This window comes from Delftia sp. 60, assembly GCF_002754395.1.
Lineage (GTDB): Bacteria > Pseudomonadota > Gammaproteobacteria > Burkholderiales > Burkholderiaceae_C > Comamonas > Comamonas acidovorans.
Genome location: NZ_PEFD01000001.1, coordinates 5,883,702 through 5,997,674, shown reverse-complemented (window position 1 = coordinate 5,997,674; position 113,973 = coordinate 5,883,702). Strand labels below are relative to the sequence as shown.

Here is a 113,973-nt window from a genome sequence, read left to right as displayed (position 1 = left end):
ACCGGCTGCGCTACGGCCTGGTCAAGATGATGCTGGACGGCTCCATCCAGGGCTTTTCGGCGCGCCTGCGCTGGCCCGGTCACTACAACGGCGCGCCCAACGGCATCTGGGTCACCGCGCCCGCGCAGTACGAGGCCGATTTCGAGACCTACCACCGCGCAGGCCTGCTCATCCATACGCACACCAATGGCGACGAGGCCAGTGAAGCCGCCATCGACGCCATAGGCCGCGTGCTGGCCCGCGCGCCCCGGCCCGATCACCGCCACACGCTGCAGCATGGCCAGATGATCGATGCGCCGCTGTTTCGCCGCATGGCGGCGCTGGGCCTGTGCGCCAACCTGTTCGCCAACCACCTCTGGTACTGGGGCGACCAGCACTACGAGATGACCATGGGGCCGGACCGGGCCATGCGGCTCGATGCCTGCGCCAGCGCGCTAGCCGCCGGCGTGCCGCTGGCCATCCATTCGGATGCGCCCGTCACGCCGCTGGGGCCGCTGTTCACCGCCTGGTGCGCGGTCCACCGGATCACGCCCAAGGGCCGCGTGCTGGGCGCGGCCGAGCGCCTGACCGTGGCCCAGGCCCTGCATGCCGTCACGCTGGGCGCGGCCTGGACACTGAAGATGGACCACGAGATCGGCAGCATCGAATGCGGCAAGCGCGCCGACTTCTGCGTGCTGGAAGACGATCCGCTGTCCCTGGACCCCATGGTGCTCAAGGACCTCAAGGTCTGGGGCACGGTGCTGTCGGGGCGCGTCTTCAAGGCGGCATGACATGGGACAGCGGCTGCCGTTCACGGTCATCGGCGGTTTCCTGGGCGCCGGCAAGACCACGCTGCTCAACCACTGGCTGCGCCATGCGGATGGCCAGCGGCTGGCCGTGCTGGTCAACGACTTCGGTGCGCTCAACATCGATGCAGGCCTGATCAAGGCCCACAGCGGCGACACCATCGCGCTGACCAATGGCTGCGTGTGCTGCCAGATCGGCGATGACCTGTCCATGGCCCTGATCGGCGTGCTGCAGCAGCGCGATCGCTTCGACGCCGTGGTGGTCGAGGCCAGCGGCGTCTCCGACCCCTGGCGCATTGCCCAATTGGGCTTGGCCGATCCCGCACTGGCGCTGGACGGCGTCATCGTGGTCGTCGATGCCGCTGCCCTGCCCGGGCAGGCGGCCGACCCGCTGCTGGCCGACACGCTGCAGCGCCAGGTGGCCCGGGCCGATCTGGTCATCGTCAACAAGACCGATCTGGCCGATGCCCGGACCCTGGAGCGCGTGCACGGCTGGATAGCCAGCCACGCGCCAGCCGCGCAACGCTGCGATGTACGCGAAGCCCGGGTGCCCGTGGAGCTGCTCAGCGGCGCAGCCCTGCTGCGTGGCGTGCGGGAGGTCTCATGGGGTGCCAGCACTGCGCGCCCCATGCATGGCCGGCAGTTCGAGACCTGGTCCTGCCAGCCGCCCGGGACGCTGTGCGAGACGGCACTGCAGGCGTGGCTGCAGGCCATGCCGGCTGGCGTGCTGCGGCTCAAGGGCGTGGTGCAGACCGGGGCGGGCCAGTGGAGCGAGCTTCAGTTTGCCGGGCGCAGCGGCCGGCTGCGCGCCGCATCAGCGCCCGTGCAGCAGCAGGTGCCCGCCATCGTGGCCATCGGCCTGGCCGGGCAGTTGCCGGTGGCCGCGCTGCAGGCGCTGGTGGCAGGCGCTGCGGGCGTCAGGGCTGCGGGCCGTCCTGCATGAAATCCTGGGCTGCCTGCTGCAGCCACTCGCGCAGGCTTTGCAGCGGCGGGTAGTTGCCGCGGCTCGTGGGCCAGGCCAGGTAGTAGCGCTCGGCGCTTTCCATCTCGGGCAGATGGGGCAGGGCACGCACCAGATCGCCCTGGGCCAGTTCCCGCTCGATCAGAAAGCGTGGCAGCAAGGCCACGCCCACGCCGGCGATGGCGGCCTGGGCGGCGGTGGCGAACTGGTCGAACAGCATGCCCTGGCCCTCGGCCATGGGTGCATGGTGCACGGACAGCCAGCGCTGCCAGGCATCGGGGCGCGATGCCAGGTGCAGCAGCGGCGCCTGCAGCAGGTCCTGGGGCTGGGCAAAGCCATGCTGGGCCAGCAGGGCGGGGCTGCAGGCAGGCACCACGGTCTCGCTCATCAGAAAGGCCAGCTCGGCGCCCGGCCAGTGCGGCAGGCCGAAATGGATGGCGGCGTCCACGGCTTCGAGCTGGAAGTCGAATTGGGACAGCCGCGTCGTCAGGTTGATGGTGATGCCCGGGTGGGCGCTGAAGAACTGCGGCAGGCGCGGCGCCAGCCAGCGCGTGCCGAAGGTGGGCAGGATGGCCAGGTTCAGGCTGCCGCCGCGCGGGTTGGCCCGAAAGCCCAGCGTGGCGGTGGAGATGCGCATCAGCGCGCCGCGTATCTCCTGGGCATAGGCCTGGCCGGCCGGACTGAGCCGCACGGTCTGGCGCTCGCGCACAAAGAGCTCCGCCTCCAGCCGCTCCTCCAGCGCGCGGATCTGGCGGCTGACGGCGCTTTGCGTCAGGTGCAGCTCGGCCGCAGCTGCCGTGAAGCTCTGGTGCCGGGCCGCCGCCTCGAAGGCGCACAGCAGGGACATGGGGGGCAGGAAACGGCGGGACAGCAGCATGGCAGAGGGCGGTGGGGCAATCGTGGGAGGGGCATTCTGTTTGGGAATGACCTATGGGCCTGATTATCGTTTGACCAGGCTCAAGGCGCAGACCTAGCATGCGTGCCAGGAATCCACTCTGCCGCAGGGCTGCCCTGTGGCTCCAACTTCAGTCCCCACGAGCACCATGTCCTCTACGCCTGCCCACACCTTCGTGCCCTCCGACGAGATCCGCGCACGGTTTTCCAGCGCCATGTCCGAGATGTACCGCGATGAAGTGCCCCAGTACGGCACGCTGATCGAACTCGTGGCCGACATCAACCAGCGCACGCTGCAGGCCGAGCCCGCGCTGCTGGCCCGGATGCAGCGCAGTGGCGAGCTGGCCCGCCTGGGCGTGGAGCGCCACGGCGCCATCCGCGTGGGCACGGCCGCCGAGCTGTCCATGCTGCGCCGCCTGTTCGCCATCATGGGCATGGAGCCCGTGGGCTACTACGACCTGTCGGTGGCCGGCGTGCCCGTGCACTCCACGGCCTTCCGCCCCGTTGGCGATGCGGCGCTGCTGGCCAACCCTTTCCGCGTCTTCACCTCGCTGCTGCGCCTGGACCTGATTGCCGACGAGGCGCTGCGGGCCCAGGCGGGCGCCATCCTGGCGCAACGCAGCATCTTCACCGAACGCGCGCTGGCGCTGATCGCCCAGGCCGAAGCCCATGGCGGCCTGGCCGACGCCGATGCCGACGCATTCGTGCGCGAAGCACTGGAGACCTTCCGCTGGCACAGCGAATCCACCGTGGACGGCACCACCTACGACGCGCTGCACAAGGCCCACCGCCTGATCGCCGACGTGGTCTGCTTCAAGGGCCCGCACATCAACCACCTGACGCCGCGCACCCTGGACATCGATGCCGCCCAGGCCGCCATGCCCGAGCGCGGCATGGACGCCAAGGACGTAGTCGAAGGCCCGCCGCGCCGCGCCTGCCCCATCCTGCTGCGCCAGACCAGCTTCAAGGCGCTCAAGGAGACCGTGCGTTTTGCGGGCGATGCCACGGGCGCGGGCTCGCACACGGCGCGCTTCGGCGAGATCGAGCAGCGCGGCGTGGCGCTCACGCGCAAGGGCCGCGCGCTCTATGACCAACTGCTGGCCCAGGTGCGCGACATGGGCAGCGCAGGCAGTGCCGCGCCCGACTACGGCAGCCGCCTGGCCCAGGTCTTCGAGGCTTTCCCCGACACCCATGAGCAGCTGCGCCGGCAAGACCTGGCCTTCTACCGCTTCACGCTGAGCGACGAGGGAGCCGCCCTGGCCGCAGGCGAGGCCGCAGCGGCCGCCGCCTCGGACCTGGACGCCCTGATCGCCCGCGGCCTGGCCCAGGCCGAGCCCATCGTCTACGAAGACTTCCTGCCCGTGAGCGCGGCCGGCATCTTCCAGTCCAACCTGGGCGGCGAAGAGCAAAAGCAGTACGCGGCCCATGCGGCCCAGCAGGCCTTCGAGGCCGACCTGGGTGCCCGCGTGCATGACGAGATCGCGCTGTACGAGCAGGCCCAGCAGCGATCCATCGACCAGCTGCGCAGCGCGCTGCGCGGCCAGGCCACCAAGGTCGCCGCATAAGCGCCGACCCGGGCTGAGCCCGCCACCGTTGATCCCCTTCCCCGGGGCGCATGCACAGGCGCCAGGCCTGCGCGTGCGCCCCTTTTTTTTTTGCCATTTGCCGGAGGCCTTCATGAGCACCGCAGACCAGGGCGCGTCGTCGCCCACCGCCCATCTGTTCAACCCGCTGTTCGCACAGCCCGAAGGCTCGCCGATCCGCGAGCTGTTTCCGTACCTGAGCCGTCCCGGCATGCTCTCGCTGGCCGGAGGCTATCCATCGCCCAGCCTGTTCGATGCCGAAGGTTTGCAGCAGGCCGCCATGGCCGCACTGCAGCAGGATGCCGCCGCCAGCCTGCAGTACGGCGCCAGCGAAGGCCAGCTGCCGCTGCGCGAAGCCCTGGCCGCGCTGTGCGCCACGCGCGGCATTGCCTGCACGCCGGCCGACATGATCGTGACCACGGGCTCGCAGCAGGCCTTCGACCTGCTGGTCAAGGTGCTGGTGGAGCCTGGCGATCCGGTGCTGGTCGAAGTGCCCGCCTACCCGGCCACGCTGCAGACCCTGAAGCTGGCCCAGGCACAGGTCGTTGCCGTGCCCACGGACGAGCAGGGCCTGGACACCGAGGCCCTGGCCCGCCTGCTGGCGCAGTGGCCCCATGCGCGTGCCCCCAAGCTGCTCTACACCGTGCCCAACTTCTCCAACCCGGGCGGCACCCTGCTGCCCGCGGCGCGGCGCACGGCCCTGGTGGAGCTGGCGCGCCAGCATGGCTTTGTCATCGTCGAGGACGATCCCTATGGCGAGCTGCGCTTTACCGGCCAGCGCGAGCCGTCGATCTACGAAACGGGCCTGGCGCTGTGCGGCGCCCAGGCCAATCCCGTGGTCTACCTGTCCAGCCTGTCCAAGACCGTGGCGCCTGCGCTGCGCATCGGCTGGATGCTGGCCGACGCCCAATTGCTGCGCCGCTGCACCATCGCCAAGCAGACGGCCGATCTGTGCACCTCGCCGCTGGCGCAGATGATCGCCGCGCACTATCTGCGCTCGGGCCGCTATGCGCCTCAGCTGGCCCAGGCCTGCGCCGAGTACGCGGCGCGCATGGATGCGCTGTGCTCCGGCATGCAGTCGGCGCTGGGCGATCAGATCCGCTTCGTGCGGCCTGCGGGGGGCATGTTCGTCTGGGCCCAGCTGCTGCCGCCGCAGCGGCTTGCGGGTGATTCCCAGGCCCTGGCCCGTGCGCTGTTCACGGCAGCGGTGGAGCAGGGCGTGCTCTATGTGCCGGGCAAGGCCTTCTTCCCGGCCGATGCGGCAGACAAGGCCGGCCTTTGCATGCGCCTGTCGTATGCGGCGCCCACCGTGCCCCAGATCACCGAGGCCGTGGCGCGCCTGGGCCGGGCCTGGGGCCAGGCCGTGTCCTGAAAGACATCGGCAAAAGCGTTCATGCAATGACAAAGGCCGCCCGAGGGCGGCCTTTGTCTTGCTGGGCAAACCGGGTATGGCGCAAGGCCTGCCCGGTTGCGGCGGGCAATTACATGCCCATGCCGCCCATGCCACCCATGCCGCCCATGTCGGGCATGGCAGGGCCGCCTTCAGCCTTGGGAGACTCGGCGATCATGGCTTCGGTCGTCAGCAGCAGCGATGCCACGGAAGCGGCGTTCTGCAGGGCCGTACGCGTCACCTTGGTCGGGTCCAGGATACCCATTTCCAGCATGTCGCCGTAGGTGTCGTTGGCAGCGTTGAAGCCGTAGTTGCCCGAGCCGTTCAGCACGGCGTTGACCACCACCGAGGGCTCGCCACCGGCGTTGGCCACGATTTCGCGCAGGGGCGCTTCGATGGCCTTCATGATCAGCTTGATGCCGGCGTCTTGCTCGGCATCGCCGGTCTTCAGGTCGCCCACGGCTTGCTTGGCACGCAGCAGAGCCACGCCGCCGCCGGCCACGATGCCTTCTTCCACAGCAGCGCGGGTAGCGTGCAGGGCGTCTTCAACGCGGGCCTTCTTTTCCTTCATCTCGACTTCGGTGGCAGCGCCAACCTTGATCACGGCAACGCCGCCAGCCAGCTTGGCCACGCGCTCTTGCAGCTTTTCGCGGTCGTAGTCGCTGGTGGCTTCTTCGATCTGGATGCGGATCTGCTTGACGCGGGCTTCGATTTCAGCAGCTTGGCCAGCACCGTCGATGATGGTGGTGTTTTCCTTGCCGATTTCGATGCGCACTGCCTGGCCCAGGTCTTCCAGGGTCACCTTGTCCAGCGCCAGGCCCACTTCTTCAGCGATGACCTTGCCGCCCGTCAGGATGGCGATGTCTTCCAGCATGGCCTTGCGGCGGTCGCCGAAGCCAGGAGCCTTGACAGCCACAACCTTCAGGATGCCGCGGATGGTGTTGACCACCAGCGTTGCCAGGGCTTCGCCTTCGACGTCTTCTGCAATGATCAGCAGGGGACGGCCGGCCTTGGCCACGGCTTCCAGCGTGGGCAGCAGGTCACGGATGTTGCTGATCTTCTTGTCGAACAGCAGCACGAAGGGGTTGTCCAGCAGGGCAACCTGCTTTTCAGGGTTGTTGATGAAGTAGGGCGACAGGTAGCCGCGGTCGAACTGCATGCCCTCGACGACGTCGAGTTCGTTGGCCAGCGACTTGCCTTCTTCAACGGTGATCACGCCTTCCTTGCCGACCTTGTCCATGGCTTCGGCAATGATGCTGCCCACGGATTCGTCGGAGTTGGCGGAGATCGAGCCGACCTGGGCGATTTCCTTGGAGGTGGTGGTGGCCTTGGATTGCTTCTTCAGCTCTTCCACCAGGGCGGCGACAGCCTTGTCGATGCCGCGCTTGAGGTCCATGGGGTTCAGGCCGGCGGCCACGTACTTGGTGCCTTCGCGGACGATGGCCTGTGCCAGCACGGTGGCGGTGGTCGTGCCGTCACCGGCGATGTCGTTGGTCTTGGAGGCCACTTCCTTCACGAGCTGGGCGCCCATGTTCTGCAGCTTGTCCTTGAGTTCGATTTCCTTGGCGACCGAGACACCGTCCTTGGTCACGGTGGGGGCGCCGAAGGAGCGCTCCAGCACCACGTTGCGGCCCTTGGGGCCCAGGGTGACCTTGACCGCGTTGGCCAGGATGTTCACGCCTTCAACCATGCGGGCGCGTGCTTCGCCGCCGAAAACTACGTCTTTTGCTGCCATTTCAATTCTCCGGATTCAGTTGGAAAGTGCGGTTTCGAAGCGCGGATTACTTTTCGACGACTGCGAACAGGTCGTCTTCCTTCATCACCAGCAGTTCGTCGCCATGGACCTTGACGGTCTGGCCGCTGTACTTGCCGAACAGAACGCGGTCGCCGACCTTCACGTTCAGAGCGATCACTTCGCCCTTGTCGTTCTTCTTGCCGGGGCCCACTGCCAGCACTTCGCCCTGGTCGGGCTTCTCGGCGGCATTCTCGGGGATCACGATGCCCGAAGCCGTCTTGGTTTCGTTCTCGAGGCGCTTCACGATCACGCGATCGTGCAGGGGACGCAGGTTCATACCAACTCCTAAATCATCAACAAAGTTGAAACAAAGACTTGCCGGCCCGGCGGGCCGGCATTCGAAGCAATGTGGGACAGAGGACTGTTAGCACTCATACCCAACGAGTGCTAATAATAAGGCAATTCGGCCAGGATTCAAGGGGTAGGGTCGATGTGCCGCAGTGTGTAACGACGCCTCACATGCTTTTGCGCCACGGATTCCCGGTGGGTGTTGGCTCATCGCTCGGCCAGCACTATGGCAAGACGTGGCATCTGCGGAGCCCGCGCCGATGGAGTTCCTGCGGCGCGCTGCTGGGGGCCAGAGTCCTGATTGCAGGACGTCCAGGCGCTAGAATGTGAATGAATCTCATTCATCCATGCGATCTGCGCACATGGCCAGGGCGCCCCTCCCCGTCGTTGTCCATCCGATGCGTGGGGGTCCCCGGCGCCACGGATCGGTTGCCCATCTGCGCGTTGTGCCTCACCTCCAGACTTTCATCACTGACGAATGCAGTGCCCTTGCGGGTTCACGGTCGGCTGCTGCATTCCTCCCGTGCGCAAAGGCTAGGGGATGAAACGCGATCCGGTCTCCGCAGCGCGGGGTGAGCCGATACCTGGGCGCCAGACTCCAGAGGCTCCCCTGGTTGCGCTCTATACGCGTTGGCGCACGCCTGTGATGCGCATGTTGCGCCGACACTTTCGAACCACTGCAGCGGTCGAGGACGCGGCGCAGGAAGTGTTCGCGCGGGTGGCCGCCACGGGCAGGAATCTCGAGCCCGGGCAGGAGCAGCCCTATCTGCGGCAGACCGTGCGCAGCGTGGCGGCGCGAGACTGGGAAAAGGGCCCGGAGGCGCACGGGCTCCAGAGTGTTCCGTATGACGACTGCCAGCAAGAGCTGCTTGCCATCTCTGCCGAGGGCTTCGGAGACACCGAGCGTCAAGCCGAGAGCCGCCAGCGGCTGACGCGGCTGCACGAGGCGATCCAGGAACTGCCGCCACGGCAGCGCGAAGCCTTCATTCTTCAACGGATCGAGGGGCGCACCGTTGAGGAAACCGCCGATTGCATGGGGATCAGTACACGGATGGTGGTGAAGCACCTGGGCCGGGCCGTCGGCTATTGCGAGACGCGCATCTTGTTCGCAAGTGCCACTCAGATGAGGCGCCTGCAGGCCCTGCAGGGCACACTGGATGCCGAAGAAGACAACGACGACGAATGCGCCGCCCCACCGGCGCAGGGCAAAAGAGCATGAGCGCAGAGCCAGGCCATTCCCGGTTGCAGGACCTCCCGCCCGAGCAGGTGCTTGGGCTCAACCATCGCGCGGGCGAGTGGTATGTGCGTCGCCAGCAGCCCGGCTGGTCGGGCGCGGACGAGCGCGCTCTCGACGAGTGGCTGGCGCAGGACCCGGCCCATCGCGAGGCCATGGACGGTGTCGGCCGCGCCTGGCGTGAAGCGGAGCAGCTCAAGGCCATGTTCCCGGCCGTCTACGGGCGCAATCCGCCAGCGGCTGCCGCCCGCGAAGCGCCGCGCGCCGGCAGGCCGGCGCCGCAGCCACGCAGTGCTGCAGGGGCCGCGGACCGGCCGCGCAGACCCGCCATGGCATCGGCCTTCGCCGCAGCACTGTTCGCCGTGGTTGTTGCCGGGTACGGCTGGCACCGCTGGGACAACACCGCCAGCTATGCGGTCGATATCGCCACCGCTCCGGGTGAACTTCGCCGCATCGACCTGCCCGATGGATCGCAGGTGGCGCTCAATGCCAACAGCCGCCTTCAGGTGCGCTACTACCCCCGCCGGCGCGAAACCGTACTCGACCAGGGCGAGGCCTTCTTCCAGGTCGCGGCGGATGCCGACAAGCCCTTCACCGTGGACAGCGGCGGCAGCCAGGTGCGCGTCGTCGGCACCGCATTCAATGTGCGGGCAGCCCCGCCGGAATTCGTGGTGCAGGTGCAGGAAGGGCGCGTCGAGGTGCGCTCAAAGACCCATCCCGAAGCCCCTGTGCTCGCCATGGGCCCGGGCGCGGGTGTGGCCATCGATCCCGCAAGCGGGCGCCGCCGCAGCCTTTCAGTGGCAACGCAAGACGTTGCGCAATGGCGGACCGGGCAGATCTACTTCAAGCGCGCCCCGCTTCGGCATGTGGCGGATGAACTGTCGCGCTACCTCGGCCAGCCGGTGGAGATAGAGAGCCCTGCGCTCCAGGCCGTGACTGTTTCGGGCCTGCTTGCGCTGGAGGAGCCGGAACGCTTCCTCCTGGCCCTGCCCAGCGTAGCCAGCGTGCGCGTGCAGCGGCGCGCCGAGGGTGGCTGGCTGATCGGTTCTCGTTGAGATACAAATTGTTTCATTTTGCCGGGTTCTCTGGTTTTGCCTTTTCCTGCTTCTTCATGGGTAGGGGCGAGGAATTTCTGCGCCCCGGGGCTGCCAGCCACGGAAATGAGCAATCACCGCTTTCTGATTGATTCCCAGCCAACGGCCGCAAGCAAGCGGCATCCCCGCGCAGTTGGCTGTCTTTTACGCCCCCGCCTGATCTGGCAAGCGGGCGAACCCGCCTTCCTGCCCTGGGCCTGCCGTCGTCGTACGCACAAGGAATCCAGGAGCTACAGGTCATGTACCAAGGTCAGTCGAGGGAACGTTTCGAGAACAACAATGGGAAGCTGGCCGCGCACCGTGCGCGGTCTGTCCGCACACAGGAGTGCGGCCCTGTGCTGCGGCCCAGCCTGGTGGCGGTGCTCATGTCGGCAGCGGTAGCCGTGATGGCCGTCAGCCCCGGCGAGGCGCTGGCCCAGCCCGCCGCCTCCATGGAAACCCGCCAGCCCTTTCACATTGCGGCCCAGCCCCTGCTCGAAGCCCTCAAGGCATTTGGCCGCCAGACGCAAGCGCAGGTGCTCTTTGATGACGGGCTGGTCGAAGGGCGCCAAGGCGCAGCAGTCAGCGGCAATCTCAGTGCACGCGAAGCCTTGGCAAGACTGCTGGCTGGAACGGGCTTGGCCGCCGTCAGCACGCAGCCCGGCACCTTCACCATCCAGACAGCAGCGGCTGCGGCTTCCAAGGTGACTTTGGCGGAAGTGACGGTGACGGCGCAAGCCGATGCCAATGGAGCGACCGAAGGCACCGGCTCCTACACCGCGGACCGGGTGCGCACTGCCACCAAACTGGACCTGTCCATCCGCGAGACGCCGCAATCGGTCAGCGTGGTGACGCAGCAGCAGATGCGCGATGCCAACATGCAGTCACTCGACGACGTGACCGATGCCCTTGTGGGTGTCACCTACAGCCAGCTGGGCACCGAGCGCTCGTACTTCTATTCCAGGGGCTTCCAGGTCACGGACCTGCAGATCGATGGCCTGTCCACCAGCATGGCCGAGAGCTTTTCGGCCGACGCCATGTCGCTCAACAACATGGCGATCTACGACCGGGTGGAGGTGGTGCGCGGCGCCAACGGCCTGCTCCAGGGCTCGGGCAACCCGTCGGCCGTCATCAACCTGGTGCGCAAGCGGCCGACGCGCGAGTTCCAGATGAGTGCCGAGGTCGGCGCCGGCTCCTGGGCGGACTACCGGGCGCAGTTCGACGTATCCGGCCCGCTCAATGCCCAAGGCACCGTGCGCGGCCGCGCCGTGCTGCTCAACAACCAGTCCAACAGCTTCAGGCAGGGCGCCGAGGCCGACAACCGGATGCTCTACGCCATCGTGGAGACCGACCTGGGCGCCGCCACGACGGCCAGCCTCGGCTTCAGCGCGCAGCGCGACAACCACCAGGGCTATGACTGGGGCGGCTTCAACACGCGGGAAGATGGCTCGTTCTACCCCCTGGACCGCTCGGCCTCGCAAGCAGGTCCCGACGCGCACCTGAACCGGGACAACTACACCGTCTTCGGCGACGTGAAGCACCGCCTGGGCAACGGCTGGAACCTGGCCGCCGCCTTCAACGCGGTGCGTTCCAAGGCCAGCTTCGTTGCCAATTACCCCGCACGGATCTCGGGCGGCAGCCATGCCCTGACCTGGGTGGACGCGGAGTACACCGACAAGCAGTTCGCCTTCGACCTGCATGCCACAGGCCCCTACACCCTGTTCGGCCGCCAGCACCAGCTCATGCTGGGCCTGAGCACGCGCAGGGACAACTTCGACTACGACATCTACGCGCCCCGGGGCTCGCAGACGATAGACGTCACCGGCTTCGACTTCTCCTCGATCCGGGCGCCGGGCTTCAGCAGCACGCCCTCCGTCTATGCGCTGGAGCGCAACGAGAAGGGCGCTTCCATCGCCACCCGTCTGCGCGCCACAGAGGCGCTGAGCTTCATCGTCGGCAGCCGGTTGAGCTGGTCGGACTATTCCTCCCGCAGCCCGTACACCACCGCATCGTTCGACTCCGGCCGGCAGTTCATTCCGTATGCGGGCGTGGTCCATGACCTGAGCTCTGCGCATGCGCTCTACGCCAGCTACACCGACATCTATTCGATCCAGCAGTACTACAGCCCGAGCGGCCTGCTCGACCCGGTGAAGGGCAAGAACTACGAAGCCGGAGTGAAGAGCCAGTTCTTCGACGGCCGCCTGCAGACTGCGCTGGCCGTGTTCCAGACCGACCAGTTGAACCTGCCGGTGGCCCTGAGCATGGCCTCGACCTGCGGGCTCAGTGGCGGCGCCCGCTGCTACACAGAGGGCGCCAAGGTACGCAACCGTGGCATCGACCTGGAGGTCACGGGCTCGCCCGCACCAGGCTGGAACGTTGCCGCCGGCTTCACCTTCAGCGACCCGAAGTACGTGGCCGGCCCCAATGCGGGCAAGCACTACAACACCACCTTGCCGCGCAAGGTCTTCAAGCTGTCCACCGACTACCGCCTGCCCGGTGGACGTTGGCGTGTGGGCGGCAGCGTGCAGGCACAGAGCGCCATGTCGCACGACGGTGCCGGGTTTCGCATCCAGCAGGGCGGCTACACGCTGCTGAACCTGCATGCGGGTTACCAGTTCACCAGCCGCCTGCGGCTGCAGGTCAACGTTCGCAACGCACTGGACAAGCACTACTACCAGACCATCCCGACCAACAACAACTACGGTGGCGTCTTCGCCGGCACGCCGCGCAGCTTCGCGGTGACCCTGCGCTATGACTACTGACCGGCGGGACGGAAAGCACGACGACATGCGCCGTAACGCCACATCGAGTTGCGAGGCTGCCCGGTGATGCCGCCGCACTCCACGCAGCGCCGGTGGCGGCCCGGCGCGGGCAGGCTCGCCCTGGCGATCCTGATTCCGGTGGCCGCTGCCGCGGGTTGGCTCCTGCTGCGACCGGATTCATCGCCGCGATGGCAGACGGCCACGGTCGGCCGCGGCGACATCGAATCGAGCGTTGCGGCCATCGGCACCTTGCAACCCGTGCGTTCGGTGGACGTGGGCGCCCAGGTATCAGGCCAGATCACCCATATCCACGTGCAGCCGGGCGATACGGTCCGCAAGGGCCAGTTGCTGGCCGAGATCGACGCCAGCGTGCTGGCGGCCACCGTGGAGGCCGGACAGGCCCGTATTGCCAGCCTGCGTGCCCAGCTGGACGATGCACAGGCCCAGGCGGAGCTGGCCGGCCAGCAGTACAGCCGCCAGCAGCAGATGGCGCGTGATGGGGCCACCCGTCTGGAGGACGTGCAGACGGCCGCCGCCATGCGGCGCTCGGCGCGGGCCAAGGTGGGGCAGTACGAGGCCACGATTCGGCAGACGGCGGCCAGTCTGCGCGCCGACGAGGCGCGGCTGGGCTACACGCGCATCTACGCACCCATTGAAGGCGTGGTGACAGGCATCGACGTCAAGGAAGGCCAGACGCTGAACGCCACCTACCAGACGCCCGCGGTGCTGCGCATTGCCGACCTCTCGCGGATGACGGTGTGGACCGAGGTGTCCGAGGCCGATATCCGCCATGTCAAGGTGGGCCAGGCTGCCTACTTCACCACGCTCGGAGGGGACAGGCGCCGATGGAGCGGCAAGGTGCGGCAGGTGCTGCCGGCCCCGCCCGTGCAATCCGGTGCCGGTGCCGCCGGTGGCAGCGGCGCTGCTGCGGCGCCCGCCATGAAGGCCGTGCAGTACACCGTGCTGTTCGACGTGGACAATCCCGACGGCGCCCTGATGCCGCAGATGACGGCCCAAGCTACCGTGGTGGCTGCGGCTGCCCAGGGGGTGCTTGTCGCTCCGCTGGCCGCCTTCAAGACCGCCAGCGACCTGCACACCGACAAGACGCACGAGGTCCGCCTGCTTGCCGAGCGGTCACCCGACCAGGTCGTGGAAGTCCGCCGCGTGCGTCTGGGCGTGAAGGACCGCCTTCAGGCGGAGGTGCTGGAGGGGCTGGCCGAAGGGGACCGGATCATCACCGGTGAGACGGCCCCGGCCGCAGGCCCCAGGAGATTGCGGTGGTGACCCCGCTGATCGAACTGCGGGGCATCCGCAAGCGCTATGGCGGCGCCACCACGGGGCGCCCCGTGGTGGAGGTGCTGCACGGCATCGACCTGGCCATCCATGCCGGGGAATTCGTCGCCATCGTCGGCCAGTCCGGCTCGGGCAAGTCCACGCTGATGAACCTGCTGGGCTGCCTGGACCGGCCGAGTCAAGGCACGTACCGCTTCAACGGCCGTGACGTGGCCGACCTGGTTGCCGACGAGCTGGCCTGGCTTAGACGCGAGGCCTTCGGCTTCGTGTTCCAGGGCTACCACCTGATCGCCACCGACTCCGCGCAGGAGAACGTGGAGATGCCTGCGATCTACGCCGGCAAGACCGGGGCCGAGCGCGCAGAACGTGCAGGCGCGCTGCTGGGACGCCTGGGGCTTGCCGGCAAGCTGCGCCTGCGACCCAACCAGCTGTCCGGAGGACAGCAGCAGCGCGTCTCCATCGCCCGGGCGCTGATGAATGGCGGGCGCATCATCCTGGCCGACGAGCCCACGGGCGCGCTGGACAGCCAAAGCGGCGCCGAGGTCATGGCGCTGCTGCACGAGCTGGCGGATGCCGGCCACACCATCATCCTGATCACCCACGACCGCGAGGTGGCGGCACAGGCCCGGCGCGTCGTGGAGATCCGCGACGGGCGCATCGTCGGCGATGTCCGGGAAGGCCGCGCCGCGTCAGGCCGCGCCGCGATAGGCCAGGCCCCGTCAGACCTCGCGCTCGCCGCCATCCCCGCGCCCGGCGCGGCAAGGGCGCGGCTGGAGCCGGGCACGCCGCTGCTGTCTGACCTGCGCGAGGCGCTGCGATCGGCCTGGCGCTCCATGCGCATTCACCGCTCGCGCACCGCACTGACCTTGCTGGGCATCGTCATCGGCGTGGCCTCGGTCATCGTGATGCTGGCCGTGGGCATGGGAGCGCGCGAGGATGTGGTCGCGCGATTGGGCGCGATGGGCTCGACCGTCATGTACATCAACAACCGCCCGCCACCGCAGGGTGGTCCGCAGGGCGTGACGACCCTGGCCGACCTCGAAGAGATGGAGAAGCTGCCGGAAGTGGCGCACGCCATGCCCGTGGCGCGCGACCCGGCCATGCTGCGACATGGCAACTTGGCCTGGCAGGCGGACACCATCGCGGCCACCCATGCATGGCCGTCCATCCATCACTGGCCGGTGGCAGAAGGCCGGTTCTTTACCGAGGCGGAGGACGAACAGCTGGCGCCGGTGGTCGTGATCGGGCAGAAGGTGCGCGAGCGGTTCTTCGAAGATGAATCGCCGCTGGGCAGGCAACTTCTCATCGGCAATACACCGTTCCAGGTGGTCGGCGTCATGGCGGCCAAGGGCGCCGGCGATGGCGGCAGTTCGCAAGACGACCTGGTGGTGGTGCCCTACCGCTCGGGCATCCTGCGCGTTTTTCCGAACGGTCGCAGCTTCGATCCGCACTACACGGTGGTCCAGGCGCGGGATTCGTCGAGCGTGCTGCCGGCGCAGGCGGCCATCGAGGCGTTGCTGCGCTTGCGCCACGGGCGCGAGGATTTCTTCGTCGCCAATGCGGCCGCGCGTTTGCAGGCGCAGGCACAGGCCCAGGATTCGATGACGACCATGCTCAGCCTGATCGCCGCCGTGTCCCTGCTGGTGGGCGGCATCGGCGTGATGAACGTCATGCTCATGGCGGTGAAGGAGCGCACGCGCGAGATTGGCATCCGCATGGCCACCGGGGCGCGCCAAAGGGACATCCAGCGACAGTTCCTCACCGAGGCCGTGCTGGTGACCATGGTCGGCGCAACCGCCGGCGTTGTGGCGGGGGTGGCCATCGGGGCGGGTCTCATCGTCTGGGGCAGCGAACTGGTCTTCTCGGCGAGAGCCATGCTGCTGGCCTTCGGCTGTGCGGTGGCGACGGGCCTGGTGTTCGGCTTCATGCCGGCCCGACAGGCGGCAAGGCTCGATCCTGTCGTTGCGCTGGCAGGGGAGTAACGGGGCCCGGTGCGGAACTTGCGCAACGGATGCCTGAGCCTCCTCAAGACCCGGGGCGGCTCACAACCCCCTCGGCCGCTGCCTTGAAGTTGTCCATGACTTCATCGATCGGCTGACCCATCTGCGCATGGACGATGGCGCCGTCCGCCACCAGGGTGAGCGCAGCGCCCACGGACACGGGATGGCCATCGAACAGGCGATCCAGCACGGACGACATTTCCTGCTTGTGCCGCCGGACCGTCGCCAGGATCTCAGGGTCGGACGAGCCCAGTTCGGCAGCGGCATTGAGAAAGGCGCAGCCCCGAAAGTCGGGCTGGCCGAACCAGCTCCTGAGGGTGGCGGACAGGGCATCCAACGCTGACGAGCCCCCGGCGGTCGCCTGCGCCAGGCTGGCCTGGAACCAGGAAATCCACCGTTCATGGCGGTAGTCGAGGTACGCCCGGATCAGGTCGTCCTTGCTGGCGTACTGGCGGTAGAAGGTGACTTTGCTGACCGACGACCGCTCAATGATCCGGTCCACGCCCGTGGCCCGGATGCCCTCTGCGTAGAAGAGGCCATGGGCTGCCACCAGGATGCGCTCGCGGGGTGGCAATGACTCGAAGGATGGCTCGGAAGTTTTCATGAAGACATTGTAGACAGATCGTTCCACCTCCGTTAGAGTGATGCATGTAGACAGATCGTTCTACATCTCTTCAAAAGGTCACATCATGGAAACTCGCCCACCCCTGCCCCCGTTCTCGCTCGCAAGCGCCGTTCAAAAGGTCCGTCTGGCCGAGGATGGGTGGAACACACGCGATGCGGCCAAGGTCGCGATGGCCTATACCCTCGACACAAAATGGCGCAACCGGGCGGAGTTCGCCAACAGCCGCGCCGAGGCCCAGGCCCTTCTTGAGAGGAAGTGGAAGAAGGAGCTGGACTACCGGCTGATCAAGGAGCTTTGGCTGTACGGAGAAAACCGGATCGCAGTCCGCTATGCCTATGAGTGGCACGACGACGCCGGGAACTGGTTCCGGTCGTACGGCAACGAGAACTGGGAGTTCGAGGCCGACGGTCTCATGCGCCGGCGCTTCGCATGCATCAACGACATGCCCATCCAGGAGTCGGAGCGCAAGTTCCACTGGCCGCTGGGGCGTCGCCCCGATGACCACCCCGGGCTGTCCGACCTGGGCCTGTAGGCAGCAAGGCCTCGGGCCACGCCCCAGGTGTCGAATCCCTGCACTGATCCACGGCAAATGCGCCAGGGGCCCGGGCCGATTGGCCACAATGGGGCATCCCGTTCCAGGCTCAGGAGGCCATGCATGTCCGATATCCGCTGCGGCGATTCCATCCACCCACGCGCATCCCTGGGCCACCGCTGCGCGCGCGTAGCCGCTCCCCTGCTGGCGGCGCTGCTGCTGTCGCCGCTGGCCCAGGCCGCGCTCAAGGTGGGCGACAGCGCGCCGCGCTTCACCACGCCGGCAGCGGTGGCGGGCAAGGCCTTCGATTTCGACATGGCCGCCACGCTCAAGAAGGGGCCGGTGGTGCTGTATTTCTTCCCCAAGGCCTTCACGCAGGGCTGCACCATGGAAGCCCACGCCTTTGCCGAGGCCACGCCGCGTTTCGCGGCCATGGGCGCCACGGTGGTGGGCATGTCGCATGACGACATCGATACGCTCAAGCGCTTTTCCACCGAGGCCTGCCGCGACCAGTTCGCCGTGGCATCGGACCCGCAGGCGCAGACCATCCGCGCCTACGACGCCTCGGCCGCCGCCGACCCCCAGCGCGCCGACCGCATCTCCTACGTGATCGGGCAGGACGGCAAGGTCCGCTTCGTGCACATCGGCTCGGACCCGGACGAGCATGTGCGCCAGACCGAGGCCGCGGTCAAGCGGCTGACCGGAAAGTAGCCCGCCGCGCGGCCCCTGTCAGGGGCCGTTGCCCTCGCTGGCCAGGATCTCGGCGTATTCCTCGTCCGTGAACAGCCTGGAGCGTGTGTGGAAGGCCTTGCCCGTGCTGCCCTCCAGCGAGAAGGTGCCGCCCTGGCCCTCGATCACGTCGAGGATGAGCTGGGTGTGCTTCCAGTATTCATACTGCGACTTGCCGATGTAGAAGGGCGCGCCGCCCACCTGGCCCAGCAGCACGTCCTGGGCGCCTATCGTCAGCTCGCCGGGCAGGTAGCAGTTGGCGGCGCTGTTGTCGCAGCAGCCCCCGGACTGGTGGAAGAACACCGGCCCGTGCTGCGCCTGCAGGTCGGCGATCAGCGCCAGGGCGGCGTCGGTGGCAGTCACTTTGTCAACCATGGGTTGGTCCTTTCCTGGGCGGCCGGCCGCGCTGTGCGCCGCCGGCCGCATTCACCTGGGAAGAACTTCAGAAGAAGCCCAGCTTGTTCTCGCTGTAGCTGACCAGCAGGTTCTTGGTCTGCTGGTAGTGGTCCAGCATCATCTTGTGGGTTTCGCGGCCGATGCCCGATTCCTTGTAGCCGCCGAAGGCCGCGTGCGCCGGGTAGGCGTGGTAACAGTTGGTCCACACGCGCCCGGCCTTGATGGCGCGGCCCATGCGGTAGGCCACGTTGCCGTTGCGGCTCCACACGCCCGCGCCCAGGCCGTAGAGCGTGTCGTTGGCGATGGCCAGGGCCTCGGCCTCGTCCTTGAAGGTGGTCACGGCCAGCACGGGGCCGAAGATTTCCTCCTGGAAGATGCGCATCTTGTTGTGGCCCTTGAACAGCGTGGGCTGCACGTAGTAGCCGCCTTCCAGGTCGCCGCCCAGATGGGCCTGGCCGCCGCCGGCCAGCACCTCGGCGCCCTCCTGCTTGCCCAGGTCCAGGTACGACAGGATCTTGGTGAGCTGCTCCTTGGACGCCTGCGCGCCCATCATGCTGTCGGTGTCCAGCGGGTTGGCATGCCGGATGGCGGCCACGCGCTGGAGCACGCGCTCCATGAAGCGGTCGTAGATGCTTTCGTGGATCAGCGCGCGGCTGGGGCAGGTGCAGACCTCGCCCTGGTTGAAGGCGAACAGCACCAGCCCTTCGACGGCCTTGTCGAGGAAGGCATCGTCCTTGTCCATCACATCGGCGAAGAAGATGTTGGGCGACTTGCCGCCCAGCTCCAGCGTGGCCGGGATCAGGTTGTTGGCCGCGGCCTGGGCAATCACGCGGCCCGTGGAGGTGGAGCCCGTGAAGGCGATCTTGGCGATGCGCTTGCTGGTGGCCAGCGGCATGCCGGCCTCGCGGCCGAAGCCGTTGACGATGTTGAGCACGCCGGGCGGCAGCAGGTCGGCAATGAGCTCGGCCAGGATCAGGATGCTGATGGGCGTGGACTCGGCCGGCTTGAGCACCACGCAGTTGCCCGCGCCCAGCGCGGGCGCCAGCTTCCAGGCCGCCATGAGGATGGGGAAGTTCCAGGGAATGATCTGGCCCACCACGCCCAGCGGCTCCTGGATGTGATAGGCCACCGTGGTCTCGTCGATATGGCTGAGCGCGCCTTCCTGGGCGCGCACGCAGCCCGCGAAATAGCGGAAATGGTCCACGGTCAGCGGGATGTCGGCATTCAGCGTCTCGCGGATGGCCTTGCCGTTGTCCACGGTCTCGGCATAGGCGAGCAGCTCCAGGTTGGCCTCGATGCGGTCGGCGATCTTCAGCAGGACATTCGCACGCTCGGCCGCGCTGGTGCGGCCCCAGGCGTCGCTGGCGGCATGGGCGGCGTCCAGCGCCAGTTCGATGTCCTCGGCCGTGGAGCGCGCGGCGCGGGTGTAGACCTTGCCGCTGATGGGGGTGACCACGTCGAAGTACTGCTCCTTGATCGGAGGTACGAACCTGCCGCCGATGAAGTTGTCGTAGCGGGCCTTGTAGGCGATCTTGGCGCCAGCGGCGCCGGGTGCTGCGTAGATGGTCATGCTGCTTGTCTCCTGAGGATGCTTATGGGTCTGTTGTGATCGGGTGTGGATCGGCATATCCGGCCATGGCCGGACGGCAGACATGATTCAAAAGCCGTGCCAGCCCGCAGGCCGCAGGGCAGGTGCCCGCAAAGGCATGCGGGACGTGGCTGCTGCGGGTATTCCCGTGCGTGTTCGCCCTGTGCTGTGACGTTGCGCAACAGGACAACTGTCCAGAAATGGAACAGTCGGGCGCCTGGCCTGCCACTTGGCTTGCCCGGTGCCCGCCGGCCCCGCATACTGGTCTGCAACGCGGCGCAATGACGCCCGAGCAGGAGACAGCATGCAATCGAGAGCCTCCCTTGTGGCCTTGCGCCAGGCCCGTCACAGCCTGATGGAGTCAGGCCTGTGCCCCAGCGGCCTGGTGGACGAGCGCCTGGCGCGCTCGTGGCAGCGCTGCATCGAGCAGGGACTGCGTCCCACAGGACGGCTGGGCGCCGCCGACAACCTGGAGCAGCATGCGCTGGGCGTGCTGCGCAGCCGCCACCATGCGCTGCTGGCGCATTCACGGCCCGTCATGGAATACCTGTCCGAGCAGGTGCGCGGCAGCCAGAGCGTGGTGGTGCTGGCCGGCCCCTGCGGCACCCTGGTGGATACCTGCGGCGACCCTTTCTTTCTGGGCAAGGCCGAGCGCGTGGCCCTGGCCAGCGGTGCGTCCTGGCATGAGGCGCAGCGCGGCACCAATGCCATCGGCACGGCACTGGCCGAGATGGACTCCATCGAAATCCAGGGCGGCGAGCATTTCCTGGAGCGCAACGGCTTTCTCACCTGCGCGGCGGCGCCCATCCTGTCGGGCACGGGCCAGCTGCTGGGCATTCTGGACATCTCCAGCGAACATGGCCGGGGCAGCCCGCACACGCTGGGCCTGGTCGGCACGGCGGCCCGCATGATCGAAAACCGCCTCATGGCCTGCGACGGCCAGCGCCACATCCGCCTGCACCTGCACGCGCGGCCCGAAGGCATTGGCACGGTGGCCGAAGGCATTGCGCTGATCTCCGCGGACGGATGGCTGGTGGGCGCCAACCGCGCCGCGCTGGCCCTGCTGCGCCTGTCGCGGGGGCAGCTGGGCAGCGTGTCGCTGGAGCAGGTGCTGGACGCGGGCCTGGACGAGCTGCTGTCACGCCAGCACCGCCAGCCCGATGCGGCCCAGCCGCTGCGGCGCCATGACGGCACGGCGCTGTTCGGCCAGCTGGTGCCGGACCGGCGCACGGTCCGGTCCTCGGTCGTGGAGCGGGTTGCAGAACAACAGCAACAGCAACAGGCGCCACAGCAGCCGGCGCGCGATGCGCTGGCGCGGCTGGACACGGGCGATGCGCGCTGGCGTGCGGCGGCCGACAAGGCCCGGCGCGTGCTGGGCAAGCCGATTGCGCTGCTCATCCAGGGCGAGTCCGGCGTGGGCAAGGAATGGTTTGCGCGCGCGGCCCACGACAGCGGGCCACGCCGCGACGGCCCCTTCGTGGCCATCAACTGCGCGGCCATGCCCGAGTCGCTGATCGAGGCCGAGCTGTTCGGCTACCGCCAGGGCGCCTTCACGGGCGGGCGGCGCGAAGGACAGGCGGGCCTGCTGCGCCAGGCGCACGGCGGCACCCTGTTCCTGGACGAGATCGGCGACATGCCGCTGTCGCTGCAGACCCGGCTGCTGCGCGTGCTGCAGGAGCGGCAGGTGGTGCCGCTGGGCGGTGGCACGCCCGTTGCGGTCGATTTCGCGCTGGTCAGCGCCTCCAACCGCAGGCTGCGCGAGGATGCCGACCAGGGACGCTTTCGTGCCGACCTGTACTACCGCATCAACGGCCTGGCCGTGGAGCTGCCTCCGCTGCGCGAGCGCGGCGACTTCGAGGCGCTGGCCGCGCGCATGCTGGCCGACATCGAACCCGCGCGCCCGCTGCGCATGGCGCCGGCCCTGCTGGCGCAGCTGGCCGGCCATGGCTGGCCCGGCAATCTGCGCCAGTGCGCCAGCGTGCTGAGAACGGCCTGCGCCATGCTCGATCCCCATGAGGACTGCCTGCAATGGCAGCACCTGCCCGACGACTTCCAGGCCGAGCTGGTGCAGACCGCCCGCAGCGGCCCCCGGCTCGACGCTGCGCCGCAGAGCCTGGATGAACTCTCGCGCTCGGCCGTGCGGCAGGCGCTGGAGAACTGCCGGGGCAATGTCACCCAGGCCGCGCGCATGCTGGGCATCAGCCGCCAGACGCTGTACCGCAAGCTGGCCCAGGACCGTGCGGCGGACGGCTTGCGGCTGCAGTGAGGCGCCTGCCGGTGCTCAGGCCTTGAAGGTGATCCAGGGCCTGAGCTTCACGGCGGCGTGGATCAGGCCGGCGGCCTCCTGCGACTCGATGACCGGGCCGATGGGCTTGTAAGCCTCCGGGGCCTCCTCGATGCGGCGCTCCTCGCGCAGCGTCACGCATTGCCAGCCCTGCTCGCCCGCATGGCCTGCACGTGCCTCGGGGCGCAGCGCGCGCACGGCCTGGCGGCGCATGCGCCGCCCCGCGCCATGGCTGCAGGACCAGAGCCAGTCGGCCGCGCCCAGGCCCGTGACCAGGTAGGAGGCATCGCCCATGGACCCCGGGATCAGCGCGAAGTCGCCCTCGTTGGCCGGCGTGGCGCCCTTGCGGTGGATGTTCATGCCGCCTTGCTGCAGAACCACGTTGTGCGGCACATCGACCACCAGGCGCGAATCCGCTGCGCCCACGATCTGCTCCAGGTCCTTGCGCACCAGCTCGGCCAGCACCACGCGGTTGGCCCAGGCATAGCGCGCCGCCACGCCCATGGCCTGCAGGTACTCGCCGGCCAGCGGACCCGACAGGCCGTACAGGCCGCTGGCCGGGTGCTTCACGCCTTGCGGCCACTCGGCCCGGGCGCGGTCCATCCAGGCCTGGCCCACGTAAAAGCCCAGGTCGCGCGAGCCGCTGTGGATCATCACCATCACGTCGCCCGCGCGCAGGCCCGCGCGGTAGGCCGCGTGGCGGTCCAGCACCTCGTCGACCACCTGCAGTTCCACGAAATGGTTGCCCGATCCCACCGTGCCCAGGCACGGGTCGCGGAACACGGCATGGCGCTCCTGCAGATAGGCATGGGGCGCGTGGCGGGCGCTGCCAGCGAAGCTGTCCAGGCCGATGCAGGCGGCCAGCTCGCGGTGCAGGCGGTCCCTGTCGACATGGCCCCACAGGCCCTGGCCGCTCAGCCGGTCCACAAAGGCGGCCGGCCCGTGGTCGAACAGCGCGCGGAATGCGGCCGTGGTCACGGGCACGTCGCGCCCGCTGCCCAGCAGGCTGGCGGTCAGCAGTTCCACCAGCCGACCCTTGTGCGGCGCCAGCTGTTCCAGCCGGGCGCCCGTGGTCAGCAGGCGCACGCTGCAGTTGATGTCCGTGCCGATGGCGGCCGGAATGACGAAGTCCGATGGCGTGGCCACCACGCTGCCCACGGGCGCCACCGTGCCCGGATGGAAGTCGGGCGTGGCGCAGGCGCGGCAGACGGCGCCGTGGCTGCCCTGGCCGTCATGCCGGCGCACGGCCGCAAAGGCCAGCAACTGGCGCACGGCCTTGTCCTCCAGGGGAAGGCTGTCGGGAAGAAGAATGTGGGCCTCGGCCTGGCCATCGCGCACGTGGTAGATGCCGTCGCGATAGTCGAGAGAGATGCCCGTGCGTGCAAAGGCACGCTGGAGTCGTTGAGGAGTGCTCATGGCTGCAGATCCGCGAGGCCTGGTTGGCGCTCGCCGCGTCCGATGGGTGTACGGACGATGAAAGACACCCGGGCGGCAAAGGCCCGGAAAACGTCTTTCCTGCAGCAGCTCGTTCAAGAAAGAAGGGGCGCAGTATAGCGGGATCCGCGCTGGACGGCAGGCGCTACGCGTTGCGCCGCTCGTACTGGGCGATGGCGTTGAGCAGCAGGGGCGAGAACTTCTTCGCGTAGTCGGCGCCGCTCCACTGGCTTGACGAGCCGCTCAGGTGCAGGGCGCCCAGCGGCACGCCGTCGGCATCGACCACGGCGGCGGCCAGCGCGACTTCGCCCATGATGAATTCATCGACCACCATGGCGTAGCCGCGCTCGCGCACCTTCTTCAGTTCCGCCTGGACGGCCTTGGCGGTGGTCAGCGTCCGGGGCGTGCTGGCCACCAGGCGGCCGGGGCCAGCAGCTGCTCCACCTGCGCCTCGTCCAGCCGTGCCATCACGGCGCGCCCGCCTGCCGTGCATTGCAGGGGCACGCGCCGGCCCACAAGCGAGGCGTGGTAGTGCTCGGTGCTGGTCTGGTGGCGCAGCACGTGCACCAGCCAGTCGCCGTCGCGCAGCGACAGGCTGATCTTCTGCTCCGTGTCCTTGGACAGCTGCAGCAGCAGGGGGTTGAGCGCCTCGGCCAGCGCATGGGTGCGCAGGAAATGGAAGGTCAGGTCCAGCACGCCCGGGCCCAGCCGGTAGCGGCGGGTCTGGCTGTTTTGCTGCAGGTAGCCCTCGGCGCTGAGGGTGTAGGCGTAGCGCTGGGCGGCGCTCTTGTCCAGGCCGCTGCGCTCCATGATTTCCGTGAGGCTCAGGTCGCCCGCCGCGCCCTTGAAGCAGTCCAGCACGCGGAACGCCTTGCCCACGGAACCCACATACAACGCGTTTTCGATCATCGTTTTACCTGATTGTGAATCTGAAGTATTAAATAACAATACCAAGTATTGAAAAATACGGAGGCAGCGGATGCCACAGCAAGCCATTGTCAGTGCGGACCGGGCGGTCGGCGCGTCGGAGTGGATCAAGGGCCAGCGGGAGAACATGCTTTCGCTGCTGGCCGACATCGTCAACATCGACTCGGGCAGTTTCGACAAGCCTGGCGTGGCGCGCGTGTTCCGGCGCCTGGAGGCCTTCTTCCTGAGCCAGGGGCTGCAGGTCAGCCCGCATTTCGTCGATGGCGTGGAGGCCGCGATCTCGGTCACCGTGAACGCGGGCAGCACCGTGGGCAGGCCCGTGCTGCTGATGGGGCACTGCGACACGGTCTTCCCTGAAGGCGAGGCCGCGCGCAGGCCGTTCCGCATCGAAGGCGGCAGGGCCTACGGCCCGGGCGTGGCCGACATGAAATCGGGCATCGTCATGAACGCCTTCCTGCTGGCTGCGCTGGCCCACAGCGCGGAGCCTGCGCCCGAGGTCACGGGCCTGTTCACCTGCGACGAGGAAATCGGCTCGCCCCTGAGCAAGTCCGTCATCGAGCCCTTTGCGCGCAAGGCGGGCTTTGTCTTCAATGCGGAGCCGGGCCGGCCTTCGGGCAACGTGGTCACGGGCCGCAAGGGCGGCGTGTTCTTCGGCGTGGAGATCGAGGGCAAGGCGGCGCACTCGGGCGCCAACTTCGCCGAGGGCATCAGCGCCATCTCGGAGCTGGCGCACAAGGTGGTGGCGCTGGACGCGCTCACCGACCTGGACAAGGGCGTCACCGTCAACGTGGGCCTGGTGTCGGGCGGCCTGTCGGTGAACACGTCGGCGCCGTCGGCCAAGGCGGCCATCGACCTGCGCATTTTCGATCTGGACCAGCGCGAGTCCCTGGTGGGCCGCATCCGCTGCATTTGCGACAAGTCCTTCATCCAGGGCACGCGCTCCACGCTGAACATCACCGGCGAGTTCCGCCCCTTCGTTCCCACGCCGCAGTCGCAGCAATTGTTCGAGCTGTACCAGGCCGAGCTGGGCGCGCTGGGCCACAAGGCCGAGGGCGAGTTCAGCGGCGGCTGCGCGGACTCGGGCGTGACCTCCAGCCTGGGCGCCATCACGCTGTGCGGCACCGGCCCCGTGGGCGGCAAGTTCCACACCACCGACGAGTATTGCGAGGTGGACACCATCGTCCCGCGCGGCCTGGCGGTGCTCCACACCATTGCGCGCCTGCCCCACGCCCGGTGGTAGGGCGCGCCTGATTCCCGCCTTCCCCCTCAAGCCACTGCCTGGTGCACTTTCATGAATCCACTTGCCTTGCCCACACGCCGCTCGCTCCTGAAAATCGCTGCCGGCCTGCCGCTGGCGCCCCTGCTGCTGCAGCCCGCCGCGGCCTCGGCGCCCGGCCCGGTCAGCCTGATGGTGCCCTACCCGGCAGGCGGGCCCAGCGACGTCAGCGCCCGCATCCTGAGCAAGTCCATAGGCGAGGGACTGGCGACCAAGGTGATCGTGGAAAACCTGGGCGGCGCCACGGGGACGATTGCCGCATCCAAAGTGCTGGGCGCCAGGGCCGACGGCAGCATGTTCTTCCAGGGCACGCAAAACGAACTCATCCTGCCGCCGCTCACCAACAAGGCCGTGCGCTACCAGCCCGATGCGTTCGAGAACCTGCAGTACATCACCGTCACCCACCTGGTGCTGCTGGTGCGCTCAGGCCTGCCGGCCCGGAACATGCAAGAGTTCCTGGCGCTGGCACGCTCGCGCAACGAAAGCAATTCGCTGACCTACGGCTCGGTGGGCGTGGGCTCGCTCTACCACCTGATCACCGAGTACATGGGCAAGGTGGTGAAGGTGCCGTTCACCCACGCGCCCTATGCGGGCACGGCACCCGTGATCCAGGACCTGGCCGGCGGCCAGATCGACTTCAGCATCATGCCGTTCCAGGCGTCCATGCTGGAGATGATCCGCACCGGCCGCTTCCGGGCGCTGGCCGTGCTGTCGCGCAACCGGCCTGCCGTGCTGTCGGCCGTGCCCAGCATCACCGAAGTGCCGGCGCTGCGCGATTTCGAGTACGCCAGCCTGGCGGGCTACTTCGTCAAGCGGGGCACGCCGCAGGATGTCAAGCAGCGCCTGAACCAGGCCATCGGCCAGGCCCTGCTGGACCCGCAGGTCATCGCCAAGCTGGAGGCCGACGGCCGTGATGTCGCCAAGCCCATGGGCCTGGACGATGCGGCGGCCGCCTATGCGCGCGAGATCGCCAAGTACCGCGAGATGATCCGCGTCACGGGCTACGTGCAGGCGGATTGAGAGCGAAGGCCGCAACCTACGCGAGTGCGCCCTCCAGCAGCTCGGCCATGCGCGGCAGGTCGGGCTCGGCGCTGGTCACCAGCAAGATGGCGCGCTCATAGGCGGCGCCCGCAATGGGCAGCATGCGGCAGTCGCCCATGAAGCGCTCCAGGCCCGTCCAGTGCGGCACCAGGCCGACGCCCATGCCGTCGGCGGCCAGCATGGCAATGGCCTCCAGCGCGTCCAGGTCGCACAGCACCGCAGGCTCCAGCCCCTGGTCGGCCAGCCAGTCGGCCGCATGGCGACCACCCCAGGCATCGGGGTCGTAGCGTATGTAGGGCAGGCTGCGCAGCAGCGCGGCAGGCCGGCCGCGTGCGTTGGGCGGGGCCAGCAGCACCAGCGGCTCGCGGCGCAACTGCACGCTGCGCAGCGCCTTGGGCAGTTCAAAAGGGGGCGCCACGATGACGGCGGCATCGAGCTCGCCGGCCTGCAGCATCTGGAACAGCGCGCGCGAGGTGCCCGGCACGATGACGGGCCGGCACTGTGGCGCCGCCTGCGTGAGCTTGCGCAGCGCGGCCGGCAGCATGCCCGTGAGCGCGGTCGAGATGGCGCCGATGCGCAGCGTGCCGGCCAGCCCATCGGCGCTGGCATCGCTGCCCAGCAGCGCGGCCTCGCGCACCAGGCGCCGCGCGCGCGGCAGCAGGGCCACGCAGGCCTGGGTGGGGCGGGCCGCATGGCCGCTGCGCGAAAGCAGGGCAAAGCCCAGTTCGCGCTCCAGCGCCTGCACGCGCTGGCCCACGGCGGCGGCGGTCAGGTGCTCGGCGCGCGCCGCATCGGCGATGGAGCCGCTGTCCACCACGGCGATCAGGCTCTTGAGATAGCGGGTCTCCAAAAGATTTCCTTGGGGATTGCAAAGAAATCAACGCTATCACTTTTGAAAAGCCTCTGCTAGGCTCGCGCCACCCACGGCAGGCCACGGCCTGCGAGCCTGCCTGCACCACAAGCACAGCCAAAGGATCAGCCATGCGCACCAGCTTCCACCTTGCCTACCATGTCCGCGATCTGGACGAAGCGCGCGCCTTCTACGGCACGCTGCTCGGCTGCCAGGAAGGCCGCAGCACCGAGACCTGGGTGGACTTCGACTTCTTCGGCCACCAGATCTCGCTGCACCTGGGCGAGCCCTTCCCGGTCACGAACACCGGCCGCGTGGGCGACCACATGGTGCCCATGCCCCACCTGGGCCTGGTGATGGCCATGGACGACTGGAAGGCCCTGGCCGCGCGGCTGTCGGGCGGCGTGGTGGATTTCGTGCTGCAGCCCGGCATCCGCTTCGAGGGCGAGCCCGGCGAGCAGGCCACCATGTTCTTCCGCGACCCCAGCGGCAATCCCATCGAGGTCAAGGGCTTCGCCGATCTGGACAAGGTCTTCGCCAAATGAGCGCCTCGCTTCCCCCGCTCCCCCCGCTCCCTTTCCTCTGCGCACCCGGCTACCCGGCAGCCCAGGCCTGGCTGCAGGCCCTGCAGGCCGCCCTGCCCGAGGAGCGCGTGGTGGCGCTCGATACGCTGGATGCGGGCCAGCGCGCGGCCTGCGAGGTCGCCATCGTCGCAAACCCCCAGCCTGCCGACCTGCGCACGCTGCCGCGCCTGCAATGGGTGCACAGCGTCTGGGCCGGCGTGGAGCGCCTGGTGGCCGACCTGGGCGATACCGACCTGCGCATCGTCCGCCTGGTGGACCCGCAACTGGCCGACACCATGGCCGAGGCCGTGCTGGCCTGGACCCTGTACCTGCACCGCGACATGCCGCGCTATGCCCGCCAGCAGGCCGTGCGCCAATGGCTGGCGCATGACGGCGTGCGCGCGCAGGACAGGACGGTATCGCTGCTGGGCCTGGGCGCACTGGGCGAAGCCAGCGCGCGGCGGCTGCTGGCGGCAGGCTTCAAGGTGCGCGGCTGGAGCCGCACGCCCAGGCAGATGGAAGGCGTGCAATGCCATGCGGGTGATGCCGAGCTGCCCGCCATGCTGGCGCAGACCGACATCCTCGTATGCCTGCTGCCGCTCACGCCGCAGACGCGCGGCATCGTCGGCGCGCAGGCGCTGGCCGCGCTGCCTGCCCATGCCTCGCTGATCAACTTTGCGCGCGGCCCCATCGTGGACGATGCCGCGCTGCGCGCCGCCCTGGACGGCGGCCGCCTGGCCCATGCCGTGCTGGACGTGTTCGAGCAGGAACCCTTGCCCGAACCGTCCTGGCAATGGGAGCACCCCGCCGTGACCGTGCTGCCCCACATCTCGGCACCCACGGACCGCGCGACGGCATCGGCCATCGTGGCGGGCAACATCCGGCGCTGGCGCGCCAGCGGCGAGCTGCCGCAGGCGGTGGACGCGGCGCGGGGCTATTGAGGGCGGCTGCGGTACGGCTATGGCACGGCCATGGACTGGCTTCTGAGCCAGTCCATGACGGCGCGCACATGGGGGCCCGGCTTCCGTTGCTCGCCCACGGCCAGATGGTAGGTATGGCCGGTGATCGAGGGGCCGAAGGGCTGCAGCAGGTGGCCGGCCGCAATGTCCTCGGCCACCAGGGCCAGGCTCACCAGGGCAATGCCATGACCGGCGATGGCCGCCTGGATGGCATGGCCCTCGTCGGAAAAGCGCAGTTGCCCCGCCGGTGAATTCCAGGCCAGGCCTGCCTCGTCAAACCAGCGCTCCCAGGTGGGATTGCTGGCGTGCGCCGTCTTCCAGTCAAAGCGGATCAGCGGCAGGCGGGCCAGGTCGGCCGGACCCAGCACGCCCAGCCGGGGATTGGCCACGGGTGCAAAGCGGTCGCTGAACAGGGGCTCGGCCACCAGACCCGGATAGGGGCCGCGCCCGTAGCGCACGGCGATATCGACGGCATGGGAGCGCAGGTCCACCACATCGTCCGAGGCCTGCAGTTGCAGGTCCACCTCCGGGTGCATCGCGCGGAAGCTGGCCATGCGCGGCACCAGCCATTTCACGGTGAACGCATTGGTGGCCGAGATGCTGACCTGGGCGCGCAGGCGCTTTTGCAGCAGGCGCTCCAGCGTGGCGGCAAAGGCGTCGAAACCGTCGCGCAGCACCGGATAGAGCTGGGCGCCGGCCTCGGTCAGCACCACCTTGCGTACCTGGCGATCGAACAGCGCCAGGCCCAGCTGTTCCTCCAGCGCGCGGATCTGGTGGCTGATGGCCGTGGGGGTCACTGCCAGGTCGTCGGCGGCCTGCTTGAAGCTGCCCAGGCGGGCGGCGGCCTCGAAGGCGCGCAGTGCGGAAAGCGGCAGCTGGTTGCGTTGCATGAGAGCTGGAGGACGCAAGGGTCGGGTGAGGAATGGGGTGAGCAATGGGGTGAAGAAAACTCATCTTATGCCTGACAAATGAACCTTTGTCGCAATCATCCGGCTTCCCTATCGTTTACCCATGCCCCAAGCGCGATCCTGCCGGGGATGGATGAAGGAAATGAAACCATGCTGCACCGTGTCACCACGCAACCCGACCCCTACGAGCCGTTTTTGCTGTCGCAAGGCATTCGCTTTGGCGAGCTGCTGTTCATCTCCGGCCAGGCCGGCGCCGGAGACGATGGCCGCATCGTGCCGGGCGGCTTCCTGGCCCAGGGCCGGCAGGCGTTTGCCAATCTGCGCCGCGCGCTGGAGGCGGGCGGCTCCAGCCTGAAGGACGTGATCAAGGTCACCATCTTCGTCACCGACATGGGCCACTTCGACGAGGTGGTCGCCCTGCGCCGCGAGTTCTTCGGCGCCCCCTATCCGGCCGACACGATTGCCCAGATCCAGGCGCTGTACGACCCGGCGGCCATGATCGAGATCGAGGCCATTGCAGCCGTGCGTGATGGTCAGGCCCGCTGACATGGTTGCGGCCGTTCTGTTCCGATGGCCTGGCCACGGCGTGCATGGCCGACGACTGGAGCCGATAGGGCCGATATCTGATCCCTTCAACCGCCGAGCAGTCCCGAGGTGCTCAGCGGCCCCGGCGACAGCTGCTGCCCCCAGGCCTGCGTCAATGCCTCGATGGCATCGCCCACCACGCGGCAGGCCTGGGTGAGCTTGCCGTGCCGGGGCAGGGCCAGCGTCACATGGCGCACCAGGCCGGGGTTGACCAGGCGGCTGGCCTGCAGCCGGCCCTGGCGCAGTTCGGCATCGATGGAATACGGGCCGATCACCGAGTAGAGGCCGGGCGCGTGGGCCACGAGCTCCTTTTGCACGGTCAGCGAGTCGGCCTCGGCGGCCGCCGCGAGCCGAAAGCCGTGGCTGTGCGCGGCCTCATCGAGCGCATCGCGCCAATGGCTGGGGCGTCGCGGCAGCACCAGTTGCAGGCCGTCGAGCGCGGCGAACTCCGTGGTGGGCGCCAGGGTCAAGGGATCGCCAGGGCGCGACACCAGATAGCTGTGCGCGGTGCTCAGCAGCCGCTCGTCGCCGCCGGCCGGGCGCGCGAAGCGAAAGAGGATGGCCAGGTCCACGGCGCCGCTGTCCAGCAGCGCGTCGAGCTCCGTTCCCTGGGCCTCGGTGATGTTCAGGCGTATGCCCGGGTGCTCGCGCTGCAGCCAGTCGAACACATGCGTCATCAGCGGGTGCGCGGCCGAGGGCACGATGCCCAGCCGCACCTCTCCCCATAGCTGGCCTGCGTCCGCACGCAGCGTTTCCTGCAATTGCTCGGTTTCCTGCAGCCAGCTGCGCAGCCGCAGCGCGGCCCGCGCGCCCAGCGGTGTCAGCGTGACGCCCCGGCCCGTGCGCCGCAGCAAGGGGCCGCCCAGAGACGCTTCGAACTCGCTGATCTGCCGGCTGATGTGCGACTGCACGGTGTGCCGCCGTGCCGCGACCTTGCTGATGCTGCCGGCTTCGGAGACCTCGAGGAAGAGCTTGACGCTGGGCAGGTGCATGGTGATTACCCGGTTGAGGTATGCCTGATGAGGCAATTCTGAAAGCCTGAAATTCTATCTATTCAGATATCAACAGGATTTCTACAGTGCAGTCATGCCTTGCCAGCGGCCTTGCCTTGGCAGGTTTTCCAGACACCGAACCTAAGGAAAATCCGTTGAAACTCGCCAGCTTCATCCATGCCGGACAGCCCCGCTACGGGCAGGTTCTGGCCGAGCGCTTCCTGCTGCCGCCCGCCGACTTTCTCGCCCGCCATCCCGACCTGCTGTCCGTGCTGCGCGCACAGGCGCTGGGCGAGCTGGAGCAGGCCCTGCAGGCCGGCGCCGTGTCCGTCGATGCGGCGCAGACCCAGGCGCTGCCCGTCATCCCCAACCCCGGCAAGCTCATCTGCGTGGGCCTGAACTACAAGACCCATGTGGCCGAGACGCGGCGCGCCGACAGCGAGCACCCGTCGCTGTTCCTGCGCTTCAACGACAGCCTGGCCGCCGATGGCGACGAGCTGTTGCGCCCGGCCTTCTCGGAGCGTTTCGACTGGGAGGGCGAGCTGGCCTTCGTCATCGGCCGGGGCGGGCGCCACATTGCAAAGGAAGATGCCTTCGACCACATCGCCGGCTATGCCTGCTTCAACGATGTGAGCGTGCGCGACTGGCAGCGCCATACGCACCAGTTCACGCCCGGCAAGAACTTTCCCGGCACGGCGCCCTTCGGCCCCTGGCTGGTCACGCGCGACGAGGTGGCCGATGTGCGCAGCCTGGCGCTGCAGACGCGCCTGAACGGCAGCGTGGTGCAGCAGGCCAGCCTGGGCGACCTGATCTTCGACATCCCCACCATCGTGGCCTATGTGTCGCGCTTCACGCCGCTGTCGCCCGGCGACGTGATCGCCACGGGCACGCCGGGCGGCGTGGGCGACCGCCGCGAGCCGCCTCTGTACATGAAGCACGGCGATGTGGTCGAGGTCGAGATCACGGGCCTGGGCGTGCTGCGCAACCGTATCGGCACTGATGTCTGAGATGACTCCCCCTGAGTCGCTTCGCGCCTTCCCCCTCTCTCGCTTCGCGGGAGGGGGACGACACCCTCGGTGCGGGGCGGCCCTTCCTCGGTGTCCCTCGCTTTGGGGCACGCCGGTTTCAAGGACTGTGGGCGGCGCATGGCGCTGTGAATAACTGTCTCTGGAGAATTTCATGGATAACCAACAAGCGATTTCGCAGCGGCCCCGGCTGCGCATTGCCGTCGATATCGGCGGCACCTTCACCGACATGGCGGCGTTCGACGAGGCCAGCGGCCGGCTGCTGTTCGGCAAGGCCCTGTCCACGCATGGCGAGCTGGTCAACGGCATCCAGGCCACGATAGACAGCGCGGGCATCGACTGGCGCGACGGCCATCTGTTCCTGCACGGCTCCACCATTGCCATCAACACGCTGCTGGAGCGCAATGGCGCCCACACCGCGCTGCTGATCACCGAGGGCTTCCGCGATATCTACGAGATCGGCCGCGTGAACCGGCCCGATGCCTACAACCTGTTCTTCAACAAGCACCAGCCGCTGGTGCGGCGCTCGCTGCGCCATGAGGTGTCCGAGCGCCTGCGCGCCGACGGCAGCCTGCACAAGCCGCTGGACGAGGCGGCCGTGCGCGAGCTGGCCCGCGAGCTGGCAGGGCAGGGCGTGGAGGCCGTGGCCGTGCTGCTGCTGCACTCCTACCGCAATCCGGCGCACGAGCAGCGCGTCAAGCAGATCCTGCAGGAAGAGATGCCGGGCGCCTTTGTCTGCGCCTCGCACGAGCTGTCGCAGGAGTACCGCGAGTTCGAGCGCGTGTCCACCGCCGTGGCCAATGCCTATGTGGGGCCGCGCGTGTCGCAGTACCTGGGCCAGCTGGAGAGCCACCTGGGCGGCAAGGGCTTCGAGGGCGATTTCTACATCGTGCAGTCCACGGGCGGCCTGTTCCCGGTCGAGCACGCCAAGGTGGGCTGCGTGCGCATGCTCGAATCGGGTCCGGCGGCCGGCGTGATCGGCGCCCAGGCCATCTGTGCGCAACTGGGCATGGGCGACGCCATCGCCTTCGACATGGGCGGCACCACGGCCAAGGCCGGCGTGATCAGCGAGGGCCGGCCGCTGACCACGGGCTCGGCGCTGATCGGCGGCTACGAGCAGGCCCTGCCGATACAGATCCCGATGATGGACATCCACGAAGTGGGCACGGGCGGCGGCTCCATCGCCCGCGTGGAGACGGGCAACGCGCTGCGCGTGGGCCCGCAGAGCGCCGGCTCCATCCCCGGCCCCGTGGCCTATGGCCGTGGCGGGCTGGAGCCCACGGTGACCGACGCCAACCTGGTGCTGGGCCGGCTGGACGCGGAGCATTTCCTGGGCGGCGAGCTGCAGCTGGACATGGACGCCTGCCAGCGCCAGATGGCCGAGCGCGTGGCGACCCCGCTGGGCCTGGAGCCCACCGAGGCGGCCGACGGCATCCTGCGCATCGCCGTGACGCAGATGTCGCATGCCGTCAAGGCCGTGACCACCGAGCGCGGCCTGGATGCGGGCAGCTTCACCATGGTCGTCTACGGCGGCGCGGGGCCGCTGCACGCCTCGGCCATTGCGCGCGAGATCGGCATCCGCAAGGTGCTGATCCCCTATGCGCCCGGCTATTTCTCGGCCTACGGAATGCTGTTCTCCGACCTGCGCTACGACTACGTGCGCTCGGTGTTCCGCAAGCTGGGCGAGGTGTCCTTCGAGGAGATCGAGGCCGCCTACCAGAGCATGGAGGACGAGGGCCGCGCCGCGCTGGCGCAGTCCGGCATCGCGCCGGACGGCATCGTGATCGAACGCGCCGCCGACATGCGCTACGTGGGCCAGGAGCATGCGGTGACCGTGGACCTGCCCATGGCCTTCTTCGAGGGACGGGACCGCTCGGCCATCAAGCGCCAGTTCGACGAGTTGCACAAGGTGCGCTACGGCACCTCGGCCCCGCAGGAGCCGGCCGACCTCGTGAGCCTGCGCGTCACCGTGCTGGGCACGATGAAGAAACCGCCCAGGCACAGCGTGGAGCGCGGCAGCGCCGAGCCCAGCCGTGCCTCCGTGCGCACGGTCAAGCCCGTCTATTTCCGCTCCAGCGGCTGGGTGGACACGCCGGTGCATCTGCGCGAGCGCCTGCTGGCGGGCAACGAGATCGCGGGGCCCGCGCTGATCGAGGAACACGCATCCACCACCGTCGTGCAGCCCGGCGACCGGCTGCGCGTGGACGAACTGGGCAATCTGCAAATCGACATCGGGAGCGACCGCACATGAACCACCCCACTGACTCCAGGCCCGTCGATCCGGTCACCGTCGAGATCATCCGCAACGGCCTGTACGCCGTCACGGAGGAGATGAAGACCAACCTGACGCGCACGGCCTACAACCTCATCATCTACGAGGCGCTGGACTTCACGGTCGGCCTGTTCACGCGCGAGGGCGACACGGTGTCCATCGGCCTGGGCCTGCCCATGTTCATCCGCGGCATGTCGGAGACGGTCAAGGCCAAGATCCGCCACTTCGGCTACGAGAACATCCTGCCCGGCGACATCCTGGTCACCAACGATGCCTACACCACCGGCAGCCACCTGAACCACTTCACGTTCACCATGCCGGTGTTCCATGAGGGCCGGCTCGAAGGCTTCACCTGCTGCATGGCCCACTGGCTGGACGTGGGCGGCACGCTGGGCAACGTCACCACGGACATCTTCAGCGAGGGGATACAGATCCCCATCATGAAGTACCAGCGCCAGGGCGAGGTCAACCAGGACCTGATCGACATCATCGCGATGAACGTGCGCCTGGCCGAGCGGGCCCTGGGCGATCTGCGCGCGCAGATCACGGCCATCACCACGGGCGAGCGCCGCTATGTGGAACTGCTGCAGCGCTATGGCGTGGATGCGGTCAACGGCGCCATCGCGCAGATCATGGATTCCAGCGAGGCCGTGGCGCGCAAGAACACGCTGTCGATTCCCGATGGCGTGTACGAGGCCGAGTCCTTCATGGACGACGACGGGCTGGACATCGGCAAGCGCATTCCCATCCGCGTCAAGGTCACGGTGCAGGGCGACGAGATGACGGTGGACCTGTCGGACGTGTCCAAGCAGGTGCGCGGCTTCTACAACTCCGGCTTCACCACGGGCATCGCCTGCGCGCAGGTGGCCTACAAATGCCTCACCACGCCGACCGACTACCCGGTCAACGACGGGAGCTTTAGGCCGCTCAAGGTGATCATGCCCATGGGCACGGTGATCAGCGCCGAGAGGCCGTATCCCATGCGCGTGTGGATGACCTTCCCCATGACGGTGATCGACACCATCTTCAAGGCCCTGGCGCCGGCGATTCCCGACCGCTCCATCGCGGGCCACCATGCGGACCTGGTGTTTCCCAACATCCATGGCATCTCGCCCGAGGACGGGCGGCTGTTCATCGTCGGCATCGGCCCGCTGGGCGGCGGCTGGGGCGCCAAGAGCCGTGAGGACGGCGTGTCCGTCACCGTCTGCATCAATGACGGCGACACCCACAACAGCCCCACCGAGCAGCTCGAGGCCAAGTACCCGGTGCTGGTGGAGAAGTACGAGATCCGCCAGGACTCGGCCGGCGCGGGCCAGTACCGGGGCGGCCTGGGCGCGGAGATGGTGGTGCAGGCGCTGTCGCCCTTCACCGTCACCACGCGCATCGACCGCGTGCACTGCAAGCCCTGGGGCCTGGAGGGCGGCGGCGACGCCATGGGCAACGGCCTGGCCGTGCGCCACAAGGGCGAGTGGAAGACCGACCACGCCAACGCCAAGATCTTCAACGTGCGCCTGGAACGCGGCGATGCCTACCGCATGCTGTCGGGCGGCGGCGGGGGCTTTGGCGACCCGCTGGCGCGCGAACTGGACAAGGTGGCCGAGGACGTGCGCGAAGGCTATGTGAGCGCCCAGGTGGCCCGCGAGGTCTACCGCGTGGCGCTGGATGGCCAGGGACAGGTGGACCACGAGGGCACGCAGGCGCTGCGCAGTGCGCCCAGAGTGCCCGGTGCATCCGGTGCAGCGGCTGCCGCCGTGGCCTGGGACGGGCAGTGAGCACGGCCATGGCCTCCGACCACGCCCTGCAGGCCGGCCGGCTCTGGGACCTGTGGTGCGCCCTGGCGCTGCGCCATGTCGCCCTGGGCGGTGCCTGCGCCTGCGGGGCGGGCGGCATCAGCCTGCGGCTGGAGGACTTCGAGCTGGACATCGTGGACTACCTGCAGGACGGGGGCGAGCGCTGCGAGCAGCCCGAGGTGGCGGCCTGGTTCCGTGCCCGGCCCGCACCCGGGCAGGGCGCGCAGCCGCTGCGCGGCCTGCTCGATGCGCTGGGCTCGGACGAGGTGCCGCAGGCCGTGGCGCAGTGGGCGCTGGCGCGGCTGGAGCGCACGCTGCGCTCGTTTGCCGAGGTGCATGGTGGGGTGGCGTCATGAGCGGGCATTTCTCCAGCCTGCTGGCCCTGCCCGAAGCGGCGGGCCAGCGCATTCCGGTCACCGTGCTCACGGGCTTTCTGGGCAGCGGCAAGACCACGCTGCTCAACCGGCTGCTGGCGCTGCCGGACCTGCACGGGACGGCCGTCATCGTCAACGAGTTCGGTGCGGTCGGCATCGACCAGGACCTGACCAGCCTGGCCTGCGAGGACACGGTGCTGCTGGCCAATGGCTGCCTGTGCTGCAGCGTGCGCGGCGATCTGGTGGAGGCGCTGGAGCGCCTGGCCCTGCGCGAACAGGGCGCGCCGCGCCGCGTGCTGATCGAAACCAGCGGCCTGGCGGACCCGGGGCCGATACTGCGCTCCTTCCTGGGCGAGCCCGCCGTGCGGGCGCGCTATGCGCTGGCCGGCGTGGCCTGCACGGTCGATGCCGTGCTGGGCAGCGCCACGCTGGCAGGCTATCCCGAAGCCGTGCGGCAACTGGCTGTGGCTGACCTGGTGCTGCTGACCAAGACAGACTTGCTGGGCGGCGCACAGCCCGCTGCGCAACTGCTGGCCCAGGTGCAGGCCATCAACGGCGAGGCGCCGCAAGGCATGGACCCCGCCCACCATGTGGCGCTGCTGCAGCGGCTGATGTCGGAAGGCGCGACGGGGCAGCAGGACGCCGCTGCGGGCATGCTCCAGGCGCCCGGCTACCGGGCCATGGCTCCGGTGACAGCTCCGGTGACTGCGCCGGCAGGCGCGCACCGCGACGGCATCTCGTCCTTTGTGCTGCAGCGCGACGAGCCCCTGCCCGCGCAGGCGTTCGGCGAATGGATGGACTGGGTCACGGCCATGCGCGGCGATGACCTGCTGCGCGTCAAAGGCATCGTGCACCTGCAGGAGCATCCGGACCAGCCCCTGGTCATCCATGGCGTGCAGCACCTGTTCGCCCCGCCGCAGACGCTGCCCCGCTGGCCGGGTGCCGACCGGCGCACGCGCATCGTCTTCATCACGCGGGGACTGGATGCCCAGGCCCTGGACGACACGCTGAGCGTGCTCGTGCGCAGGCACAGGCGGCGCGCGCCGAATCAGGACCCGGGCTGAGCCACGCAACGGCCGGCCCATTTTCAAAAGAAACAGGAGACAAAGCATGAAAACTCTGACACGGCTGAAGGGGCCGGTGCTGGGCGCCTTACTTGGTGCGCTGGCTGCCTTGCCCATCGCCAGCATGGCCTCGTCCAGTGCGTCCGCCGCCTTTCCCGAGCCGGGCAAGATGGTCAAGGTCATCGTCCCCTTCGTGGCGGGCGGCGGCGTGGACAGCGCGGCGCGCCTGTTCGCCGAGCAGTTGCGCAAGCAGCTGGGCACGACGGTCATCGTCGAGAACCGCGTGGGCGGCAGTGGCGTGGTGGGCGGCCGCGCGGTGCTGGCGGCTGCCCCCGATGGCTACACCCTGCTGTTCTCGGCCGCCACGCATGTGCTGGCCAAGCAGGTGCTGGCCCATCCGCCCTATGACCCGCAGACCGACTTTGTCCCCGTGGCGCGCGTGGGCGAGGCGCCGCTGATGCTGGTGATATCCCCGCAGCTGCCCCACAGCAAGCTGGGCGAGGTGCTGGCCGCAGGCGCCAAGAGCACGTGGACGGCGGCCATTCCCGCCGTGGGCGCACCCAGCCACCTGGCCACGCTGCTGCTGGCCCAGCAGGGCCGCATGCGCCTCGAGTACGTGCCCTACAAGGGCACGCAACCCGCGCTGGTGGATGTGGGCGGCGGCCATGTGGACCTGCTGCTCGACTCCATGGTCTCCGTGCTGCCCCTGGCCAAGGCCGGCAAGGTGCGGCCGATTGCCATCACCTCCGGCAAGCGCAGCCCGCTGGCGCCCGAGGTGCCCACCATGCAGGAAAGTGGCCTGCCCCGGTTTGCCTACACGTCCTGGTACGGACTGTGGGCGCCCAAGGACACGCCTGCCGACCGGGTGCAGCGGCTGAACCAGGCCTCCAACGCGGCGGTGGCCGAGCTGGCCAGGTCCGGCGCCTTCGCGAGCCTGGGCATCGACACGGTTTCGGAGAGCACCGAGCAGTTCAAGCGCTTCATCGCCGCCGATGTGGCGCAGAGCGCCGCGCTGCTCAAGGGCGCGGGCTTCAAGCCTGAGTAGCCGGGCAGACCCCGGCAAACATCCGAGAAAAAGCAAAGAAAAAAATCACAAGGAGACAACATGCAGGTATTCATACGCCATGCCCTGGCCGCCTCGCTGGGGCTGGCCGCCGCGCATGCGGGCGCGCAGTCCTCGGTATCGATCTCGGGCACCGTCGATGTGAGCGTCAGGCAGGTGCGCAACCAGGGCCTGGGAACGGTCACCTCGCAGGCCAGCGGCGCCAACTCCACCAGCAAGCTGGTATTGCGGGGGCAGGAGGACCTGGGCGACGGCCTGAGCGCGGGCTTCTACCTGGACGGCAGCCTGCTGGCCGACACCGGCGCCATGGGCGCCAGCGGCCCGTTCTGGGACCGGCGCTCCACGGTCAGCCTGGCCTCGCGCCAATGGGGCGAGCTGCGGCTGGGGCGGGACTGGGTGCCCACGCACCTGGTGTGGAGCGGCTTCGATCCGTTTGCCACGCTGGGCATCGGCAGCGCCAATGGCTTTCGCTCGTTCACGGCTTCCCGCGCGCTGGGCCAGGCCTTCGGCACGGCGCCGGAGTCGCAGGCTGCCAATCCCACGCTGCGCGTGAGCAATGCGGTGGAGTATTTCCTGCCGGCCGGCCTGGGCGGGCTACAGGGCGTGTCGGGCAGCCTGATCGCCACCTTGGGCGAGAAGGGCGCCACGGCGGCAGGCCAGACGCGCGGCAACGGCTTTCGGCTGGGTTGGGCGGGCGCGGGCTGGAACGTGGCGGGCGCGCAGTTCACCACGCGCAACACTCTGAGCGGCATCCATTTCAAGGACCAGAGCTACGGCGTCTCCTACGACTTCGGCTGGCTCAAGGCCAGCCTGGCCCAGCGCCGCTGGGTCCATGGCGTGGACCGCACGGTCAACACCCTGGTGGGCATGAGCGTTCCCGTGGGCAGCGGCGTGGTCAAGCTCAGCTATGTCAAGGCCGACCAGACGGGCGCAACGGCGGCGCAAAGCGCCAGCGATGCCGACCTGTGGGCGCTGGGCTATGTGCACTCGCTGTCGCGGCGCACGGCGCTGTACGCGCATGCGGCCCGCATGTCCAACCGCAATGGTGCGGCCTTCGCCATTGCCGGGGGTGCGGCAGTCAGCGGCAATCCGGCCGCGGCCAATTACTTTGGTGGGCGCGCCTCCACGGCCTTCGAGCTGGGCATCCGGCACGACTTCTGACGGGCAGCGTGGGCTGCGTGCGCGCTGGTTCGTGGTCATTGCTGCACCCCATGCAGCAGTGAACTGCACGTCGGCCTATTGCTGCCGTCAATCGCTTCTTCTACGCTGCACCCATTTCACGGAGCAGCGAGATGAATCCATTGATCAAGGTCCGCATGGACGCCGCAGGCACCCCCGACGCCATGCGCCTGGAGCCGGTCGAGGTGCAGGCGCCCGGCCCCGGCCAGGTCTGGCTGGAGCAGACGGCCATCGGCGTGAACCCGCTGGACGTGAGCCAGCGCAAGGGCGCTGTCGCCATCGCCTTTCCCTCGGGCCTGGGGCTGGAGGGCGCGGGCAGGGTGGCCGCCGTGGGCGAGGGCGTGACGAATGTGGCCGTGGGCGAGCGCGTGGGCTACGCCACGGGGCCGCTGGGCGCCTATGCCAGCGCCCGCCTGTATCCGGCCGAGCGCCTGGTGAAGCTGCCCGATGCGCTGCCTGACGACGCGGCGGCGGCCGTGCTGTTCAAGGGCATCACGGCGCAGTACCTGCTCAAGACCACCCATGCCGTGGGCCCCGGCAGCCGCATCGTGATCTATGGCGCCGCCGGTGCGCTGGGCCAGTTGATGTGCGCCTGGGCCAGGCACCTGGGCGCGCTGGTGATCGGCGTGGTGTCCAAGGCGGCCAGCGTGGAGCGCGCGCGGGCGGCCGGCTGCGACGAGGTCTTCGTGTTCGATGCGGCCACGCTGCCGGGCCAGGTGCTGCAGGCCACCGGGGGCCTGAAGGCCGACGTGGTCTACGACCCCATCGGCCGCACGACGCTGGGCGCCTCGCTGGACTGCCTGCGCCCGCGCGGCCTGCTGGTGTCCTTCGGCGCGACCTCCGGCCTGCCCGATCCCATCTCGGTGGCCACGCTCAATGCCAAGGGCTCGCTGTTCCTCACGCGCCCCTCGCTGGCCGCGCACACGGCCACGGCGGCCGAGTACCAGGAGCGCGCACGGGATGTGCTGGCCGCCGTGGCGGCCGGCATCATCGTGCCCGGCGTCTGGCGCCGGTATGCGCTGGCGGAGGTGGCGCAGGCGCATGGCGATCTGGAGCAGGGACGCTCCCAAGGTGCGATCATCCTGACCCCATGAACCTTCTGGACAGCCAGCACGCCGATGAACTGGCGGCCCTGGTGGCGCTGCATGAACAAGGCTCCTTCGCTGCGGCGGGGCGGGCCTTGCTGCGCCATCCGTCCGTGCTGTCCAAACGCCTGAACGCGCTGGAGACCCGGCTGGGCGTGCGGCTGGTGGAGCGCAGCACACGCCATCTGCACCTGACCGACGAGGGCCTGCGCCTGGTGGACAAGGTGCGCCAGGCGGCCGGCCTGATTGCCGATGCCCAGAAGGAGGCCGCCCAGGGCGCCTCGCAGGCCCGGGGCCGGCTGCGGCTGTCGCTGCCGGCAGCGATGGGGCGGCGCTGGCTCAGCCCGCTGCTGGCCGAGTTTGCGCTGGCCCATCCGCAGATCGTGCTGGAGGTGGAGTATGCGGACCGCTTCGTGGACATCGTGGGCGAGCGCTTCGACGCGGCGGTGCGCATAGGCCGGCTGGCGGACAGCCGTCTCGTGGCGCTGCGGCTGGGCGGGCACCAGCGCATTCTGGGCGCCGCGCCCGCCTATCTGCAGGCCCACGGCGCGCCGGTGCACCCCGAGGACCTGGCGGCGCACCGCTGCCTGGGCTTCACGGGGCTGCAATCGTTTCCGCAATGGGAGCTGGTGCACGGTGGCGCATCGGGCGATGTGCCTCAGGGCCAGGCCCGGCACACCGTGCTGGTGCGCGGGCCCATGGTCAGCAATGACAGCGAGGCCCTGCTCACGGCCGCCGTCATGGGGGTGGGCATTCTGGCCGGCGGCGACTGGCTGATGAGCGAGCACATGGCCGCAGGCCGGCTGGTGCGGGTGCTGCCGCAATGGCGCCTGGATGGCGCCTCGGGCATCTACTTCGTGCGGCCCTCGGCGGCGTTCAGCAGCGCGGCTATGACGGCGCTGCGCGACTGCCTGGTGCGGTGGTTTGCCACGCGCAGCCCCTGGCGCACGGGGCATGACACACTGGCGCCGCCCCAACCCCTGCCGCCGCCCTTTTCCGCATCCGCTCCATGACCCAAAAACCCTCGCCGCCCGCCATGGCGGCCGCCTTGCTTCCCTGGCTGTTCGTGCTGCTGTGGAGCACGGGCTTCATCGGCGCCAAGTTCGGCCTGCCCTATGTGGAGCCGCTGACCTTTCTGACGCTGCGCTATGCCATCGTCCTGGTGCTGATGGCGGCGGTGGCCCTGGTGCTGCGCGCGCCCTGGCCGCGGTCGGCACGCCAGTGGCTGCACATTGGCGTGTCAGGGCTGTTCGTGCATGGCGTGTACCTGGCCGGCGTGTTCACGGCCATCGCCCACGGCCTGCCTTCGGGCGTGACGGCCCTGGTGGTGGGGCTGCAGCCGCTGATCACGGCCCTGGTGGCCGGCACCTTGCTGGGCGAGTCCGTGCGGCCCCGGCAGTGGGCCGGGCTGGCGCTGGGCTTCACGGGCGTGGCCCTGGTGGTGGCGGGCAAGATCGCCTCGGTGCCGGTCCATGCCCTGCTGGCCATGCTGGTGCCGGCCGTGGTGGCGCTGGCCGGCATCACGGCCGGCACGCTGTACCAGAAGCGGTTCTGCCCATCGTTTGATCTGCGCACGGGCTCGGTCATCCAGTACCTGCCCTGCCTGGTGGCGACGGGGGCGCTGGCCCTGGCCACGGAAACCATGCAGGTGCGCTGGAGCGGCGAGTTCCTGTTCGCGCTGGGCTGGCTGGTGCTGGTGCTGTCCGTGGGCGCGGTCAGCCTGCTCAACCTGCTGATACGCCGCGGCGGCGCCGTGCACGTGGCCAGCCTGTTCTACCTGACGCCGCCGGCCACGGCCCTGATCGCCTGGGCCATGTTCGGCGAGACGCTGGGCGGCCTGGCGCTGGCGGGCATGGCCTTGACGGCAGCCGGCGTGTGGCTGGCGCGCCAGGGGCGCTAGCTTGCCCCGCAAGCCGCGGGCAGGGCATGCGCAAAGGCGGGATACTGCGGCACTGTCAGCCCACGAATACCGGATTTCCGCACCATGCCCATCAATGAACTGCGCGCCATCGCCACCTTTGCCAAGGCGGTCGAGCTGGGCAGCCTGCGCCAGGCGGCGCTGTCCCAGGGCGTGAGCCCCCAGGCCGCCAGCCAGGCGGTGGCCCATCTGGAGCAGCACCTGGGCGTGCGCCTGCTGCACCGGACCACGCGCAGCCTGGCGCTGACCGAGGAGGGCCAGCGTTTCCTGCAGGACACCCAGCCGGCGCTGGCCGCGCTGGACCGCGCACTGAACCTGGCACGCGACAGCCGCGAGGGCATTGCGGGGCCGTTGCGCATCGTGGGCCCCAAGTCCTGCTTTGCGCCCGTGCTGATGCCGCTGCTCGATGAGTTCTGCCGCCTGCACCCGGGCATCGTCCCCGATGTGCGGCTGGACGACGGCATAGGCAACTGGGTGCTGGACCGGGTCGATGCGGGGTTTCGCATCGGCGCCTCGCCCGATGAAAGCGTGATCGGGCGGCGGCTGTTTCCCGTGCAGCTCATCGTCTGCGCGGCGCCGCAGTACCTGCAGCGCCATGGCGTGCCCCGGTCGCTGGACGAGCTGGCCGCGCACCGCTGCAGCATGTTCCGCCATGCGGCCACGGACACGGTGATGCCCTGGTACCTGCCGGTCGATGGCGAGCTTACGCACCGCTACCTGCAGCCGGCCCTGTCCACCAACGATGCCGAGCTGGAGCTGCATGCCGTGCTGGCCGGCCAGGTGATGGGCCAGCTGTCCAACATCTGCGCGGCCGCGCACATCCGCGCGGGGCGCCTGGTGCCCGTGCTGCTGGCGCATGTCAGCGAGCACATCGGCCTGCATGTCTACTACGGCAGCCGCGACGCGCTGCCCCGGCGCGTGCGTGCCTTCATCGACCTGGCCGTGCAGCGGCTGCAGGACTGCCCGGACTATCTGCTGACCATGGAAGAACTGGAAAGGGCGGCGGCCGCAGGTGCCGCCGCCCTTTCCGGGGGCTGACCGGGATCAGGTCAGCTCGATCACGCCAGATCGAACGGCAGCTTGCGCACGGGCTTGCCCGTGAGCTGCGCCACGGCGTTGGCGAAGGCCGGGGCCAGCGGCGGCAGGCCGGGCTCGCCCATGCCCGTCGGCGGCTCGGCGCTGGGCACGACGTGGACGGCGATCTCGGGCATGTCGGTGATGCGCGGCACGGCGAAGTCGCCGAAGTTGCTCTGCTCCACCACACCGTCCTTGAGCGTGATCGCCGCGCCGGGCAGGCACATGGACAGGCCCATCAGCGCCGCGCCCTGCACCTGCGCCTCGATGGTGCGCGGGTTCACGGCCAGGTTGCAGTGCACGCCGGCCGTGGCCTTGTGCAGCACCGGGCGGCCGTCCTTGACCGAGGCCTCCACCACATAGGCCACCACCGTGTCGAAGGACTCGTGCACGGCCACGCCCCAGGCACGGCCCGCGCGCAGCTGGCGCTTGCCGTAGCCGCTCTTGTCCACGGCCAGCTGCAGGGCCAGGCGATGGCGCGGGTGCTTGTCACCGAACATCTGCATGCGGTAGGCCACGGGGTCCTGGCGGCTGCTGCGCGCGATCTCGTCGATCAGCGTTTCCATGACGAAGGCCGTGTGGGTCGATCCCACGCTGCGCCACCACAGCACGGGCACGTTGACCTTGGGGTGGTGCACGGTCAGGCGCATGGGCAGCGGATAGGGCTCGCGCATGCCCTCCACGGCCGTGGCGTCGATGCCGTTCTTGATCATGCCGCCCTCGAACATGGTGCCCGCCGTGATGGACTGGCCCACGATGGCGTGGTCCCAGGCCAGCACCTTGCCGCGTTCGTCGAAGCCGATCCTGGCGCGGTGCAGGTGCATGGGGCGGTAGTAGCCGCCCTTGATGTCGTCCTCGCGGCTCCAGACCATGCGCACGGGAGCGTTCAGGCCGGCGCGGCGCGCGGCCAGCGCCACCTGGCAGGCCTCGACCACATAGTCGCTGGTGCCCACGCCCCGGCGGCCAAAGCCGCCGCCGGCCATCTGCACGTGCACGCGCACCTGCTCGGGCTTGAGGCCAAGCACGCGCGCGGCGGCCATGCCGTCCACGCCCGCGAACTGCGTGCCCAGGTAGAGGTCGGCTCCAGCCTCGCCGGTCTCGCCCATCTGCACCGTGCAGTTGAGCGGCTCCATGGGCGCATGGGCCAGGTAGGGGAAGCTGAACTCGGCCTCGATATGGCGCGGCGCCTTGTCCAGCGCCGAGATGTCGGCGTCGAAGTGGCGTGCGCCGGGCTGCGCGGCCAGCTCGCGGTACTGGGCCAGCTGGCGTTCGCTGTCCACCTTCTCCACGGCGTCGGTGTTCCATTGCGCCTTCAGCGCCTCGCGGCCCTTGCGCGCTGGCCAGTAGCCGGTGGCGATCACGGCCACGCCTTCGCCGCCACCGTCCACGGGCACGCGCAGCACGGCCTTGACGCCGGGCACGGCACGCGCCGCAGCGTCGTCCAGCGAGGCCAACTGCGCCTTAAACACGGGCGGGTGTGCAATCACCGCCGTCAGCTGGCCCGGCAGGTGCATGTCGATGCCGAAGCTTTGCTGGCCGCTGCTCTTGGCCCGGGCGTCGATGCGGCCCGTGGGCTTGCCGATCAGCCGGAAGTCCTTGGGATTCTTCAGCACGACGGTGGCCGGCACGGGCTGGGCCATGGCGGCCTGGGCCAACTCGCCATACGACAGCTTCTTGCCATTGGGGCCGAGCACGAAGCCCTCGCGCGTGCGCAGCGTGGCGGCGTCCACCTTCCACTGCGCGGCGGCGGCTGCCACCAGCATGGCGCGCGCACGGGCGCCCAGCTCGCGGTACTGGGTGTAGCTGTGCTTGAGGGCGGTGGAGCCGCCCGTCATCTGGATGCCGTAGCGCGGATCGGCATAGGCCGCGTCGTTGCCGCCCAGGCGTGCGCGGACCTTGCTCCAGTCGGCGTCCAGCTCCTCGGCCAGCACCAGGGGCAGGGCGGTGTGCACGCCCTGGCCGAACTCCAGGCGGTTGATGGCCACGGTGACTTCGCCATTGGGCGAGATCTCCACGAAGGAGGCGGGCTGCTCGGTGGGCTTGAGGCCGGCGGCCTCGCCCTTGCCCGGCGCCTGCGCCATGGCGGGAAACACGCCCAGGGCCAGCGAACCGGCACCGGCGATCTTGAGGAAGCTGCGGCGGGGGATCTGTGCAAGGGTGGGCGCGTCGGCGATGGCGGCAGCGGCCTCGTCACGGTCCAGGATGTGCTGCAGGGCGCGCGGCAGTTCGGCGGGGTTGAAGGTGGTCAGCATGCGGCGTTCTCCGTTCAGCCCAGGGTGCGCGCGGCATCGGCCACGGCCGTGCGGATGCGTGCATAGGTTCCACAGCGGCAGATGTTGCCGGCCATGGCCGCGTCTATCTCCTCGCCGCTGGGCTTCTTGCCCTTGGGCAGCGACTTGAGGAAGGCCGTGGCGCTCATGATCTGCCCGCTCTGGCAGTAGCCGCACTGGGCCACGTCGTGGCGCACCCAGGCATCGCGCACAGCGGTGCCCACGCGGTCGGAGCCCGAGGTCATGGCCTCGATGGTGGTGATCTTCTGGCCCGCGGCCGCCGAGATCGGCGTCACGCAGGAACGTATGGCCTGGCCATTCATGTGCACCGTGCAGGCGCCGCACAGCGCCGCGCCGCAGCCGAACTTGGTGCCGGTCATCTCCAGCGTGTCGCGCAGGGCCCACAGAATGGGCGTCTCGGGGTCCAGGTCCATGGAAACGGTCTTGCCGTTGATGGTGAGATCGGTCATCGCAGTCTCTCCTTGTTGTGGGTCAGTCAGGCAGGGGTGGGGTCCCCGCAGTAGTGTCGTGCGCAGCGGCGGCCCATGGAAGCCGGGCGCCGTCGAGGCGCGAATATAGAAAGAGGCCTTGCTTGCAACTAGTCCTGATTTGATTGATGCATTGGCAAGTGCAAGTTGCGAATGGGGCGGAGCGGTTGAGTCTCTGGAGTGTTTGGTACTGACGATGTATATACTTTGTTGGTATCTTCACAGGAGTCAATCATGCCCAAGGAAGCCGTTTTCACCATGAAACTGGAAGCCGAGCTGCGCGAAGACTTCATGGCCGAAGCCGCAGGCGAGGACCGGCCCGCATCCCAGGTCATGCGGGAGTTGATGCGCGACTACATTGAGCAGCGCCGCAAGGCGCGCGAATATGACGCTTATCTGCAGCGCAAGGTCGAGGCGGGACGCGCCTCCATGCGCGCTGGACTTGGCCGCTCGAATGAGGAAGTCGAGGCCGAGTTCGCTGCCCGGCGCCGTCAGGTTGCGGCAGACCGTGCGTGAAAGTCATCTGGACGCCGCAGGCGCAGCAGGATCGCGCCGATATCTGGGACTACATCGCAGCTGACAATCCTCGCGCAGCCTTGCGCATGGACCTGCTTTTCAGCGACGCAGCGGCCCGGTTGGCCGCGTATCCCAAGATGGGCAAAGCGGGCAGGATTGCCGGCACGCGCGAGCTGATCCCCCATGAAAGCTATCGCCTTGTCTATGAGATCGATGGCACGACGGTCTGGGTGCTGGCCCTGGTGCACACCGCGCGCCAGTGGCCGCCGTTGGAGGATTGACGAGGCGGTGCAAGGTCTTGGCCGTTGACCGTATGATTTGAGAATAATTCTCATTCATAGATTTGCAACGTGTTCCAGTGGAATTCCAGATTCGACAACCAGCTGTGCCTGGCGGCCGGCTGCCGCATGACGCAGGAGCCTGTGGAGGTCCGCGCGCCGGTGTTCCAGGGCCTGCAGATCATCGTGGCCCTCAACAGCAAGGTGCAGGCCGGGGTCAACGGCCGTCTGATGGAGGTGTCCGATGCCGGGGTCTACCTGGTGCTGGCCACGGGCCTGCATGAGGGACTGGACCGCTATGAATCCCACAGCCTTCAGCGCTATGTGCGCATAGGCTTTGACGCCGAGGCGGCGGAGCGCCAGGGCTTCGGGCTCGATCTCATCGCGCGCAGCGGCCACCACTGCTTCAACGACAACGATCTGCTGGTATTGCGCCAGGGGCTGTCGGCCACGGCGCGTGCGCTGGCCACACAGATTCTGGTCTGCCCCTATCAGGGGCCCATGCGTGATCTGTTCCTCAATGCAAAGAGCCTGGAACTGTCGGCTGCCGTGCTCCAGCAGTGCCTGCCGGCGGCGGGCGCGCAGGGGGCTGGCGCCGAGCTGTCACGCGCCGATGTGGAGCGGCTTTGGCATGCGCGCGAGGTGGCCACGGCGCACGCTCGCAGTCCCCTGTCGCTGGCCGAGCTGGCCCGCGAGGCCGGCATCAACGAGCGCAAGCTCACGGCCGGCTTTCGCCAGCTGTTCGGCATGAGCGTGTTCGAGCACCTGCAGCAGCACAGGCTGGAGCAGGCCTACGGCCTGCTGACTTCGGGCGGCTGCTCGGTCACGCAGGTGGCGCTGGAAGTGGGCTACAGCATTGCGCATTTCTCGACGGCCTTTCGCAAGCGCTTCGGCATCGCGCCCAGCGAGTTGCTGCGCTGAGCCATCTCCGGCGAGCGAAAGCCAAACTCCGGCCAGCGAAAGCGGCGAGCCTTGCTCTTGCCTACAGTCGAATGCAATTGATTTTCATTTGCTTCGAGAGGGTTGAATGTCGCTGCCAGATTCTGCGGACCGGGATGCCGGCCCGCCCCGTTTTTCCATCACATCGATCGCGCTGGCCGTCTGCGTCCTGGGCCAGTGCGCCCTGGCCCGGGCGGCCGAGGAAAGGCTGCCCGAGGTGCAGGTCACGGGCCAGGCGGTCAAGGACCGGCCCACCGAGCTGACGGGTGGCTACGCGGCCCCGGGCGTCTCGGTGGGAACCAAGCTGCCTGCCACGCTCAGGGAGACGCCGCATTCGGTCTCCGTCATCACGCGCCAGCAGATCGAGGACCAGAACCTGCACACGCTGGACGAGATCATGGCGCAGACCCCCGGCGTGACCGTGGACCTGTCGGGCACGGGCGTCATTCCTGCCTTTTATGCGCGCGGCTATCCCATCGAGTACTTCCAGTACGACGGCCTTCCCGTGCAGACAGGCGGCGCTTCCTGGAGCCAGCCTGACATGGTGATGTTCGACCATGTGGAGACGCTGCGTGGCGCTGCGGGCCTGTTCAATGGCGCGGGCCAGCCCGGCGGCGTGATCAATCTGGTGCGCAAGCGCCCCACGGGCGACCGGCGCTTCACGGGCTCGCTGGGCCTGGGCTCCTGGAATGCGGCCCGTGCCGAGATCGACTACAGCACCCCGCTGAACGCCGATGGGTCGGTGCGTGCCCGGCTGGCGGCCGCGCACGACCAGCGCGACTCCCATGTGCGCTATGCCAGCAGCCGGCGCGATTCGCTGTACGGCATCGTCGAGGCCGACCTGGGATCGGCCACCACCGTCTCCTTGGGCGCCGGCCACCAGACGCGCGACTGGGTGCCGCCCATGATGGGCGTGCCGCGCTACGCCGACGGCGGCGACCTGGGGCTGGCACGCAGCACCTTCCTGAGCACGCCCTGGACGCACTGGGACTTCGAGGCCACCCAGGTCTTCGCCGACCTCAGCCATTCCATCAATGCCGACTGGCAGCTCAAGCTGGCGGCGGTCTCCGACCGCGAGTCCAGCGCGCTCAAGTACGCCTATGTCTCGGGCGCGGTGGACCGCGCCACGGGCCTGGGTCCCCGCCTGATGGGCGGCGCCAATGACTACGACAACGAACAGCTGTCGCTGGACGCCATGCTCAGCGGGGCCTGGCAGGCCTGGGGCCGGCGCCACGAGGTGGTGCTGGGCGCCAACTGGTACGACCGCGACGCGCGCTCGCAAGGTGGCAGCCTCCCGGGCTTTGGCGGCATTCCCGTCAATGTGTTCGACTTCGACCCGGCCGCCTACGCCGATCCGGGCGCCGTGCAGTGGACATCGGACTCGCGATCGCGCACGCGCCAGTACGGCATCTATGGCGCCGCGCGGCTGAAGCTGGCCGATCCCCTGACGCTACTGCTGGGCGGTCGCTGGAGCTGGTGGCGCACCGACTCCGTCAACCAGCGCACGGGCGCGCAGACGGCGGACTACCGGCAGGACGGCCGCTTCACGCCCTACGCGGGCCTGGTCTTCGATCTGGACTCCCGCTGGTCGCTCTACACCAGCTATGCCGACATCTTCCGCGTGCAGAGCAACTATCGGGGCGAGGATGGCGGCGGACTGCCGCCCGTGGTCGGCGCCAACTACGAGGCCGGCATCAAGGGCTCGCTCAACGATGGCCGGCTGCAGGTGGCGCTGGCGGCCTTCCGCATCGTGGAGAGCAACCGCGCCGTGGCCGTGTCGCCCGTCATCGTGGACAGCTGCTGCTACGCCGCGCAGGGCAAGGTGCAGAGCCAGGGCTTCGACGCCGAGCTGGCGGGACAGATAGCCCCGGGCTGGCAGGCCATGGCCGGCTACACCTACAACACCAGCGAATACAAGCGCGATCCCAGCTATCAGGGCCAGTCCTTCAGGACCTTCAGTCCCCGGCATCTGCTGCGGCTGTGGACCACATACCGGCTGCCGGGCGCGCTCAACGCCTGGGATGTGGGCGGCGGCATCAACGTCCAAAGCGGCACCTACAGCGAGGGCGGCAAGCCCCTTGTTCGAGCCACCCAGGGCGGCTACGCCACGGCCAGCCTGCGCGTGGGCTACCGCATCAGCCCGCAGTGGAGTGCGGCGCTGAACGTCAGCAACCTGTTCGACCGCAGCTACTACACGCGCCTGGGCAGCGGTGGATTCGGGCCGGCCAACTTCGGCAATGTCTATGGCGAGCCACGCAATGTGCAGGTGAGCTTGCGCGGCCGGTTTTGACCCCCTGAGCCGCTTTGCGGCATTCCCCTGAGGGGCGGCAGCCTCGCTGCGGGGCGTTGCGGCCGGCTCAGGCCCTTGCTTGCTGTCCCAGGCTTTGGGGCGCGCCGGTTGCATTGGGTATGCCGGCAACGACTGAGAGAAGAAAACATATGCAAATACAGACAGGAATGCGGCGCGGGTTGCGCGCTGCGGTGGCGGCGCTGGCGCTTTGGAGTGGGCTGGCCCAGGCCTTGACCGTGACGGACATGGCGGGGCGCAGCGTGCAGGTGCCGGACCGCGTGCAGCGCGTGCTGTTGGGCGAGGGGCGCATGGTCTACACCATGGCCCTGCTGGAAGGCCGGCAGGCGGTGGAGCGCGTGGCGGGTTGGCAGGGGATTTCCGCCTGCTCGATACCCAGGGCTATGCGGCTTTCTCCAAGGCCTTTCCTGCCATGGAGAAACTGCCGCTGGTAGGCGGCGCCACGCCCGAAAGTTTCAACGTGGAACAGGCCCTGGCCGTGCGTCCCGACGTGGCCTTCATGGCCGTCTCGGGCGGTCACGGGCCCGCGCCCGACAGCGAGGCCGTGCGCCAGCTGCAGGCGGCGGGCGTGCCTGTGGTCTTTGTGGATTTCAGCCAGCATCCGCTGACCCATACCGTGCCCAGCCTGCGCCTGATGGGCCAGGTGCTGGGCCGCCAGCAGCGCGCCGAGGACTTCATCGCCTTCTACGAACAGCGCATCGAGCGCGTGCGCCAGCGAGTCGCGGCGGCGCGCAGGAAGGACGGGTTCCAGCGGCCCGCCATCTTCATCGACATGCTGGCCGGTCTGCGCGACTGCTGTGGCTCGCCGGGCAAGGGCAATTTCGGGGAAATGGTGGAGCTGGCCGGTGGCGACAACATCGGCGCCGGCCGCATTCCCGGTCCCATCGGTACGCTGAACCTCGAATATGTGCTGTCGCGCGATCCTGCCGTCTATGTGGCCACGGGCGTCTTCGCCAGCGGCCAGGGCGGCGTGACGCTGGGCTACCAGGCCACGCCTGCCCAGGCGCAGGCCAGCCTGGCTACGGTGGCGCAGCGTGCCCAAACGCGCGAGCTGTCCGCCGTCCGAAAGGGGCGCGTGCACGGCCTGTGGCACATCTTCTACGACTCGCCGGAGCATGTGATTGCCGTCGAGGCGCTGGCCAAGTGGCTGCATCCCGAACTCTTTGCCGACATCGACCCGCTGCGCACGCGGCGTGAGCTGTACGAGCGCTTCATGCCGATTCCGATGACCGGCGTGCTGCTGACCGACCTGCCTTCCGGGGCCGGCCGATGAGCGCGGCCATGGAGGCCAGTGCCGTGGCGGCAGAGACGGGCGCTGCGGCGGCCGGTGCCGCGCAGCGCTACCGCCGCCGCCATGCCCGCCACGGGCTGGTGCTGGCGCTGCTGGCCCTGGCGCTGCTGGCCAGCCTGGCACTGGACGTGGCCACCGGCCCGTCGGGCATGGGGCTGGCACGGCTGTGGCAGGTGCTGGGCGATCCGGGCAGCGTGTCGCGCGTGGAGGCCGTCATCGTCTGGAACGTGCGCCTGCCCTATGCGCTGATGGCCGTGCTGGTGGGTGCGGCGCTGGCGCTGGCTGGCGCGGAGATGCAGACCGTGCTGGCCAATGCGCTGGCCAGCCCGTTCACGCTGGGCGTGTCGGCGGCCGCCGCCTTTGGCGCGGCCCTGGCCATCGTGCTGGGACTGGGCGTGCCGGGCGTGCCGGCGCAGTACGTGGTGTCTCTCAACGCCTTCCTCTTCGCGCTGCTGTCGGTGGGCCTGCTGTACGGGCTGGCCATGTGGCGCGGATTTGGCGTGCAAAGCCTGGTGCTGTTCGGCATCGCCCTGGTGTTCAGCTTCAACGCCCTGGTGGCACTGCTGCAGTTCGTGGCCGACCAGAACACCTTGCAGCAGCTGGTCTTCTGGACCCTGGGCAGCCTGGCACGCGCCTCCTGGGACCGGATTGCCGTCATGGCCGCCGTGCTGGCGCTGTGCCTGCCCTGGTCCTGGAGCCAGAGCTGGTCGCTGACCGCGCTCACGCTGGGCGAGGACCGCGCGCGCAGCCTGGGCGTGCCGGTCACGGCGCTGAGAGGCTGGGCGCTGCTGCGCATCAGCCTGCTGTCGGGCGTGGCCGTCTCCTTCGTGGGCACCATAGGATTCGTGGGGCTGATCGCACCGCACATCGCGCGCATGCTGGTGGGCGACGACCACCGCGTGCTGCTGCCGGCCTCGGCGCTGGCGGGGGCACTGATCCTGTCCATGGCCTCGGTGGCCAGCAAGACGCTGATCGAGGGCGTGCTGGTGCCCGTGGGCATCGTGACCTCGCTGGTGGGCATTCCCTTTTTCATGGCCATCGTTGCCCGCACGGGCCGGCAGGAGCGCTGAGCATGCCATTCCGCGACGCGCTGCATGTCAGCGATGTGCACATGGGCTATGGCGCAGCTCCCGTGCTGCGCGGTGCCACTCTGGGGCCCTTGGCTGCGGGTTCGGTCAACGCGCTGGTGGGGCCCAATGGCGCAGGCAAATCCACGCTGCTGCGCGGCATTGCAGGCTTGCAGCGCATGCGCGGCGAGGTGCGCCTGGGCACGGTGCTGCTGTCTTCCCAGCCGCCGTTGCAGCGCGCGCGCCAGGTGGTCTATGTGCCGCAAAGCCTGCCCGAACGCTCGCGACTGGCGGTGTTCGAGTCCGTGCTCAGCGCGGCCATGGCCGGCGAGCCCGCACAGGCGGCCCGTGGCTGGCCGTTGGCCGGCACGCATGAGGCCGAGACCGCCGTGGAGCAGGTGCTGCAGCGCCTGGAGCTGACGGCCCTGGCCGACCGGCCGCTGGCTGCGCTGTCGGGTGGCCAGCGCCAGATGGTGGGTCTGGCCCAGGCCCTGGTGCGCCGTCCGCGCCTGCTGCTGCTCGACGAGCCGACCAGCGCCCTGGACCTCTACCACCAGCACCGCGTGCTGGACGTGGTGACCGAGATCGCACACGAGCGGCAACTGGTGGTGCTGGCCGTGCTGCACGACATCAACCTGGCCATGGGCTGGGCAGACCGGATCATGGTGCTGGACCAGGGCCGCGTGGTGCGTGCCGGCAGCCCCGTCGAGGTGGTGGACAGCGCCCTGCTGCACGAGGTCTACCGCGTGCAGGCTGTCGTGGAAACGGTCAACGGCCGGCGTCTGGTCGCCGTGAGGCACGCGCTGGGCGGCCGTGGGCAGGAGCCGTCATGAGCACCTCGCTGGAACGTTGGATGGTGTCGCGCTCGCGCGCGCAGCTGGCGGCCACGGTGGCCTGCGGGCTGCTGGCCCAGGCCATGCTGGTGGTGCACGCGCTGTGCCTTGCTCGACTGCTGGCCCAGGCCATGGAGGGGGCGTCGCTGCATCCCTGGCTGGCGATCGGTCTGGCGGCCCTGGTGCTGCGCGGCGTCCTGGTGTGGCTGGAAGAGTGGTGGGCGCAGCAGGTGGGCATGCGCACGCGCGCCGTGCTGCGCGAACGCCTGCTGGCCCGGTTGATGCGCCTGGGGCCGGCCTGGGCTGCGGCCCGCCCCACGGGCGAGCTGCAGGCCACGCTGGTTGCGGCTGTCGATGCCGTGCAGGTCCATGCCAGCCGCCATGTTCCCAGCCTGCTGGGAGCCGTGCTCGGCTGCGCGCTGGCGCTGGGCGCCCTGGCCTGGGTGGATGCAGGCTGCGCGCTGCTGCTGGCCGTGTTCGTGCTGGGCCAGCCGCTGCTGGACCGGCTGTGGCTGCGCCGGCACATGCCCGGGGCCAGCGGCGTCATGGCGGCCCTGGCTGCCTTTGGGGCGCAGCTGCTGGACAGCCTGCGCGGCATGGAGACCCTTTGGGCCTTTGGCGCCTCGGCGCGTTGGCGCATGCGTCTGGCCGAACAGGCCGCCCGCCTGCGTGCCGAGTCCATGCACACGCTGCGCGCCACCTTGCTGCGCACCGGCCTGACGCGGTTCGTTGGCCTGGCCGGCATGGCCAGTGTCCTGGGGTGGGGCAGCTGGCAACTGGGCCAGGGCCGGCTGGATGCGGCATCGCTGCTGGCCGTGCTGCTGCTGTCGCGTGAGGCCTTCAGGCCGCTGGAGCGGCTGGAGAAAGCCTTTCATGCGGCTTGGGCCGCGCGCGACGGCCTGCATGCCATCGACGCGCTGCTGCACGCGCCGCTGCCCGTGCCTGAGCCGCAGCGGCCCGGACCTGCTCCTGCAGACGGCCGCATCTCGATGAGCGGGGTGTGCTTTGCCCATGACCAGGGGCAGGAACCGGGGCGGCCCGAGGTGCTGCACGGACTGGACCTGGATATCGCCGATGGTGAATGGGTGGCGCTGGTGGGGCCTTCGGGCGTCGGCAAGTCCACGCTGCTGTCGCTGCTGTGGCGCGCCGCCGATCCCCGGCGCGGCATGGTCTGCCTGGGCGGCCGGGACCTGCGGGAGCTGAGCCTGGCGCAGTTGCGCTCCAGGGTCGCCCTGGTCGCCCAGGACACGCTGCTGTTCAGCGGCAGCCTGGAGGACAACCTGCGCATGGCCAGCCCCCAGGCCTGCCTCCGTGACATCAAGGCTGTCCTGCGTGATGTGCAACTGGCCGATCTGGTGGACAGCCTGCCCCAAGGCCTGCAGACCGAGGTGGGCGAATTCGGCGCGCACCTGTCGGGCGGGCAGCGCCAGCGGTTGGCCCTGGCGCGTGCCTTGCTCAGGCGTGCGCCCGTGCTGTTGCTGGACGAGCCCACCTCCAGCGCAGATCCACGCACGGAGCAGGCCTTGCTGCAGGTGTTGCGGCCATTGCGGGGCCGCCGCACTCTCGTCATGGCCGCGCACCGCCTGGAGACGGCGCGCGAGGCGGACCGCATCGTGGTATTGGAAAACGGCCGGGTGGCCGAACAGGGCACGCACGATGATCTGCTGCGCCGCGGCGGCCGCTATGCACGGCTCTGGGCGGCGTCGCAGGCCAAAAGGACGACGGAGGTGGCCGCATGATCCGCGATGAACCCCGCAGCTGGGCCGGCCTGCTGGCGCCGGTGGCGTCGCACAAGCGCCTGCTGGCAGCGGCGTTGCTGGCCGCCGCGCTGGCGCAGGCTACCGTGGTCGGCGCCTGGGTGCTGGCTGCCTGGATTGCCGGACAGGCCGCCATGGGCGCGCCGTGGACTGCGCTGCAACCGGCACTGGGCGCATTGGCCTTGACGGCGCTGGTGGCCGCGCTCAGCCAATGGTGGCAGACCCATGCCTCCCATGCGCTGGCGTTTGCGTTGATAGAAACACTGCAGCTGGGCATCTACGACGGGCTGGAGCGGGGCGCAGGCAATGCGGCCGGCCCGCAGCGCAGCGGCGACATCGCCGCCACGGCCACGGCCGATGCCGAGCTGATGGAGCACTTCTACGCCCACATGCTGGGCGAGCTGTCGGGCGCCCTGTGCGTGCCGCTGGCCGCGCTGGGCCTGCTGGCCTGGCTGCATCCGCTGCTCGCCCTGGCCTGGCTGCCCTTCGTTGCCTTGCCGGTGCTGGTGTCCTGGTGGCTGGCCGGCAAGGCGCAGCGGCAGGCCAGGGCGCTGGCAGCGGCGCAGGGCGAACTCAATGCCGATGTGGTGGAAGGCCTGCGCGGGCTGCGTGAACTGGCGCTGCTGGAGGCCGGCCCGCGCTGGCTGGCACGCATGCGTGCCAAGGCTGCGGCGCTGTCCCCGCAGGTGCGCAGGCATGCGTCGCTTGCTGCGGGCCAACTGGCCACCGCGGACCCGTTGCCGGCCGTGTCGGCCCTGGCCATGGCTGCCGTGGCCGCCTGGCTGCTGGACCAGGGGCACATCGATGCCGCTTGGCTGCCGGCCGTGGTGGTACTGGCCGGCATGGCGCTGGCGCCGCTGGCCGAAGTGGCGCAGGCCGCGCGCAGGCTGGGCGATGTGAAGGCTGGTGCCGACCGCATCGTGCAACTGCTGCGCCAGCCCCGGCGCATTGCGGACAGCGGAACCCGTGAGGCGCCGGCCACGGCGTCGCTGGACTTCTGCGGTGTGCATTGGCAGCGTGGCGGCGTACCCGTGCTGCGCGGACTGGACCTGTCCCTGCGGCCTGGCGAAATGGTGGCCCTGGCCGGCGCGTCCGGCGCCGGCAAAAGCAGCTGCGTGCAGCTGTTGCAACGCCTGGGTGAGCCCGAAGCCGGCAGCCTGCGCATGGGCGGCATGGACATTCGTGAATTGCCGCTGGCCGTGCTGCGGCAGCAACTTGCCGTGGTCCGCCAGGAGGTGCATTTGTTCGACATCTCCATCGCCGACAACATCCGCCTGGGCCGGCCTGACGCCAGCGATGACGAGGTACAGCAGGCCGCCATGCTGGCGCAGGCCCATGGCTTCATCAGCGGGCTGCCGCAAGGCCATGCCACGCGCTGTGGCGAACAAGGCATGGGCCTGTCGGGGGGCCAGCGCCAGCGCATCGCCCTGGCGCGCGCGCTGCTGACCGGTGCCCCCGTGCTGGTGCTGGACGAGGCTTCCTCCCATCTCGACAGCGAAAGCGAGCAAGCCCTGCTGCGTGCGCTGGACGCCTTGCGCGAGCACCGTACCGTGCTGCTCATCGCCCACCGGCCCGCCATGCTGGCCCGCGCCGACCGCGTGGCTCTGCTGGAGGGCGGCCGCATCGTGGAGCAGGGCACCCACCGGGAGTTGCTCGCGCGCCAGGGCGCCTATGCCAGCTTGATGGCGGCGGATGCCTGATCCCTCAGTGCACAAACCCACCCTTGATGAACCGCACGGGTTCGGCATCCATGCGAGCGATCAGGGCCCCGAGGCCGTCGGATGAGCCGTCGGGTGAGCCATCGGACGGGCCATCGGACGGGCCGGCGGTTGCCGCAGCGGCCGTCGTCGCCTCGACCGTCGTCCTCGCGGGCGTGTCCGTGCGGCAGACCAGGTCGTCCTCCGACCAGCCCTGGGCGCCCGGACGCGATAGCGCGCGCAGCCAGCCGCTGCGGTCGCCCAGCCATTGCATGCCCTGCAGCTGCTCCGAGCCGCTGAGCAGGGCCATGGCCTGCCAGGCGCGCGGGTCGTTGACGGTGCAGTCCAGTGCGCTGGCGGCGCGGTTGCCGCCATCGGGCGACAGCTGCAGGCTGACCAGGCGCGGGTCTTCCTGCACCGGGCCGTTGCCTGCCACCACCCTCAGCCGCTGCTGGCGGCTTTGCCAGGTGCTCAGGCGGCGTGCGGGCTGGCCTGCGCACTGCACGGCCATGTCGGGAAGTCCCACGGGATAGGGCCAGTTGCCGGCGATCTGCAGCATCTGGCCTGCGGCGCGGGCCTTCATGAAGTCGATCAAGGCCCAGGCGTCGTCGCTGGACAGCCGGTCGGCCTGGCCGTGTGCCCGTGCGCCGTCGCCAGACTCCACGGGGCGGCGGTCATGAAGAATGGCCCAGAGCAATTCCCCATCGGCGCGGCGCCACAGCAGCGGGCTGGTGAAGTTGGGGGGCCAGACCGGCTGGCTGGCGGCCAGCGGGCCGTGGCCCCGGCCATCGGCACCGTGGCAGGCCGTGCAGTGCTGGGCATAGACGGCGCCGCCGCGCGCAATGCTCTCCACGCTGAAGCCCGTGGGCGAGGCATGGAAGCTGGTGGCATGCGCGGGCACCAGGATCAGGTCGGCACGCGGCCAGGGGGCCAGCAGCAGGGCGAGCGCGGCCAGCGCGGTCAGCACCAGGGCCGGCAGGCGGATGCGGCGCAGAACCAGGGCCAGCGCCAGGGCCAGGGCCAGCAAAACGATGGCGGTGGCCACGGCCGCCAGCGACCACAGCAGGCCCCGGGCCTGGCCCAGGTCGATCACCAGGTTTTCGCCGGACAGGCGCAGGGCCCAGGGCCAGGCGGGCTGCCCATCCACCGTGCCGGCCAGGCCCAGGCCGTGCAGCAGCTGCAGCAGGCCGACCTGGGCCTGCTGCATGGCGCCGATCAAGGGGTTGAGCCAGTCGGGGGAGTCGCTGCGTTGCATCGGAGGCGGGCGCTACCAGGTCTGGTCCAGGCCCAGGTGGCGCAGGGCCTCGTGGCGCAGCTCGGACAGGCGGGCGTGGCCGCGCTGGCGCGGGTAGGGCAGGTCCACATCGATCTCGGCCACGATGCGGGCGGGCCGCTGGCTGAAGACCAGCACGCGGTGGGCCAGGAAGAGGGCCTCTTCCACATCGTGGGTGACCAGCAGCACGGAAAAGCCTGCGCGCTGCCAGATCTTGAGGATCTCGCTTTGCATGGCCAGCCGCGTCAGCGAGTCGAGCTTGCCCAGCGGCTCGTCCAGGATCAGCAGGCGCGGGTCGTTGACCAGGGCGCGCGCCAGGGCCGCGCGCTGGGCCATGCCGCCCGACAGCTGGTGGGGATGGCTGTCCGCAAACTCTTCCAGCCCGACAAGGCGCAGGGCCTCGTCAACGCGGTGGGCCTGGCTGTCCAGCAGGCCGCGTGCCTGCAGGCCCAGGGCCACGTTGCCGCGCACCGTGCGCCAGGGAAACAGCGTGGGGTCCTGGAAGACGACGATGCGCGAGGGATCGGGCTCGGTGATGGCCGTGCCGTCCTGCGCCACGGCGCCGGCCGTGGGCGCGTCCAGCCCGGCCACCAGGCGCAGCAGCGTGGACTTGCCGCAGCCGCTGGGGCCCAGCAGGGCGACGAACTCGCCGGGCCGCACCTGCAGGCTGACCTCGTCGAGCACCTGCAGCGCGCCCTGCCCCTGGCCGAACCAGTGGCTGACGGCCTGCACATCGATGGCCGCCCCGGCTAGGGCCGCCCCGGCGATGGCGGGCGTGGCTGCGGCGTTGGCGGCGTGTTCTGCGGCAATCACCATTTGACGGTTCCCTTCTGCCACGACAGCGTGCGGTCGCGCACGGTGAACAGCAGCGTGATCAGGCCCGAGCACAGCACGGCCATCACCAGCAGCGCCGTGTACATGTTGGCGTAGGCTGCCCAGCCCTGGGCCCACTGCAGATACCAGCCCAGGCCGGCCTTCACGCCCATCATCTCGGCCGTGATCAGCACCGAGAACGAGGCGCCCAGCCCCATGAACAGGCCCACGAAGACCTGGGGCAGGGCGGCCGGGATGGCCACGCGCAGCACCAGGAACCAGGGCGATGCGCCCAGCGTGCGCGCCACGTCGTAGTAGCTCTTGCTGACCGATGCCACGCCCGACCAGGTCAGCACGGCCACCGGAAAGAACGTGGCCAGCGCCACCAGGAACACGGCTGCCGAGTAGCTCGACGGCGCGAAGAAAAAGGCCAGCGGCAGCAGGGCCGAGGCCGGCACCGGCCCCAGGAAGCGCAGCAGCGGATGCACCCAGTAGCCCGCGATGCGCGACCAGCCTATCCACACGCCCGTGAGAAAGCCGATCACCGCGCCGAACACGATGCCGTTGAGCAGCAGCCGCAGCGAATACAGCGTGGACAGGCCCAGGCGCTGCCAGTCCTCATGGACCACATCGATCAGGCTTTGCGGCGGTGCGAAGAACGGCGGCGGCAGCGCGCCGAGCTTGGCCGTCAGCGTCTCCCACAGCGCCAGCAGCAGCGGCGCGGCCACCAGCCAGGCACCGGCCGGGCGCAGCCAGCGGTCGATGCGCCGTGCTGCCCGTACGGGTCGCACAGGCAGCACGGCCGATGCCAGCAGCAACAGGGCCACGGCCAGGGCGGCAATGCCGAACTCCTGCGTGAACGCCCATTCGCTGAAGCCGATCTCCTTGTTGGGCCACAACAGAGTCAGCATGCCCAGGCCGGCCCAGGCGGCGGCGGCCAGCAGGCCGGTGCGCCAGGGGCCTGTCTTGCGCGTGCCCTGCGCCTGTTCCCGTTCCAGGCCGGGTGCGGCATCCGTGGCGCCCAGGCGCCAGCGTGGTCTTGCGGTGCTCATGCGAGGACGTCCAGCGTGATGTGACTGGCAAAGCGGCCAGGGTCGGTCTGCTTCTTGAGCACGCCGGCCGTGCGGAAGTCGGCCGCAAAGGCCTGGACCTCGTCGCGCAGCGGCTTGCCGTGCGGATGGTGCTTGAAGGTCAGCTCGGCCAGCAGGCGCTGCAGGTCCTCGACGGGCACCTTGGGCGAGTACTTGGCAAAGATCTTCGCCGTTTCGTTGGGGTTCTCGGCGATGTAGTCCGAGGCCTGGGTCAGCGCGCGCACCACGCTGGCCGCAGCGGGCTTGTTGGCCCGGGCGAACTTTGCGCCTGCGCCGATCACGCAGCAAATGCTTTCGGCGTACTCGTTCTTGGCGCTGTTGCCCAGTTCGAGGAAGGTGCCGGGGTTGCGTTTCTCGATCAGGTAGAGATTGGGGTCGCCGTCGGCAATGGCCTGGATCTCGCCCTTCTTGGCGGCCACATCCAGCAGGTCGGCCGGGTAGACGCGCCATTCGATGTCCTTGTCCACATCCAGGCCGCGCTTGGCCAGGTGGATGGAATAGAACTGCTTGGCCGGGCTGTTGAGGTCGGCCACGCCGATGGTCTTGCCCTTGAGCGTGCTGGGGTCCAGCGTGACGCCGGCCGACTTCAGGCCCACCAGGCGCAGGCAGCCGCCGTGCACGCTACCGATGAGCTTGACATCCAGCCCCGCCTCCAGCGGCTTGATCCAGCGGTGGATCAGGCCCGCGCCCGCATCGGCCTTGCCCGTGGCCAGCGCCTCCAGCAACTGGTCGGCCGAGCCGCCCCAGTTCAGCAGTTCCACGTCCAGGCCGTTGCGCTCGAAGAAGCCGCGCTCCAGCGCCACGGGAATGGGCGAATGGCAGAAGCTGGCCTGGCTCCAGGCAAAGGTGATCTTCTGGCGCGGCTGCGCCCCGGCGCGGCCGCTGAACCAGGCGGCCGATCCCAGCGCGCCGGCTGCGGCGCCGGCGCGGATCAGGGTGCGGCGCGAGAGCGAGGGCTCGGATGCCTCGGGAGCATCGAGCGCCCCGAAAGCATCGCAATCGGCGCCATGGGCGCAGCGGCTGTCCTGGGTCCTGTCGATCTCGGTCTGGGTCTTGCGGGTCATGGAACTCCCTCCAAAGCAGTTTCGGGACTGCCGATGCTGTCCGCTGAGTGCCGTGTTTCCAACGACGCAAAACGCGCATCCATATGTGCGTGGCAACTAGGAAGGGCGCGGCCCGGCGACATGCGCAAACCGAATAAGCGAACGCGTTTTTCTTCGTAGTGCGCAGTGCGCGGGCTTCGAATAATGGGCTGCATCGACCACTCATACGGAGTCCATGCATGACCTCAGCGACCGGCACCGAGTCCGCCCCGCACGACGCAGCCAGCGATGCGCTGTGGCAGCAGGACACCCAGGCCCTGCACGCCGGCTACAGGGGGCGAGAGCAGCAGCGCAGCGCGGCCGTGCCCATCTACCAGAGCACCTCCTTCGTGTTCGACAGCGCCCAGCACGGCGCCAACCTGTTCGGCCTGGTGGAGGAGGGCGATGTGTACTCGCGCACGGCCAACCCCACGCTGGCGGTGCTGGAGCAGCGCATTGCGGCTCTCGAAGGCGGCGTGGCCGCGCTGGCCCTGGCCTCGGGCATGGCCGCCATCGATGTGGCGCTGGCCACGCTGGCCAGTGCGGGCGACCATGTGGTCGTGGCCTCGCAGCTGTATGGCGGCACGCACAACTTCATCGCCCATGTGCTGGCCTCGCGCGGCGTGCAGAGCACGGCCGTGGCAAAGGATGATTTCCAGGCGTTGCGCCGGGCGATAGGGCCGCGCACCAAGGCCGTGTTCGTGGAGTCCGTGGGCAATCCATCGGGCGGCATTGCCGACCTGCGCCAGCTGGCCGATATCAGCCATGCGGCGGGCGTGGCCCTGGTGGTGGACAACACCGTGGCTTCGCCGCTGCTGCTGCGGCCCTTCGACTGGGGCGCCGACATCGTCGTGCACTCGGCCACCAAGGCCATCGGCGGCCACGGCAATGTGCTGGGCGGGCTGATCGTGGACAGCGGCCGCTTCGACTGGGTGGCGCACGCGGGGCGCTACCCGCAGTTCAGCGCGCCCGAGCCGGCCTACCAGGGCTTTGTCTTCACAGAGAAATTTCCAGACCGCGCCTTCATCGCGAGGGCCCGTGCCGTGCTGCTGCGCAACTGCGGGGCGGCGCTGGCGCCGCACAGCGCCTTCCTGCTGCTGCAGGGCCTGGAGACGCTGGGCCTGCGCCAGGAGCGCGCCAGCCGCAACACGCTGGCCGTGATCGATTTCCTGCAGCGCCATCCTCTGGTGGAGCGCATACACCACGCCAGCCAGAGCGGCCACGCCGACCACGCGCTGGCCCTGCGCCAGCTGCGCGGCGGGCATGTGCCGGCGCTGCTGGGCTTCGAGCTGCGCGGCGGCCGGCCGGCGGCGCGCGCCTTCTATGACGCGCTGCGCCTGTTCCTGCGCCTGGTCAACATCGGCGACAGCAAGTCGCTGGCCGCCATTCCTGCCGAGACCACGCACAGCCTGCTCAGCGACGAGGAGCTGGCACGCGTGGGCATTGCGCCCGGGCTGGTGCGCCTGTCCATCGGCATAGAGCACCCGCAGGACCTGCTGGCCGACCTGGCGCAGGCGCTGGAGCAGGCGCAGGGCCATGCGGTGTCGGCTGCCGAACGCGAACAAGACCGCGAACAAAACAGCGAGCAAGACCGCGATCAGCGCCTGGTGGCCTGAGCGCCCCTTCCTTCCCACTTCCCTGGCAGCACAGCATGAGCACCTTGACAGCATCCACTCTCGACGCGCCCGCCGCCACAGCGGCAACCCCGGCCCTGCCCGTCATCGATCTGCAGGCCCTGCGCGACCCGGCCACGCAGGCCCAGGCGCTGCGCCAGCTGGCGCGCACGGCACGCGACACCGGCTTCTTCTACCTGGAAGGGCACGGCATAGGCCGGGACGCATGGCAGGGCATACAGCGGCGTGCGCGCGAATTCTTTGCGCAGCCGCTGGCCGACAAGCAGGCGCTGGCCATTGCCAACACGCGGCACTTCCGGGGCTATACGGCCGTGGGCATGGAGATCACGCGCCAGCGGCCCGACCAGCGCGAGCAGATCGACCTGGGCGAGGAGTCGCCCGAGATTCCCGCAGGCCCCGGCGTGCCGGACTGGAAGGGGCTGCAAGGCCCCAACCAGTGGCCGCAGGCCCTGCCCGGGTTCCGCGAGGAGGTGCTGGCCTGGCAGGCGGCAGCGCATGGCGTGGCGCTGGAGCTGCTGCGCCACTTCGTGGCCGCGCTGCAGCTGCCCGAGGGCGCGCTGGACGCCCTGGTCAGCGGCCTGCCTGCGCACCGCATCAAGATCATCCACTACCCGGGCAGCGAGCTGGGCGCAGCAGGCCAGGGCGTGGGCGCGCACAAGGACGGCGGCCTGCTGACCCTGCTGCTGCAGGACGAGGTGGGCGGGCTGCAGGTGGAGACGCCGGCCGGCTGGGTCGATGTGCCGCCGCGCGACGGGGCCTTCGTCATCAACATCGGCGAGATGCTGGAGCTGGCCACCAACGGCTATCTGCGCGCCAACGTGCATCGCGTGCTGGTGCCGCGCGCGGGCGTGCAGCGCTACTCCATCGCCTACTTCCTGGCGCCGCGCCTGGACCTGGGCCAGGTGCCGCTGCTGACCCTGCCGCCCGAGCTGGCCGTGCTGGCCACGGGGCCGCAGAGCGACCCGGACAACCCGCTGTTCAGTCATGTGGGCGAGAACGCGCTCAAGGGCCGCGTGCGCTCCCACCTCGATGTGGCCCAGCGCTTCTATCCCGAGCATTTCGCCCGCCTGCAGGCCCAGGCCCGCGCGGCCGGCCGTGAATTGCACCCCGGTGCCTATTGATCGATTCCTGTTGATCGGTGCCTGTTGATGGGTGCCTGTTGATGGGTGCCTGTTGATTCTTGAAAGGACTGTGCGATGGACAAGCGAGTATTTCTGCGGGGACTGGCGGCGGGGGCCTCGGTGGCGGCGATGTCAGGCGCCATCCGGGCCGCGCAGGCCGGCCCGCTGCGCGTGGGCGTGCGCGGCGGCGTGGACGAGGAAATCTGGGAGGTGGTGACCCGCGTGGCGCGCGAGCAGGGGCTGCAGGTCAAGCCCGTGGTCATCAGCGGCGCGGCCAGCCCCAACGAGGCGCTGAACAACGGCGACATTGAGGCCAACTCCTTCCAGCATGTGCCGTTCCTGCGCGACCAGAACCAGCAGCGCGGCTACCGGCTGGTGGCGGCCGGCGACACCTACATCTCGCCCATCGCCTTCTATTCGAAAAAACACAAACGCCTGGCCGACCTGCCCGCTGGCGCGCGCCTGGGCATTCCCAACGATCCCAGCAACCAGACGCGCGCGCTGGTGGTGCTGCAGGACCAGGGCATCCTGAAGCTGCGCGAGGGCTTCGACCCCTTCAAGGGCACGGCGGGCCTGGCCGACATCGCCAGCTACCAGAAGAAGGTGCAGCTGGTGGAGGCCGCTTCGGTGGTGCTGGCGCGCTCGCTGGACGATCTCGATGCCTCGGCCATCGTCAACAGCTTTGCCTACCAGGCGGGGCTGATCGCCACGCGTGATGGCATTGCCGTCGAAAGGCGCGAGCGCAATCCCTACGTGAACATCATTGCCGTGCACGAGCGCGACCGCGCTGCACCCTGGGTCGCGGCCCTGCTGCGCGCCTACCAGTCCGAGCCCGTGCGCCAGTTCATCGTGAGCAGGTACCAAGGCTCGGTGCTGCCGGCCTTCTGAGGCGTGTAAGGCAATGAAGGTGGAACAGGCGGCGGCCGGCGAGCCCCATGCAATCGATGCGCTGCAGCGGCCGCACATCGTCTTCGAGGGCGTGCGCAAGCACTACCCTGGCACGGGCACGGGAAGGAGCGCGGGCGAGCCCGTGCACGCGCTGCAGGCGCTGAGCTTCGAGGTGGCGCGTGCCGAGGTGTTCGGCATCATCGGCCGCAGCGGCGCCGGCAAATCCACGCTGCTGCGCACCATCAATGCGCTGGAGCGGCCCAGCAGCGGCCGCGTGCTGGTGGACGGCACCGATGTCGCCACGCTGGACGAGGACGCGCTGGTGGCGCTGCGCCGGCGCATCGGCATGATCTTCCAGCACTTCAACCTCCTGTCCTCGCGCACGGTGTACGAGAACGTGGCCCTGCCGCTGCAGGCCGCAGGCTGGCGGCCCGCGCTCGTGCGCGCGCGGGTGGACGAGCTGCTGGCCCTGGTGGGGCTGGCGGACAAGAGCGGCGCCTATCCGGCCCAGCTCTCGGGCGGGCAAAAGCAGCGCGTGGGCATTGCGCGCGCGCTGGTGCACGAGCCCGAAATCCTGCTGTGCGACGAGGCCACCTCGGCCCTGGACCCCGAGACCACGCAGTCCATCCTGGAGCTGCTGCGCGAGATCAACCGCAAGCTGCGGCTGACCATCGTGCTCATCACGCACGACATGGCCGTGATCCGCGAGGTCTGTGACCGCGTGCTGGTGCTGGACCAGGGCCGGCTGCAGGAGATTGGCGAGGTCTGGAAGCTGTTTGCGGCACCGCGCTCGGAGGCTGCGCGTGCGCTGCTGCGGCCGCTGCGGCAGGCCTTGGCGGCGGACCTGGAACTGGTGGCAGCGGCCGATGGCCCGGAGGCCGTCGCCGTGCTGGCCATCGGATGGGCCGACGGCGGCAGCCAGCAGGGCCTGCCGCTGGCGCAGCTCCAGGTGCTGGGCCCGCGTGCCCGCTTGCTGCAGGGCGGGCTGGACTGCATGCGCGGGCGTTCGCAGGGCCGCCTGCTGGTGGGCGTGCCGGTGCAGGATCTGCCGTCGTCGCTCTCCCCGCTCTCGCCGGCCGCGCTGTCTTCCCTTCAACAGGCGCTGGGCGCCGATTCACTGCAACTGCTTGGCCATGTCCCTGCCCCCGCTCGATAAATACCTGCAGGCCTTTCTGGAAACCCTGCTGATGGCGGGCGCGTCCTCGCTGATCGCCATCGTTGCCGGGCTGGCGCTGGCCATCGTGCTGCACACCACGGCGCCAGGCGGGCTCTATGCCAGGCCGCGCCTGTACCGGGGGCTGTCGGCGGCGGTGAACATCGGCCGGGCCATTCCCTTCATCATCCTGCTGGTGGCCCTGCTGCCGGTGACGCGCGCCATCGTGGGCACCACGCTGGGCACCTGGGCGGCGGTGGTGCCGCTGTCGGCCAACCTGATCCCGTTCTTTGCGCGCATCGCCCAGGTGAGCTTGGGCGAAGTGGACGGCGGTCTGGTGGAGGCGGCGCGCGCCATGGGCCTGCGCCGCCCGCAGATCGTGCGCCAGGTGCTGCTGCCCGAGGCGCTGCCGGGCCTGATCGGCGGCATGACCGTGAGCGTGATCGCCATGGTCAATGCCTCGGCCATGGCGGGCGCCGTGGGGGCGGGCGGCCTGGGCGACCTGGCCATCCGCTACGGCTACGAGCGCTATGAGACGCGCGTGATGTTCGAGGTCATCGTCATCCTGGTGGCCCTGGTGTCGGTGCTGCAGTTCGGCGGCGAATGGCTGGCGCGCCGTGCCGACCACCGGCGTTCGATCTCTTGAGATGATTTGGAAATAACAGACTGAATTTTTATTATTTTTGGTTTTTTCGACTTGTCTCGACAATGGCCTGCAGCAGCATTCGGTCTGCTGATTCTTTTCCGAGACGCTTCGATGACCCACACCACACGCCCCGCCTGGCCTTCCCCTCTTGCCGGCCGCACTGCCATGAAGCCGGGCGTGGCCATCGTCTGTGGCGTCCACCATGTCCAGCTGTCCTTCCCGGCGCGCGCCCAGGCGGCCATGGAGCGCTTTTATGGCGAAGTGCTGGGCCTGTCTGCCCTGACCGTTGCCGGGCGTCCGGGCCTGAGCTTTCTGGCCGGCGGGCAGCGCATCGATCTGGTGCCCTACAAGGGGCAGTCCGGCGGCACCGAGCGCGCGGCGGGCAATCTGGTGCACCTGGCGCTGACGGTCAGCGACGTGGATGCGCTGCGCCAGCAGTTGCTGGTGCACGGCGGCCTGGCGCTGGAGGTGGCGCCCGTGAGCGAGGGCCGGCGCTGCTATGCGCGCGACCCTGCAGGCAATCTGATCGAGCTGCTGGAGCTGCCCCGCGAGGCTGCGGCCGATGCCCCGGATGAGCCGGCCGTGGCCTGTTCGGCCTGAAGCCTCTCGCCGTCCCCCTCTCTCTTTCCTTCTTGCTTTTGCCTTCCACAGGCCCGGGCCGCACCGGCCCCGGGCGGAGCCTTGCCCATGAACTTCCAGCAACTGCGCTATGTGCGCGAAACCGTGCGCCGCGGCTACAGCCTGACCGAGGTGGCCCACACGCTGCACACCTCCCAGCCCGGCGTGAGCCGTCAGATCCGCGAACTGGAGGAAGAACTGGGCGTGGAGATCTTCATCCGCGCAGGCAAGCGGCTGACAGGGCTGACGCCGCCCGGCGAGGCGCTGCTGCCCATCGTCGAGCGCCTGATGCTGGAGGCCGACAACCTGCGCCGCGTGGGCGCCGACTTCAGCGCCAGCGAGCAGGGCCGGCTGTCGATTGCCGCCACCCACTCCCAGGCCCGCTATGCGCTGCCCCACGTGGTGCGTGACTTCCGCCAGCGCTATCCGCAGGTGCGCCTGCACCTGCACCAGGGCTCGCCCGAACAGGTGGCGCAGATGCTGCGCAGCGGCGAGGCCGACATCGGCGTGGCCACCGAGGCGCTGGCCGGCTATGAAGGCCTGGTCGCGCTGCCCTGCTACCGCTGGACGCACGGCGTGGTCGTGCCGCCCGGCCACCCGCTGCTGCAGTCGCAGCAGGCGCTGACGCTGGAGGCGCTTTCGCGCTTTCCCATCATCACCTACGAGCAGGGCTATACGGGCCGCGCCCACATTGACGAGGCCTTTGCGCGCGAGGGCCTGGAGCCCGACGTGGTGCTCACGGCCATGGATGCCGACGTGATCAAGACCTATGTGGAGCTGGACATGGGCGTGGGCATCGTCGCCTCGGTGGCGCTGGATGCCGAGCGCGACCAGGGCCTGCGCACGCTGGACGCCGGCCACCTGTTCGAGGTCAACACCACGCGGCTGGGCCTGCGCAAGGGCGCCTGGCTGCGCGGCTATGCCTATGCCTTCATCGAGACCTTCGTGCCCACGCTGACGCGCGAGGTGGTCGAGCAGGCCGTGCGCCAGGGCGTGGAGCCCGAGTAGGCAGACGAAGGGGGCCGGCCTCAGCCCGGCTCGCGCGCCATCTCCAGCAGTGTGTCGCCGGTCACGCGATAGCGGATCCACTCGGTCTGGGGCAGGGCGCCCAGGCGGTCGTAGAACTCGATGGAGGGCAGGTTCCAGTCGAGCACGCTCCATTCGAATCGGCCGCAGTCCTTCTCGACGGCGATCTGCGCCAGGCGGCGCAGCAGCGCCGTGCCCGCGCCCAGGCCGCGCGCCTCGGGCGTGACGTAGAGGTCTTCGAGGTACAGGCCGTGGCGGCCCTGCCAGGTCGAGTAATTGAAGAAGTAGACCGCAAAGCCCACGGGCTGGTCGCCATGCAGGCAGATCAGGCCGAAGACGGCGGGGTTGTCGGCAAACAGGGTGCGCTTCACATGCTCTGGCGTGGCCAGGACTTCATGCTCGGCTTTTTCATAGACGGCGAGTTCGCGCACGAAGCGGACGATGAGCTCGGCGTCATCGGGGGTGGCGGGTCGGATCTGTAGGGTGGTAGTCATTCAAACGCGGGGGAACACGGGAAACACGGTATTGCGGCGCAAGATGGCGCCGCAATCTCCGGTTTTAGCCGATTTTCGCGCCCGTGTCCGCCAGGGGCTGTTGCACCGGAAGGGGCAGGAACTGGCGCAGGATCTGGAAGTGGTCCTCGAAGAACGCGCTTTCCATGGCGGGCAGGTCGCAGACGGCCACCCAGCGCGCCAGTGCCGCATCGTCGCCGCCCTGCACGGGCGGCAGCGAGGGCAGCACGCCCAGGTCCAGATAGTGCACATGGGTGATGGTGCGCCCGCGCAGGCTGCGGTCGGGATGGTCGAAGACCTGCACGGACTGCAGGGCGGCCTGCAGGTCGGCCTCGCTGAGCGTGGAGCAGGTCTCCTCGCGCAACTCGCGCAGGCAGGACTGCCACAGCGTGTCGCGCGGCTCCAGGAAGCCGCCCGGCAGCGCCCACAGGCCCAGGCCCGGGGCATGGCCGCGGCGTATCAGCAGGATGTGGTCCTGTTGCGCGCCTTCGTGCGGCACACGGCAGCGCAGCAGTGCATCCACGGTCACGAAGACGGGCGGGTAGGGCGCCGCAGCCCAGGCCTGGCGGTACCGGGCCAGCATGCGCCATTCCTCGCACATCTGCGCATGGACGGGCGTGGTGGCCCATTGGCGCAGGAACTGCAGGGTGGCGGGCGGCACCTGGGCGGCCAGGGCCTCGAAGTCCACGCCGGATTCGCCGAAGTAGATGTCGCGCAGCGGCGTGGCGTCGAACTGGCCCAGGCGCGGCAGGCTGATCAGCTGCCAGCGCGGAAAGCGCGCCAGGTAGCCGCTGGTCGCATCCTTGAAATGGCCGACCAGGGCCACGCTGGCGCCTTCGGGCACGCAGGACTGCACGGCCTGCTGCACGGCCTGTACCCACAGCGGCTCGTTGTAGTAGTCGCGCACGGGCACGCAGTGCAGGCGGGCCGCGTCCGCGGGCGGCAGCGCCTCGCGCAGCATCTGCGCGCGCTCCTGCCAGCTGAAGGGGTTCTTGGGATTGGGCGCCTGCCAGGCGCTGCCCAGCACGACGACGATCTGCTCGGCACGCTCCAGCGCCGCACGCAGCAGTGCCATGTGGCCGTTGTGCAGCGGCTGGAAGCGCCCGATCAGCACGGCGGTGTGCACGCGCTCGCTGGTGGCCGGGGTTTCGGTGGGGGCGTCCATGGCGGCAGTCTCTTGCATAAACAGGCTCGGTGGCTTCACTCTGGCTTCATTCGTAGTGGGCGGCAATGGGCATCTGGCGGCCCGTGCCGAAGGCGCGCGGGCGCACGCGCAGTATGGGCGGGGCCTGGCGGCGCTTGTACTCGCTGCGGAAGATCATGCGCTTGACGCGGTCAACCAGCTCGGCACCGCCGGGTTGGCCCAGCAGCTGGGTCACAAAGCGCTCGGCCGTGCCGTATTCGGCGGTGGACAGGTGCCGGCCCTCGATGGCGTATTTGAGGATTTCGTCCAGCACCGCATAGGGCGGCAGGCTGTCCTCGTCCTTCTGGTCGGGCGCCAGCTCGGCCGAGGGCGGCTTGTCGATGATGGCCTGGGGAATCAGCTCGCGGCCGGCACTGCGGTTGATGTGGCGCGACAGCTCGAAGACCTCGGTCTTGTACAGATCGCCCAGCAGGCCCAGGCCGCCGTTGGTGTCGCCATACAGCGTGCAGTAGCCCACCGAGATCTCGGACTTGTTGCCCGTGGTCAGCAGCAGGTGGCCGAAGGCGTTGGAGTACTCCATCAGCGTGGTGCCGCGGATGCGTGCCTGCAGGTTCTCCAGCGGCAGGCCCTGCAGCGGCTGGCCGAAGCTGGACTCGAACTGGCGCGCATAGCCGTCGACCAGCTCGCGGATCGGGTGCTCATGCAGCGTGATGCCCAGGTTGCGGCACAGGATCACCGAGTCATCGACCGAGCCGCTCGACGAAAAGCGCGAGGGCATGGTGACGGCCACCACGTTGTCCGCGCCCAGGGCCTCGGCGGCCAGGGCCAGGGTCAGCGCGCTGTCTATGCCGCCCGAGCTGCCGACGACGGCGCGCGTGAAGCCGCAGCGGCGCGCATAGTCGCGCAGGCCCAGCACGATCTGGCGGCGGTAGAACTCCATGGTGGGCAGGCCTGCGGCCGTCACGCTCATGCAGGGCTGGCCGGCTGCGTCGAGGAAGCGCCCATCGTCGAACTGCAGCGTGCGCAGGTCCTCCACGAAGCGCTCGGCCTCGAAGACCACGCCGCGCCCGGGCTCCACCGCGAAGGAGGCGCCGTCGAACACGATCTGGTCCTGGCCGCCGATCTGGTTCACGTAGAGGATGGGCAGGCCGTGGCGCGTGGCCGCCTGGCCGAAGATCTCGTGGCGCTGCTCGCGCTTGCCCAGGTGGCTGGGGCTGGCGTTGATGCTGACCACCAAGTCGGGCGCGGCGTCGGCCATGCGCGCGAAGGGGTTGGTGGCGTAGTCGGCACCGGCGTCGTTCCAGCCGTCCTCGCACACCAGAAAGCCCACCTGGGCCTGGCCTATGCGCAGCACCTTGGCCGCATCGGGGCCGGGCTCGAAGTGGCGGCGCTCGTCGAAGATGTTGTAGGTGGGCAGCAGCTGCTTGTCGTAGCGCAGGCGCACGGCGCCGTCCTTGAGCACCAGCAGGCTGTTGTGCAGCGGCTTGCCGGGCCCGCTGGCGCGCGTGGGCGCGCCGATGACCCAGTGCAATTGCGGCCACTGGCGCGTGGCCTGCAGCAGTTGCTGCAAGCCTTGCTCCAGGCGCTCGCGAAAGGCGGGCTCGTCCAGCAGGTCGCCAGGGTAGTAGCCGCACAGCGACAGCTCGGGAAAGACCAGCAGGTCGGCCTGCGCGTGCGCGGCGCGGGCAGCGGCCTCGGCCATGCGGGCCACGTTGCCGGCGATGTCGCCGACGGTGGGGTTGAGTTGGGCAATGGTGATGCGCAGCATGAATGGAGCCTTGGCGGTGTCAGGCGGTGTCAGGCGGTGTCAGAAGGCGACAGGCTGGGCCAGGCCGAAGACCTGGCGCAGATAGGCCAGATAGGTTTCGTCGTTGCACAGCGTCTTGCCCGGCGAGTCCGAGATCTTGGCCACGGGCTGGCCGTTGGCGTGGGTGAGCTTCATCACGATGTTGATGGTCTCCAGCCCCATGTCGTTGGTCAGCCGCGTGCCGATGCCGAAGCCCAGCTGTATGCGGTCGGCAAAGCGCTGGTACAGGGCCAGGGCCGTGTCCAGGTCCAGCCCGTCGGAGAACACCAGGCGCTTGGCCTGCGGGTCTATGCGCAGCTTCTGGTAGTGGGCGATGGCCTTCTCGCCCCAGGCATACGGGTCGCCCGAATCGTGCCGCAGCCCGTCGAAGAGCTTGGCGAAGTACATGTCGAAATCGGCCAGGAAGGCATCCATGCCCACGGTGTCGGTCAGGGCCACGCCCAGGTCGCCCCGGTACTCCTGCACCCAGTCCTCCAGCGCGGCGATCTGGAAGTCGCGCAGGCGCACGCCCTGGGCCTGGTAGCTCTGCAGGTACTCATGGGCCATGGTGCCGATGGGCACGATGCCGAAGTCGCGCGCCAGCAGCACGTTGGACGTTCCCTTGAACCACTGCGCCGTCTGCGTGGCAAAGGCCTGTACCACCTCGCGCTGCCAGGCGCCCGAGAAGCGCCGGCGCACGCCGAAGTCGAACAGCTCGAAGGGATTGCGCAGCCTGGCCTCGCAGGCCAGGTGGCGCAGGCGCTCGATCTTGCCGGCCAGGCGCCTGCGGCCTTCGGCCAGCGCCGCCTCGGCGTCGAAGCGCCGGAAATACAGCTCGTTGACGATGGCCAGCACATAGATCTCGAAGCCCATCACATGGACCTGGGGGCCCTTGGCCTCGATGTGCAGGGTATCGCCATCGGCCCAGGCGCGGATGAAGGCGCGCTGGAACTGGAAGATGCGCAGAAAGTCGATGAAGTCGCTCTTCATGAAGCGCAGCCCGCCCAGGTAGGCCAGGTCTTCGGGCGTGAAGCGCAGCGCGCACAGGGCGTCCAGCTCGCGCTCCACCTCGGGCAGCAGCTCGGCCAGCGGGAAGGCCGTCTTCGTGCGGCAGACGAATTCGTATTCGGCCTCGGTCTGGGGATTGCGGTGCAGCATGGCCTGCCACATCGTGAATTTGTAGAGATCGGTGTCGAGCAGACTGGTGATGATGGGAGCCATGGTGCGATGCTGGGGAAACAGGAAAGGAGGCTGCGCGCGGTAAGGCGGTCCGGCCCCTACAGGTGGAGTTCTTGGCTGGAGGCCAGCCGCAATCCGCGGGCCTGCATGGCTGCCAGGAAATCATGGTGCGCGGACTCGAAGCCCGGCACCGGGCTCATGGCGTCGTGCATCAGCACGATGCGTTCAGGACGGGGAAGGTGCTCGACCAGATGCTCGACCGTGGAGCGCACGCAATGGCTGCTGGCCTCGCCAGCAACGACCAGCAAGTCGGCCCGGTCCAGCCGCTCCAGCAAGGCAGTGTTCAGCAAGGTCGCCGGATCGGCCGGGTCCGGCACCTCGGCCAGCAGCGCGCTGTAATGCTCGGTCCAGGGATTGAGCCCCTTGAAAACGTTGTACACGGCGCGCTGGCGCTGCTGCTGCCAGTCGCCGCAGGCCTCCAGCACATCGGCATGGATACCGTGGCCCCAACTGCCCACTTCGCAGTGCACGGGCCAGACCATCAGCGTGTAGCGGCTGTTGGCTTCAAGTGCATCCAGATATTCCAGGCTGCGCTGCAGCGCCCCGGCGTTGCACGGCCGGAACACCCCCGCCCGCACCTGCGCAGCCGTGATCGCGGTGAACGGCGCCACATCGCCGCCGTCACCCTGTTGCCAGAAGGCGGGGTGGGCAATGTCATAGCGCTGGTGCGAGTCCAGCGTCACCGTGATCTCGTCGATCCGCGCTCCCTCGCGCCGTATCCAATCGGCAAGCCGCTGCATGTCGGCATGGGCGCCCGCCACGGGAAGGCTGGGACGTTGCCCGCCGGGGCGCCAGTCCTCAGGCAGATCGCAGAAGTCGTTCTGGGGGTCTATGACCAGGAGCTGGGTGGTGGAGAGCATGGGCTTGGCGCTGTGCGTCGGAGGGTGAAGTGAAACGCTTACCAGGGTCCAAGTGTAGTGAGCTAAGGCTGTCCGCCAGAGCGAAGAGGCCAGGACCCGGGTGCCAGCAAGGGACACCTCACGAAAAAAGCCCCATGAAGGCGGGGCCTGCATGGGGCTTGTTGGTGGCGAGGGGCGTCTTTACAGGCCGGCCGCAGCGCGCAGCACGGCTGCCTTGTCCGTCCGCTCCCAAGTGAATTCGGGCTCTTCACGGCCGAAGTGGCCGTAGGCGGCGGTCTTGCTGTAGATGGGGCGCAGCAGGTCCAGCATCTGGATGATGCCCTTGGGACGCAGGTCGAAATGCGCGGCCACCAGCTTGGCAATCTCGGCGTCGGGGATGACGCCCGTGCCTTCGGTGTAGACCGTGATGTTCATCGGGCGTGCCACGCCGATGGCGTAGGCCACCTGGATCTGGCACTGGCGTGCCAGGCCGGCGGCCACGATGTTCTTGGCCACGTAGCGCGCGGCGTAGGCGGCGCTGCGGTCCACCTTGGTCGGGTCCTTGCCGCTGAAGGCGCCGCCGCCATGGGGGCAGGCACCGCCGTAGGTGTCGACGATGATCTTGCGGCCGGTCAAGCCGCAGTCACCCTGGGGGCCGCCGACAACGAAGCGGCCCGTGGGGTTGATCAGGTACTTGGTGTCCTGCAGCCACTCGGAGGGCAGCACGGGCTTGATGATTTCCTCGATGATGGCTTCGGTGAAGCTGGCCTTCATCTTGGTGGCGGTTTCCGACTGGTCGGGGCTGTGCTGGGTGGACAGCACCACGGTGTCGATGCTGTGGGGCTTGCCGTCCACGTAGCGCATGGTCACCTGGCTCTTGGCATCGGGGCGCAGGAAGGGCAGGCGGCCGTCCTTGCGCAGCTGGGCCTGGCGCTCGACGAGGCGGTGCGCGTAGTAGATGGGCGCGGGCATCAGCTCGGGCGTCTCGTCGCAGGCGTAGCCGAACATCAGGCCCTGGTCGCCGGCGCCGGTGTTGAGCTCGTCATCGCTGGCCTTGTCCACGCCCTGGGCGATGTCCTGGCTTTGCTTGTCGTAGGCCACGAGCACGGCGCAGCCCTTGTAGTCGATGCCGTAGTCGGTGTTGTCGTAGCCGATGCGCTTGATGGTGTCGCGTGCGACCTGGATGTAGTCGACGTTTGCGCCGGTGGTGATCTCACCTGCCAAAACCACCAGGCCCGTGTTGGTCAGCGTCTCGGCCGCCACGCGGCTGTACGGGTCTTGGGCGAAAATGGCGTCCAGGATCGCGTCAGAGATCTGGTCAGCCACCTTGTCCGGATGGCCTTCAGAGACGGATTCCGAGGTGAAAAGAAAGTCGTTCGCCATATGAATAAACTCCTTGGTTGCAGCTTTTTTGCTGGGCGCTGCCCAAGCTGCAGGAGCTCTGGCGAACGCTTTAGCAGAAATTGTTTAACGTCGCTCTGCAAGTTGCTCAGTTAACTCAGCGACACCCATCATTTTAATGCCATCCCTGTTCCGACTGTTTGCTGCACTGCCTTTGTGGCTATTGCACCCCTTGGCGCGCTCATGGGCTGGGTGGCGTTCGCCGCTTCGGCCACGTACCGGCGCCGCTTTCTGGCCAATGCCAGGCAGGCCGGCTACGGCCTGGGCGCCGTGGCGCCGGCCGTGGGACACGCGGGGCGCATGGTGGCGGAGCTGCCGCGCATGTGGATTGGCAGGCAGCCGAGCTGCGAGATGCACAACGAGGAATGCGTGCGCCGGGCCTACGCGGCCGGGCGCGGCATCATCTTTCTGACGCCGCACCTGGGCTGCTTCGAGCTGTCGGTGCAGCATGCGGCGCGGCAATGGTCGGCCGAGCATGGCGAGATCACCATTCTCTACCGCCCCGCGCGCCAGCCCTGGCTGGCCCGCGTCATGGAGACGGCGCGCAACCGCCCCGGCGTGCAGGCCGTGCCGACCACGCTGGCCGGCGTGCGCCAGATGATCAAGGCGCTGCGCAAGGGCGCGGCTGTGGGGCTGCTGCCAGACCAGGTTCCGCCCGAGGGGCAGGGCGTCTGGTCGCCGTTCTTCGGCCGTGATGCCTATACGATGACGCTGGCGGCGCGCCTGGCGTTGCAGACGGGGGCCGCGGTGATCGTGGCCCGTTGTGAGCGCTTGTCCTGGGGGCGGGGCTATGCGCTGTATCTTGAGGAGTTGCCCGTGCCCTTGTCCGAGAATCTGGAAGCTGCGGTGCAGCAGATCAACGAGGCGATGGAACACACCATCCGCCAATGCCCGCAGCAGTACCTGTGGGGCTATGCGCGCTACAAGCAGCCGCGCCGTGAAGCACCTGGCAACGAGGTGCATGCATGAGCGGGCGCATCGGCGTGTGGCTGATGCGGTCGCTGGCTTGGATGCCGCTGCCGTGGCTGCGGGGTCTGGGTGCGTTTCTGGGGCGTGTGCTGTTCGTGCTGGCCGCGCCGCGTCGCAAGGTGGCGCTGCGCAATCTTGCGCTGTGCTTTCCCGAGCTGACCGAGGCGCAGCGCGTGGACCTGGCGCGCAGCAACTTCATCGTCTTTTGCCAGACCTGGCTGGACCGCAGCTGGCTGTGGGCCGCGCCGCGCGAGGTGGTGGCCGAGCGCGTGAAGCTGCAGGGCGCCGTGCATGAACTCGATGGCGATACGCCCACCATCCTGTTCGCGCCGCATTTCTACAGCATGGACGCGGGTGGCCTGGCGCTGCCGCTGCACACCACGCGGCCTTTCACCTCGATCTTCTCCACCCACCCGGACCCTGCGGTCGATGAGTGGTTCATGTCAGGGCGCCAGCGCTTTGGCGACGTTCGCATGCTCAACCGCGCCGACGGGGTCAAGCCCATCATCTCCAGCCTGCGCAAGGGCGGGCTGCTGTACCTTTTGCCCGACATGGACTTCGGCCGCAACGACTCGGTCTTCGTGCCCTTCTTCGGCGTGAACGCGGCCACCATCCCCTCGCTGTCGCGCTTTGCACGCCTGGGCCGGGCCAAGGTGCTGGGCATGTATACGCGCATGACGCCCACGGGCTACGTGGCCGAGATCACGCCGGCCTGGACGGACTTTCCCACCGACGATGCCGAGGCCGACACGGCACGCATGAACCGCGAGTTGGAAGCGGCGATTCGCACCATGCCCGACCAGTACTACTGGGTGCACAGGCGCTTCAAGACCCGGCCCGAGGGCGAGCCTTCGGTCTACTGAACGGGGCGGGACAGGAACTGCTCCAGCGCTTGCCGCACCGCATCGGGCTGCTCGTGCACGACCCAGTGCGAAGTGCCTGCCAGGTGCTGCACCGTCAGGCGCGGCACCCACGGCTCCAGGCCTTCGACCAGGGCAGGTTGCAGCGCCGGGTCGCTGTCGCCCCAGAGCACATGCGTGGGCACGCCGATGTCCAGCATCTCGGGCGGCAGCCTCAGGTTGCGCAGTGCGTCGGCTGAGTCCGGATCTTCGGGCCGGGGCGGCACCAGGGGACTGGCGCCGTAGTAGTGGCAGGAGCCTTGCACGCCCAGGTCCCAGTGCTCGCGGTAGCGCTGCTGCAGCTGCGGCGTGAGCCAGCCGGGCAACTCGCCCTGCGGTGTGCGGAAAAATCCCAGCATGCGCTGCCAGTCGTTGTCGGCCAGCAAGGCGGGCGCGTCGGGGCGGCGCAGGAAATGCATGTACTGGCTTGCGGCCTGCTGCACGGGGTTGTCCAGCAACTCGCGCAGAAAGGCGCCTGGATGCGGGGCGTTGAGGATCATCAGCCGCTGCATCAGCCCGGGATGGCGATTGGCCAGGCCCCAGGCCAGGGCACCGCCCCAGTCGTGGGCGATCACGCAGGCTGCGGGTGCGCCAGGGCTTTCGATGGCGATCAGCGCTGCCAGATCCTGCAGCAGGTGCTTGGCCTTGTACTGCTCCACGCCAGCCGGCTGGCTGGAACGGCCAAAGCCCCGCAGATCGGGGGCGACGCAACGCCATTGCGTGCCGAACTGCTCCAGCATGCCTTCCCAGATGAAGCTGCCCTCTGGAAAGCCGTGCAGAAACAGCAGCAACGGCCGGCCGGGTTCGCCGCTGACGCGGCAGTGCAGATGGATGCCGTGAGGCAGCTCGCGAATGCAGGTGGTCACCATGTTGCGCTCCTTGCGGGGCGCTGGCTACACGAGCGCCTCCGGGCGCTAATCTTGGGGGCTGTCGCTCTCGCCGGGCGTCGCGGCTGCGACGTCCGCCTGCGGTGCAGCGGCTGCCGGCTGGGCCAGCCCTTCGGGATGGCTCCAGTGCCACAGCAACTGGGCCACCTCGTCCACACCCTGCTTCTTGAGCGCGGAGAACATGCGCACCTCGCCACCGCCGGCATTGAGCCGCGTGATGGACAGCACCTTGGCCTGCTCGGCGCGCGTGAGCTTGTCGGCCTTGGTCAGCAGCACGAGGAACTTCAGGCCCTCCTGCACGCGCGGGCGCAGGGCATCGAGCAAGGCTTCGTCGAGTTCGGTCAGGCCCAGTCGCGGATCGCACAGCAGCACGATGCCCGTCAGGCTCTCGCGGCTGACCAGATAGTTCAGCATCACGCGCTGCCAGCGCTGCTTGTCCGTGCGCGACACGGCGGCGTAGCCGTAGCCGGGCAGATCGGCCAGCACGGCGTCGGTCACGCCCTGCTTGCCCAGGGAGAACAGGTTGATGTGCTGCGTGCGGCCGGGCTTCTTCGAGGCGAAGGCCAGCTGCTTTTGCTGCGTCAGCGTGTTGATGCAGGTGGACTTGCCGGCATTGGAGCGGCCCACGAACGCGATCTCGGGCACATCGACCTTGGGAAGATGGTGCAGTTGCGCAGCCGTCGTCAAAAAGCGCGTCGTGTGCATCCATCCCATGGCGAGCTTGGGATCGATCAGGGAGGAAGTGGGGGCGGCATCGGCAGCCGGCGCAGCAGAATTCATGGTGTGGTCAGTCTCTCGGGGCCTCATTGTAGGTTCCCCCATGATCCAGCGCCCCCCGCGGGCTATAGGCTGCGTTGCAGGCCGAGCGCATCGCCTGAAACCGGCGCGCCCCAGCGCCAGGGACAGCGAGCAAGGGCCGCCCCGCAGCGATGCTGTCGTCCCCCTCCCGCGTAGCGAGAGAGGGGGAAGGCGCGCAGCGCCTCAGGGGGAGCCTCAAACCTCCTCGCTCCAGCAAAACCCATCCCGCGCAATCATCGCGCTGGCTGCGCTGGGCCCCCAACTGCCAGCCGCGTAGCCGCGCGGCCCGGAGAGATCGTTGCGCCAGTGCTGCAGTATGGGTTCCACCCAGCGCCAGGCCTGTTCCTGCTCGTCGCTGCGCACGAACAGGTTCAGCCGCCCGGCGATCACCTCCAGCAGCAGGCGTTCGTAGGCGCCCACGCGCTTGGCGCCGAAGCGCTGGTCGAAGTCCAGGTTCAGGTGCACGGGAGCCAGCGAAGGCTCGGCCTGCTGCTGGGTGGCGCCCTGGGCCAGCAGATGCAGCTCCAGGCCGTCCTTGGGCTGCAGGTTGATGACCAGCCGGTTGGCTTCGGACAGGGGCGAGCGGAAGATGGGATGGGGCACGGGCCGGAAGTTCACGACGATGCGCGCATCCCTTCCTGCCAGCCGCTTGCCGGTGCGGATGTAGAAGGGCACGCCGGCCCAGCGCCAGTTGCAGATCTCGGTGCGCAGGGCGACGAAGGTCTCGGTCTGGCTGCCGGCCGCCACGCCTTTCTCTTGCTGGTAGGCGGGCACGGGCTGGCCCTGGCTGGCGCCGGCCAGATACTGGCCGCGCACCACGTGCTGGCTCAGGGTTTCCGGCGTCCAGGGCTTGAGCGACTGCAGCACCTTGAGCTTTTCGTCGCGGATGGCGTGGGCCGAGGCGTTGATCGGCGGCTCCATGCCGATGGCGCACAGCAGTTGCAGGGCATGGTTTTGCACCATGTCGCGCAGCGCGCCGGTCTGGTCGTAGAAGGCGCCCCGGCTTTCCACGCCCAGTTCCTCGGCAATGGTGATCTGGATGTTGGCAATGGTCTCGCGCCGCCACAGCGGCTCGAACAGGGCGTTGCCGAAGCGCAGGGCCAGCAGGTTCTGGACCGAGGGCTTGCCCAGGTAGTGGTCTATGCGAAACACCTGCTCTTCGCGCAGGACCTTGCGCAGCGTGGCGTTGATGGCCTGGTTGGAGGCCAGGTCGTGGCCCAGCGGCTTTTCCAGCACCACGCGCGTCTGCGGGCCATTCAGGCCCACGGCGGCAATCTGCTCGCAGACCGTGGTGAACAGGCTGGGCGCAGTGGCCAGGTACATCACCACCGTCTCGGCGCCGCGCGTGTTCAGCGCCGTGGCCAGGCGCTCGTAGTCGGCGGGTTGCGACAGGTCCATGCGCAGGTAGTGCAGCAGGGCCGCGAAACGCGAGAACTCCTCTGGACTGGGGCGCTTGGACAGTTCCACCTTTTCGAAGCGGCCCTGGATGAGCGCGCGGTACTGGTCATCACTCAGATCATCGCGACCCACGCACAGGATGCGTCCCCCCTCGGGGAGGGTGCCGTGGCGGAACGCCTGGAACAGCGCGGGCATGAGCTTGCGCCATGCGAGATCACCCGTGCCACCGAACAAAACCAGATCGAAACCCATGCTGTCTCCACAAGTTGGTGTATCTATTTTTGGTAACTTGGTTACCAAAATTTTGAAGAATCGGATAAATTATAGGAAGGTATTGAAGTTTTGTTCCAGAGGTGTGTTGTCGATTTGGTAATCAGATTACTTTCATCCCATGCTGTCCGTCATTCCCCAGCCCCCGCGCTGCGACCATGCCACTGTCTGGCCTGCGCTGCACCACCATGCCTTGGCCCTGCGCAAGGGCTTCGATCTGCGCCACGCCTTTGCCGATGATCCCGGCCGGTTCGCGCACTTCAGCCAGGAGGCGCCACACTGTTTTGCAGACCTGTCCAAGAACCTATGGGATGCCCCGGCCGAGGCGCTGCTGTTGCGTCTGGCGCGCGAGTGCGCAGTGGAGCAGCAGCGCGATGCCATGTTCGCCGGCGAGCACGTCAACGGCAGCGAGGGCCGCGCCGTGCTGCACGCGCTGCTGCGCTGCCCGCGCGGCGAGTCGCCGCCGGGTCTGGCATGGGCCCTGGCCCAGGTGCACGAAACGCTGGATGCCATGCTGGCCTATGCCGAGCGCGTGAGGGCCGATGCCGGCATCACCGATGTGGTGTGCATGGGCATCGGCGGATCAGGCCTGGGGCCGCAGATGGCCGTGCAGGCGTTGCAGGGGATGTGCGACGCACGGCGGCGCATGCACTTCGTCTCCAACGTGGATGGGCATGAGCTGCAATCGGTGCTCGATGGGCTGCAGCCGCGCAGCACGCTGTTCATCGTGGCCTCCAAGGTCTTCAACACGCAGGAGACGCTGACCAATGCGCGCAGCGCGCTGCAATGGTTCCATGCGCAGGGCGGTGAAGATGTGGCGCGGCATTTCTTGGCGCTGACGACCAATGCCTCGGCGGCTGCGCAGATGGGCATCACCACCACTTTCGGCTTCTGGGACTGGGTGGGCGGTCGCTATTCGCTGTGGTCGGCGATCGGGCTGCCCGTGGCCCTCGCCGTGGGAGCTGCGGCATTCCGCGACCTGCTGGCCGGCGCGCATGCCATGGACCACCACTTCCGCACGGCACCGCTGCAGGCCAACCTGCCCGTGCGCCTGGGCCTGCTCGATGTCTGGAACCGCAATCTGCTGGGCTTTGCCAGCCGCTGCATTGCGCCCTACCACGCAGGCCTGCGGCGCCTGCCGGCCTATCTGCAGCAACTGGAGATGGAGAGCAATGGCAAGCGCGTGGACCGCCAGGGCCGGCCGCTGGCGCTGGGCTCAGCCCCCGTGCTCTGGGGCGAGCCGGGTACGGATGGGCAGCATGCCTTCTTCCAGATGCTGCACCAGGGTACGGACATCGTGCCGCTGGAGATCATCGCCGTGCAGCGGCCGTCGCACGGCCTGCAGGGCCACCATGAGCAACTGCTGGCCAACGCCCTGGCCCAGGCCCAGGCCTTGATGCAGGGGCGTTCCTGTGATGATGGCCATCGCCACTTCCCGGGCAACCGGCCCAGTACCTTCGTACTGCTGGATGCGCTCACGCCGGCGGCGCTGGGTGCGCTGATCGCCTTGCAGGAGCACCGCGTGTTCGTGGCGGGCGCGCTGTGGGGCCTCAACAGCTTCGACCAGTGGGGGGTGGAGCTGGGCAAGCTGCTGGCGCGCGACCTGCAGCAGCGCTTGGCCAGCGGGGATGTGGCGGAGCTCGATGCATCGACCGCAGGACTGCTGCAGCGCATGCGGGCCTGACGCCCCTGGCAACACGTTGACGGGACCGAGCAGGCTCAGGCCTCGCGGAAGCTGTTCACCGGCAGGCCCGGCACATCGACACGGCACTCCATCAGTGCGCCGGCAGGCACCTGCGCCGATCGCTCCGGATCGGGCCGGCCGTGTCCGGCCGAGGTGATGTACAGCGTGCGCAGGTCCTCCCCCCCAAAACAGACCATGGTGGGGCAGCGCACGGGCGTGTCCAGGCGCTGCAGCACATCGCCCTCGGGGCTCAGTTGCAGCACGCAGCCGCCTTCGTACATGGCCACCCAGTAGTTGCCCCGGACGTCGACGCTGGCGCCGTCGGGGCGGCCGCCATAGAGCCTGCCCTCGGCCTTGGGGGCGAAGGCCTTCCACAGAGAGCGCGTGCCCAGCGTGCCGGATTCCAGGTCGAAGGCAAAGCGGTCTATGCGGTGGGCTGGCGTGTCTGCCCAGTACATGGAGGTGTCATCGGGGCTGAAGGCCAGGCCGTTGGCCGTGGTGCAGTCGCCTGCCATGCGCTGAACGGCGTAGCCTCCGGCGCCGTCCGCGCGAAGGCTCCACAGCGCGGCATCGGGCGCCGTCTTGGGCGAGAACAGTGACCCCGCCCACAGCCGTCCGGCGCGGTCGCAGCGCCCGTCGTTGAGCCGCAGCTGCTGCGGATCATGGTCCAGGCGGGCGATCATTTCGGTGTGTCCCGTGGCGGTGTCCAGCAGGCCGAAGCCATCGCGCAGCCCCACCACGATGCGGCCCCGGTCCGTGGGAGCGCAGCAGCCCGGTTCGCTGGGCGTGGCCCAGCTGCGGTGCAGGCCTGTGGCGGGCTCCCACGAATGGATGTACCGGTCCTGGATATCGCACCAGTAGAGCCGGTGTTCCTGCCGGTGCCAGAAGGGGGACTCGCCGAGTGCACTCGGTGGAACAGGGATGCGCTGCACGGCCATGGTCTGCCTCGGAGATGCGGATGAACGGAATTCTAGGAGGTCGGGACGCACCGCAGCAGCGGCAAATGGTTTGATGCATCGGCTAAGGGATATCACCGGCTTGGCTGCGCATAAAAGTATCGAAAGGCGCATCTGCCGTACCAGTCCGGGCACGAGGCCGTCGCCACAATGCCTCATCCGCAGCCGGGATGGGAGGCGCGGTGATCCAGCATTCGAAGATCAGGGAACAAGGAGACAAAAAATGCACAGCTTGCTCAAGGCCAGCCTCACATGGGCCATGGCCACTGCCGCAGCGGGCGCACTCGCCGGCACCGAACTCGTGATCGCCACCGTGAACAACGGCCACATGATCGAGATGCAAAAGCTCACCCCCCGGTTCGAGAAGGCCCACCCCGACATCACGCTCAAATGGGTGACGCTGGAAGAAGGCGTGCTGCGCCAGCGTGTGACCACCGACATCGCCACCAAGGGCGGCCAGTTCGATGTGATGACCGTGGGCATCTACGAGGTGCCGATCTGGTCGAAGAAGGGCTGGCTGCAGCCCATTGCCACCGATGCCGCCTATGACGCGGCCGATCTGCTGCCCACCATCCGCGAAGGCCTGTCCTACGAAGGCAAGCTCTATGCCTCGCCCTTCTATGGCGAAGGCTCCATGCTCATGTACCGCAAGGACCTGGCCGACAAGGCGGGTTTTCAGATGCCGGACAAGCCCACCTGGGAGCAGGTCCGGGAGTTCGCCTCCAAGGTCCACGATCCCAAGGCCGGGGTCTACGGCATCTGCCTGCGCGGCAAGCCGGGCTGGGGGACAACATGGCCCTGATCACCACCATGGCCAATACCTTCGGCGGCCAATGGTTCGACATGCAGTGGAAGCCGCAGATCGACACACCCGCCTGGAAGAAGGCCGTGGGTTTCTATGTGGACCTGATGAAGGCCTATGGCCCCCCGGGCGCCTCGGCCAACAGCTTCAATGAGAACCTGGCGCTGTTCAACGAGGGCAAGTGCGGCGCCTGGGTGGATGCGAGCATCGCCGCCTCCTTCGTGAGCGACCCCAAGCAATCCAAGGTGGCCGACAAGGTGGCCTATGCGGCTGCACCCATGGCCAGCACGCCCAAGGGATCGACCTGGCTGTGGACCTGGAACCTGGCCATACCCTCCAGTTCGAAGAAGGCCGATGCGGCCCAGGTCTTCGTGAAGTGGGCCACCTCCAGGGAGTATGTGCAGTTGGTCGCGCAGGAGCACGGCTGGCGTGCCGTGCCCACAGGAACGCGCCAGTCCACCTATGCCAATGCCGAGTTCCAGAAGGTGGCGGGCTTTGCCGCAGCCGAGAAGCGGGCCATCGACAGCGTGAGCCTGACCGATGCGACCGAGCCCAAGTCGCCCTATGCCGGAGTGCAGTACGTCGCGATTCCAGAGTTCCAGGCCATTGGCATTGCCGTGGGCCAGCAGATGAGCGCCGCGCTGTCGGGCAAGGTCACGGTGGAGCAGGCGCTCAGTACCTCGCAGACGCTGGCCGAACGCGAGATGAGGAAAAGCGGCTACTACAAATGAGGGCCGATAGGACTCCCGACAGGGCGGCGTCCGCCAGGCGCCTGCTGCCCCGCGCCCTGATGGCGCCCGCCGTGGCCGTGCTGCTGTGCTGGATGCTCGTGCCCTTGTTGATGACGATTTATTTCTCGCTCGTCAACTACAACCTCATGCAGCCCGGCGAGCACCGCTTCGCCGGCTGGGGCAACTACGCCTTCTTCATCACCGACCCGGACTTCCTGCCCGCCGTGTGGAACACGCTGAACTTCCTGGCCAGCGTGGTGCTGATCACCCTGGTGCTGGGCGTGCTGATCGCTTTGCTGATCAACGAGCCGTTTCCGGGGCGCGGCATCGTGCGGGTGCTGCTGATCTCGCCGTTCTTCGTGATGCCCACGGTCAATGCGCTGCTGTGGAAGCACATGATGATGAACCCGATCTATGGCGTGCTGGCCAGCCTGTGGAGGGCCGTCGGACTGCAGCCCGTGGACTGGCTCACCGAGATGCCGCTGCTGTCCGTCATCGTCATGGTGTCCTGGCAATGGCTGCCCTTCGCCTGCCTGATCTTCATCACCTCGCTGCAGTCGCTGGACCGAGAACAGATGGAGGCGGCGCGCATGGATGGCGCCAACGCCCTGCAGCGCTTTTACTACCTCACGCTGCCCCATCTGGCGCGGCCCATGGCGGTGGTGGTGATGATCGAGATGATCTTCCTGCTCAGCGTGTTCGCCGAGATCGCCATCACCACGGCGGGCGGGCCCGGCAACGAGAGCACCAACCTGACCTACCTGATCTACAAGCAGTCGCTGATGAACTTCGACGTGGGCGTGGCCTCGGCCGGTGCACTGTTTGCCGTGGTGCTGGCCAACATCGTCTCCCTCTTCCTGATCCGCATCGTGGGCAAGAGCCTGGACTGAGGGCATGATGAAAACAAGTTCCTCCACCCTGGTGCGCGCCGCTGCGGCATGGGCCGTGGCACTGCTGCTGTTCTTTCCGCTGGCCTGGCTGTTCCTGACGGCCTTCAAGACGGAACTGCAGGCCATTGCCGTGCCGCCGCTGTTCGTGTTCGAGCCCACGCTGGCCAACTTCGGCGAAGTGCAGCAGCGCAGCGACTACCTGCTGTATGCGCGCAATTCGCTGATCACCAGCCTGGCCTCGACCCTGATCGGCCTGGCCATCGCCGTGCCTGCTGCCTACTCCATGGCGTTCTTCCGCAGCCGCCACACGCGCGACGTGCTCATGTGGATGCTCTCGACCAAGATGATGCCGGCCGTGGGGGCCCTGCTGCCCATCTATGTGCTGGCGCAAGGGGCGGGCTTGCTGGATTCGCTCACCGTGCTGGTCATCGTCTTCACGCTGTCCAACCTGCCCATCATGGTCTGGATGCTCTACAGCGCGCTCAAGGACATCCCCAACGAGATCCTGGAAGCGGCGCGCATGGATGGCGCAGGCCTGTGGGCCGAGTTCCGCCATGTGGTGCTGCCGCTGGCGGTGGGCGGCATTGCCTCCACCGGGCTGCTGTGCCTGGTGCTGAGCTGGAACGAGGCCTTCTGGTCGCTGAACCTGAGCAGCGCCCGGGCCGGCACGCTGGCCACGCTGATCGCCTCGTATGCCAGCCCCGAAGGGCTGTTCTGGGCCAAGCTCTCGGCCGCTTCGCTGATCGCCATCGCTCCCATCGTGGTGTTCGGCTGGTTCAGCCAGAAGCAACTGGTGCAGGGCATGACCTTTGGCGCCGTCAAGTAGCCGTCCGGCATCCATTTCGCGGCTTTGTGCTGCACAAGGAAAACCATGGCCTATCTGCAACTTCAGGACATACGCAAGCGCTTCGGAGAGGCGCAGATCATCCGCGGCGTGGACCTCACCATCGAGCGCGGCGAGTTCATCGTCTTCGTCGGGCCTTCGGGCTGCGGCAAGTCCACGCTGCTGCGCCTGATCGCCGGGCTGGAGAGCATCACTTCGGGGCAGTTGCTGCTCGACGGGCGCGACATCACGCATGCGCCATCGGGCGAGCGCGACCTGGCAATGGTGTTCCAGAGCTATGCGCTGTATCCGCACATGAGCGTGTACGACAACATGTCCTTCGCGCTGCGCCTGGCCGGCGTGCCGAAAGAGGAGATACGCCGAAAGGTCGGGCAGGCGGCCGAGACGCTCAACCTCACGCCCTATCTGGAACGCAAGCCGCGCGACCTGTCCGGGGGGCAGCGCCAGCGCGTGGCCATAGGCCGGGCCATCGTGCGTGCGCCCAAGGTGTTCCTGTTCGACGAGCCGCTGTCCAACCTCGATGCGGCGCTGCGCGGCAACACGCGGGTGGAAATCCACAAGCTGCACAAGGCGCTGGGCGCCACCACCATCTATGTCACCCATGACCAGGTCGAGGCCATGACCCTGGCCGACCGCGTTGTGGTGTTGCGCGATGGCTGCATCGAACAGGTGGGCGCGCCCCTGGCGCTCTACGACCATCCGGCCAACCAGTTCGTTGCGCAGTTCATCGGCATGCCGTCGATGAACCTGATCGCCGCCGAGGCACTGCCCGTGTTCTCCGCGGCCACGCAGGGCCGCCTGCCCGCCGACGGCACGCTGGGCATACGCCCCGAGGCCTTGCGCGTGGCCAGAGCGCAGGTCGCAACCGATGCCGCTGCACAGAGACAGGTCATGGGCCGCGTGGACCTGATCGAGGCCTTGGGCGCCGACACGCTGATCCATGTCAGCGTGGGCGGGGCGCAGCTCATTGCGCGCCAGGCCGAGCGCACGCCACTGGCCGTGGGCGACGCGGTGTCCGTCGCGCTGGACACCGGGTGCGCACTGCACCTGTTCGACCGCCAGGGACGCACGCTGGCAGGCGCCTGAGCGCTTCGCTCCGAGAGGCTGCCCGCAGCAGTCATCCTTTCTTCCTCATCTCCCTCTGGTCACCATGAACGCGATTGTTCCGCATCTTTCCAGACCCACGGTGCTGCACCTGGGCCTGGGTTCCTTTCACCGTGCGCACCAGGCCGCCTATCAACAGCGGCTGATCGATGCAGGGGACACGCAATGGGAGCTGGTGGGGGCCAACCTGCGCTCCGACATGGCGCAGACGCTGGAGGCGCTGGCGCGCCAGGGAGGGGCTTACACACTGGAGACGATTGCGCCTGGCGGATCGGTGCGCTACCAACGCATCGAGGCCCTGCGCGAAGTGATCCCCCATGCGCCCGGGCTGGCCGCCGTGATCGCGCGCGGAGCCAGCCCTTGCACACGTGTCATCTCCCTCACCGTGACCGAGGCTGGCTACTACCTCGATGGCAGCGGCGTGCTGGACACCGGCAGCCCGGAGCTTGCGGCCGACATCGTCCGCATGCGCCAGGGGCAGGTCGGAGAGACGATCTATGGCGTGCTGTGCGCCATCCTGCAGTTGCGCCGCTGTGCACATGCCGGCCCGGTCACACTGCTGAGCTGCGACAACCTGCGCCACAACGGCGATCGCCTGCTGGCCGGCCTGCTGGCCTTCATGCAACTGGCGCAACTGCAGGAACTGGCCGAGTGGGCAGGGCACAACATCAGCTGCCCGAATGCCATGGTCGACCGCATCACCCCGCGCCCGCCGCCGGAGCTGCGCGAGCGCGTGCAGGCCGCGACGGGCTGGGACGATGCGGCCGCCGTGACGGCCGAAAGCTTTTCACAGTGGGTGATAGAGGACCGCTTCGTCGCAGGCCGTCCGCCCTGGGAGCGTGTGGGCGTGGAGATGGTGTCTTCCGTGGCCCCCTACGAGGAGGCCAAGATCCGCATTCTCAACGCCAGCCACAGCTGCATTGCCTGGGCCGGCACGCTGGCGGGCCTACGCTTCATCCACGAAGGCAGTGCCGTACCTGCGATACGCCAGCTGGCATGGGACTATGTGACGCAGGACGTGATTCCCTGCCTTGCAACACCTGGCAAGGCATCGGCCCTGGACCTGCCGGCCTACCGCGACACCGTGCTGGAACGCTTCGGCAATCCTGCAATACGCGACACCAACCAGCGCGTGGCGGCCGACGGCTTTGCCAAGATCCCGGGCTTCATCGCGCCCACGGTGCGCGAGCGCATCGCGCAGGGCGCGTCCATGGATGCCGTGGCCATGCTGCCGGCGCTGTTCCTGGTTTTTCTGCAGCGCTGGCACCATGACACACTGCCCTATGCCTACCAGGATCAGGCCATGGACCCCGCAGTGGCACACGCCATCTGCGCCGCCGCCGACCCCGTGGCCGCGCTGTGTGCCGAAGTGCCCTTGTGGGGTGAGGCCGCGGGCCATCCGCATCTGGTGGAGGCGGTCCGCCGTGCCACAGACCGTGTCCATGCTTTTGTCCAACAGGCAGCGAGGTAGAACGCATGCGCATAGCCATCGCGGGCGAAGCCCTGATCGATTTCACCGCCACGGGCGGCCTTGCCTTCCAGGGCCATGAAGGAGGCGCGCCCGCCAACTGCGCCGTGGCCGCTGCGCGGCTCGGGCAGGCCACGGGCTTTGTCTCGCAACTGTCGCGCGATCTCTTCGGCGAGCGCCTTTTCGCGCACCTGCAGGGCAACGGCGTGGACATGCGCCTGGTGCAGCGCTGCGATGCGCCCAGCACGCTGGCCTTTGTCGAGCATGCGCAAGGCACCAACCGCTATGCCTTCTATACGCAGGCAACGGCGGACACGCTGTGGGCACCTGCCGAGCTGCCCGAGTTGCCGCCTGAATGCCGCTATCTGCAGTTCGGCTCCATCGCATTGCTGCACACCCCTGTCGGGCCGCGCATCCTGGACCTGGTGGCGGCTGAGCGCGGGCGGCGCATCGTCGTCTTCGACCCGAACGTGCGGCCCACGCTGATCCGCGATGCCCAGGCCTTCCGGCGCGACTGCCTGGGCTGGCTGGCCCAGGCAGACCTGGTCAAGCTCAGCGATGAGGACCTGGCCTTTATCGCGCCCGGCGTTCCGGCGTTGGAGGCCGCCGGGCGCTGGCTGGCGCTGGGTCCCCGGGCCGTGGTGCTCACGCGCGGAGCGGCCGGCGCGACCTTGCTGCGTGCAGGACAGGCGCCTTTGTCGGTGCAGCCGCCGGCCGTGCAACTGGTGGATACCATCGGCGCGGGCGACACCTTTGGCGCGGCGCTGTCGGTTGCGCTGCTGGAGCAGGGAGTCGAGCAGCCGGGCCAGTTGCAGGAACTGCCCGAGAGCGCGTGGCGCCAGGTGCTGCGCTTTGCCGCAACGGCCGCAGCGCTCAACTGCACGCGCGCCGGTGCCCAGCCGCCCCGGCGCGCGGAACTCGATGCCGCGCTGGCAGCCCATTGCGGTGGATAGCCGCCGCTGGTGATACTGTTTGCCCATGGCCTCTCCAGAAACCTTCACGCCGCCATGACCAGCCCACGCCGCCGCACACCCCGCCAGCGTCACCCTGAACTGGAGCGCGATTTCGTGCGAACGCCTGCGCTGGGCTATGAGGATATGGAGGGCAGCGGCCTGGTGCGCTGCCTGGCACATGGTTTCCCAAGCCCCCTGGTGCGCTGGCATTTCCATGAGGAGTACGAGCTGCACCTCATCACCGACACCTCGGGCCGCGCCTTCGTGGGAGACTGGATAGGACCCTTCGAGCCCGGCCACCTCGTGCTGTGCGGCCCGCGCCTGCCGCACAACTGGATCTCGTTCGATGCGCCCGATGGGGGCTCGCCTGCACGCGATTACGTGATCCTTTTCAACCACGACCCCATCGCCCGTGCGGCCGAGCAGATCCCGGAGATGCGCGAGGTGCTTCAACTGCTGGACCGTGCGCGCCATGGCATCGAGTTCTTCGGCTTGGCGCAGACGGCGCGCGCGCACTGGGATGCGGTCAGGAGTGCGCGCGGAATGCGCCGCTTCACGGCCTTTTGCGCGCTGCTGTCCGATCTGGCCGAGTGCACCGATTACCGGCTGCTGTCAGCCGTGCAGATGCAGGGCGCCCAGGGCGAGGCCCAGGTGGACCAGATCAACGAGGTGGTCAACCGCATCATGGCGCGCGTGAGCGAGCCGCTGAGCCTGGCCGACGTGGCGGCCGAGCTGGGCATGAGCGAGAGCCGCTTCAGCCGCTTTTTCCGCCGGGCCACGGGCAACAGCTTCACCGACTTCGTCAGCCGGGTACGCATCAACAGCGCATGCCACCTGCTCATGCAGACCGATAGCTTCATCGCCGACATCTGCTACCAGGTGGGCTTCAACAACGTGGCCAACTTCAACCGGCGTTTCCTGGAGATCAAGGGCATGACGCCCTCGGAGTTCCGCCGCCAGGCGGACAGCCGCTTCGGCGCGGGTTGAAGCGACGGGGAAGCGGAATCTGGCGCGCACGGGTGTGGTATTGCGCGCCACATGGGTAGAGCCCTTATTGCCGCGCTGGCACAGATCGATATGCTGGGCTGCGAAAAACATATGTTCAGCACCGAATCCGTGGCCAGTTTGTGACCACGATCAAGGAATATGTTTTCCTCTGTGCGCAGGGGCGAAACCAGGGTTCCTGACGATATCAATCACAGGGGACCCCATTGTAGAATCCGCCGAATTTTGCGCTTTCAACAACAGAACCACGCCCTCGATATGAAGTTGCTTGCCTCTTTGCTGACGGCTGCCATTCTTGCTGCAGCCCCCGCCTTTCCCGCTTTCTCCGCTGGCGAGGCACCTGCTGCCTCGGCACAGCCGAAGGCGGCCAAGGCCGACCTGGCGAAGGGCGAGGCCAGCTACACCGCCGTCTGCGCGGCATGCCATGCGGCCGACGGCAATTCCACCATCCCGCTGCAGCCCAAGCTGGCCGGCCAGCATCCCGAGTACCTGGTCAAGCAGTTGCTGGAGTTCAAGGGCGACAAGCGCAAGGACCCCGTGATGAAGGGCTTTGCCAGCATGCTCAGCGAGCCTGACATGAAGAACATCGCCGCCTGGCTGCACACGCAAAAGCCCAAGGACGGCTTTGCCAAGGACAAGGACCTGGTGGCCATGGGCGAGCGCATCTACCGCGGCGGCATCCAGGAGCGCAACATTGCTGCCTGCGCGGGCTGCCACAGCCCCAACGGCGCCGGCATTCCAGCCCAGTACCCGCGCCTGGCGGGCCAGCATGCCGACTACACCACGACCCAGCTCACGGCCTTCCGTGACGGCAAGCGCGGCAATAGCATTCAGATGACGCAGGTTGCTGCCAAGCTTAACGATCGCGAAATCAAGGCCGTGGCAGACTACATCGCTGGCCTGCGTTGATGCGATCCCGGGGCCGACGCGGTTCCCAGGGTAATCACCGGGAACCTATTGCTTTATAGACACCCCAAGCCAGGCGGGTCCATCGCATGAATGCAGATGGTCCCGCTTTTTTCATTCGGGTTTTGGCTTTTCGTTCTTCATGTCAGACAACTCTTCCGGTGCCGCTCTTGCTCCCTCCCGCCCGCAGGCCGCGCGCGCGACCCTGGAGCTGCTGGCATCGATGCGCTTCGCGATCTCGCTGCTGACGGTCATCTGCATTGCCTCGGTGATCGGCACCGTGCTCAAGCAGCATGAGCCGGTGGGCAACTACGTCAACCAGTTCGGGCCTTTCTGGGCCCAGCTGTTCCTCGCGCTCAAGCTCAATGCGGTCTACAGCGCCTGGTGGTTCCTGCTGATCCTGGCCTTTCTGGTGATCAGCACCTCGCTGTGCGTGGCACGCCATGCGCCCAAGTATCTGGCCGATCTGCGCAGCTACAAGGAAAACGTTCGCGAACAAAGCCTCAAGGCCTTCGGCCACCGTGCGCAGAACGTGGTGCCCGGAAGCACAGAAGAGGCCGCCAGGCGCCTGGGCCAGCAGCTGGTGTCGGGCGGCTGGAAGGTGCGGCTGCAGCAGCGCGACACGGCGGCCGGTCCCGGCACGGGGTGGATGCTGGCTGCCAAGGCGGGCGCGGCCCACAAGCTGGGCTATATCGCGGCCCACAGCGCCATCGTGCTGATCTGCCTGGGCGGGCTGTTCGATGGCGACCTCATCGTGCGCGCGCAGATGTGGCTGGGAGGCAAAACACCTTATACCGGCGGTGGCCTGATCTCCGAGGTATCCGAGCAGCACCGGCTGAGCGAGCGCAACCCCACCTTCCGAGGCAACCTGCTGGTGACCGAAGGCGGCACGGCAGGCACGGCCATCCTGTCGCAGTCCGACGGCGTGCTGCTGCAGGAGCTGCCCTTTGCGGTGGAACTCAAGAAATTCATCGTGGAGTACTACTCCACGGGCATGCCCAAGCTGTTCGCCAGCGAGGTCGTCATCCACGACAAGGCCTCGGGCGAAAAGCTGGAAAAGCGCATCGAGGTCAACCATCCGGCCAGCTACCGTGGCATCGAGATCTACCAGTCCAGCTTTGACGACGGCGGCTCGTCGGTGAAGCTGCGCGCCGTACCGCTGGAGGCGGGAGCCAAGCCCTTTGATGTCGAGGGCGTGATCGGCGGATCGGACCAGTTCGTGCGCAAGCTCCCGGACGGCAAGGACGAGACAGTGACGCTGGAGTTTGCCGAACTGCGCACCATCAACGTGGAGAACTTCGGCGGTGGCGGCGGGGCCAATGGCAGCGGCACCGATGTGCGCAAGGTGGACCTGAAGCAGGCCATCGACGAGCGCCTGGGCGCGGCCCACAAGACCGTGACCAAGAAGGAGCTGCGCAACATCGGCCCCAGCATCCGCTACAAGCTGCGCGATGCCTCGGGCCAGGCGCGCGAGTTCCAGAACTACATGCTGCCCGTGGACACGGGCGACGGCCAGCGCGTGTTCCTGCTGGGCGTGCGCGACAACCAGGCCGATGCCATGCGCTACCTGCGCATTCCCGCCGATCCCGAAAGCGAGATGGACACCTTCCTGCGCCTGCGCAGCGCGCTGCAGGACCCCCGGCTGCGCGAGCAGGCTGCCAAGGCCTATGTGGCCAAGGCCATCGACGCCTCGCGTTCCGAACTCAGTGGCGCGCTGGCGCAGTCGGCCACCAAGGCGCTGGAATTGTTCGCGGGCCAGACCGACAAGAAGGGGCCGGACGGCAAGCCGCTGGGCGGGCTGCAGGCCATCTCGGACTTCATGGAAAGCAATGTGCCTGCGGCCGAGCGCGAACGTGCGGGCGAGGTGCTGGTGCGCATTCTCAACGGCGTGCTGTTCGAGCTGGCCCAGATCGTGCGCACGCAGGCGGGCCAGGCGCCCCTGGAGCCCAGCGAGCAGACGCAGTCCTTCATGACCCAGGCCGTGTTCTCGCTCAGCGATGCGCAGTTCTACCCCATGCCCATGGTCTTCATGCTGCAGGACTTCAAGCAGGTGCAGGCCAGCGTCTTCCAGGTGGCGCGCGCCCCGGGCAAGAACGTGGTGTATCTGGGCTGCCTGTTCCTCATCATCGGCGTGTTCTGCATGCTGTACGTGCGTGACCGCCGCCTCTGGATCTGGCTCACGCCCCGCGATGGGGTAAGCCATGCCGAAATGGCCTTGTCCACCAATCGCAAGACACTCGATGGTGATAGAGAATTCGCCATGCTGGCCGGCAAGCTGATAGGCGCCGAGCCCATCCACAAGAAATCCCCCGGAGGTTCCGCATGAACACCGCCACTACCACGACGACTTTGACGCTCAACGAGGGCTTCTTCGCCCGCCGCAACTGGTTCGACTGGGTGTTCGCGGCCCTGGTGGCGGCGGGACTGCTGTATGCGCTGCAGCGCTATGGCGAGTACATGGATGTCTACGAAAAGTGCATCCTGGTCGGCACCATTCCCTCGGCCATCTGGCTGGGCTGGTTCTGGCGCCCGCTGCGCGGGCTGATGCTGGTGGTGGCCGGGCTGTCGCTGCTGGCCATCGGGCTCTACCAGGGGCCTGAAGGGGCGCAACTGGCGCGATCGGACACGGTGTTCGGTCTCAAGTACTTCCTGTCCAGCCAGTCGGCCATCCTCTGGATGAGCATGGTGTTCTTCATGAGCACCGTCTTCTACTGGATCGGCATGTTTGCGCGGGGCGAGGGCACGGCGCTGTCGCTGCTGGGCTCGCGCCTGGCGTGGCTGGCTGTGACGCTGGCGCTGGTGGGCACCATGGTGCGCTGGTACGAGAGCTACCTGATCGGCCCCGATGTAGGCCACATCCCGGTCAGCAATCTCTATGAAGTGTTCGTCATGTTCTGCTGGATGACGGCGCTTTTCTATCTCTATTACGAACAGCACTACGACACGCGCGCCCTGGGCGGCTTCGTGATGCTGGTGGTCAGCGCGGCCGTGGGCTTTTTGCTGTGGTACACGCTGGTGCGCGAGGCACACGAGATCCAGCCGCTGGTGCCGGCGCTCAAGAGCTGGTGGATGAAGCTGCACGTGCCGGCCAACTTCATCGGCTACGGCACCTTTGCGCTGGCAGCCATGGTCTCCTTTGCCTACCTGATCAAGCAGCAGGCCACGGAGACCCGCTGGTACAAGCTCGCGCCGCTGTGGATGCTGGGTGTGGTGCTGTGCTTCGAGCCCATCGTCTTCCGCCAGGGCGCGACCCAGAACGGCGGCAGCTACTGGATGGTCTACTTCGGCATCTCGGCGCTGATCGTGGCCGGCATCCTGCTGGCGCGCAAGCGCATCGCCGAGCGCCTGCCCAGCTTCGAGCTGCTGGACGATGTGATGTACAAATCCATCGCCGTGGGTTTTGCCTTCTTCACCATCGCCACCGTGCTGGGTGCGCTGTGGGCGGCCGAGGCCTGGGGCGGCTACTGGAGCTGGGACCCCAAGGAAACCTGGGCGCTGATCGTCTGGCTCAACTACGCGGCCTGGCTGCACATGCGCCTGGTCAAGGGCCTGCGCGGCACGGTGTCCGCCTGGTGGGCGCTGGGTGGACTGGCCATCACCACCTTCGCCTTCCTGGGGGTGAACATGTTCCTGTCGGGGCTGCACAGCTACGGCGAGCTTTGAGCCACGGCAGTGGCAGAGTGACAGTGGCAAGATAAGGACAGCGGCATGCGTTCAGGCGCATGCCGCTTTTTCGTGCACCATCGCATCGGTGCCGCAGGGAACTTGCGCGCGCCTGCGAGGCTCCCAATCGCCATATCGCCAGCAATAGCGCCCCGTGCCCGCCGGCACACCAGGAGATTCCCATGCTGATCCGCTCCCACGACAACGGCTTCCAATACCCGCAAGGCAGCGAGATCACGCCCCGGGCCGGCTACCTCAAGCGCCGTGCCTGGCTGCAGTACCTGGCCGCAGGCTCGGCCGGCGCGGCCTTGCCCGGCTGGGCGGCGGGCGTGCAGCGCCCCGGCAAGCTGGCGGCGCTGGCCTCCGTGCCTTCCCAGGTAGTGGGCGCAAACACCATGGACCGTGTCACGGCCTATGCCGATGTGTCCCAGTACAACAACTTCTACGAATTCGGGCTGGACAAGGACGATCCTGCCAAGAACGCCCACACGCTCAAGACCCGCCCCTGGACGGTGAAGATCGAGGGCCTGGTCCAGCAGCCGCAGACGCTGGACCTGGATGCGCTGCTCAAGCTCGCGCCACAGGAAGAACGCATCTACCGGCTGCGCTGCGTGGAGGGCTGGTCCATGGTGATTCCCTGGGTGGGCTATTCCCTGGCCGAGCTGCTGCGCAAGGTGCAGCCACTGGGCAGTGCCAAGTATGTGGAATTCGTGACCCTGGCCGACAAGGCGCAGATGCCGGGCCTGCGCAGCGGCGTGCTGGACTGGCCATACACCGAGGGGCTGCGCCTTGATGAAGCCATGCACCCGCTGACGCTGCTGGCCTTCGGCATGTATGGAGAGGTGCTGCCCAACCAGAATGGCGCGCCCGTGCGGCTGGTCGTGCCGTGGAAGTACGGCTTCAAGAGCGCCAAGAGCATCGTCGCCATCCGCCTGACCGACAAGGAGCCGGGCACGGCCTGGAACAAGGCGGCGCGCAACGAGTACGGCTTTTATTCCAATGTGAACCCCGACGTGCCGCACCCGCGCTGGAGCCAGGCCACGGAGCGGCGCATTGGCGAAGACGGCCTGTTCGCCAAGAAGCGCAAGACGCAGCTGTTCAATGGCTACGAAGCCCAGGTGGGCCAGCTCTACGCGGGCATGGACCTCAAGAAGTTCTATTGATGTGGCCCATGCAATGACGGCGGTGCAGCGTCTTTTGCTGCACCGGACGGCCAAGCCGCTGGTGTTTCTTGTGTGCCTGCTGCCGTTTGCGTGGCTGCTGGCTGGAGCCATCCTGAACACGCTTGGCGCCAATCCGGCCGAGGCCTTGCTGCGCTCCACCGGCGACTGGACCTTGCGCTTTCTGTGCGTGGTGCTGGCCGTGACACCGCTGCGCCAGGCGCTGGGACTGACGGCACTGGCGCGCTTCAGGCGCATGCTGGGCCTGTACGTGTTCTTCTACGCGCTGCTGCACCTGCTGTGCTATGCATGGTTCGACATGGGGCTGGACTGGGGCGAGATCGTGCTCGACATCCCGAAGCGCCCATTCATCCTGGTGGGCTTTGCGGCGCTGCTCTTGCTGACCGCTCTGGCAGTGACTTCACCGCACCGTGTCATGCGCGCCATGGGCGGCAGGCGCTGGCAGTGGCTGCACCGCTGTATCTATGCGGTCGCGCCGCTGGCCCTGTTGCATTTCTTCTGGATGCGCGCAGGCAAGAACAACTTTGCCGAGGTCGGCGTGTACGCCGCCATTCTTGCGCTGCTGCTGGCCTGGCGCGTGGTCCATGCACTGCGCCGCCGGCGCGCCAGGAGCTAGCCCGCGACGGCGCGCAGGGCAGGGCGCAGCTGGCGGGTCACGGGGTCGATGTCCGCCATGGGCAGCTGGTAGTTGCGCTGGTCGAACAGGTCGATGCCGCACTGCAGTCCTTCGAGCCAGTTGAACAGGTCGGCAATCGCCTTGGCGCCCATGATGGGCGCGCCGTGCTGGGGCACGATCATGTCGATGGGCAGCTGGCGCGCCATCTGCACCCACAGCCGCAGAATCTTGTTGGAGACCATGTATCGGCGGTGAAAACCTTCCATGCGGGCGATGTGCGGCACGAGGTCGGTCACGGGCACCTGCGCCTCGATGCCGTTCATCAGGGACACGCCCAGATCGCCCGTGAAGAGGATGCGGCTGACCGGGTCGTAGAAGTGGAAGTTGCCTTCGGCATGCAGGAAGTGGGCGGGCAGCAGGTGCAGCTCATGGCGGCCCAACGGCAGCCGGCCACCGGCGTCCGGCACGCCGATCACGCGGTTTTCAGTCTTGCCGACCTTGGTGAAGTGGGGCGCGAAGCGCTCCCAGATGCGCGAGATCACCAGCTGTGCCTTGGTGCTGGTCATCCAGCGGTCCAGCGAGGCAATGATGTCGGGATCGGCGTGGGAAGCGATCAGATAGGACAGCTTGTGCGGCGCGAAATGCCGCGACATGCCCATGAACAGCTCGTTGAATGCGAGATTGCCGCCCGGGTCGATGATCGCGCCCGTGTCGTCATCGACGATGAGGAACTGATTGGCCTGTATGGCCTGTCCATCTTCCTCGATGAGGTCAGTGAACATCAGGCAGGCGTGGTTTTTGTCTCGGTAGAGCTCTACGGGCATGGCGGGTTGTCGAGGGACAAGAGAAAGTCACTCTAAGCGCCATGCCTGGCCGCGGTGTTGATGTGCATCAAGCCGCGGCGCGGCTGCCGACTCAGTCGGCCTGCTGCTTGCGGGAGTCCGTGGTGCCGGTGGGTGTCGAGCTTTCCTCGACGGCGGCACTTGACGGGCCTGCGGGCAAGGTGGTGGGTGCAGGCGCGGGCGTTGCACGCTCGGCCGGGCTGGAAATGCCCAGGGTCTGCGGCAGTGTGGCGCGGTGGCTGGCCGCAGGCGAGCTGGGCAGAAACAGCGGGCCTTTCTGGCCGCAGGCGGCCAGGGACGCCGCACAGGCGCCAAGGGCAATGCACCTGACTAGAATTTGCGAGGCTTTCAACATAAGCGAATTGTAATGACCGACCAAGAATTTCTGGACCTTGCCGAACGACTGCTGCTGGCGGTGGAGCAGGACTGCGATCGCATCAACGATGAAACCGATGCCGACCTCGATGCCCAGCGCGTGGGTGGCATGGTGACCCTGGTCTTTGCCAACCGCAGCCAGATCGTGATCAACCAGCAAAAACCGCTGCACGAGATCTGGCTGGCGGCCAAGGCCGGTGGCTTTCACTACCGCTACGACGCGGCGCAGGGCGCCTGGCTCGATACCAAGGGCGCGGGCGAGTTCTTCGCCAACCTGAGCCGCTACGCCACCGAGCAGTCGGGCCTGGCGCTGCAGTTCTCGGCACGCTGATCCGCCGTTATCGGCAGGCTCCATGAAGAAAGCCCGGCATGGCCGGGCTTTCTTGCGTGGTCAACCGCTTGTGTGGCGGTCAGTTGCGGAAGAGGTCGAGGATGCGGTTGCGCTCCTCGGTGGCGGGCGGGGGCGTGGCGCCTGCAGCGCCGCCCGTGGAGGCGCTGTCCATGCCCAGGCTGCTGACGCCGCCGTTGCGCGCGTTTTCCTCGTAATACCACTCGCCGCCCATGTTCACGACGCCAGGGGGCACAGGCATCTCTGCCACCGGCACGCCCTTGAGGGCATGCTGCATGAAGCCGATCCAGATGGGCAGGCTCAGGCCGCCGCCCGTCTCGCGGCTGCCCAGGTTGCGCGGCGTGTCGTAGCCGATCCAGGACACGGCGGCCAGCGTGGGCTGAAAGCCTGCGAACCAGGCATCCACCGAGTCGTTGGTCGTGCCCGTCTTGCCGTACAGGTCGGGACGCTTGAGCGTGGACTGCGCGCGTGCTGCCGTGCCCACGCGCGCCACGTCCTGCAGCAGGCTGTCCATGATGAAGGCGTTGCGCGCGTCGATGGCCTGGGGCAGTTCCTGCACCGGGGGCGGCGTGAATTCGGACAGGATGCGGCCCTTGTGATCGGTGACACGGGCAATCAGCCAGGGGTTGACGCGGTGGCCGCCATTGGCGAACACGGAGTAGCCGGCAGCCAACTGCAGCGGCGTGACCGCTCCGGCACCCAGCGCCATGGTCAGGTAGGCCGGATGCTTGGCGGCGTCAAAGCCGAAGCGCGTGACCCACTCCTGTCCCTGCTTGGGTCCCACGGCCTGCAGCAGGCGGATGGAGATCATGTTCTTGGACTTGTTCAAGCCCGTGCGCATGGTCATCGGCCCGTCGTAGCGGCTGTCATAGTTCTTGGGCTCCCATGGCTGGCCACCCGTCACGCCGGCGCTGAAGAACAGCGGCGCGTCATTGATCATGGTGGAAGGCGAGAAGCCTTTTTCCAGTGCCGCAGAGTAGATGAAGGGCTTGAAGGCCGAGCCGGGCTGGCGCCAGGCCTGGGTCACGTGGTTGAACTTGTTCTTCTGGAAGTCGAAGCCGCCGATCAGGGCGCGCAAGGCGCCTGTCTGGGGGACCAGGGCCACGAAGGCGCCTTCCACTTCGGGCAGCTGCGTGATTTCCCAGGTGTTCTTGGGCGTCTTGACCACGCGGATCACGGCGCCGGGACGGATCTTGATGTTGGGCGGTGCCTTGGGGTTCAGGCCCGATTCGGCGGGCTTGAGGCCTTCACCCGTGATCTCGATCTGTTCGCCGTCGGCGCGTGCCGCCAGGATCTTGCGCGGATTGGCATCCAGCACCACGGCGGCGAGCACATCACCGTTGTCGGGGTGGTTGGCCAGAGTGTCGTCGATGGCGTCTTCACGGTCTTCGGCGTCGGCCGGCAGGGCCACGAACTTCTCGGGGCCGCGGTACTTCTGGCGGCGCTCGTAGTCCATGATGCCGCGGCGCAGCGAGGCGTAGGCGGCTTCCTGTTCGCCGGCATTGATGGTGGTGTAGACGTTCAGGCCGCGCGTGTAGGCTTCGTTGCCGTACTGGGCAAAGATCAGCTGGCGTGCCATCTCGGCCACGTATTCGGCATGCACGCGGGTGTTGAAGGAGCCCGTGCGGATCTTCAGCGGCTCGGCCTTGGCTTCAGTGGCCTGGGCGGAGGTGATGAAGCCGTTTTCCTCCATGCGCTCGATGATGTAGAGCTGGCGCGAGCGGGCGCGCTTGGGGTTGCTGATCGGGTTGTAGGCCGATGGTGCCTTGGGCAGGCCTGCCAGCATGGCGGCCTCGGCCACCGTGATGTCCTTCAGTGGCTTGCCGAAATAGGCTTCACAGGCAGCAGCAAAGCCATAGGCCCGATTTCCCAGATAAATCTGGTTCATGTAGATCTCGAGAATCTGGTTTTTGCTCAACAGATGCTCTAGCTTAAAAGTCAGTAAGACTTCGTAAATTTTGCGTGTAAAGGTTTTCTCGGAAGACAGATAGACGTTGCGCGCCACCTGCATGGTGATAGTCGATGCGCCCTGGCTTTTCACGCGGCCCAGATTGGCCAGCGCGGCGCGGGCCATTCCCTTGTAGTCCACGCCGCCATGCTCGAAAAAGCGCGTGTCTTCAATGGCCAGCACGGCGTCGGTCATCACCTTGGGGATGTCCTGGATGGGGGTCAGCGTGCGCCGCTCCTCACCGAACTCACCCAGCAGGGCGCCTTCGCTGGAGTACACGCGCAGCGGCAGCTTGGGCCGGTAGTCGGCCAGCTCGGACACGTCGGGCAGGTTGGGATAGGCCATGGCCAGGGCCACGGCCACGGTCAGCATCAAGGCCAGCGCGCCGGCGACGGCGATGCCCGCCAGCCATAGCAAGGCCTTGGGAAACCAGTGCATGGGCTTGGATGGGGCGGAGCGAGGCTTTGCAGCCTGGGGTTCTCGGGAGTCTGAAGACGGCATGTCGCAGGGAGTGCTGAGGAGTGCCGCATTATAAAAATGCGTGCCCCAGAAGGTCGGTAGGAGACGGCTGCACACGGTTGCCAGCATGGCCGCAAGCCACGCATCCTAAGCCAGGCGTGCAGGCCGACATGCAAGCAGGGGTGCATTCATGTCGCATTTGATGGCCCGCAATAATGTCTGTTTTTGGCCACTAGCGCCTAGCGTGCTCCGGTTGGCATGGTGAGCTGCGCGCAGTCTTGCTGATAGCATTCAACCTATATGTGAAGGTTTGTTGCGTTCTTTACATACACAAGAAGAGGGAGGGCAAGTTGATTGCTATGGGATCCTTATTCAGTCGCCAGCCCGCACCTTTGCTAGGCATCGACATCAGTTCTTCGAGCGCCAAGCTCGTTGAGTTGTCTCGTGCCAAGTCGGGCGAACTGTTGCTGGAGCGCTGTGCCATCGAACCGCTGGAGCGGGGATGGATCACGGACGGCAACATCGAAAAGTTCGATGAAGTGGCAGAGGCTGTACGGCGACTGGTCAAAAAAAGCGGCACGCGGACCAAGAACGTGGCCATGGCCTTGCCGGCCTCGGCCGTGATCACCAAGAAGATTTCGCTGCCGGACGGCATGAGCGAGCAGGAACTGGAGGTCCAGGTCGAATCCGAGGCCAATCAGTACATTCCTTTCTCGCTCGATGAAGTGAGTCTGGACTTCTGCGTCATAGGCCCGTCATCGAATTCACCCGGCGATGTGGACGTGCTCATTGCCGCATCGCGCCGCGAGAAGGTCCAGGACCGCCAGGGCCTGGCCGAGGCGGCTGGCCTCAAACCCATGGTCATCGACATCGAGCCCCATGCCTCCCGCATGGCGGCTGCACGGCTGATCGAGCGCCTGCCCAATCAGGGCAACAACGCCCTTGTGGCCTTGTTCGAGTTGGGCGCCATGACGACCAGCATGCAGATACTGCGCGACGACGAGGTGCTGTATGACCGGGACCAGGCTTTTGGCGGCGCACAGCTGACGCAACTGATCGCGCGCCAATATGGTTTCTCGCTCGAAGAGGCCGAGTCCAAGAAGCGCAGCGGTGAACTTCCGGAGGACTACGCGTCCGCCGTGCTCAAGCCCTTTGTACAAAGCATGACGCAGGAAGTGTCGCGCGCACTGCAGTTCTTTTTCACCAGTACGCCCCACAACCGCATAGACCACATCCTGCTGGCAGGCGGCTCGGCCCCACTTTCCGGCCTGTCCGAGGCCATCACGCAGCAAACGGGTTTTGCCTGCAGCCTTGCCAATCCCTTTGATGGAATGGAAGTCGGCAGCGGCGTACGCCTCAAGCGCATGTCGCGCGAGGCCCCCGCCTATCTGACCGCCTGCGGACTGGCCATGCGGAGGTTTGTCTCGTGATTCTGATCAATCTGCTTCCTCACAGAGAAGCAACGCGAAAGCGCCGCAAGGAGGCATTCCAGGCCACCATGGTCCTGTCGGCCCTGGTGGGGCTTTTGATCATTGGCGCGGTGTACTGGTGGTATCAGATGATGATCGAGGCCCAGCAGGCAAAGAACAGCATGCTGCGCGCAGAGATTACCGTGCTGGAGTCTCAGATCAAGGAAATTGCCGGGCTGGAGGATGAGATCACTGCCCTGCGTGCACGTCAGAAGGCCGTGGAAGACCTGCAGTCCGACCGCAATCTTCCGGTGCACATGCTCAACGAGCTGGTGGCCCAACTGCCCGATGGTGTCTACCTCAGCAGTATCAAGCAGGAAGGTCTGGTCGTTACCATGCAGGGCACGGCACAGTCCAATGAGCGGGTGTCCGAAATGCTGCGCAATCTCTCGGAGGGGACTCCCTGGATTTCCAAGCCTGAACTGGCGGAAATCGTGGCCAAGACGGTCAACGTCACGCCCAAGGACCAGCGCCGTGCTGCTGCGTTCAATCTGCGCTTTCAGCTGACGCGTGCCAGCGTGGCGGAGAAGGGGCTTTCAGCGGCTACCAACCCAGGAAAGTCCCAGTGATGGCCAAAAAGAAGAAGAACGACATCGACTTCTCCGCACTGCAGGAGAACATCCAGCGACAGTTCCGTGGTCTTGATCCCAATGATCCGTCGCGTTGGCCCATGCTTCCGCAGGCGCTTCTATGCATCGCCATTGCTTTGGGTGTTGCCGCCCTAATGTGGTATGTCCTGATCAAGGACTATGAGGACACCCTGGAGCAGGAGCGCACTACCGAAGTCACGCTGCGCCAGGACTTCAGCCAGAAGCTGTCCAAAGCCGTCAGCCTGGATGGCCTGAAGAAGCAGCGTGAACAGGTCCAGCAGTATGTGACGCAACTGGAAAAGCAATTGCCCAGCAAGGCGGAAATGGCTGCGCTGCTCTCGGACATCAATCAGGCAGGGCTGGGTCGCAGCCTGCAGTTTGAAACCTTCCGGCCTGGTGCGATGGTGGTCAAGGAGTACTACGCTGAGCTGCCCATTGCTTTGAAGGTGACTGGTCGCTTTCACGACATCGGATCATTCGCCTCCGATGTGGCCTACCTGTCGCGCATCGTGACCTTGAACAATCTGTCGATCGCACCTGTAGGCAAGGAGGGAGGCGAGGTCCTGAGCATGGAGGCGACGGCACGAACCTTCCGCTACCTGGATGCAGATGAGGTGCAGGCGCAACGCGCAGCGGCCGGGAAGGGCAAGAAATAATGAGACATATGCGTTTCAGCGGCTGGCTCATGTTGGCCGCCTGCCTGACCGCCTCAGGCTGCTCTTCTTCTGATCAGGAGGAACTACAGACCTGGATGGCCCAGGAAAGAGCCAATGCTAAGCCGCGTGTCAAGCCTTTGGAAGAGCCCAAGACCTTCACGCCCGAGGCCTATCTTGGTTCTGATGGCATGGATCCTTTCAACCCCATGAAGCTGATGCAGGTGCTGCGCAGGGAGTCTGCGCAGTCCAGCGCCAATACCAGCCTGATCGCCTCCGAGCTCAATCGACGCAAGGAACCGCTGGAGGCCGAGCCCTTGGATGCCATGACCATGGTCGGCAGTCTGGACAAAAAAGGCGTGCCCACGGCGCTTGTCAGGGTGGGGACCTTGCTGTACCAGGTTCGGGCAGGAAATTACCTGGGGCAGAACTACGGCAAGGTTACCCGGATCACGGAAACATCCATCCAGTTGCGGGAAATCGTCCAGGACGGCAGCGGCGACTGGATAGAGAGAAATAGCACACTGGAATTGCAGGAGGGAAGGAAATGATGGGCACACATCGCAGAATACTGCACAAGGCTCGCTGGGGAATCGCCGTCGGCGGTTGGTTTCTGGGCTCCTTGGCCTGGGCGCAGTCCGCGATAGAGTCGGTTTCCGGCTCCATCCAGGGAGGCACCGAGGTCGTGCGCATTGAGCTTTCCGAAGCGTTGGCGGCGGACCCCACCGGATTTGCAATCCAGTCGCCTGCGCGGATTGCCCTGGACTTTCCAGGTGCAACCAATGGCACGGGCAAATCTGTGGTCGAGCTCAATCAGGGCAACCTGCGCTCCATCAATATCGTGGAGGCGTCTGGCCGTTCCCGCTTAGTGCTGAATCTGAAGTCGGCGACTTCTTACCGTACTGAAAGGCAAGGCAAGGCCCTGCTGATACTGTTGGATCCAGTGGCAACATCCACGGCCGTGAAGCCTCCCGCACAGCAGGGAGTGTTTGAAGCCAAAGCAGTTGCTGGTACTGATGTCCAGCTCATTCGGGATGTTGATTTCCGTCGCGGCAGTGATGGCTCGGGCCGCATAGTCGTAGGTCTGAGCAGCAGTCAGGTCGGCGTGGATCTTCGACGCGAAGGCAAGGAGCTTGTGGTCGACTTCCTGCGCTCCTCCTTGCCTGAAGGTTTGCGCCGGAAGCTGGATGTGGTTGATTTTGGAACGCCGGTGCAGACGATTTCCTCCGTGCAGCAAGGTGAGTCGGTTCGCATGCGCATCGCTCCGGTTGGTGACTGGGAGCACAGCGCTTATCAGAGTGACAGCCAGTTTGTGATTGAAGTCCGTCAGAAAAAGGCGGATGTGAGCAAGCTGACGCAAGGTCCCGGCTACAGCGGTGAAAAGCTCTCTCTAAACTTCCAGAATATTGAAGTGCGGTCGCTGTTGCAGGTGATTGCTGATTTCACAAACTTCAATATCGTGACTTCGGACACGGTTTCCGGTGCATTGACCTTGCGCCTCAAGGATGTTCCCTGGGATCAAGCACTGCAGATCATCATGGACGCCAAGGGTCTGGGCATGCGCAAGTCCGGCTCGGTGCTCTGGATTGCACCCAAGGATGAGATCGATGCTCGGACCAAGCGAGACTTTGAGTCAGCAATGGAGATTCAGAAGTTGGAGCCACTTCGAACTCAAGGTTTTCAGTTGAATTACGCGAAGTCGGCAGATATTTTGCTGCAGATCACAGCAAATAATAGTGGGGGAGGGGTGGGTAATAGCGTTTCAAGCAGATTTTTGTCTGAGCGTGGGTCTGCTATTTCCGAGCCACGAACCAATCAGTTGTTTGTGACCGATACACCAGCAAAGCTGGAAGCAGTGAAGGCACTTTTGCTAACGCTGGATGTGCCAGTGCGACAAGTCCTAATTGAGGCTCGAATCGTTGAAGCCCGTGACACATTTGGGCGTGCACTGGGTGTCAGACTCGGTGGTGGCGATTTGCGTGCTCAACGAGGTGGCGATGGTGGATACGGCATTGGTGGAGATAATAGACTGGTTTTTGGAACTGGATATGAGAATGCAGTTGCTTCCAGTGGCTCGGGTGGAACGGTGAATACTTCGGGTAATTTTGTGAATTTGCCTGCTGCAAAACTTACTGGAGTAAGTGGTACAGGATCTTTTGCATTGTCTATTTTTAACTCCGCAGCTAATCGTTTTCTGGCTTTGGAGCTTTCTGCGATGGAGGCTGATGGTCAAGGGAAAATAATATCCAGCCCCAGGTTGGTGACCGCTGACCAGACGAAGGCTTTGATAGAGCAAGGTACGGAGTATCCTTATTCTGTGACGGCGCCCAATGGTGCCACCACAATCGCCTTTAAAAAAGCCGTGCTGAAGTTGGAGGTTACGCCTCAGATAACTCCGGAGGGAGATATCATTCTTGACTTGGATGTCAACAAAGATTCTCGAGGTGAGACCACAACCCAAGGTGTGGCAATTGATACAAAGCATATCAAAACACAGGTTCTTGTTCAAAATGGGGGCACTGTGGTGATTGGCGGTATCTTTGAGATGGAAGAGACCAATCAGGAAAGCAAAATTCCTTTTCTGGGAGATGTCCCTGTGCTTGGTCATCTTTTCAAGAGCCGAGTGCGAGAGTCCCAGAAGCGGGAAATGCTGGTGTTTATCACGCCAAAAATGATATCCGATGGTCTCAAGCGTTAATTAAAATTTCTGGGAGATAGTTGATGAAGAAGATCCTGCTAACAATGTTGGCGTCATGCGCGCTAGTCGCTTGTGGTGGCGGTGGTGGAAATCCAGGAACTCCTGGCAACGGTACAGGCGGAACGACGCCTGATGTAGCCAGTGTAGAGTTCCTGCTGGATAAGACTGTTATCGCAAACTCGGGAAGCGATGCAGCAACTATTACAGTGACTGCGCTGTCTGCCAGTAGAAATCCCGTGGCGAATGCGCCCGTCTCTGTGGTTTTATCTTCAGGTGTTTTTACACCTACTTCCAATGTGACGGATGCGTCAGGTCGAATGACTGGGAAAATCGAGATTGGTGGCGATCGTTCCAATAGAGATATTCGGTTTGATCTCAAGGCCGGTGCTCAGGCTGGTGCGGGTGTCGTTGCAGTCACCGGCAGTCAGATTGCATTGACCGTAGTTCCTTCTGCCCCAACCCCAGGACAGCCAGTGGAGGTGACGGCAAAAGTTGCAGATGTCAATGGGGCTGGAATTTCAGGAATTCCCGTTGTCCTCTCGGGATCTGTTCTCAGCGCAGCAATTACTGCCCAGACTGATACGTCGGGTGTGGCGAAGTTTTCTGCGTTTAACGCGCCTGGTGCTGCTCAGGTTTATTCTTTGCAAGCAAAGGCTTCGGGAGTAATTTCCAACGAGCAGATCACTGTTGCAGGCGGAGCTACCCAGGTGCCTGATGCTGTAGGCATTGTCAGCGCGGCAAGCCTTTCTATAGTGCCGAATACGGTTAAGCCGAATCTGGATGGTGGCCGAACCAATATGGCGCAGTTGCGTGCATTGTTCCTGGATAAGGATAATCGTGCGATTCCAAATATGCGAGTGCGTTTTGAGATCGTACCGCCTGGCCTGGGTTCTGGTGAGTCTATTTCGACAGGAAATCAGTCAGTTATTTCTAACGCAAGTGGTGTTGCCTTGGCCCAATATATCCCAGGTACACGAGTTAGCCCGACCGATGGCGTTAATGTAAGGATGTGCTACGGCCCTTCTGATGCATCTCTGTCCAGCGGTAAGTGCCCCGATTTCCGCGTTGGTACATTGACTGTGGCAAGTGAGCCAGTTTCCATCACTATTGGTGATAACAACGAGCTTGAAAAAGGCGCCAACAATCTTACTTATATCAAGAAGTTTGACGTTGCCGTCGCCAACGCGGCTGGCGAAGCGGTTTCGGATGCGGATGTGTCGGTCAGCGTAGATATTCTGCGTTACGGTTTTGGTCGGTATGACAATGTCAAGAATTTACATACCGAAGGGTCCGGTTTCTGCTTGAATGAAGATGTCAATCGCAATGGTAATTTGGACAGCGGTGAAGATGCCAATGGAGATGGCCGGTTGACTCCTCCAAAAGCGGATATTGTGGTTTCCTATTTCAATGGCCGTAAAACAGGAACCAATGGCCGCGTAATCGTGCAGGCGGAATATCCGCAGAACGTTGCCACCTGGCTGCTGTACAAGCTGACCGTCAGTTCCAATGCTGCCGGCTCCGAAGGTCGTGCCGAGCGCATCTTCCTTACCTCGTTCGTCGAAGGTGACCAGAAGAACGGCTCCTTCCTGACCTCGCCTTACGGAGTGACATCCGTCTGCCTGCCCGAGTGAACACGCCGGTGAATTCCGATCAAGGTCCTGCCTCGCTCCGTGCGCCGGTGGTGGCCCTGATCGGCCTGCCCGGCTCCGGCAAATCGACCATAGGGCGCCAGCTGGCGCGCCTGTGGTCGATGCGTTTTGTGGATTCGGACCATGTGATCGAGCAGCGCCTGGGCTGCAGCATCCGGGAGTTTTTCGAGCGCGAGGGCGAGCAGGCTTTTCGAGACATGGAGTCGCAGGTCATTGATGAGCTGTCCGCCTCCACATCCAGCCTGCTGCTGTCCACGGGTGGTGGCGTGGTGCTGCGCGAGCAAAACCGCCGCCATCTGCATGCGCGCACCCAGGTCTTCTATCTGGATTGCACGCCAGAGGCCATCGCCGCGCGGCTGCGCAATGATGTGACGCGGCCCTTGCTGCAGGTGGAAGATCCGGCACTGCGCCTGCGGGAGCTGCTGCTGCAACGCGAGCCGCTTTATCTGGAGACGGCTCACTTCGTGATCCAGACATCGGGTCTGTCTGTGGCGCAGGCCGCCCAGCGCATACGCATGCAGGCGGAACTGGCCTGAGCGGCAGCCCGCTGGAACACCAAAGGCCTCGGCACTTGCCGGGGCCTTTTTCTTTAAGATCGGCGGTTGCCGGGCGCGCTGCCGTGTCGCGCAATTCCTTTCACTCTTTCTGCCTTGGAGCGACACCATCTTGCCCACCGCTTCCTCCTTGCCTGCTGCCCAGGTCGTGACCATCGACCTGGGTGACCGTTCCTATCCGATCACCATCGGCACCGGCCTGCTGGACCAGGCCGCGACCTATGCCGCCCTGCCTTCTGCGGCCCAGGCCGTGATCGTCAGCAATGATGTGGTCGCGCCGCTCTACGAGCCCGCACTGCGTCGCGTGCTGGATCAACGCTACCGCAGCGTACGTACCGTGGTGCTGCCCGATGGCGAGGCCCACAAGGACTGGCAGACGCTGAACCTGATCTTTGACGACCTGCTGTCCGGCGGCTGCGACCGCAAGACCGTGCTGTTCGCGCTGGGCGGCGGCGTCATCGGCGACATGACGGGCTTTGCCGCCGCCAGCTACATGCGCGGCGTGCCCTTCGTGCAGGTGCCCACCACGCTGCTGTCGCAGGTGGATTCGTCGGTGGGTGGCAAGACCGCCATCAACCATCCGCTGGGCAAGAACATGATCGGCGCCTTCTACCAGCCGCAGCTGGTGGTTTGCGACCTGGCCTCGCTGGACACGCTACCCGTGCGCGAGCTGAGCGCCGGCCTGGCCGAGGTCATCAAGTATGGGCCGATCGCCGACATGGACTTCCTGGCTTGGCTGGAGGAGAACATGGACGCCTTGCTCGCCCGCGACCGCACGGCACTGGTGCACGCGATCAAGCGCAGCGTGGAGATCAAGGCCTGGGTGGTGGGCCAGGACGAGAAAGAGGCCGGATTGCGCGCCATTCTCAATTTCGGCCACACCTTCGGGCATGCGATCGAAGCCGGCATGGGCTATGGCAACTGGCTGCACGGCGAAGGCGTGGGCGCCGGCATGGTCATGGCGGCCGAGCTGTCGCAGCGCCTTGGCCTGGTGGATGCCGCCTTTGTGCAAAGGCTGCGCGTGCTGATCGAACGTGCGGGCCTGCCCGTGCGTGGCGCCGTACTGGATGCGCGTGACAACGCTGGCCGCTATCTGGAGCTGATGCGCGTGGACAAGAAGTCCGAGGCGGGCGAGATTCGCTTCGTTCTCATCGACGGGCCGGGAAAGGCCGTCATGCGCTCGGCACCCGATGCTTTGGTGCGCGAAGTCATAGACGCCTGCTGCGCCTGACGCGCGGCGCCGGGGGCAAGCCGGAACTGCTAGAGTGCCCTTGTCAGCATGATGAGGCGATCGAATGCAGAAACAGGCCCTGGCCCCCTATGCCTGCAACCCGGCGTTCAGCCGGGGGCGGCGTTTCCCGGAGGCGCCTGCTCCCACGCGCAGCGATTACCAGCGCGACCGGGACCGCATTGTCCATTCCTCGGCGTTCCGGCGTCTGGTCTACAAGACCCAGGTCTTCGTCAACCATGAAGGCGACCTGTTCCGCACACGGCTGACGCATTCGCTGGAGGTGGCCCAACTGGGCCGCTCGGTCGCCCGGTCGCTGCAACTGGACGAGGATCTGGTCGAAGCCATCTGCCTGGCCCACGATCTGGGCCACACCCCCTTCGGCCATGCGGGCCAGGACGCGCTCAATGCCTGCATGCAGCCGCACGGCGGCTTCGAGCACAACCTGCAAAGCCTGCGCGTGGTGGACCGACTGGAGGAGCGCTATCCGGCCTTTGACGGGCTCAACCTGAGCTTCGAGACGCGCGAGGGCATTCTCAAGCACTGTTCGCGCACCAATGCCGAGCACCTGGAAGCGCGGGAGCCCGGTGGCGTGGCCCAGCGCTTTTTGCTGGGCCGGCAGCCTTCGCTGGAGGCCCAGCTGTGCAATCTGGCCGATGCCATTGCCTACAACGCCCATGACGTGGACGATGGCGTGCGCTCCGGCCTGATCACCATGGCACAGCTGTGCGAGGCCGTTCCCTTGTTCGCGCGCTATCACGATGCAACGCTGGCCGAGCACCCCCAGCTGGGCATGCCGTTGGCCGAGCGCCGACTGCTGTACGAAAGCATCCGCCGCATGCTCAGCGACCAGGTCTATGACGTGATCGCCGCCACGCAGCAACGCATTGCTCAGGCACGGCCCTGTTCGGTCGATGAGGTGCGCGCACAGGCTGGCCCCCTGGTGGGCTTCAGCGATACCATGAGGCAGCAGTCGTTGCAGCTCAAGCAGTTCCTGTTCCGCAATCTCTATCGCCATGAACAGGTGATGAAGACCATGGACGGCGCGCAGCAGGTGGTGGCCGAGCTGTTTGCGGCCTACATGGTGGAGCCCGATCGCATGAAGCCGCGTTTCGTGCAGCGGGCCATGCTGGCCGAGGACGTATCGGCGCGTGCGCGGGTGGTGGCCGACTTCATCGCCGGGATGACGGATCGCTACGCGGCCCGGGAGCATGAGCTGCTGACAGGCCTGCGCCTGCTGGGCTGAGAAATCCGAGCACCGGCATCGCCTAGGCGGCGCGGCTAGAATGCGGACCCTGCGTGACAGGGCAGGGAAGGGTTCCTGGACGGTTTCGCAATGTCTGGGGGCGCAGTGCCCCCGTTCGCATTTTTGAAGGGCACAGCCATGACCGATACCAACCACGAGATTCGCGCGGCCGAGTTTCCGCCTGTCACCGTGATCGAGGATACGGTGCACTGGCTCGAAAAGGCCGTGATCGGCCTGAACCTGTGCCCCTTCGCCAAGGGCGTGCACATCAAGGGCCAGATCCACTACACGGTCAGCCAGGCCACCGACGCCGAGGGCGTGGCGGCGGATCTGCACCGCGAGCTGGAGGCGCTGGCCGAGGCCTCGCCCGAGAAGCGCGACACCACGCTGCTGATCCTGCCCCATGCGCTGCAGGAGTTCCTGGACTTCAACGACTTCCTCGAAGTGGCCGACGCCATGGTCGAGGAGCTGGACCTGGGAGGCATCCTGCAGGTGGCCTCGTTCCATCCGCAGTTCCAGTTCGAGGGCACCGAAGCGGACGACGTCACCAACTGCACCAACCGCTCGCCCTATCCCACGCTGCACCTGCTGCGCGAGGACAGCATAGACAAGGCGGTCGAAGCATTCCCCGAGGCGGAGTCCATCTACGAGCGCAACATGGAGACGCTGGAGAAGATCGGCATCGAAGGCTGGCTGGACATGGGCGTGGGCGCGCGCTGCCCCGTGGCGCATGCAGCCAAGCCGGGCGCAGCCGAATGAAGGCGCGCCAAGGCAAGCCTGCCGCGAAACCCGAGCAGGATGTGACCGAGCAACTGGGCCTCAAGCCCGGCCAGTCCATCGAACTGCTCAAGGCGCTGCACATCCTCACGCGCGAAGGCAAGATCAACCAGGATTCGCGGCGCAAGCTCAAGCAGGTCTACCACCTGTACCAGTTCATCGCCCCCATCCTCGAAGAACTGTCGGCCGACGACCATGCGGTCACCCTGGCCGACCACGGTGCCGGCAAGTCCTACCTGGGCTTCATCCTCTACGACCTGTATTTCAAACCGCTGGGGCGCGGCCACATCTACGGCATAGAGACGCGCGCGCCGCTGGTGGAGGCGTCGCAGAAGCTGGCCACCGAGCTGGGCTTCGACCGCATGGGCTTCCTCAACATGTCGGTGGCCGAATCCACGCATGCCGACTTCATGCCTGCGCAATTCGACGTGGTCACGGCCCTGCACGCCTGCGACACAGCCACCGACGACGCCATCGCCTTCGGCCTGGAGAAGAAAGCCAAGGCCATGGTGCTGGTGCCCTGCTGCCAGGCCGAGGTCGCTGCCTGCCTGCGCCAGACCAAGGCGCTGAGCCTGACGCGCACGCCGCTGGCAGAACTGTGGCGCCATCCCATACATACGCGCGAAATGGGCAGCCAGCTCACCAACGTGCTGCGCTGCCTGTACCTGGAAGCCTGCGGCTACCAGGTCACCGTGACCGAGCTGGTCGGCTGGGAGCACAGCATGAAGAACGAGCTGATCATTGCGCGTTACACGGGGCAGAAAAAGCGCAGTTCCGTCGAGCGGCTCCGTGCAATCCTCGAAGAGTTTGG

The 113,973-nt window shown here is 67.4% G+C and carries 99 protein-coding genes and 3 pseudogenes (2 of these 102 running past the window's edge); 72 read left to right on the top strand and 30 right to left on the bottom strand.

Going from position 1 to position 113,973, the window contains the following annotated elements; genetic code table 11:
• Together CLV01_RS26955 and CLV01_RS26950 are read left to right on the top strand one after the other, a co-directional pair.
• A protein-coding gene (locus tag CLV01_RS26955; protein ID WP_099735046.1) for an amidohydrolase crosses the window boundary here: on the top strand, window positions 1-770 show its final stretch. It extends 895 nt beyond the left edge of the window; the window shows 770 of its 1,665 coding nt (coding positions 896-1,665); its start codon lies off the left edge, out of view; it ends in the stop codon at window positions 768-770.
• Between the two features lies 1 nt (window position 771).
• Window positions 772-1,728: a CobW family GTP-binding protein gene (locus CLV01_RS26950; protein ID WP_099732805.1), complete on the top strand. Its 957-nt coding sequence runs from the start codon at window positions 772-774 to the stop codon at window positions 1,726-1,728.
• Here CLV01_RS26950 and CLV01_RS26945 read toward each other — a convergent pair.
• Complete coding sequence (locus tag CLV01_RS26945; protein WP_099732806.1) at window positions 1,703-2,623, bottom strand: LysR family transcriptional regulator; 921 nt, start codon at window positions 2,621-2,623, stop codon at window positions 1,703-1,705. The genes CLV01_RS26950 and CLV01_RS26945 overlap by 26 nt on opposite strands.
• Before the next feature lie 166 nt (window positions 2,624-2,789).
• Here CLV01_RS26945 and hglS point away from each other — a divergent pair, with 166 nt between their 5' ends.
• Together hglS and CLV01_RS26935 are read left to right on the top strand one after the other, a co-directional pair.
• Window positions 2,790-4,205, top strand: coding sequence for a 2-oxoadipate dioxygenase/decarboxylase HglS (gene hglS, locus CLV01_RS26940; RefSeq protein ID WP_097201377.1), 1,416 nt, complete (start codon window positions 2,790-2,792; stop codon window positions 4,203-4,205).
• A gap of 112 nt (window positions 4,206-4,317) precedes the next feature.
• On the top strand, window positions 4,318-5,595 hold the full coding sequence (locus tag CLV01_RS26935) for an aminotransferase-like domain-containing protein (RefSeq protein ID WP_099735047.1): 1,278 nt from the start codon (window positions 4,318-4,320) through the stop codon (window positions 5,593-5,595).
• 109 nt (window positions 5,596-5,704) lie between these two features.
• Here CLV01_RS26935 and groL read toward each other — a convergent pair whose 3' ends face one another.
• Both groL and CLV01_RS26925 read right to left on the bottom strand, forming a co-directional pair.
• On the bottom strand, window positions 5,705-7,348 hold the full coding sequence (gene groL / locus CLV01_RS26930; RefSeq protein ID WP_013800679.1) for a chaperonin GroEL: 1,644 nt from the start codon (window positions 7,346-7,348) through the stop codon (window positions 5,705-5,707).
• Between the two features lie 46 nt (window positions 7,349-7,394).
• The gene (locus CLV01_RS26925) at window positions 7,395-7,685 is read right to left on the bottom strand and encodes a co-chaperone GroES (RefSeq protein WP_012207457.1); all 291 of its coding nucleotides are present in this window, start codon (window positions 7,683-7,685) and stop codon (window positions 7,395-7,397) included.
• Between the two features lie 552 nt (window positions 7,686-8,237).
• Here CLV01_RS26925 and CLV01_RS26920 point away from each other — a divergent pair.
• The 5 genes from CLV01_RS26920 (at window position 8,238) to CLV01_RS26900 (ending at window position 16,040) form a co-directional block, all read left to right on the top strand.
• Window positions 8,238-8,915, top strand: a complete 678-nt coding sequence (locus tag CLV01_RS26920) for an RNA polymerase sigma factor (RefSeq protein ID WP_099732807.1) — start codon at window positions 8,238-8,240, stop codon at window positions 8,913-8,915.
• Window positions 8,879-9,985: a FecR family protein gene (locus CLV01_RS26915; RefSeq protein WP_257221530.1), complete on the top strand. Its 1,107-nt coding sequence runs from the start codon at window positions 8,879-8,881 to the stop codon at window positions 9,983-9,985. The genes CLV01_RS26920 and CLV01_RS26915 overlap by 37 nt, the downstream gene beginning before the upstream one ends.
• A gap of 374 nt (window positions 9,986-10,359) precedes the next feature.
• Complete coding sequence (locus tag CLV01_RS26910; RefSeq protein ID WP_257221529.1) at window positions 10,360-12,765, top strand: TonB-dependent siderophore receptor; 2,406 nt, start codon at window positions 10,360-10,362, stop codon at window positions 12,763-12,765.
• Between the two features lie 66 nt (window positions 12,766-12,831).
• Entirely contained in the window at window positions 12,832-14,049 is a 1,218-nt protein-coding gene (locus CLV01_RS26905) for an efflux RND transporter periplasmic adaptor subunit (RefSeq protein WP_099732809.1), read from the top strand.
• Window positions 14,046-16,040 (top strand): ABC transporter permease, encoded by a 1,995-nt coding sequence (locus CLV01_RS26900; RefSeq protein WP_257221528.1) that lies wholly within the window; start codon window positions 14,046-14,048, stop codon window positions 16,038-16,040. Before CLV01_RS26905 ends, CLV01_RS26900 begins: the two co-directional genes overlap by 4 nt.
• A gap of 43 nt (window positions 16,041-16,083) precedes the next feature.
• Here the strand turns inward: CLV01_RS26900 and CLV01_RS26895 are convergent, their stop codons facing one another.
• The gene (locus CLV01_RS26895) at window positions 16,084-16,662 is read right to left on the bottom strand and encodes a TetR/AcrR family transcriptional regulator (protein ID WP_099732811.1); all 579 of its coding nucleotides are present in this window, start codon (window positions 16,660-16,662) and stop codon (window positions 16,084-16,086) included.
• A gap of 85 nt (window positions 16,663-16,747) precedes the next feature.
• On the opposite strand from CLV01_RS26895, the gene CLV01_RS26890 reads away from it, so the two are divergent.
• On the top strand, window positions 16,748-17,215 hold the full coding sequence (locus CLV01_RS26890) for a nuclear transport factor 2 family protein (protein WP_013800686.1): 468 nt from the start codon (window positions 16,748-16,750) through the stop codon (window positions 17,213-17,215).
• A gap of 123 nt (window positions 17,216-17,338) precedes the next feature.
• Window positions 17,339-17,926 (top strand): peroxiredoxin, encoded by a 588-nt coding sequence (locus tag CLV01_RS26885; RefSeq protein WP_099732812.1) that lies wholly within the window; start codon window positions 17,339-17,341, stop codon window positions 17,924-17,926.
• Between the two features lie 18 nt (window positions 17,927-17,944).
• Here the strand turns inward: CLV01_RS26885 and CLV01_RS26880 are convergent, their stop codons facing one another.
• Window positions 17,945-18,319 carry a DUF779 domain-containing protein gene (locus CLV01_RS26880; protein WP_034398973.1) on the bottom strand — a complete coding sequence of 125 codons (375 nt, stop codon included), beginning with the start codon at window positions 18,317-18,319 and terminating at the stop codon, window positions 17,945-17,947.
• Window positions 18,320-18,386: 67 nt separating this feature from the next.
• Window positions 18,387-19,910: an acetaldehyde dehydrogenase ExaC gene (gene exaC / locus CLV01_RS26875; protein ID WP_099732813.1), complete on the bottom strand. Its 1,524-nt coding sequence runs from the start codon at window positions 19,908-19,910 to the stop codon at window positions 18,387-18,389.
• A gap of 322 nt (window positions 19,911-20,232) precedes the next feature.
• Here exaC and CLV01_RS26870 point away from each other — a divergent pair, with 322 nt between their 5' ends.
• Window positions 20,233-22,194, top strand: coding sequence for a sigma-54-dependent Fis family transcriptional regulator (locus CLV01_RS26870; RefSeq protein ID WP_099732814.1), 1,962 nt, complete (start codon window positions 20,233-20,235; stop codon window positions 22,192-22,194).
• 15 nt (window positions 22,195-22,209) lie between these two features.
• On the opposite strand, the gene CLV01_RS26865 is transcribed toward CLV01_RS26870, so the two are convergent.
• Together CLV01_RS26865 and CLV01_RS26860 are read right to left on the bottom strand one after the other, a co-directional pair.
• Window positions 22,210-23,628, bottom strand: a complete 1,419-nt coding sequence (locus CLV01_RS26865; protein WP_099732815.1) for an RtcB family protein — start codon at window positions 23,626-23,628, stop codon at window positions 22,210-22,212.
• Between the two features lie 163 nt (window positions 23,629-23,791).
• Window positions 23,792-24,555: pseudogene (locus tag CLV01_RS26860) on the bottom strand (IclR family transcriptional regulator).
• Window positions 24,556-24,625: 70 nt separating this feature from the next.
• Between CLV01_RS26860 and CLV01_RS26855 the strand changes: the two are divergent.
• Entirely contained in the window at window positions 24,626-25,813 is a 1,188-nt protein-coding gene (locus tag CLV01_RS26855; RefSeq protein WP_043822119.1) for a M20 family metallopeptidase, read from the top strand.
• Between the two features lie 51 nt (window positions 25,814-25,864).
• On the top strand, window positions 25,865-26,869 hold the full coding sequence (locus CLV01_RS26850) for a tripartite tricarboxylate transporter substrate binding protein (protein ID WP_099732816.1): 1,005 nt from the start codon (window positions 25,865-25,867) through the stop codon (window positions 26,867-26,869).
• A 16-nt stretch (window positions 26,870-26,885) separates the two neighbouring features.
• Here the strand turns inward: CLV01_RS26850 and CLV01_RS26845 are convergent, their stop codons facing one another.
• Window positions 26,886-27,740 carry a LysR substrate-binding domain-containing protein gene (locus CLV01_RS26845; protein WP_099732817.1) on the bottom strand — a complete coding sequence of 285 codons (855 nt, stop codon included), beginning with the start codon at window positions 27,738-27,740 and terminating at the stop codon, window positions 26,886-26,888.
• 131 nt (window positions 27,741-27,871) lie between these two features.
• Between CLV01_RS26845 and CLV01_RS26840 the strand changes: the two genes are divergently transcribed.
• Window positions 27,872-28,285 carry a VOC family protein gene (locus CLV01_RS26840; protein ID WP_012207434.1) on the top strand — a complete coding sequence of 138 codons (414 nt, stop codon included), beginning with the start codon at window positions 27,872-27,874 and terminating at the stop codon, window positions 28,283-28,285.
• Window positions 28,282-29,244, top strand: coding sequence for a 2-hydroxyacid dehydrogenase (locus tag CLV01_RS26835; RefSeq protein WP_099732818.1), 963 nt, complete (start codon window positions 28,282-28,284; stop codon window positions 29,242-29,244). Before CLV01_RS26840 ends, CLV01_RS26835 begins: the two co-directional genes overlap by 4 nt.
• A 17-nt stretch (window positions 29,245-29,261) precedes the next feature.
• On the opposite strand, the gene CLV01_RS26830 is transcribed toward CLV01_RS26835, so the two are convergent.
• Entirely contained in the window at window positions 29,262-30,152 is an 891-nt protein-coding gene (locus CLV01_RS26830; protein ID WP_099732819.1) for a LysR substrate-binding domain-containing protein, read from the bottom strand.
• 168 nt (window positions 30,153-30,320) lie between these two features.
• Here CLV01_RS26830 and CLV01_RS26825 point away from each other — a divergent pair, with 168 nt between their 5' ends.
• Window positions 30,321-30,716 (top strand): RidA family protein, encoded by a 396-nt coding sequence (locus CLV01_RS26825; protein ID WP_016445482.1) that lies wholly within the window; start codon window positions 30,321-30,323, stop codon window positions 30,714-30,716.
• Window positions 30,717-30,802: 86 nt separating this feature from the next.
• Here CLV01_RS26825 and CLV01_RS26820 read toward each other — a convergent pair whose 3' ends face one another.
• A complete protein-coding gene (locus CLV01_RS26820; protein WP_013800697.1) occupies window positions 30,803-31,747 on the bottom strand; it encodes a LysR family transcriptional regulator in 945 nt (314 codons plus the stop codon).
• Between the two features lie 155 nt (window positions 31,748-31,902).
• Between CLV01_RS26820 and CLV01_RS26815 the strand changes: the two genes are divergently transcribed.
• The 11 genes from CLV01_RS26815 to CLV01_RS26765 all read left to right on the top strand — a co-directional run bounded on the left by CLV01_RS26815 (window position 31,903) and on the right by CLV01_RS26765 (window position 44,555).
• Window positions 31,903-32,754, top strand: coding sequence for a fumarylacetoacetate hydrolase family protein (locus CLV01_RS26815; RefSeq protein ID WP_063328319.1), 852 nt, complete (start codon window positions 31,903-31,905; stop codon window positions 32,752-32,754).
• Window positions 32,755-32,926: 172 nt separating this feature from the next.
• Complete coding sequence (locus tag CLV01_RS26810) at window positions 32,927-35,023, top strand: hydantoinase/oxoprolinase family protein (protein ID WP_099732820.1); 2,097 nt, start codon at window positions 32,927-32,929, stop codon at window positions 35,021-35,023.
• Window positions 35,020-36,816, top strand: coding sequence for a hydantoinase B/oxoprolinase family protein (locus CLV01_RS26805; protein ID WP_012207429.1), 1,797 nt, complete (start codon window positions 35,020-35,022; stop codon window positions 36,814-36,816). Before CLV01_RS26810 ends, CLV01_RS26805 begins: the two co-directional genes overlap by 4 nt.
• An 8-nt stretch (window positions 36,817-36,824) precedes the next feature.
• Window positions 36,825-37,190, top strand: coding sequence for a hypothetical protein (locus tag CLV01_RS26800; RefSeq protein ID WP_012207428.1), 366 nt, complete (start codon window positions 36,825-36,827; stop codon window positions 37,188-37,190).
• Window positions 37,187-38,272, top strand: coding sequence for a CobW family GTP-binding protein (locus CLV01_RS26795; protein ID WP_099732821.1), 1,086 nt, complete (start codon window positions 37,187-37,189; stop codon window positions 38,270-38,272). The genes CLV01_RS26800 and CLV01_RS26795 overlap by 4 nt, the downstream gene beginning before the upstream one ends.
• 46 nt (window positions 38,273-38,318) lie before the next feature.
• Window positions 38,319-39,317 carry a tripartite tricarboxylate transporter substrate binding protein gene (locus tag CLV01_RS26790; RefSeq protein ID WP_063328316.1) on the top strand — a complete coding sequence of 333 codons (999 nt, stop codon included), beginning with the start codon at window positions 38,319-38,321 and terminating at the stop codon, window positions 39,315-39,317.
• 60 nt (window positions 39,318-39,377) lie between these two features.
• A complete protein-coding gene (locus CLV01_RS26785; protein ID WP_099732822.1) occupies window positions 39,378-40,496 on the top strand; it encodes a porin in 1,119 nt (372 codons plus the stop codon).
• A gap of 131 nt (window positions 40,497-40,627) precedes the next feature.
• On the top strand, window positions 40,628-41,608 hold the full coding sequence (locus CLV01_RS26780; protein ID WP_013800704.1) for a quinone oxidoreductase family protein: 981 nt from the start codon (window positions 40,628-40,630) through the stop codon (window positions 41,606-41,608).
• Entirely contained in the window at window positions 41,605-42,612 is a 1,008-nt protein-coding gene (locus tag CLV01_RS26775; RefSeq protein WP_099732823.1) for a LysR family transcriptional regulator, read from the top strand. The genes CLV01_RS26780 and CLV01_RS26775 overlap by 4 nt, the downstream gene beginning before the upstream one ends.
• A complete protein-coding gene (locus tag CLV01_RS26770; protein WP_065345511.1) occupies window positions 42,609-43,499 on the top strand; it encodes a DMT family transporter in 891 nt (296 codons plus the stop codon). The genes CLV01_RS26775 and CLV01_RS26770 overlap by 4 nt, the downstream gene beginning before the upstream one ends.
• A gap of 84 nt (window positions 43,500-43,583) precedes the next feature.
• Complete coding sequence (locus tag CLV01_RS26765) at window positions 43,584-44,555, top strand: LysR family transcriptional regulator (protein WP_099732824.1); 972 nt, start codon at window positions 43,584-43,586, stop codon at window positions 44,553-44,555.
• A gap of 20 nt (window positions 44,556-44,575) precedes the next feature.
• Here CLV01_RS26765 and CLV01_RS26760 read toward each other — a convergent pair whose 3' ends face one another.
• Window positions 44,576-46,843 (bottom strand): xanthine dehydrogenase family protein molybdopterin-binding subunit, encoded by a 2,268-nt coding sequence (locus CLV01_RS26760; protein WP_099732825.1) that lies wholly within the window; start codon window positions 46,841-46,843, stop codon window positions 44,576-44,578.
• A gap of 14 nt (window positions 46,844-46,857) precedes the next feature.
• Window positions 46,858-47,331: a (2Fe-2S)-binding protein gene (locus CLV01_RS26755; RefSeq protein ID WP_012207419.1), complete on the bottom strand. Its 474-nt coding sequence runs from the start codon at window positions 47,329-47,331 to the stop codon at window positions 46,858-46,860.
• A 252-nt stretch (window positions 47,332-47,583) separates the two neighbouring features.
• On the opposite strand from CLV01_RS26755, the gene CLV01_RS26750 reads away from it, so the two are divergent.
• From CLV01_RS26750 to CLV01_RS26710, 10 genes are all read left to right on the top strand, one after another.
• A complete protein-coding gene (locus CLV01_RS26750; protein WP_099732826.1) occupies window positions 47,584-47,865 on the top strand; it encodes an antitoxin of toxin-antitoxin stability system in 282 nt (93 codons plus the stop codon).
• Window positions 47,862-48,146 carry a type II toxin-antitoxin system RelE/ParE family toxin gene (locus CLV01_RS26745; protein ID WP_043822145.1) on the top strand — a complete coding sequence of 95 codons (285 nt, stop codon included), beginning with the start codon at window positions 47,862-47,864 and terminating at the stop codon, window positions 48,144-48,146. Before CLV01_RS26750 ends, CLV01_RS26745 begins: the two co-directional genes overlap by 4 nt.
• A gap of 69 nt (window positions 48,147-48,215) precedes the next feature.
• Window positions 48,216-49,064, top strand: a complete 849-nt coding sequence (locus CLV01_RS26740) for a helix-turn-helix transcriptional regulator (RefSeq protein ID WP_071956799.1) — start codon at window positions 48,216-48,218, stop codon at window positions 49,062-49,064.
• Between the two features lie 106 nt (window positions 49,065-49,170).
• A complete protein-coding gene (locus tag CLV01_RS26735) occupies window positions 49,171-51,372 on the top strand; it encodes a TonB-dependent siderophore receptor (protein ID WP_099732827.1) in 2,202 nt (733 codons plus the stop codon).
• A 149-nt stretch (window positions 51,373-51,521) separates the two neighbouring features.
• On the top strand, window positions 51,522-51,824 hold the full coding sequence (locus CLV01_RS29345) for a hypothetical protein (RefSeq protein ID WP_218968201.1): 303 nt from the start codon (window positions 51,522-51,524) through the stop codon (window positions 51,822-51,824).
• On the top strand, window positions 51,803-52,663 hold the full coding sequence (locus tag CLV01_RS26730) for an ABC transporter substrate-binding protein (protein WP_218968200.1): 861 nt from the start codon (window positions 51,803-51,805) through the stop codon (window positions 52,661-52,663). Before CLV01_RS29345 ends, CLV01_RS26730 begins: the two co-directional genes overlap by 22 nt.
• The gene (locus CLV01_RS26725) at window positions 52,660-53,751 is read left to right on the top strand and encodes a FecCD family ABC transporter permease (protein WP_081816194.1); all 1,092 of its coding nucleotides are present in this window, start codon (window positions 52,660-52,662) and stop codon (window positions 53,749-53,751) included. Before CLV01_RS26730 ends, CLV01_RS26725 begins: the two co-directional genes overlap by 4 nt.
• 2 nt (window positions 53,752-53,753) lie before the next feature.
• The gene (locus CLV01_RS26720; protein WP_013800714.1) at window positions 53,754-54,581 is read left to right on the top strand and encodes an ABC transporter ATP-binding protein; all 828 of its coding nucleotides are present in this window, start codon (window positions 53,754-53,756) and stop codon (window positions 54,579-54,581) included.
• Complete coding sequence (locus tag CLV01_RS26715) at window positions 54,578-56,320, top strand: ABC transporter ATP-binding protein (protein ID WP_099732829.1); 1,743 nt, start codon at window positions 54,578-54,580, stop codon at window positions 56,318-56,320. The genes CLV01_RS26720 and CLV01_RS26715 overlap by 4 nt, the downstream gene beginning before the upstream one ends.
• Window positions 56,317-58,038, top strand: coding sequence for an ABC transporter ATP-binding protein (locus CLV01_RS26710; protein ID WP_099732830.1), 1,722 nt, complete (start codon window positions 56,317-56,319; stop codon window positions 58,036-58,038). Before CLV01_RS26715 ends, CLV01_RS26710 begins: the two co-directional genes overlap by 4 nt.
• A 4-nt stretch (window positions 58,039-58,042) precedes the next feature.
• Here the strand turns inward: CLV01_RS26710 and CLV01_RS26705 are convergent, their stop codons facing one another.
• From CLV01_RS26705 to CLV01_RS26690, 4 genes are read right to left on the bottom strand one after another with little or no spacing between them, the layout of a single operon-like run.
• On the bottom strand, window positions 58,043-59,290 hold the full coding sequence (locus tag CLV01_RS26705) for a c-type cytochrome (RefSeq protein ID WP_099732831.1): 1,248 nt from the start codon (window positions 59,288-59,290) through the stop codon (window positions 58,043-58,045).
• A 12-nt stretch (window positions 59,291-59,302) separates the two neighbouring features.
• The gene (locus tag CLV01_RS26700) at window positions 59,303-60,124 is read right to left on the bottom strand and encodes an ABC transporter ATP-binding protein (protein WP_013800718.1); all 822 of its coding nucleotides are present in this window, start codon (window positions 60,122-60,124) and stop codon (window positions 59,303-59,305) included.
• Window positions 60,118-61,173 carry an ABC transporter permease gene (locus CLV01_RS26695; protein WP_099732832.1) on the bottom strand — a complete coding sequence of 352 codons (1,056 nt, stop codon included), beginning with the start codon at window positions 61,171-61,173 and terminating at the stop codon, window positions 60,118-60,120. The genes CLV01_RS26700 and CLV01_RS26695 overlap by 7 nt, the downstream gene beginning before the upstream one ends.
• Window positions 61,170-62,276 (bottom strand): ABC transporter substrate-binding protein, encoded by a 1,107-nt coding sequence (locus tag CLV01_RS26690; protein WP_099732833.1) that lies wholly within the window; start codon window positions 62,274-62,276, stop codon window positions 61,170-61,172. Before CLV01_RS26690 ends, CLV01_RS26695 begins: the two co-directional genes overlap by 4 nt.
• Window positions 62,277-62,494: 218 nt before the next feature.
• Here CLV01_RS26690 and CLV01_RS26685 point away from each other — a divergent pair, with 218 nt between their 5' ends.
• From CLV01_RS26685 to CLV01_RS26655, 7 genes are all read left to right on the top strand, one after another.
• On the top strand, window positions 62,495-63,910 hold the full coding sequence (locus CLV01_RS26685) for an O-acetylhomoserine aminocarboxypropyltransferase/cysteine synthase family protein (protein ID WP_099732834.1): 1,416 nt from the start codon (window positions 62,495-62,497) through the stop codon (window positions 63,908-63,910).
• A gap of 35 nt (window positions 63,911-63,945) precedes the next feature.
• Window positions 63,946-65,049 (top strand): isopenicillin N synthase family dioxygenase, encoded by a 1,104-nt coding sequence (locus CLV01_RS26680; RefSeq protein ID WP_047326487.1) that lies wholly within the window; start codon window positions 63,946-63,948, stop codon window positions 65,047-65,049.
• A 75-nt stretch (window positions 65,050-65,124) separates the two neighbouring features.
• Window positions 65,125-65,937, top strand: a complete 813-nt coding sequence (locus tag CLV01_RS26675; RefSeq protein WP_012207412.1) for a MetQ/NlpA family ABC transporter substrate-binding protein — start codon at window positions 65,125-65,127, stop codon at window positions 65,935-65,937.
• A gap of 13 nt (window positions 65,938-65,950) precedes the next feature.
• Window positions 65,951-67,093, top strand: coding sequence for a methionine ABC transporter ATP-binding protein (locus CLV01_RS26670; protein ID WP_099732835.1), 1,143 nt, complete (start codon window positions 65,951-65,953; stop codon window positions 67,091-67,093).
• Window positions 67,071-67,736, top strand: coding sequence for a methionine ABC transporter permease (locus tag CLV01_RS26665; RefSeq protein ID WP_013800725.1), 666 nt, complete (start codon window positions 67,071-67,073; stop codon window positions 67,734-67,736). Before CLV01_RS26670 ends, CLV01_RS26665 begins: the two co-directional genes overlap by 23 nt.
• A gap of 111 nt (window positions 67,737-67,847) precedes the next feature.
• On the top strand, window positions 67,848-68,336 hold the full coding sequence (locus CLV01_RS26660) for a VOC family protein (RefSeq protein WP_012207409.1): 489 nt from the start codon (window positions 67,848-67,850) through the stop codon (window positions 68,334-68,336).
• A gap of 87 nt (window positions 68,337-68,423) precedes the next feature.
• Entirely contained in the window at window positions 68,424-69,362 is a 939-nt protein-coding gene (locus CLV01_RS26655) for a CysB family HTH-type transcriptional regulator (RefSeq protein WP_013800726.1), read from the top strand.
• Between the two features lie 20 nt (window positions 69,363-69,382).
• Here the strand turns inward: CLV01_RS26655 and CLV01_RS26650 are convergent, their stop codons facing one another.
• The 6 genes from CLV01_RS26650 to metK all read right to left on the bottom strand — a co-directional run bounded on the left by CLV01_RS26650 (window position 69,383) and on the right by metK (window position 76,283).
• Window positions 69,383-69,874, bottom strand: coding sequence for a GNAT family N-acetyltransferase (locus CLV01_RS26650; protein WP_012207407.1), 492 nt, complete (start codon window positions 69,872-69,874; stop codon window positions 69,383-69,385).
• 64 nt (window positions 69,875-69,938) lie between these two features.
• Entirely contained in the window at window positions 69,939-71,057 is a 1,119-nt protein-coding gene (locus tag CLV01_RS26645; RefSeq protein WP_043782881.1) for a bifunctional nicotinamide-nucleotide adenylyltransferase/Nudix hydroxylase, read from the bottom strand.
• Window positions 71,058-71,103: 46 nt separating this feature from the next.
• Window positions 71,104-72,804, bottom strand: coding sequence for an NAD+ synthase (locus CLV01_RS26640; RefSeq protein WP_099732836.1), 1,701 nt, complete (start codon window positions 72,802-72,804; stop codon window positions 71,104-71,106).
• A 39-nt stretch (window positions 72,805-72,843) separates the two neighbouring features.
• Entirely contained in the window at window positions 72,844-74,043 is a 1,200-nt protein-coding gene (gene pncB / locus CLV01_RS26635) for a nicotinate phosphoribosyltransferase (protein WP_016450932.1), read from the bottom strand.
• 56 nt (window positions 74,044-74,099) lie between these two features.
• Window positions 74,100-74,921, bottom strand: coding sequence for a cysteine hydrolase (locus tag CLV01_RS26630; RefSeq protein ID WP_099732837.1), 822 nt, complete (start codon window positions 74,919-74,921; stop codon window positions 74,100-74,102).
• A 180-nt stretch (window positions 74,922-75,101) separates the two neighbouring features.
• Entirely contained in the window at window positions 75,102-76,283 is a 1,182-nt protein-coding gene (gene metK / locus CLV01_RS26625) for a methionine adenosyltransferase (RefSeq protein WP_012207402.1), read from the bottom strand.
• 136 nt (window positions 76,284-76,419) lie between these two features.
• Between metK and CLV01_RS26620 the strand changes: the two are divergent.
• A pseudogene (locus CLV01_RS26620) lies at window positions 76,420-77,270 on the top strand (lysophospholipid acyltransferase family protein).
• Window positions 77,267-78,133, top strand: a complete 867-nt coding sequence (locus CLV01_RS26615) for a lysophospholipid acyltransferase family protein (RefSeq protein WP_016450956.1) — start codon at window positions 77,267-77,269, stop codon at window positions 78,131-78,133. The pseudogene CLV01_RS26620 and the gene CLV01_RS26615 overlap by 4 nt, the downstream one beginning before the upstream one ends.
• Here CLV01_RS26615 and CLV01_RS26610 read toward each other — a convergent pair.
• The 3 genes from CLV01_RS26610 to zwf all read right to left on the bottom strand — a co-directional run bounded on the left by CLV01_RS26610 (window position 78,127) and on the right by zwf (window position 81,504).
• Entirely contained in the window at window positions 78,127-79,038 is a 912-nt protein-coding gene (locus tag CLV01_RS26610) for an alpha/beta fold hydrolase (RefSeq protein WP_016450957.1), read from the bottom strand. The two genes, CLV01_RS26615 and CLV01_RS26610, sit on opposite strands and share 7 nt — an antisense overlap.
• A gap of 45 nt (window positions 79,039-79,083) precedes the next feature.
• Entirely contained in the window at window positions 79,084-79,836 is a 753-nt protein-coding gene (gene yihA / locus CLV01_RS26605; RefSeq protein WP_099732839.1) for a ribosome biogenesis GTP-binding protein YihA/YsxC, read from the bottom strand.
• 213 nt (window positions 79,837-80,049) lie between these two features.
• Window positions 80,050-81,504 (bottom strand): glucose-6-phosphate dehydrogenase, encoded by a 1,455-nt coding sequence (zwf, locus tag CLV01_RS26600; protein WP_099732840.1) that lies wholly within the window; start codon window positions 81,502-81,504, stop codon window positions 80,050-80,052.
• 139 nt (window positions 81,505-81,643) lie between these two features.
• Between zwf and pgi the strand changes: the two genes are divergently transcribed.
• A complete protein-coding gene (pgi, locus tag CLV01_RS26595; RefSeq protein ID WP_099732841.1) occupies window positions 81,644-83,206 on the top strand; it encodes a glucose-6-phosphate isomerase in 1,563 nt (520 codons plus the stop codon).
• A 35-nt stretch (window positions 83,207-83,241) separates the two neighbouring features.
• Here pgi and CLV01_RS26590 read toward each other — a convergent pair whose 3' ends face one another.
• Window positions 83,242-84,144 carry an SMP-30/gluconolactonase/LRE family protein gene (locus CLV01_RS26590; protein WP_099732842.1) on the bottom strand — a complete coding sequence of 301 codons (903 nt, stop codon included), beginning with the start codon at window positions 84,142-84,144 and terminating at the stop codon, window positions 83,242-83,244.
• A gap of 241 nt (window positions 84,145-84,385) precedes the next feature.
• On the opposite strand from CLV01_RS26590, the pseudogene CLV01_RS26585 reads away from it, so the two are divergent.
• From CLV01_RS26585 to CLV01_RS26530, 12 genes and pseudogenes are all read left to right on the top strand, one after another.
• Window positions 84,386-85,695, top strand: a pseudogene (locus CLV01_RS26585) (ABC transporter substrate-binding protein).
• Window positions 85,692-86,585: a carbohydrate ABC transporter permease gene (locus CLV01_RS26580; RefSeq protein ID WP_099732844.1), complete on the top strand. Its 894-nt coding sequence runs from the start codon at window positions 85,692-85,694 to the stop codon at window positions 86,583-86,585. The pseudogene CLV01_RS26585 and the gene CLV01_RS26580 overlap by 4 nt, the downstream one beginning before the upstream one ends.
• A 7-nt stretch (window positions 86,586-86,592) precedes the next feature.
• Entirely contained in the window at window positions 86,593-87,411 is an 819-nt protein-coding gene (locus CLV01_RS26575) for a carbohydrate ABC transporter permease (protein ID WP_012207392.1), read from the top strand.
• A gap of 45 nt (window positions 87,412-87,456) precedes the next feature.
• A complete protein-coding gene (locus tag CLV01_RS26570; RefSeq protein WP_099732845.1) occupies window positions 87,457-88,515 on the top strand; it encodes an ABC transporter ATP-binding protein in 1,059 nt (352 codons plus the stop codon).
• Between the two features lie 64 nt (window positions 88,516-88,579).
• Complete coding sequence (gene dalD / locus CLV01_RS26565; protein ID WP_099732846.1) at window positions 88,580-90,004, top strand: D-arabinitol 4-dehydrogenase; 1,425 nt, start codon at window positions 88,580-88,582, stop codon at window positions 90,002-90,004.
• A gap of 5 nt (window positions 90,005-90,009) precedes the next feature.
• The gene (locus CLV01_RS26560; RefSeq protein ID WP_099732847.1) at window positions 90,010-90,954 is read left to right on the top strand and encodes a carbohydrate kinase family protein; all 945 of its coding nucleotides are present in this window, start codon (window positions 90,010-90,012) and stop codon (window positions 90,952-90,954) included.
• 54 nt (window positions 90,955-91,008) lie between these two features.
• Complete coding sequence (locus CLV01_RS26555; protein ID WP_016450966.1) at window positions 91,009-91,941, top strand: AraC family transcriptional regulator; 933 nt, start codon at window positions 91,009-91,011, stop codon at window positions 91,939-91,941.
• Between the two features lie 276 nt (window positions 91,942-92,217).
• On the top strand, window positions 92,218-92,868 hold the full coding sequence (locus tag CLV01_RS26550; RefSeq protein WP_034397008.1) for a c-type cytochrome: 651 nt from the start codon (window positions 92,218-92,220) through the stop codon (window positions 92,866-92,868).
• Between the two features lie 139 nt (window positions 92,869-93,007).
• Window positions 93,008-95,191, top strand: a complete 2,184-nt coding sequence (locus tag CLV01_RS26545; RefSeq protein ID WP_099732848.1) for a cytochrome c biogenesis protein ResB — start codon at window positions 93,008-93,010, stop codon at window positions 95,189-95,191.
• Entirely contained in the window at window positions 95,188-96,528 is a 1,341-nt protein-coding gene (ccsB, locus tag CLV01_RS26540; protein WP_012207385.1) for a c-type cytochrome biogenesis protein CcsB, read from the top strand. Before CLV01_RS26545 ends, ccsB begins: the two co-directional genes overlap by 4 nt.
• Window positions 96,529-96,710: 182 nt before the next feature.
• Entirely contained in the window at window positions 96,711-97,691 is a 981-nt protein-coding gene (gene msrP, locus CLV01_RS26535; RefSeq protein WP_099732849.1) for a protein-methionine-sulfoxide reductase catalytic subunit MsrP, read from the top strand.
• A 13-nt stretch (window positions 97,692-97,704) separates the two neighbouring features.
• On the top strand, window positions 97,705-98,325 hold the full coding sequence (locus tag CLV01_RS26530; RefSeq protein WP_016450969.1) for a sulfite oxidase heme-binding subunit YedZ: 621 nt from the start codon (window positions 97,705-97,707) through the stop codon (window positions 98,323-98,325).
• On the opposite strand, the gene CLV01_RS26525 is transcribed toward CLV01_RS26530, so the two are convergent.
• Window positions 98,322-99,149, bottom strand: coding sequence for an MBL fold metallo-hydrolase (locus CLV01_RS26525; protein ID WP_012207382.1), 828 nt, complete (start codon window positions 99,147-99,149; stop codon window positions 98,322-98,324). The genes CLV01_RS26530 and CLV01_RS26525 overlap by 4 nt on opposite strands.
• A 91-nt stretch (window positions 99,150-99,240) precedes the next feature.
• Complete coding sequence (gene lptM, locus CLV01_RS26520; RefSeq protein WP_080518227.1) at window positions 99,241-99,522, bottom strand: LPS translocon maturation chaperone LptM; 282 nt, start codon at window positions 99,520-99,522, stop codon at window positions 99,241-99,243.
• A gap of 12 nt (window positions 99,523-99,534) precedes the next feature.
• Between lptM and cyaY the strand changes: the two genes are divergently transcribed.
• A complete protein-coding gene (cyaY, locus tag CLV01_RS26515) occupies window positions 99,535-99,873 on the top strand; it encodes an iron donor protein CyaY (RefSeq protein ID WP_012207381.1) in 339 nt (112 codons plus the stop codon).
• 79 nt (window positions 99,874-99,952) lie between these two features.
• Here cyaY and CLV01_RS26510 read toward each other — a convergent pair whose 3' ends face one another.
• Window positions 99,953-102,277, bottom strand: a complete 2,325-nt coding sequence (locus CLV01_RS26510) for a penicillin-binding protein 1A (RefSeq protein WP_013800758.1) — start codon at window positions 102,275-102,277, stop codon at window positions 99,953-99,955.
• 371 nt (window positions 102,278-102,648) lie between these two features.
• On the opposite strand from CLV01_RS26510, the gene CLV01_RS26505 reads away from it, so the two are divergent.
• The 11 genes from CLV01_RS26505 to CLV01_RS26455 form a co-directional block, all read left to right on the top strand.
• Window positions 102,649-103,728: a pilus assembly protein PilM gene (locus CLV01_RS26505; protein ID WP_034347621.1), complete on the top strand. Its 1,080-nt coding sequence runs from the start codon at window positions 102,649-102,651 to the stop codon at window positions 103,726-103,728.
• Window positions 103,725-104,336, top strand: coding sequence for a PilN domain-containing protein (locus CLV01_RS26500; RefSeq protein ID WP_088163792.1), 612 nt, complete (start codon window positions 103,725-103,727; stop codon window positions 104,334-104,336). Before CLV01_RS26505 ends, CLV01_RS26500 begins: the two co-directional genes overlap by 4 nt.
• Window positions 104,336-105,013 (top strand): type 4a pilus biogenesis protein PilO, encoded by a 678-nt coding sequence (locus CLV01_RS26495; protein WP_099732850.1) that lies wholly within the window; start codon window positions 104,336-104,338, stop codon window positions 105,011-105,013. The genes CLV01_RS26500 and CLV01_RS26495 overlap by 1 nt, the downstream gene beginning before the upstream one ends.
• Window positions 105,013-105,561 (top strand): pilus assembly protein PilP, encoded by a 549-nt coding sequence (locus CLV01_RS26490; RefSeq protein WP_012207376.1) that lies wholly within the window; start codon window positions 105,013-105,015, stop codon window positions 105,559-105,561. Before CLV01_RS26495 ends, CLV01_RS26490 begins: the two co-directional genes overlap by 1 nt.
• Complete coding sequence (gene pilQ, locus CLV01_RS26485) at window positions 105,558-107,708, top strand: type IV pilus secretin PilQ (protein WP_099732851.1); 2,151 nt, start codon at window positions 105,558-105,560, stop codon at window positions 107,706-107,708. The genes CLV01_RS26490 and pilQ overlap by 4 nt, the downstream gene beginning before the upstream one ends.
• 23 nt (window positions 107,709-107,731) lie before the next feature.
• Window positions 107,732-109,339, top strand: coding sequence for an Ig-like domain-containing protein (locus CLV01_RS29000; protein ID WP_143289998.1), 1,608 nt, complete (start codon window positions 107,732-107,734; stop codon window positions 109,337-109,339).
• An 8-nt stretch (window positions 109,340-109,347) separates the two neighbouring features.
• Complete coding sequence (locus CLV01_RS26475; RefSeq protein ID WP_012207373.1) at window positions 109,348-109,893, top strand: shikimate kinase; 546 nt, start codon at window positions 109,348-109,350, stop codon at window positions 109,891-109,893.
• A 130-nt stretch (window positions 109,894-110,023) separates the two neighbouring features.
• Window positions 110,024-111,142 (top strand): 3-dehydroquinate synthase, encoded by a 1,119-nt coding sequence (aroB, locus tag CLV01_RS26470; RefSeq protein WP_099732852.1) that lies wholly within the window; start codon window positions 110,024-110,026, stop codon window positions 111,140-111,142.
• Between the two features lie 64 nt (window positions 111,143-111,206).
• Window positions 111,207-112,385, top strand: coding sequence for a deoxyguanosinetriphosphate triphosphohydrolase (locus CLV01_RS26465; protein ID WP_099732853.1), 1,179 nt, complete (start codon window positions 111,207-111,209; stop codon window positions 112,383-112,385).
• Between the two features lie 138 nt (window positions 112,386-112,523).
• Window positions 112,524-113,144: a DUF1415 domain-containing protein gene (locus CLV01_RS26460; RefSeq protein WP_012207370.1), complete on the top strand. Its 621-nt coding sequence runs from the start codon at window positions 112,524-112,526 to the stop codon at window positions 113,142-113,144.
• Window positions 113,141-113,973, top strand: partial view of a class I SAM-dependent methyltransferase gene (locus tag CLV01_RS26455; protein WP_099732854.1) — the 5' portion only. 40 nt of this gene lie beyond the right edge of the window; 833 of the gene's 873 nt are visible here — the first part of the coding sequence; it begins with the start codon at window positions 113,141-113,143; its stop codon lies beyond the right edge, outside the window. Before CLV01_RS26460 ends, CLV01_RS26455 begins: the two co-directional genes overlap by 4 nt.

Bases quoted from the DNA above. Each gene is read 5' to 3' on its own strand.
- CLV01_RS26950 (WP_099732805.1), top strand. From the start codon at position 772: ATGGGACAGCGGCTGCCGTTCACGGTCATCGGCGGTTTCCTGGGCGCC.
- CLV01_RS26945 (WP_099732806.1), bottom strand. From the start codon at position 2,623: ATGCTGCTGTCCCGCCGTTTCCTGCCCCCCATGTCCCTGCTGTGCGCC.
- hglS (WP_097201377.1), top strand. From the start codon at position 2,790: ATGTCCTCTACGCCTGCCCACACCTTCGTGCCCTCCGACGAGATCCGC.
- CLV01_RS26935 (WP_099735047.1), top strand. From the start codon at position 4,318: ATGAGCACCGCAGACCAGGGCGCGTCGTCGCCCACCGCCCATCTGTTC.
- groL (WP_013800679.1), bottom strand. From the start codon at position 7,348: ATGGCAGCAAAAGACGTAGTTTTCGGCGGCGAAGCACGCGCCCGCATG.
- CLV01_RS26925 (WP_012207457.1), bottom strand. From the start codon at position 7,685: ATGAACCTGCGTCCCCTGCACGATCGCGTGATCGTGAAGCGCCTCGAG.
- CLV01_RS26920 (WP_099732807.1), top strand. From the start codon at position 8,238: ATGAAACGCGATCCGGTCTCCGCAGCGCGGGGTGAGCCGATACCTGGG.
- CLV01_RS26915 (WP_257221530.1), top strand. From the start codon at position 8,879: ATGCGCCGCCCCACCGGCGCAGGGCAAAAGAGCATGAGCGCAGAGCCA.
- CLV01_RS26905 (WP_099732809.1), top strand. From the start codon at position 12,832: ATGCCGCCGCACTCCACGCAGCGCCGGTGGCGGCCCGGCGCGGGCAGG.
- CLV01_RS26895 (WP_099732811.1), bottom strand. From the start codon at position 16,662: ATGAAAACTTCCGAGCCATCCTTCGAGTCATTGCCACCCCGCGAGCGC.
- CLV01_RS26890 (WP_013800686.1), top strand. From the start codon at position 16,748: ATGGAAACTCGCCCACCCCTGCCCCCGTTCTCGCTCGCAAGCGCCGTT.
- CLV01_RS26885 (WP_099732812.1), top strand. From the start codon at position 17,339: ATGTCCGATATCCGCTGCGGCGATTCCATCCACCCACGCGCATCCCTG.
- CLV01_RS26880 (WP_034398973.1), bottom strand. From the start codon at position 18,319: ATGGTTGACAAAGTGACTGCCACCGACGCCGCCCTGGCGCTGATCGCC.
- exaC (WP_099732813.1), bottom strand. From the start codon at position 19,910: ATGACCATCTACGCAGCACCCGGCGCCGCTGGCGCCAAGATCGCCTAC.
- CLV01_RS26870 (WP_099732814.1), top strand. From the start codon at position 20,233: ATGCAATCGAGAGCCTCCCTTGTGGCCTTGCGCCAGGCCCGTCACAGC.
- CLV01_RS26865 (WP_099732815.1), bottom strand. From the start codon at position 23,628: ATGAGCACTCCTCAACGACTCCAGCGTGCCTTTGCACGCACGGGCATC.
- CLV01_RS26855 (WP_043822119.1), top strand. From the start codon at position 24,626: ATGCCACAGCAAGCCATTGTCAGTGCGGACCGGGCGGTCGGCGCGTCG.
- CLV01_RS26850 (WP_099732816.1), top strand. From the start codon at position 25,865: ATGAATCCACTTGCCTTGCCCACACGCCGCTCGCTCCTGAAAATCGCT.
- CLV01_RS26840 (WP_012207434.1), top strand. From the start codon at position 27,872: ATGCGCACCAGCTTCCACCTTGCCTACCATGTCCGCGATCTGGACGAA.
- CLV01_RS26835 (WP_099732818.1), top strand. From the start codon at position 28,282: ATGAGCGCCTCGCTTCCCCCGCTCCCCCCGCTCCCTTTCCTCTGCGCA.
- CLV01_RS26830 (WP_099732819.1), bottom strand. From the start codon at position 30,152: ATGCAACGCAACCAGCTGCCGCTTTCCGCACTGCGCGCCTTCGAGGCC.
- CLV01_RS26825 (WP_016445482.1), top strand. From the start codon at position 30,321: ATGCTGCACCGTGTCACCACGCAACCCGACCCCTACGAGCCGTTTTTG.
- CLV01_RS26820 (WP_013800697.1), bottom strand. From the start codon at position 31,747: ATGCACCTGCCCAGCGTCAAGCTCTTCCTCGAGGTCTCCGAAGCCGGC.
- CLV01_RS26810 (WP_099732820.1), top strand. From the start codon at position 32,927: ATGGATAACCAACAAGCGATTTCGCAGCGGCCCCGGCTGCGCATTGCC.
- CLV01_RS26805 (WP_012207429.1), top strand. From the start codon at position 35,020: ATGAACCACCCCACTGACTCCAGGCCCGTCGATCCGGTCACCGTCGAG.
- CLV01_RS26800 (WP_012207428.1), top strand. From the start codon at position 36,825: ATGGCCTCCGACCACGCCCTGCAGGCCGGCCGGCTCTGGGACCTGTGG.
- CLV01_RS26795 (WP_099732821.1), top strand. From the start codon at position 37,187: ATGAGCGGGCATTTCTCCAGCCTGCTGGCCCTGCCCGAAGCGGCGGGC.
- CLV01_RS26790 (WP_063328316.1), top strand. From the start codon at position 38,319: ATGAAAACTCTGACACGGCTGAAGGGGCCGGTGCTGGGCGCCTTACTT.
- CLV01_RS26785 (WP_099732822.1), top strand. From the start codon at position 39,378: ATGCAGGTATTCATACGCCATGCCCTGGCCGCCTCGCTGGGGCTGGCC.
- CLV01_RS26780 (WP_013800704.1), top strand. From the start codon at position 40,628: ATGAATCCATTGATCAAGGTCCGCATGGACGCCGCAGGCACCCCCGAC.
- CLV01_RS26775 (WP_099732823.1), top strand. From the start codon at position 41,605: ATGAACCTTCTGGACAGCCAGCACGCCGATGAACTGGCGGCCCTGGTG.
- CLV01_RS26770 (WP_065345511.1), top strand. From the start codon at position 42,609: ATGACCCAAAAACCCTCGCCGCCCGCCATGGCGGCCGCCTTGCTTCCC.
- CLV01_RS26765 (WP_099732824.1), top strand. From the start codon at position 43,584: ATGCCCATCAATGAACTGCGCGCCATCGCCACCTTTGCCAAGGCGGTC.
- CLV01_RS26760 (WP_099732825.1), bottom strand. From the start codon at position 46,843: ATGCTGACCACCTTCAACCCCGCCGAACTGCCGCGCGCCCTGCAGCAC.
- CLV01_RS26755 (WP_012207419.1), bottom strand. From the start codon at position 47,331: ATGACCGATCTCACCATCAACGGCAAGACCGTTTCCATGGACCTGGAC.
- CLV01_RS26750 (WP_099732826.1), top strand. From the start codon at position 47,584: ATGCCCAAGGAAGCCGTTTTCACCATGAAACTGGAAGCCGAGCTGCGC.
- CLV01_RS26735 (WP_099732827.1), top strand. From the start codon at position 49,171: ATGTCGCTGCCAGATTCTGCGGACCGGGATGCCGGCCCGCCCCGTTTT.
- CLV01_RS29345 (WP_218968201.1), top strand. From the start codon at position 51,522: ATGCAAATACAGACAGGAATGCGGCGCGGGTTGCGCGCTGCGGTGGCG.
- CLV01_RS26730 (WP_218968200.1), top strand. From the start codon at position 51,803: ATGGAGAAACTGCCGCTGGTAGGCGGCGCCACGCCCGAAAGTTTCAAC.
- CLV01_RS26725 (WP_081816194.1), top strand. From the start codon at position 52,660: ATGAGCGCGGCCATGGAGGCCAGTGCCGTGGCGGCAGAGACGGGCGCT.
- CLV01_RS26720 (WP_013800714.1), top strand. From the start codon at position 53,754: ATGCCATTCCGCGACGCGCTGCATGTCAGCGATGTGCACATGGGCTAT.
- CLV01_RS26715 (WP_099732829.1), top strand. From the start codon at position 54,578: ATGAGCACCTCGCTGGAACGTTGGATGGTGTCGCGCTCGCGCGCGCAG.
- CLV01_RS26710 (WP_099732830.1), top strand. From the start codon at position 56,317: ATGATCCGCGATGAACCCCGCAGCTGGGCCGGCCTGCTGGCGCCGGTG.
- CLV01_RS26705 (WP_099732831.1), bottom strand. From the start codon at position 59,290: ATGCAACGCAGCGACTCCCCCGACTGGCTCAACCCCTTGATCGGCGCC.
- CLV01_RS26700 (WP_013800718.1), bottom strand. From the start codon at position 60,124: ATGGTGATTGCCGCAGAACACGCCGCCAACGCCGCAGCCACGCCCGCC.
- CLV01_RS26695 (WP_099732832.1), bottom strand. From the start codon at position 61,173: ATGAGCACCGCAAGACCACGCTGGCGCCTGGGCGCCACGGATGCCGCA.
- CLV01_RS26690 (WP_099732833.1), bottom strand. From the start codon at position 62,276: ATGACCCGCAAGACCCAGACCGAGATCGACAGGACCCAGGACAGCCGC.
- CLV01_RS26685 (WP_099732834.1), top strand. From the start codon at position 62,495: ATGACCTCAGCGACCGGCACCGAGTCCGCCCCGCACGACGCAGCCAGC.
- CLV01_RS26680 (WP_047326487.1), top strand. From the start codon at position 63,946: ATGAGCACCTTGACAGCATCCACTCTCGACGCGCCCGCCGCCACAGCG.
- CLV01_RS26675 (WP_012207412.1), top strand. From the start codon at position 65,125: ATGGACAAGCGAGTATTTCTGCGGGGACTGGCGGCGGGGGCCTCGGTG.
- CLV01_RS26670 (WP_099732835.1), top strand. From the start codon at position 65,951: ATGAAGGTGGAACAGGCGGCGGCCGGCGAGCCCCATGCAATCGATGCG.
- CLV01_RS26665 (WP_013800725.1), top strand. From the start codon at position 67,071: ATGTCCCTGCCCCCGCTCGATAAATACCTGCAGGCCTTTCTGGAAACC.
- CLV01_RS26660 (WP_012207409.1), top strand. From the start codon at position 67,848: ATGACCCACACCACACGCCCCGCCTGGCCTTCCCCTCTTGCCGGCCGC.
- CLV01_RS26655 (WP_013800726.1), top strand. From the start codon at position 68,424: ATGAACTTCCAGCAACTGCGCTATGTGCGCGAAACCGTGCGCCGCGGC.
- CLV01_RS26650 (WP_012207407.1), bottom strand. From the start codon at position 69,874: ATGACTACCACCCTACAGATCCGACCCGCCACCCCCGATGACGCCGAG.
- CLV01_RS26645 (WP_043782881.1), bottom strand. From the start codon at position 71,057: ATGGACGCCCCCACCGAAACCCCGGCCACCAGCGAGCGCGTGCACACC.
- CLV01_RS26640 (WP_099732836.1), bottom strand. From the start codon at position 72,804: ATGCTGCGCATCACCATTGCCCAACTCAACCCCACCGTCGGCGACATC.
- pncB (WP_016450932.1), bottom strand. From the start codon at position 74,043: ATGGCTCCCATCATCACCAGTCTGCTCGACACCGATCTCTACAAATTC.
- CLV01_RS26630 (WP_099732837.1), bottom strand. From the start codon at position 74,921: ATGCTCTCCACCACCCAGCTCCTGGTCATAGACCCCCAGAACGACTTC.
- metK (WP_012207402.1), bottom strand. From the start codon at position 76,283: ATGGCGAACGACTTTCTTTTCACCTCGGAATCCGTCTCTGAAGGCCAT.
- CLV01_RS26615 (WP_016450956.1), top strand. From the start codon at position 77,267: ATGAGCGGGCGCATCGGCGTGTGGCTGATGCGGTCGCTGGCTTGGATG.
- CLV01_RS26610 (WP_016450957.1), bottom strand. From the start codon at position 79,038: ATGGTGACCACCTGCATTCGCGAGCTGCCTCACGGCATCCATCTGCAC.
- yihA (WP_099732839.1), bottom strand. From the start codon at position 79,836: ATGAATTCTGCTGCGCCGGCTGCCGATGCCGCCCCCACTTCCTCCCTG.
- zwf (WP_099732840.1), bottom strand. From the start codon at position 81,504: ATGGGTTTCGATCTGGTTTTGTTCGGTGGCACGGGTGATCTCGCATGG.
- pgi (WP_099732841.1), top strand. From the start codon at position 81,644: ATGCTGTCCGTCATTCCCCAGCCCCCGCGCTGCGACCATGCCACTGTC.
- CLV01_RS26590 (WP_099732842.1), bottom strand. From the start codon at position 84,144: ATGGCCGTGCAGCGCATCCCTGTTCCACCGAGTGCACTCGGCGAGTCC.
- CLV01_RS26580 (WP_099732844.1), top strand. From the start codon at position 85,692: ATGAGGGCCGATAGGACTCCCGACAGGGCGGCGTCCGCCAGGCGCCTG.
- CLV01_RS26575 (WP_012207392.1), top strand. From the start codon at position 86,593: ATGAAAACAAGTTCCTCCACCCTGGTGCGCGCCGCTGCGGCATGGGCC.
- CLV01_RS26570 (WP_099732845.1), top strand. From the start codon at position 87,457: ATGGCCTATCTGCAACTTCAGGACATACGCAAGCGCTTCGGAGAGGCG.
- dalD (WP_099732846.1), top strand. From the start codon at position 88,580: ATGAACGCGATTGTTCCGCATCTTTCCAGACCCACGGTGCTGCACCTG.
- CLV01_RS26560 (WP_099732847.1), top strand. From the start codon at position 90,010: ATGCGCATAGCCATCGCGGGCGAAGCCCTGATCGATTTCACCGCCACG.
- CLV01_RS26555 (WP_016450966.1), top strand. From the start codon at position 91,009: ATGACCAGCCCACGCCGCCGCACACCCCGCCAGCGTCACCCTGAACTG.
- CLV01_RS26550 (WP_034397008.1), top strand. From the start codon at position 92,218: ATGAAGTTGCTTGCCTCTTTGCTGACGGCTGCCATTCTTGCTGCAGCC.
- CLV01_RS26545 (WP_099732848.1), top strand. From the start codon at position 93,008: ATGTCAGACAACTCTTCCGGTGCCGCTCTTGCTCCCTCCCGCCCGCAG.
- ccsB (WP_012207385.1), top strand. From the start codon at position 95,188: ATGAACACCGCCACTACCACGACGACTTTGACGCTCAACGAGGGCTTC.
- msrP (WP_099732849.1), top strand. From the start codon at position 96,711: ATGCTGATCCGCTCCCACGACAACGGCTTCCAATACCCGCAAGGCAGC.
- CLV01_RS26530 (WP_016450969.1), top strand. From the start codon at position 97,705: ATGACGGCGGTGCAGCGTCTTTTGCTGCACCGGACGGCCAAGCCGCTG.
- CLV01_RS26525 (WP_012207382.1), bottom strand. From the start codon at position 99,149: ATGCCCGTAGAGCTCTACCGAGACAAAAACCACGCCTGCCTGATGTTC.
- lptM (WP_080518227.1), bottom strand. From the start codon at position 99,522: ATGTTGAAAGCCTCGCAAATTCTAGTCAGGTGCATTGCCCTTGGCGCC.
- cyaY (WP_012207381.1), top strand. From the start codon at position 99,535: ATGACCGACCAAGAATTTCTGGACCTTGCCGAACGACTGCTGCTGGCG.
- CLV01_RS26510 (WP_013800758.1), bottom strand. From the start codon at position 102,277: ATGCACTGGTTTCCCAAGGCCTTGCTATGGCTGGCGGGCATCGCCGTC.
- CLV01_RS26495 (WP_099732850.1), top strand. From the start codon at position 104,336: ATGGCCAAAAAGAAGAAGAACGACATCGACTTCTCCGCACTGCAGGAG.
- CLV01_RS26490 (WP_012207376.1), top strand. From the start codon at position 105,013: ATGAGACATATGCGTTTCAGCGGCTGGCTCATGTTGGCCGCCTGCCTG.
- pilQ (WP_099732851.1), top strand. From the start codon at position 105,558: ATGATGGGCACACATCGCAGAATACTGCACAAGGCTCGCTGGGGAATC.
- CLV01_RS29000 (WP_143289998.1), top strand. From the start codon at position 107,732: ATGAAGAAGATCCTGCTAACAATGTTGGCGTCATGCGCGCTAGTCGCT.
- CLV01_RS26465 (WP_099732853.1), top strand. From the start codon at position 111,207: ATGCAGAAACAGGCCCTGGCCCCCTATGCCTGCAACCCGGCGTTCAGC.
- CLV01_RS26460 (WP_012207370.1), top strand. From the start codon at position 112,524: ATGACCGATACCAACCACGAGATTCGCGCGGCCGAGTTTCCGCCTGTC.